The 108,692-nt window shown below is 74.0% G+C and carries 93 protein-coding genes and 1 pseudogene (1 of these 94 running past the window's edge); 51 read left to right on the forward strand and 43 right to left on the reverse strand.

The features are described 5' to 3' along the window. Both C2142_RS03340 and C2142_RS03345 read left to right on the forward strand, forming a co-directional pair. Positions 1 to 2,282, forward strand: partial view of a molybdopterin cofactor-binding domain-containing protein gene (locus C2142_RS03340; RefSeq protein WP_148640997.1) — the 3' portion only. Its footprint begins 181 nt before the window's first position; the window shows 2,282 of its 2,463 coding nt (coding positions 182-2,463); its start codon lies beyond the left edge, outside the window; its stop codon occupies positions 2,280 to 2,282. 43 nt (positions 2,283 to 2,325) lie between these two features. Beyond that, entirely contained in the window at positions 2,326 to 2,787 is a 462-nt protein-coding gene (locus tag C2142_RS03345) for a (2Fe-2S)-binding protein (protein ID WP_148640998.1), read from the forward strand. A gap of 97 nt (positions 2,788 to 2,884) precedes the next feature. Here C2142_RS03345 and C2142_RS03350 read toward each other — a convergent pair whose 3' ends face one another. Continuing rightward, on the reverse strand, positions 2,885 to 3,292 hold the full coding sequence (locus C2142_RS03350; protein WP_148640999.1) for a hypothetical protein: 408 nt from the start codon (positions 3,290 to 3,292) through the stop codon (positions 2,885 to 2,887). 269 nt (positions 3,293 to 3,561) lie between these two features. Between C2142_RS03350 and C2142_RS41410 the strand changes: the two genes are divergently transcribed. Further along, complete coding sequence (locus tag C2142_RS41410; RefSeq protein ID WP_277347220.1) at positions 3,562 to 4,803, forward strand: helix-turn-helix transcriptional regulator; 1,242 nt, start codon at positions 3,562 to 3,564, stop codon at positions 4,801 to 4,803. A gap of 62 nt (positions 4,804 to 4,865) precedes the next feature. Here the strand turns inward: C2142_RS41410 and C2142_RS03360 are convergent, their stop codons facing one another. From C2142_RS03360 to C2142_RS03385, 6 genes are all read right to left on the reverse strand, one after another. Continuing rightward, positions 4,866 to 5,462, reverse strand: a complete 597-nt coding sequence (locus tag C2142_RS03360; protein WP_241002348.1) for a TIGR03086 family metal-binding protein — start codon at positions 5,460 to 5,462, stop codon at positions 4,866 to 4,868. 132 nt (positions 5,463 to 5,594) lie between these two features. Beyond that, on the reverse strand, positions 5,595 to 6,377 hold the full coding sequence (locus tag C2142_RS03365) for a 3-oxoacyl-ACP reductase family protein (RefSeq protein WP_148641001.1): 783 nt from the start codon (positions 6,375 to 6,377) through the stop codon (positions 5,595 to 5,597). A 1,220-nt stretch (positions 6,378 to 7,597) separates the two neighbouring features. Then, complete coding sequence (locus C2142_RS41415; RefSeq protein WP_148641002.1) at positions 7,598 to 8,392, reverse strand: transglycosylase family protein; 795 nt, start codon at positions 8,390 to 8,392, stop codon at positions 7,598 to 7,600. 757 nt (positions 8,393 to 9,149) lie between these two features. Continuing rightward, a complete protein-coding gene (locus C2142_RS03375) occupies positions 9,150 to 9,818 on the reverse strand; it encodes a response regulator transcription factor (RefSeq protein ID WP_148641003.1) in 669 nt (222 codons plus the stop codon). A gap of 132 nt (positions 9,819 to 9,950) precedes the next feature. Beyond that, on the reverse strand, positions 9,951 to 11,678 hold the full coding sequence (locus tag C2142_RS03380; RefSeq protein WP_148641004.1) for a histidine kinase: 1,728 nt from the start codon (positions 11,676 to 11,678) through the stop codon (positions 9,951 to 9,953). 188 nt (positions 11,679 to 11,866) lie between these two features. Next, positions 11,867 to 14,380, reverse strand: coding sequence for a SpoIIE family protein phosphatase (locus tag C2142_RS03385; protein WP_241002349.1), 2,514 nt, complete (start codon positions 14,378 to 14,380; stop codon positions 11,867 to 11,869). A 108-nt stretch (positions 14,381 to 14,488) separates the two neighbouring features. Between C2142_RS03385 and C2142_RS03390 the strand changes: the two genes are divergently transcribed. After that, entirely contained in the window at positions 14,489 to 14,818 is a 330-nt protein-coding gene (locus C2142_RS03390) for a DUF4326 domain-containing protein (protein ID WP_148641006.1), read from the forward strand. Between the two features lie 4 nt (positions 14,819 to 14,822). Here C2142_RS03390 and C2142_RS03395 read toward each other — a convergent pair whose 3' ends face one another. After that, positions 14,823 to 15,389 (reverse strand): Uma2 family endonuclease, encoded by a 567-nt coding sequence (locus tag C2142_RS03395; protein ID WP_148641007.1) that lies wholly within the window; start codon positions 15,387 to 15,389, stop codon positions 14,823 to 14,825. A 211-nt stretch (positions 15,390 to 15,600) separates the two neighbouring features. On the opposite strand from C2142_RS03395, the gene C2142_RS03400 reads away from it, so the two are divergent. Both C2142_RS03400 and C2142_RS03405 read left to right on the forward strand, forming a co-directional pair. Further along, complete coding sequence (locus C2142_RS03400; RefSeq protein WP_148641008.1) at positions 15,601 to 16,908, forward strand: PQQ-binding-like beta-propeller repeat protein; 1,308 nt, start codon at positions 15,601 to 15,603, stop codon at positions 16,906 to 16,908. A gap of 100 nt (positions 16,909 to 17,008) precedes the next feature. Beyond that, positions 17,009 to 17,644, forward strand: a complete 636-nt coding sequence (locus tag C2142_RS03405) for a uridine kinase (protein WP_148641009.1) — start codon at positions 17,009 to 17,011, stop codon at positions 17,642 to 17,644. Here C2142_RS03405 and C2142_RS03410 read toward each other — a convergent pair. After that, complete coding sequence (locus C2142_RS03410; protein WP_148641010.1) at positions 17,592 to 18,446, reverse strand: DNA-formamidopyrimidine glycosylase family protein; 855 nt, start codon at positions 18,444 to 18,446, stop codon at positions 17,592 to 17,594. The two genes, C2142_RS03405 and C2142_RS03410, sit on opposite strands and share 53 nt — an antisense overlap. Positions 18,447 to 18,520: 74 nt before the next feature. Next, positions 18,521 to 18,985, reverse strand: a complete 465-nt coding sequence (locus tag C2142_RS03415) for a universal stress protein (RefSeq protein ID WP_148641011.1) — start codon at positions 18,983 to 18,985, stop codon at positions 18,521 to 18,523. 138 nt (positions 18,986 to 19,123) lie between these two features. Here C2142_RS03415 and C2142_RS03420 point away from each other — a divergent pair, with 138 nt between their 5' ends. After that, complete coding sequence (locus C2142_RS03420; protein WP_148641012.1) at positions 19,124 to 19,531, forward strand: hypothetical protein; 408 nt, start codon at positions 19,124 to 19,126, stop codon at positions 19,529 to 19,531. Between the two features lie 107 nt (positions 19,532 to 19,638). Here C2142_RS03420 and C2142_RS03425 read toward each other — a convergent pair whose 3' ends face one another. The 3 genes from C2142_RS03425 to C2142_RS03435 form a co-directional block, all read right to left on the reverse strand. Beyond that, positions 19,639 to 20,649 (reverse strand): zinc metalloprotease, encoded by a 1,011-nt coding sequence (locus tag C2142_RS03425; protein ID WP_148641013.1) that lies wholly within the window; start codon positions 20,647 to 20,649, stop codon positions 19,639 to 19,641. 310 nt (positions 20,650 to 20,959) lie between these two features. Next, positions 20,960 to 21,619 (reverse strand): ATP-binding protein, encoded by a 660-nt coding sequence (locus C2142_RS03430; protein WP_241002350.1) that lies wholly within the window; start codon positions 21,617 to 21,619, stop codon positions 20,960 to 20,962. 307 nt (positions 21,620 to 21,926) lie between these two features. Beyond that, positions 21,927 to 22,853, reverse strand: a complete 927-nt coding sequence (locus C2142_RS03435) for an LLM class F420-dependent oxidoreductase (protein WP_148641014.1) — start codon at positions 22,851 to 22,853, stop codon at positions 21,927 to 21,929. A gap of 195 nt (positions 22,854 to 23,048) precedes the next feature. On the opposite strand from C2142_RS03435, the gene C2142_RS03440 reads away from it, so the two are divergent. Then, entirely contained in the window at positions 23,049 to 23,402 is a 354-nt protein-coding gene (locus C2142_RS03440) for a DUF6401 family natural product biosynthesis protein (protein WP_148641015.1), read from the forward strand. A gap of 180 nt (positions 23,403 to 23,582) precedes the next feature. Then, positions 23,583 to 24,392, forward strand: coding sequence for an alpha/beta family hydrolase (locus C2142_RS03445; RefSeq protein WP_241002351.1), 810 nt, complete (start codon positions 23,583 to 23,585; stop codon positions 24,390 to 24,392). 38 nt (positions 24,393 to 24,430) lie between these two features. On the opposite strand, the gene C2142_RS03450 is transcribed toward C2142_RS03445, so the two are convergent. Next, the gene (locus C2142_RS03450; protein WP_148641016.1) at positions 24,431 to 24,634 is read right to left on the reverse strand and encodes a hypothetical protein; all 204 of its coding nucleotides are present in this window, start codon (positions 24,632 to 24,634) and stop codon (positions 24,431 to 24,433) included. Between the two features lie 79 nt (positions 24,635 to 24,713). Here C2142_RS03450 and C2142_RS03455 point away from each other — a divergent pair, with 79 nt between their 5' ends. The 7 genes from C2142_RS03455 to C2142_RS03485 all read left to right on the forward strand — a co-directional run bounded on the left by C2142_RS03455 (position 24,714) and on the right by C2142_RS03485 (position 31,073). Continuing rightward, a complete protein-coding gene (locus tag C2142_RS03455; protein ID WP_148641017.1) occupies positions 24,714 to 25,508 on the forward strand; it encodes a class I SAM-dependent methyltransferase in 795 nt (264 codons plus the stop codon). 188 nt (positions 25,509 to 25,696) lie between these two features. Then, positions 25,697 to 26,167: a hypothetical protein gene (locus tag C2142_RS03460; protein ID WP_148641018.1), complete on the forward strand. Its 471-nt coding sequence runs from the start codon at positions 25,697 to 25,699 to the stop codon at positions 26,165 to 26,167. Positions 26,168 to 26,387: 220 nt separating this feature from the next. After that, a complete protein-coding gene (locus C2142_RS03465; RefSeq protein ID WP_241002352.1) occupies positions 26,388 to 27,062 on the forward strand; it encodes a class F sortase in 675 nt (224 codons plus the stop codon). A 212-nt stretch (positions 27,063 to 27,274) separates the two neighbouring features. Continuing rightward, the gene (locus C2142_RS03470; protein WP_148641019.1) at positions 27,275 to 28,156 is read left to right on the forward strand and encodes a hypothetical protein; all 882 of its coding nucleotides are present in this window, start codon (positions 27,275 to 27,277) and stop codon (positions 28,154 to 28,156) included. Further along, complete coding sequence (locus C2142_RS03475; RefSeq protein WP_148641020.1) at positions 28,153 to 28,995, forward strand: response regulator transcription factor; 843 nt, start codon at positions 28,153 to 28,155, stop codon at positions 28,993 to 28,995. The genes C2142_RS03470 and C2142_RS03475 overlap by 4 nt, the downstream gene beginning before the upstream one ends. Beyond that, complete coding sequence (locus C2142_RS03480) at positions 28,992 to 30,281, forward strand: HAMP domain-containing sensor histidine kinase (RefSeq protein WP_148641021.1); 1,290 nt, start codon at positions 28,992 to 28,994, stop codon at positions 30,279 to 30,281. Before C2142_RS03475 ends, C2142_RS03480 begins: the two co-directional genes overlap by 4 nt. 183 nt (positions 30,282 to 30,464) lie before the next feature. Further along, complete coding sequence (locus C2142_RS03485; RefSeq protein ID WP_277347319.1) at positions 30,465 to 31,073, forward strand: cellulose binding domain-containing protein; 609 nt, start codon at positions 30,465 to 30,467, stop codon at positions 31,071 to 31,073. Positions 31,074 to 31,154: 81 nt separating this feature from the next. On the opposite strand, the gene C2142_RS03490 is transcribed toward C2142_RS03485, so the two are convergent. Further along, a complete protein-coding gene (locus C2142_RS03490; RefSeq protein ID WP_148641023.1) occupies positions 31,155 to 32,177 on the reverse strand; it encodes a LacI family DNA-binding transcriptional regulator in 1,023 nt (340 codons plus the stop codon). Between the two features lie 333 nt (positions 32,178 to 32,510). Here C2142_RS03490 and C2142_RS03495 point away from each other — a divergent pair, with 333 nt between their 5' ends. From C2142_RS03495 to C2142_RS03540, 10 genes are all read left to right on the forward strand, one after another. Continuing rightward, the gene (locus C2142_RS03495) at positions 32,511 to 33,851 is read left to right on the forward strand and encodes an extracellular solute-binding protein (RefSeq protein ID WP_148641024.1); all 1,341 of its coding nucleotides are present in this window, start codon (positions 32,511 to 32,513) and stop codon (positions 33,849 to 33,851) included. Positions 33,852 to 34,092: 241 nt separating this feature from the next. Next, positions 34,093 to 35,091, forward strand: a complete 999-nt coding sequence (locus tag C2142_RS03500; RefSeq protein ID WP_148641025.1) for a sugar ABC transporter permease — start codon at positions 34,093 to 34,095, stop codon at positions 35,089 to 35,091. Positions 35,092 to 35,094: 3 nt separating this feature from the next. Next, positions 35,095 to 35,976 (forward strand): carbohydrate ABC transporter permease, encoded by an 882-nt coding sequence (locus C2142_RS03505; RefSeq protein ID WP_148641026.1) that lies wholly within the window; start codon positions 35,095 to 35,097, stop codon positions 35,974 to 35,976. A 75-nt stretch (positions 35,977 to 36,051) separates the two neighbouring features. Next, positions 36,052 to 37,524: a GH1 family beta-glucosidase gene (locus C2142_RS03510; protein WP_148641027.1), complete on the forward strand. Its 1,473-nt coding sequence runs from the start codon at positions 36,052 to 36,054 to the stop codon at positions 37,522 to 37,524. A 117-nt stretch (positions 37,525 to 37,641) separates the two neighbouring features. Further along, a complete protein-coding gene (locus C2142_RS03515) occupies positions 37,642 to 38,070 on the forward strand; it encodes a hypothetical protein (protein WP_241002353.1) in 429 nt (142 codons plus the stop codon). A gap of 407 nt (positions 38,071 to 38,477) precedes the next feature. Beyond that, positions 38,478 to 38,981: a hypothetical protein gene (locus C2142_RS03520; protein ID WP_148642159.1), complete on the forward strand. Its 504-nt coding sequence runs from the start codon at positions 38,478 to 38,480 to the stop codon at positions 38,979 to 38,981. Next, positions 38,951 to 40,369 carry a hypothetical protein gene (locus C2142_RS03525; RefSeq protein ID WP_148642158.1) on the forward strand — a complete coding sequence of 473 codons (1,419 nt, stop codon included), beginning with the start codon at positions 38,951 to 38,953 and terminating at the stop codon, positions 40,367 to 40,369. Before C2142_RS03520 ends, C2142_RS03525 begins: the two co-directional genes overlap by 31 nt. Before the next feature lie 68 nt (positions 40,370 to 40,437). Further along, positions 40,438 to 41,814: a VWA domain-containing protein gene (locus C2142_RS03530; RefSeq protein ID WP_148642160.1), complete on the forward strand. Its 1,377-nt coding sequence runs from the start codon at positions 40,438 to 40,440 to the stop codon at positions 41,812 to 41,814. A 66-nt stretch (positions 41,815 to 41,880) separates the two neighbouring features. Continuing rightward, entirely contained in the window at positions 41,881 to 42,993 is a 1,113-nt protein-coding gene (locus C2142_RS03535; protein ID WP_148641028.1) for an AAA family ATPase, read from the forward strand. After that, positions 42,990 to 45,797 carry a DUF5682 family protein gene (locus tag C2142_RS03540; protein ID WP_148641029.1) on the forward strand — a complete coding sequence of 936 codons (2,808 nt, stop codon included), beginning with the start codon at positions 42,990 to 42,992 and terminating at the stop codon, positions 45,795 to 45,797. The genes C2142_RS03535 and C2142_RS03540 overlap by 4 nt, the downstream gene beginning before the upstream one ends. 70 nt (positions 45,798 to 45,867) lie before the next feature. Here the strand turns inward: C2142_RS03540 and C2142_RS03545 are convergent, their stop codons facing one another. From C2142_RS03545 to C2142_RS03555, 3 genes are all read right to left on the reverse strand, one after another. Further along, the gene (locus tag C2142_RS03545; protein ID WP_148641030.1) at positions 45,868 to 46,893 is read right to left on the reverse strand and encodes a hemolysin family protein; all 1,026 of its coding nucleotides are present in this window, start codon (positions 46,891 to 46,893) and stop codon (positions 45,868 to 45,870) included. Then, entirely contained in the window at positions 46,890 to 48,263 is a 1,374-nt protein-coding gene (locus C2142_RS03550) for a hemolysin family protein (RefSeq protein WP_148641031.1), read from the reverse strand. The genes C2142_RS03545 and C2142_RS03550 overlap by 4 nt, the downstream gene beginning before the upstream one ends. 280 nt (positions 48,264 to 48,543) lie before the next feature. After that, entirely contained in the window at positions 48,544 to 49,338 is a 795-nt protein-coding gene (locus tag C2142_RS03555) for a metal-dependent hydrolase (RefSeq protein ID WP_148641032.1), read from the reverse strand. Between the two features lie 257 nt (positions 49,339 to 49,595). Here C2142_RS03555 and C2142_RS03560 point away from each other — a divergent pair, with 257 nt between their 5' ends. Beyond that, the gene (locus tag C2142_RS03560; RefSeq protein ID WP_148641033.1) at positions 49,596 to 50,228 is read left to right on the forward strand and encodes a hypothetical protein; all 633 of its coding nucleotides are present in this window, start codon (positions 49,596 to 49,598) and stop codon (positions 50,226 to 50,228) included. Positions 50,229 to 50,413: 185 nt separating this feature from the next. Here C2142_RS03560 and C2142_RS03565 read toward each other — a convergent pair whose 3' ends face one another. Further along, positions 50,414 to 51,004 carry an isochorismatase family protein gene (locus tag C2142_RS03565; protein WP_148641034.1) on the reverse strand — a complete coding sequence of 197 codons (591 nt, stop codon included), beginning with the start codon at positions 51,002 to 51,004 and terminating at the stop codon, positions 50,414 to 50,416. Positions 51,005 to 51,152: 148 nt separating this feature from the next. On the opposite strand from C2142_RS03565, the gene C2142_RS03570 reads away from it, so the two are divergent. After that, entirely contained in the window at positions 51,153 to 52,145 is a 993-nt protein-coding gene (locus C2142_RS03570; RefSeq protein ID WP_148641035.1) for a DJ-1/PfpI family protein, read from the forward strand. A 157-nt stretch (positions 52,146 to 52,302) separates the two neighbouring features. Here C2142_RS03570 and C2142_RS03575 read toward each other — a convergent pair whose 3' ends face one another. From C2142_RS03575 to C2142_RS03585, 3 genes are all read right to left on the reverse strand, one after another. After that, the gene (locus tag C2142_RS03575) at positions 52,303 to 53,112 is read right to left on the reverse strand and encodes an arylamine N-acetyltransferase (protein ID WP_148641036.1); all 810 of its coding nucleotides are present in this window, start codon (positions 53,110 to 53,112) and stop codon (positions 52,303 to 52,305) included. Between the two features lie 207 nt (positions 53,113 to 53,319). Continuing rightward, positions 53,320 to 54,099: a maleylpyruvate isomerase family mycothiol-dependent enzyme gene (locus C2142_RS03580; protein ID WP_148641037.1), complete on the reverse strand. Its 780-nt coding sequence runs from the start codon at positions 54,097 to 54,099 to the stop codon at positions 53,320 to 53,322. 118 nt (positions 54,100 to 54,217) lie between these two features. Continuing rightward, a complete protein-coding gene (locus C2142_RS03585) occupies positions 54,218 to 55,561 on the reverse strand; it encodes an aldehyde dehydrogenase family protein (RefSeq protein ID WP_148641038.1) in 1,344 nt (447 codons plus the stop codon). Positions 55,562 to 55,678: 117 nt separating this feature from the next. Here C2142_RS03585 and C2142_RS03590 point away from each other — a divergent pair, with 117 nt between their 5' ends. Beyond that, positions 55,679 to 56,128: a MarR family transcriptional regulator gene (locus C2142_RS03590; protein WP_148641039.1), complete on the forward strand. Its 450-nt coding sequence runs from the start codon at positions 55,679 to 55,681 to the stop codon at positions 56,126 to 56,128. A gap of 116 nt (positions 56,129 to 56,244) precedes the next feature. Here the strand turns inward: C2142_RS03590 and C2142_RS03595 are convergent, their stop codons facing one another. After that, positions 56,245 to 56,490, reverse strand: a complete 246-nt coding sequence (locus C2142_RS03595) for a hypothetical protein (RefSeq protein ID WP_148641040.1) — start codon at positions 56,488 to 56,490, stop codon at positions 56,245 to 56,247. A gap of 228 nt (positions 56,491 to 56,718) precedes the next feature. On the opposite strand from C2142_RS03595, the gene C2142_RS03600 reads away from it, so the two are divergent. Next, on the forward strand, positions 56,719 to 58,128 hold the full coding sequence (locus tag C2142_RS03600; RefSeq protein ID WP_148641041.1) for an STM4012 family radical SAM protein: 1,410 nt from the start codon (positions 56,719 to 56,721) through the stop codon (positions 58,126 to 58,128). A 78-nt stretch (positions 58,129 to 58,206) separates the two neighbouring features. Here C2142_RS03600 and C2142_RS03605 read toward each other — a convergent pair whose 3' ends face one another. After that, on the reverse strand, positions 58,207 to 59,112 hold the full coding sequence (locus C2142_RS03605) for a DMT family transporter (protein ID WP_241002354.1): 906 nt from the start codon (positions 59,110 to 59,112) through the stop codon (positions 58,207 to 58,209). Positions 59,113 to 59,588: 476 nt separating this feature from the next. On the opposite strand from C2142_RS03605, the gene C2142_RS03610 reads away from it, so the two are divergent. Continuing rightward, positions 59,589 to 60,662, forward strand: a complete 1,074-nt coding sequence (locus C2142_RS03610; protein ID WP_346766356.1) for a family 2 encapsulin nanocompartment cargo protein terpene cyclase — start codon at positions 59,589 to 59,591, stop codon at positions 60,660 to 60,662. 15 nt (positions 60,663 to 60,677) lie between these two features. Continuing rightward, positions 60,678 to 61,559 carry a geranyl diphosphate 2-C-methyltransferase gene (locus tag C2142_RS03615; protein WP_148641043.1) on the forward strand — a complete coding sequence of 294 codons (882 nt, stop codon included), beginning with the start codon at positions 60,678 to 60,680 and terminating at the stop codon, positions 61,557 to 61,559. An 82-nt stretch (positions 61,560 to 61,641) separates the two neighbouring features. Here C2142_RS03615 and C2142_RS03620 read toward each other — a convergent pair whose 3' ends face one another. Then, positions 61,642 to 62,586: a hypothetical protein gene (locus tag C2142_RS03620; protein WP_148641044.1), complete on the reverse strand. Its 945-nt coding sequence runs from the start codon at positions 62,584 to 62,586 to the stop codon at positions 61,642 to 61,644. 362 nt (positions 62,587 to 62,948) lie between these two features. Between C2142_RS03620 and C2142_RS03625 the strand changes: the two genes are divergently transcribed. Beyond that, complete coding sequence (locus tag C2142_RS03625) at positions 62,949 to 63,560, forward strand: TIGR03086 family metal-binding protein (protein WP_148641045.1); 612 nt, start codon at positions 62,949 to 62,951, stop codon at positions 63,558 to 63,560. 188 nt (positions 63,561 to 63,748) lie between these two features. Continuing rightward, positions 63,749 to 65,461 carry a sulfate permease gene (gene sulP, locus C2142_RS03630; RefSeq protein ID WP_148641046.1) on the forward strand — a complete coding sequence of 571 codons (1,713 nt, stop codon included), beginning with the start codon at positions 63,749 to 63,751 and terminating at the stop codon, positions 65,459 to 65,461. A 55-nt stretch (positions 65,462 to 65,516) separates the two neighbouring features. Here sulP and C2142_RS03635 read toward each other — a convergent pair whose 3' ends face one another. From C2142_RS03635 to C2142_RS03655, 5 genes are all read right to left on the reverse strand, one after another. Further along, on the reverse strand, positions 65,517 to 68,240 hold the full coding sequence (locus C2142_RS03635) for an HAD-IC family P-type ATPase (RefSeq protein WP_148641047.1): 2,724 nt from the start codon (positions 68,238 to 68,240) through the stop codon (positions 65,517 to 65,519). Positions 68,241 to 68,246: 6 nt separating this feature from the next. After that, entirely contained in the window at positions 68,247 to 69,230 is a 984-nt protein-coding gene (locus tag C2142_RS03640; protein ID WP_148641048.1) for a polyphosphate kinase 2 family protein, read from the reverse strand. Between the two features lie 235 nt (positions 69,231 to 69,465). Beyond that, positions 69,466 to 71,607 (reverse strand): SpoIIE family protein phosphatase, encoded by a 2,142-nt coding sequence (locus C2142_RS03645; RefSeq protein WP_148641049.1) that lies wholly within the window; start codon positions 71,605 to 71,607, stop codon positions 69,466 to 69,468. 266 nt (positions 71,608 to 71,873) lie between these two features. Next, complete coding sequence (locus tag C2142_RS03650) at positions 71,874 to 72,218, reverse strand: carboxymuconolactone decarboxylase family protein (protein WP_148641050.1); 345 nt, start codon at positions 72,216 to 72,218, stop codon at positions 71,874 to 71,876. A 178-nt stretch (positions 72,219 to 72,396) separates the two neighbouring features. Further along, positions 72,397 to 73,452, reverse strand: a complete 1,056-nt coding sequence (locus C2142_RS03655; protein ID WP_148641051.1) for a magnesium and cobalt transport protein CorA — start codon at positions 73,450 to 73,452, stop codon at positions 72,397 to 72,399. A 401-nt stretch (positions 73,453 to 73,853) separates the two neighbouring features. On the opposite strand from C2142_RS03655, the gene C2142_RS03660 reads away from it, so the two are divergent. The 4 genes from C2142_RS03660 (at position 73,854) to C2142_RS03675 (ending at position 78,411) form a co-directional block, all read left to right on the forward strand. Then, positions 73,854 to 75,053 carry a globin domain-containing protein gene (locus C2142_RS03660; protein ID WP_148641052.1) on the forward strand — a complete coding sequence of 400 codons (1,200 nt, stop codon included), beginning with the start codon at positions 73,854 to 73,856 and terminating at the stop codon, positions 75,051 to 75,053. Positions 75,054 to 75,245: 192 nt separating this feature from the next. Next, complete coding sequence (locus C2142_RS03665; RefSeq protein ID WP_148641053.1) at positions 75,246 to 75,800, forward strand: TetR/AcrR family transcriptional regulator; 555 nt, start codon at positions 75,246 to 75,248, stop codon at positions 75,798 to 75,800. A gap of 333 nt (positions 75,801 to 76,133) precedes the next feature. After that, positions 76,134 to 77,171: an agmatine deiminase family protein gene (locus C2142_RS03670; protein WP_148641054.1), complete on the forward strand. Its 1,038-nt coding sequence runs from the start codon at positions 76,134 to 76,136 to the stop codon at positions 77,169 to 77,171. 70 nt (positions 77,172 to 77,241) lie between these two features. Continuing rightward, complete coding sequence (locus tag C2142_RS03675) at positions 77,242 to 78,411, forward strand: agmatine deiminase family protein (RefSeq protein ID WP_148641055.1); 1,170 nt, start codon at positions 77,242 to 77,244, stop codon at positions 78,409 to 78,411. A gap of 57 nt (positions 78,412 to 78,468) precedes the next feature. On the opposite strand, the gene C2142_RS03680 is transcribed toward C2142_RS03675, so the two are convergent. Continuing rightward, a complete protein-coding gene (locus tag C2142_RS03680) occupies positions 78,469 to 79,656 on the reverse strand; it encodes an agmatine deiminase family protein (RefSeq protein WP_148641056.1) in 1,188 nt (395 codons plus the stop codon). Positions 79,657 to 79,849: 193 nt separating this feature from the next. Between C2142_RS03680 and C2142_RS03685 the strand changes: the two genes are divergently transcribed. Next, entirely contained in the window at positions 79,850 to 80,488 is a 639-nt protein-coding gene (locus C2142_RS03685) for a TetR/AcrR family transcriptional regulator (RefSeq protein WP_162002398.1), read from the forward strand. Positions 80,489 to 80,507: 19 nt separating this feature from the next. On the opposite strand, the gene C2142_RS03690 is transcribed toward C2142_RS03685, so the two are convergent. From C2142_RS03690 to C2142_RS03740, 9 genes are all read right to left on the reverse strand, one after another. Continuing rightward, positions 80,508 to 81,680 carry an agmatine deiminase family protein gene (locus tag C2142_RS03690; RefSeq protein WP_148641058.1) on the reverse strand — a complete coding sequence of 391 codons (1,173 nt, stop codon included), beginning with the start codon at positions 81,678 to 81,680 and terminating at the stop codon, positions 80,508 to 80,510. A 69-nt stretch (positions 81,681 to 81,749) separates the two neighbouring features. Then, on the reverse strand, positions 81,750 to 83,369 hold the full coding sequence (locus C2142_RS39255) for an IS1634 family transposase (protein WP_148641059.1): 1,620 nt from the start codon (positions 83,367 to 83,369) through the stop codon (positions 81,750 to 81,752). A gap of 251 nt (positions 83,370 to 83,620) precedes the next feature. Next, entirely contained in the window at positions 83,621 to 84,457 is an 837-nt protein-coding gene (locus tag C2142_RS03710) for an ATP-binding cassette domain-containing protein (protein ID WP_148641060.1), read from the reverse strand. Next, positions 84,450 to 85,427 (reverse strand): ABC transporter ATP-binding protein, encoded by a 978-nt coding sequence (locus tag C2142_RS03715; RefSeq protein WP_148641061.1) that lies wholly within the window; start codon positions 85,425 to 85,427, stop codon positions 84,450 to 84,452. Before C2142_RS03715 ends, C2142_RS03710 begins: the two co-directional genes overlap by 8 nt. Then, positions 85,424 to 86,278 carry an ABC transporter permease gene (locus C2142_RS03720; protein ID WP_148641062.1) on the reverse strand — a complete coding sequence of 285 codons (855 nt, stop codon included), beginning with the start codon at positions 86,276 to 86,278 and terminating at the stop codon, positions 85,424 to 85,426. Before C2142_RS03720 ends, C2142_RS03715 begins: the two co-directional genes overlap by 4 nt. Then, positions 86,275 to 87,234 (reverse strand): ABC transporter permease, encoded by a 960-nt coding sequence (locus C2142_RS03725; protein ID WP_148641063.1) that lies wholly within the window; start codon positions 87,232 to 87,234, stop codon positions 86,275 to 86,277. The genes C2142_RS03720 and C2142_RS03725 overlap by 4 nt, the downstream gene beginning before the upstream one ends. Then, positions 87,231 to 88,919 carry an ABC transporter substrate-binding protein gene (locus C2142_RS03730; RefSeq protein WP_148641064.1) on the reverse strand — a complete coding sequence of 563 codons (1,689 nt, stop codon included), beginning with the start codon at positions 88,917 to 88,919 and terminating at the stop codon, positions 87,231 to 87,233. Before C2142_RS03730 ends, C2142_RS03725 begins: the two co-directional genes overlap by 4 nt. 30 nt (positions 88,920 to 88,949) lie before the next feature. Then, complete coding sequence (locus tag C2142_RS03735) at positions 88,950 to 89,954, reverse strand: agmatine deiminase family protein (RefSeq protein ID WP_148641065.1); 1,005 nt, start codon at positions 89,952 to 89,954, stop codon at positions 88,950 to 88,952. 157 nt (positions 89,955 to 90,111) lie between these two features. Continuing rightward, entirely contained in the window at positions 90,112 to 91,305 is a 1,194-nt protein-coding gene (locus tag C2142_RS03740) for an agmatine deiminase family protein (protein WP_148641066.1), read from the reverse strand. A gap of 268 nt (positions 91,306 to 91,573) precedes the next feature. Here C2142_RS03740 and C2142_RS03745 point away from each other — a divergent pair, with 268 nt between their 5' ends. Both C2142_RS03745 and C2142_RS39265 read left to right on the forward strand, forming a co-directional pair. Further along, complete coding sequence (locus C2142_RS03745; RefSeq protein ID WP_148641067.1) at positions 91,574 to 92,212, forward strand: TetR/AcrR family transcriptional regulator; 639 nt, start codon at positions 91,574 to 91,576, stop codon at positions 92,210 to 92,212. A gap of 221 nt (positions 92,213 to 92,433) precedes the next feature. Continuing rightward, positions 92,434 to 94,224 (forward strand): serine/threonine-protein kinase, encoded by a 1,791-nt coding sequence (locus C2142_RS39265; RefSeq protein WP_241002355.1) that lies wholly within the window; start codon positions 92,434 to 92,436, stop codon positions 94,222 to 94,224. A 91-nt stretch (positions 94,225 to 94,315) separates the two neighbouring features. On the opposite strand, the gene tatA is transcribed toward C2142_RS39265, so the two are convergent. Beyond that, a complete protein-coding gene (tatA, locus tag C2142_RS03755) occupies positions 94,316 to 94,576 on the reverse strand; it encodes a Sec-independent protein translocase subunit TatA (protein ID WP_148641068.1) in 261 nt (86 codons plus the stop codon). Between the two features lie 244 nt (positions 94,577 to 94,820). Between tatA and C2142_RS03760 the strand changes: the two genes are divergently transcribed. The 4 genes from C2142_RS03760 (at position 94,821) to C2142_RS03775 (ending at position 99,743) form a co-directional block, all read left to right on the forward strand. Further along, positions 94,821 to 96,014, forward strand: a complete 1,194-nt coding sequence (locus C2142_RS03760; protein WP_241002356.1) for an agmatine deiminase family protein — start codon at positions 94,821 to 94,823, stop codon at positions 96,012 to 96,014. Between the two features lie 131 nt (positions 96,015 to 96,145). Beyond that, entirely contained in the window at positions 96,146 to 96,856 is a 711-nt protein-coding gene (gene ureA, locus C2142_RS03765; RefSeq protein ID WP_148641070.1) for an urease subunit gamma, read from the forward strand. Next, a complete protein-coding gene (locus C2142_RS03770) occupies positions 96,853 to 98,565 on the forward strand; it encodes an urease subunit alpha (RefSeq protein ID WP_148641071.1) in 1,713 nt (570 codons plus the stop codon). Before ureA ends, C2142_RS03770 begins: the two co-directional genes overlap by 4 nt. 266 nt (positions 98,566 to 98,831) lie before the next feature. Next, entirely contained in the window at positions 98,832 to 99,743 is a 912-nt protein-coding gene (locus C2142_RS03775) for a squalene/phytoene synthase family protein (protein ID WP_148641072.1), read from the forward strand. A gap of 126 nt (positions 99,744 to 99,869) precedes the next feature. Here C2142_RS03775 and C2142_RS03780 read toward each other — a convergent pair whose 3' ends face one another. Then, positions 99,870 to 100,859: a phospholipase gene (locus C2142_RS03780; RefSeq protein WP_241002357.1), complete on the reverse strand. Its 990-nt coding sequence runs from the start codon at positions 100,857 to 100,859 to the stop codon at positions 99,870 to 99,872. Between the two features lie 277 nt (positions 100,860 to 101,136). On the opposite strand from C2142_RS03780, the gene C2142_RS03785 reads away from it, so the two are divergent. After that, entirely contained in the window at positions 101,137 to 101,940 is an 804-nt protein-coding gene (locus C2142_RS03785; protein ID WP_148641073.1) for a GntR family transcriptional regulator, read from the forward strand. A gap of 3 nt (positions 101,941 to 101,943) precedes the next feature. Next, positions 101,944 to 103,269, forward strand: coding sequence for an MFS transporter (locus tag C2142_RS03790; RefSeq protein ID WP_148641074.1), 1,326 nt, complete (start codon positions 101,944 to 101,946; stop codon positions 103,267 to 103,269). Positions 103,270 to 103,572: 303 nt separating this feature from the next. On the opposite strand, the pseudogene C2142_RS03795 reads toward C2142_RS03790, so the two are convergent. After that, positions 103,573 to 104,082 (reverse strand): annotated as a pseudogene (locus C2142_RS03795) (AMP-binding protein); the annotation flags it as partial. A gap of 371 nt (positions 104,083 to 104,453) precedes the next feature. Between C2142_RS03795 and C2142_RS03800 the strand changes: the two are divergent. From C2142_RS03800 to C2142_RS03815, 4 genes are all read left to right on the forward strand, one after another. Then, positions 104,454 to 105,266 (forward strand): hypothetical protein, encoded by an 813-nt coding sequence (locus C2142_RS03800; RefSeq protein WP_148641075.1) that lies wholly within the window; start codon positions 104,454 to 104,456, stop codon positions 105,264 to 105,266. A 41-nt stretch (positions 105,267 to 105,307) separates the two neighbouring features. After that, positions 105,308 to 106,282 carry an AMP-binding protein gene (locus C2142_RS03805; protein ID WP_148641076.1) on the forward strand — a complete coding sequence of 325 codons (975 nt, stop codon included), beginning with the start codon at positions 105,308 to 105,310 and terminating at the stop codon, positions 106,280 to 106,282. Positions 106,283 to 106,729: 447 nt separating this feature from the next. After that, positions 106,730 to 107,998, forward strand: a complete 1,269-nt coding sequence (locus C2142_RS03810; protein ID WP_148641077.1) for an SGNH/GDSL hydrolase family protein — start codon at positions 106,730 to 106,732, stop codon at positions 107,996 to 107,998. An 85-nt stretch (positions 107,999 to 108,083) separates the two neighbouring features. Beyond that, the gene (locus C2142_RS03815; RefSeq protein ID WP_148641078.1) at positions 108,084 to 108,467 is read left to right on the forward strand and encodes a VOC family protein; all 384 of its coding nucleotides are present in this window, start codon (positions 108,084 to 108,086) and stop codon (positions 108,465 to 108,467) included. Positions 108,468 to 108,692: the final 225 nt, after the last annotated feature.

Here is a 108,692-nt window from a genome sequence, read left to right on the forward strand (position 1 = left end):
AGGCCCCGCCCGAGGCGGAGGCGGAGGCGCCCGCGGTGAGCCCGGCCGACGGACCCGCGGCCCCCACCGGACGCCGGCGCTTCCTCACCTACCTGCTCGCCGCCCCCACGCTCACCGTGGCCGCCCGGCTGGGCCTGGACGCCGCCGCGCCCGCCACCGCGCAGGCCGCCGTCCAGACCGCCGCCGAGCGGGCACTCGCCGAACAGGCCTCCGCGCCTTCACAGTTGATCGGCCTGCCGGGCATCCCGGACATCCTCGACCCCGGCGACGCCCTGATCGTGGCCGGCCTGCCCACCTCCCACCTGCTGGTGCTGGAGGTCACCGCCGACGGACGCGCCGCCCTGCACCTCCCCCGCCTGGAGGTCGGCCAGGGCCTGACCACGGCCATCGCCATGCTGGTCGCCGAGGAGCTCGACGCCCGGCTCACCGACGTCGACGTCCCGCTCGCCGACGGCCGCCCGGAACTCCTCTTCAACCAGCTCACCGGTGCCTCCAACTCGGTGCGCTCGCTGTACGACCCGGTCCGCGCCGCCGCTGCCGCCGCCCGGGCCCGGCTGGTCACCGCCGCCGCCCGCCGCTGGTCGCTGCCGGCCGGCACGCTGCGCACCGCCGACTCCGCCGTCCTCGCCCCCGACGGCCGCCGGGCCGGCTACGGCGAACTCGCCGCCGAGGCCGCGGGAATCGCCGTCCCGGCCGTGCCCGCCGCACCCAAGCCACCGGACCAGCAGCGCCTGGTGGGGCGGCCGACGGGCCGGATCGACGCCCGCGACATCGTCACCGGCCGCGCCAAGTACGCCGGGGACCTCGCCGTTCCGGGCGCCGTGCCCTGCGTGGTCGCCCGGCCGACCACCATCAACGGCACCCTCCGGTCGCTGGACGCCTCGGCCGCCCGCGCGATGCCGGGCGTGCTGGGCGTGTTCACCGTCCCGACCGGCGTCGCCGTCCTCGCCGAGACCTTCGACCAGGCGCTCAAGGCCCGCGACGCGCTGCTCACCTCCTGGCACCCCGGCCCGGTCGCCGCGCTCTCCGACGCCGACATCCGGGCCCGGCTGCGCGCCGCCCACCTGCCGTTCCTCGTCCCGCCGCTGCTCACCCAGTACGTGGACAGCGAGTTCGACTTCGCCTTCGTCAACCACGCGCCGATGGAGGTGCTGACGGCCGTCGCCGATGTTCGGCCGAACCGCGCCGAGCTCTGGTTCGCCTCGCAGACCCCGATCGTCGCCCAGCAGACCATCGCCGCCGAGCTCGGCCTGCCGCAGGACGCCGTCACCGTCCACGTGGTGCGCGGCGGCGGCTCGTTCGGCCGGCGGCTGTTCTTCGACGCCGCGCTGGAGGCCGCACGGATCTCCCGGGCGGCCGGCCGCCCGGTCAAGCTGATGTGGACCCGCAACGACGACATGCGCCACGGCCGGATGCGCCCCGCCAGCCACCACCGGGTCCGCGCCACCTACGGCCTCGGCCAGGTGATCAGCTACGAGCACCGGGTCGCCACCGTCCGGACCGACTTCCGGCACGGGCTCGGCGAGGCGCTCACCGCCGCCGGCTTCAACCTCTCGGTGGCGGGGATCAGCCTCGCCCAGGCGTTCTTCCTGCTCAGCGAGAAGAACCCGTACGACGTCGGCATCCCCACCCAGTTGCTCGCCGAGGTCCCGCTGGACATGCACACCGGCAGCTGGCGCTCGGTCTACTCCGGCACCGTCCGCGTCGCCGACGAGATCATGATGGACGAACTGGCCCGCCGCCTCGGCCAGGATCCGGTCGCGTTCCGCCGGGCCCGGGTCCGCGACGCCGCGGGCCGTGCCGTGCTCGACAAGGTCGCCCAGGCCGGCCGCTGGGGCCGCCCGATGCCCGCCGGCCAGGCCCAGGGCATCGGCTACCACGACGAGAACGGCGGGCGCGTCGCCTACCTCGTCGAGCTGGACGCCACCGACCCGAAGCAGCCCCGCGCCACCAGGGCCGTGATCGCCGCCGACCTCGGGCTGGTGATCAACCCCCGTGGACTGGAGGCCCAGTTGACCGGCGCGCTGATCGACGGCATCTCGGTCGTCCTCCAGGCCGGCAACCACATCGACCGCGGCGCCGTCCGGGAGGGAAGCTTCGCCGACTTCCGCTACGCCCGACAGCGCAACAGCCCGCCGTCGGTCGAGATCCACCTCATGCCGCCGAGCGGAGCACCCGGCGGCGCGGGCGAGTTGGGCGTCCCGGCCGCCTCGGCGGCGGTCGCCAACGCGTACGCCCGGGCGACCGGCACCAGCCCGCGCTCGTTCCCGATCGACTGCTGAGCGCCCCCTGCGTTCAACCGACCCCCGAAGGGCGCAACTCCCCATGCCCAGCCACACCTTCGTCCTCAACGGACAGCCGGTCACCGTCGAGGCACCGGACGACATGCCGCTGCTCTGGGTGCTGCGCGACAAGCTCGGCGTCACCGGCCCCAAGTACGGCTGCGGGGTCGGCGTCTGCCGCGCCTGCACCAGCCACCTGGACGGCGAGGAGTTCCAGCCGTGCACGATGGCGGTCAGGGACTGCGCCGGGCGCAGCGTCACCACCATCGAGGGGCTGGCCGACGGCGACACCCTGCACCCCGTCCAGGAGGCCTGGCTCGCCTGCGACGTCGCCCAGTGCGGCTTCTGCCAGCCCGGCCAGATCATGACCGCGGCAGCCCTGCTGCGCCGTACCCCGGCCCCGACCGACGCGGACATCGACCAGATCCAGAACATCTGCCGCTGCGGCACCTACCCCCGCATCCGCGAGGCGATCAAGCAGGCCGCCGCCCGCCAGGCTCCGTAGCGCCGCCCGCCAGGATCCGCAGGGCGGTTCGCCAGGATCCGTAGTGCGGTCCGCCCCGCCCGGTGGCGCGGGCGGGGCGGACCGGTTCAGCGGGCCGTCAGCACGCGCGCAGGCCGTTGTGGAAGAGCCAGTTGCCATCCGCGTAGGCCCCGTAGACGAACGCGGTGCCGACGTACGGGTCGCCGTTCGGGTGGGACGCGGAAGTGATCCGGTACCACACGTTGCCCTGGTTGTTGATGTCCGCACCCCTGATCCAGCAGTCGGGGGAGATCCAGTCCCCGGACCAGCTGAAGGACTGCAGGGTCAGGTCCTGGGTGACCTTGGTGGTCCCCCAGGACGAGTTGTACAGGCCCACTCCGTGACCGCTGGGGTGATCGTGGAGGAAGTACACCCCGTCGGCGGACGCGCTGCCCGCCGCCAGGCCGACGCCACCGGCCGCCAGCGCCGCGACGGTTGCGACGGTCGCGCCGCGCCGCCCGAGCCTGCGGAGGAGTCCCTTGCGCATGTCGATTTCCCCTGTCGTTGTCGTCTCGTTGGCCGGTCGCCCTGACGGCGACGGCGGGGACAGCTGACCCGATCACCTGCGGTGTTCGGTACCGCCTGACGGAAACTGACAACAGCTGACTGCGGCGGCAGGGCCGGCCCCGGAGCCGCCTTCCGCCGGGACGATTCAACCGATGGCCGAACACCGCCGTCACGCGTCGCTATGATCCGTACGCGACAAGCGAAGAGCGGTACCGAGGGATCTGACACTGTCTGACAGCGGGGGGCGTCATGGCGGAGCGGGAGTCACGACCGGGAGAACCCGAACGCGTCAGAGCGGCCGAGGACTTCGCCGCCGAGTTGCGCAGGCTGCGCCGGGAGGCGGGCCAGCCCTCCTTCCGCACCATGGCGAGGAAAGCCGGCTCGATCTCCCACACCACCCTGCACGAGGCGGCCTCCGGATCGAGGCTGCCGTCCTGGCCCACGACCAGGGCCTACGTCCAGGCCTGCGGCGGCGACGAGGCCGAGTGGCACCGCCGCTGGATGTCCACCACCAACGAGAACCCGGCCACGGACGCGGACACCCGGCCGGTGGCGCCCCCGCCGCCGGCCACTCCCGCCGAGAGCCCCGCGGAGCCGTCGACCTCGCGCGCGTCCGGAAACACCGAACAGCCGCTGCACCGCCACCGCCTCTGGACCCACGCGGTCAGCCTGCTCATCGGCACGCTGCTCGGAGTCTGCGGCACGCTCGGCCTGGTCGCCTTTCGTGGCCCCGTCGCGCAGTCCGCACTGCCGCAGGACTGCCCGGTCGGCGACGCCGCCACCCACCAGCCCGCCGAACCGGAGGCCGGCTCGGCCGCCCGCCCCGCCCCTCCCGGCCCGCTTCCGGCGACGGACCACACGGCGAGCGCCGGCCCGGCCCCGTCCTGGGTGTCCCGGCCCGCCTTCGACCAGCAGATCCTCTCCGGCACCGACGTCGTCCTGCCCGTCCTCTCGCCGGTCGCCCGGGGGGACGCCCTGGTCGTGACGATGATGCTGACCAGCACCTGCCCCGGAAAGGTGACGGTGACGGACACCCAGGGCGACAGGTTCGGAATCGTCGGGGACGTGACGGACTCGCTCCGGCACCGGGTGCTCGTGCTGGCCGCCTTCGGGGTCCCCGCGCTGACCACGGCGGACGCGATCCACGTGTCCTACCCGCACTCGAGCAAGTACCACGTCGCGGTGGACGAGTTCCACGGCATCTCCGCCGCCCGGGGCAGCGCCCACGCCTCCGGCGAGAGCGGCGGGACCGCCTTCACGACCAGCGCCACCCCGCTCGACTGCACGGCCGGTGACCTGCTGGTGGGCACGGTGGGCACCAACACCGGCACCGCCCCCGAGTTCAGCCCCGGCTGGACCACCCTTCCGGTGCTCCGGCTCTCCTCCTACCGCCTCACCACCGCCCACCAGGTCGCGGCGGACTCCGCTCCCTGCGCCGCGACCGGACAGACCACCGCGCAGTGGGGCGCCGTCCTCGCCGCCTTCCACTGACCGGACGCGTTGCCGCCCCGGGCCCGCGCCCCGGGCCCGCGCCCCGGGCCCGCCGGGGCGCCTCAGACCTTGCGCGGGTCACGGCCGAAGAAGGCGGCCAGCCGGTCGTAGGGCGGCGCGTCCTCCGGAACGGTCACCTCGGGGCCGAAGGCGCGGCCGTCCTCCTCGCTCCCGCGGTACTCGGGGCGCAGCGCGCCGCGGCCCCAGGCGAGCGAGGCGCGGGCCACGTCGTGGTCGAGGCCCGCCGTGGACTGGCCGGTGGCGCGGGCCAAGTCCCAGCCGTGGACGGCGAACTCGGCGATCTGCTGGTCCACCGGGAAGCGTGCGGGCAGCGTGCCTCCCCCCGGGATCTCGATGGTCCCGGAGAGGTCCCCGGCGTTCCGCCAGGCGGCGACCAGTTCCTCGGCACCGGCCTCGAAGGCGTGCAGCCAGTCGTCCTCGACCCGCTCGAAGGGCTGCGACCAGTCCGGATTGCCGCCGTTCGCCCGGACGCTGAACTGCCGCAGGTCGTGGAGGAGATGGCTGATCAGGTCGGCGACGTCCCACGACCGGCAGGTCGTCGGGTGACCGGCCTGCTCGGCGCCGGCGCCGTCGATCAGGCCGGCGGTCTGCGCGAGCGCCCGGGCGAGCAGGTCGATCGGGTCTTCCGCTGCGGTCATGGCGACACCTCTTCGGGGCTGGGACATGTGCTCGGACCGGCCGATCGTAAACGGGACCGCCGCCACCGGCCCGGCGCGACACCGCGCCGGGCCGGTGGCCGGATCCCCGTGCCCGCCCCCGGGCTCAGCGGGTCAGGACGCGAACCCGCCGTCCACGGCGATCTCGGCACCCGAGATGTAGCGGCCGTCCTCGCCCGCGAGGTGGGCGACGGTGGCGGCGATGTCGGCGCCGCTGCCGTACCTGCCGAGCGCGGTCAGGCCCGCCTGGAACTCCGCCGACGGACCGTCCGCCGGGTTCATCTCGGTGTCGATCGGCCCGGGATGGATCACGTTGACGGTGATCCCCCGCGGACCCAGCTCACGGGCCAGCGCCTTGGTGAGCCCGATCGTCGCGGCCTTGCTGGCCCCGTAGAGCGAGGCGCCGGGGAAGGCGACGCGCTTGGCGATGCAGCTGCCGATGGTGATGATCCGGCCGCCCTCGGTCAGGTGGGCGCTGGCGGCCTGGGCGAACAGGAACGGCGCCCGGACGTTGACCTCCAGCACCCGGTCCACGTCGTCCAACGCCAGCTCCCCGATCGGACCGAGCACGCCGACGCCCGCGTTGTTCACCAGGATGTCGAGGCGCCCGAAGCGCTCGGCCACCGCCTCCACGACATCCCGGACGGCCTGCGGGTCGGCACTGTCCGCGCGGACCGCCCACCCCCGCCGACCCATCGCCGTGATCTTCGCCGCGACCGCCTCGGCCCGCTCGGCGCTGCCCTGGTAGGTCAGCGCGACATCGGCGCCGTCCTCGGCCAGCCGCAACGCGACCGCCTCCCCGATCCCCCGGCTGCCGCCGGTCACCAGGGCCGCCTTGCCGTCGAGCTTCGCGAACCCGTTCACGGCCGCCGTCGCCACAGTCTCACTCGTCGTCATATCGCCTGAACTCCTTGACTTGTTCTCGGACATGACTTGATCCTCGCCCCACGGGGCCCGCGGGTCCGGCGGCATTCGGACATCGCGTTCAACGTTCAACAATCATCCCGTCCGAGCAGCTTCACGGGCCCTCGCCCTCACGGCGAAGGCCCGCAGGTCCTCGTCCGGCGGCGGCTCTCACAGCCCCCTCGGAGCGGCCTCCTCAGAGCAGCCTCGCACGGCCGACGTCGATCGGATGTCTACGCGCGGACGGTCTACTGCGAGCACAGACCACCCCTTCGAGACCCTGGAGAACCCTCGTGATCAAGCGTGTAGCCGTCGGCATGGCAGCGGCCACCCTGTGCGCACTCGGCGGCGGTGCGGCGCTCGCCGACGCGGCAGAGGACAACACACCGCACGACCGACTGCCTACCAGACCCCCGTCAGCCCCGATCGGCATCGGACTCCGGATGGGGCGGCCGCGCAGGACACCCCTGCCCAGGGCGCCGTGAACGCCTGGATCAACCACGAGGAACACCGCGTGCTGGCGGGCGACCCGCCCCGGAACCCGCTTCCGAACACCGCCGCGTGGAGTACCGCCTGACCGGGCACCCCGTGACCGCAGCGGGCTGGCTCGACAAGCCCCGTGAGTACGACCTGTAGTTCAGCACGTCCGCCCCGCCGGCACTGCGGTGCCGACGGGGCGTTTCGTCACCCCTGGCAGTCCTCGCAGCAGCCTCGGCGCGCCCCGACACAGCCGACACCGCCCGAGCGCCGGGAGCCGGTGGGCCGCGCCGCGGCGAGTGCCCGCCTCCGCCTCACAGGCCGAGCCAGGCCGGGCCGGGCCGGCGCCATGGCCGCAACCAGGGACGCGACCGCAGCCGCGGGCACCCAGCCACTCCCCTCGGCCGGGTCGAGGGCCGGCCCCCTGGCGTAGCTGTTCACGCCGCGGAGCCCTCCCCCGCAGTTCGTCGCGTCGTTCCCGACGACTGTCGCGCCGGACAGTTCCCGGTCGCTTCCCAGCCGGGGCATGCCGCCGAACCCGTCCACCCGCCCCGTACCCTGGACGCGCCGGAGCGGCCACCCCCAGGAAGGGGGCGGCCGCTCGGTACGGGCGGGGTTGGCCGCCGGAGGCCCGGCTGTCAGAAACCCCCTGTCAGAAGCCCGCTGTCAGAGGTGAACTGTCAGAGGCTCAGGCGCCAGGAGCCCGCCGCCACAGCCCCACCGTCACAGCCCCACCGTCAGAGGCTCAGGGTCTGGCCCGGGAAGATGAGATCCGGGTTGCCGCCGATCGCCTTGGCGTTCTTGGCGTGCAGGCTCGCGGTGTCGGTGCCGAACTTGGCCGCGATGTCGCTCAGGGTGTCACCGCTCTTGACGGTGTAACTGCCACCGGAGGTGTTGGTGCCGACAGCGGCCGGCTTGGACGGCTTGGCCGCGTCCTGCGACTTCCAGGACTGCGGCTTCTGCGACTTCGCGGCCGGCTGGCCCTTCTCGCCCTGGGCCGGGCCCGCCTGCGGGGTCTGCGCGGGCTTGGCCTGCTGCTGGGTCTTGGGCGTGGCCGCCTTGGGCGCAGCCGCCTTCGGGGCCTCGGCCTTGGCGGCCGGGGCCGAGGTGTCGACGGCCGCCGGAGCGCCGCCCTTGGTCAGGCCGGCCTTGACGGAGCAGACCGGCCAGGCGCCGGGGCCCTGCGAGGCGAGGACTTTCTCGGCGACCGAGATCTGCTGCGCCTTTGTCGCCTGGCTGGCCTGCGACGCGTACGCGGTGCCGCCGTACGCGGCCCAGGTGGACGGGGTGAACTGCAGTCCGCCGTAGAAGCCGTTGCCGGTGCTGATGCTCCAGTTGCCACCGCTCTCGCACTGGGCGACGGCGTCCCAGGTGGAGGTGGACGCGGCGGAGGCCGAGGTGGCCGTGACGAGGCCGGCCACCGGGAGGGCCGCGACGGCCCCGCCGACCAGCACCAGGCAGGCGCGGCTGCGGCGCTTGCCCGTGGTGGCGGTGTTGGTGGTGGCAGCGGCAGTCTCGTTACGGAGTGTCATGAAAGTCCTCTCGACAAGCCCCGGGCGGGCAGGCGGAACCAGACCCCTGGCAGGGCCGTCGCGCTCACCTCACTCGACGGGCGGCCACGCACGTGTCGGACGTGCCGTGCCGCCGCGGTCACCCCCGCTCGCCGACGGCCTGTTCGAGCCGGCCGTGTCGGCGGGCACCGCCCTCGCGCCGGGGGTCAGTCGGCGGGCTGTGCATCGGGGGTGAACCCGGGTGGTGCTCGTTGCACCGCCAATGAAGCTACGGGCCCTCCGGGGCCGCCACAAGCAATTCTTGGACGCCGCAGGTCAGTTGACTGTTACCGGTGGTATCGATCATGAAACCCCATCCGAAATGACCAGGTTTGACCGCATTTTCAAGATCGAATGGTCAATTTCCGTGCCCGCGCTCACACTTGTCCACCCGTGAGCCCTCCCGCACCATCGACCCAGTGCGATCGGCAGCTGACACACCGTCACCACCGCTGCCGGAGTTCCCGGTTCCGCGCCGGACCGTCGTGGCGTCGACCACACCCGCTACCCATCGTGTCCAAGCGGTCGCGCAGCGCATGGTGCACGACCGGTCCGTATCCGACGTATCGGGTACGCCTCTGCACGCCGCCGCCGCACCCCTCTCACGCGCCCGCGCCGCCCCCGCCACCGTGCCCACGCCGCCCCACCGCCCCCGGGCCAGCCGGCCGAGGAGGGGCCGGACACGGGCGGGCCGGCCGAGGACGGGCACGGCGAGGACAGGCGGGCTGCCCGAGAACCGTCAGCCCCCGCCGTCCAGCCCCGCGTCCCGCGCGAGCAACGCCGCCTGCACCCGGTTGTCACAGCCCAGCTTGGCCAGGATCCGGCTGACGTACGTCTTCACCGTCGCCTCGCTCATGTGGATCCGGGCGCCGGCGTCCGCGTTGGAGAGCCCCTCGCCCAACAGCGCCAGCACCTCCAGCTCACGCGTGGTCAGCACCTCCAGCCGCCGCCGGGCCGCCGTGCCCCTGGCCGCGGCCGGGCCGGTGCGCGTGCCGGCCAGCGAGTCCACGATGTGCCGGGTGGCGGCGGGCGACAGGAACGCGTTGCCGGTGGCGGCGGCGCGGACGGCCTGGATCAGCTCGGCCGGCGCGGTGTCCTTGAGCAGGAACCCCGCGCCGCCCTCGGTGATGGCGCGCAGTACGTTGTCACGCTCCCCGAAGGTGGTGAGGATCAGCGCCCGCGCCCCCGGTACCACCCGGCGCAGCTCGCCGAGCGCCGTGAGCCCGTCCATCACCGGCATCTGGATGTCCAGCAGGACGACGTCCACTCTGTGTGCCAGGGCGAGATCGAGGGCCTGACGGCCGTCGGCGGCCTCGGCGACCACGTCGATGTCGTCGGCAGAGGACAGGATCATCCTGATCCCGGCCCGGATGAGCGGCTCGTCGTCGGCGACGAGGACTCGGATCACTGCTGGTCATCCCCTCGGTAAGTGCGGGTGGCGCTGCTCGGCACCATCCTCACACCTCCCGTGCCCGGCCCTTCCCGCGGTCGGGTGTTCCGGCCGGGCCCCCCGGTCAGGCCCTCCGGTCGGGCCGTCCGGTCAGGACTTCACCGGGTAGTGCTGCTTCTCGACCAGGGCGCCGTCCTTGAAGCAGAGCCGCACGATGTTGTCCTCGCCCCACGTGTCGGTCGTCTCCTCGGAGAGGAAGTAGCGGCACGCCGCTCCCGCCGGCGGGGTCGGGCCGGAGCCCTCGTAGCCCTTGGTGAAGAAGGCGTTGCCAGCCGGCAGGCGCTTCTCCACCTCGGCCTGCGGCATGCCGACCTGGATCGAGTCGTACACCGACCGCTTCACGGTCGCCTCGCCGGCGGCACGGACGAAGGAGACCACCCCCCAGGCCAGCAGGCCGCCGACGACGAGCAGGACCACCAGCCCGCTGAGCGCGCAGCCGAGCGCGGGACTGCGCCACCGCCGTGCACCGGGCCCGCCGTCGGCCGCCGGCAAGGCGTCCAGCAGCCACGCCTCCGCACCCGCCACCCCGGCCACGTCTCCGGCGCCGCCGGCCGCACCCGCCGTTCCGGCCACCGACCCGTCCGCAGGCGCCCCGCCCGCCCCCTCGTACGGCAGCACGGCGGCGAGCCGGAACCCCGCCTCCGGTGTGGGCCCGGCGTGCACCATCCCGCCGACCAGCCGGGCCCGCTCGCGCAGGCCGGTCAGCCCCTGGCCGCCGCTGACCGCCGCCGCCACGCCGGCCGCGTGGACACCGACCGGCTCGGGTGCCCGCGGGTTGACGACCTCCACCACCAGCGCGTCCGGCTCGTAGCGCAGGGCGACGGTGATGACCGCGCCGGGCGCGTGCTTGTGCGCGTTGGTCAGCGCCTCCTGGACTATCCGGTAGGCGGCGTGGCCGACGTTGGCGGCCGGCGGCCGGCGATCACCCGCCTCGCTGAAGGAGACCGGCGTCCCGGCCGCGCGGGAGGACTCGACCAGCTTCGTGATGTCGTCCAGTCCGCCCGTCCGCCCGGTGCCGGGCGTCGTTGCGGCGGCCGGCGCCGGCAGCGGGGCGGTCGACTCGTCGTGCAGCACGCCGACCACCTCGCGCAGCTCGCGCATCGCGGCGACGGCGGCCAGCCGCAGGACGCCGACGGCCTCCCGCTGGCGGTCGGTGAGCGTGCGGTCCACCTCCAGCGCCCCGGTGTGGACGGATATCAGGGCGAGCTGGTGGCCCAGGCTGTCGTGCATGTCCTGGGCGATCCGGTGCCGCTCGCGCAGCCGGGCCTGGTGCGCAACCATGGTCCGCTCGCGCAGCAACTGGTCGTTGCGCTCGCGCAGCGCGTCCAGCAACGCCCGGCGCTGCGCCCGGTAGCGGCCCCAGAGCGCGGGCAGCACGGCGAGCAGCAGGAACCCGCCGAGCGAGAACCCGATCATCAGCTTGACCGGCGCCGACCCGATGTCCTTGACCACGCCGACGGCCGTCATCAGCAGGAACCCGCCGGTGAACGAGCCGGCCAGCACGCCGACCCGCTTCACCCGGGCGCCGGCCGACCAGCCGGCGCAGACCAGCAGCGGCAGCGGCCCTGCGGCCCAGCCGCTCGCGGCGGCGGTGAGCACCAGGACGGTCGCCGGCAGCCCGCGCCGGAGCAGGAAGAGCACGGCGGTGCCCGGCCCGGAGAGCAGGAAGAGGCCGGAGTCGCTGCCGGCCTCAAGCGGCATCGCCAGCGCGCCCAGCAGCAGCGCGCCGCCGACCTCGCGCACCACCAGCCCGGGCCGCCAGGGCCCGGGAAACGCCGTCCGTACCGCCTTCGACCAGGCCTTCGCCAGTGCATCCACCCGTCGAGGCTAGCGAAGCCGCCGCACCGGGCGCCTTCACCCTTCGTCTAGATCCACCCCCGACGAAAGTCGCGTCCGCTCGCCTGACGAAAGTCGCGTCTGTCTCTCCCGAGGACGATGGCGCCCCCGGCTGCCCGCCCCCGACCAGCCGCCTCACCCGTACGCGCCGCCTCACCCGACCCGCCGCCTCACCCGTACGCGGTGAGCAGCAGCGCCACGTCGTCCACCCGGTGCGTGGAGCCGACCTCGTGCAGCAGCACCTCCGCCAGCCGGTCCAGCCCGTCCCCGCCCTGGCCCGCCACCCCGGCGGTGCGCGCGAGGGCGGCCCGCAGCCGGTCCACGCCCTCGTCGATCGGCACCGCCGGGTCCTCGACCAGGCCGTCCGTGTAGAGCGCGAGCAGCGATCCCCGGGACAGCCGCAGCTCGGTGACCGGGTACTCGGCCGTCTGGTCGACCCCGAGCAGCGGCCCGCCCGCGACGTACAGCGCCTCGGTGTGCCCGTCGGGGTGGCGCAGCACCGGCGGCAGGTGTCCGGCGCGGGCGATCAGGGCGCTGCCGTCGGAGGGGGTGAAGCGGATCAGACAGCTGCTGGCGAGCAGCCCGGGGTCGAGGTCGAGCAGGAGCTGGTTGGTACGGACGAGCACCTCGTCCGGCGGGTGGCCGCCGGTGGTGAAGGCCCGCACGGCGCTGCGGAGCTGGCCCATGGTGGCGGCGGCACCGACGCTGTGGCCCTCGACGTCGCCGATGACGAGCGTGAGGTCGCGGCCGGTGACGACGGCGTCGTACCAGTCGCCGCCGATCTCCATGCCCTGGGTGCCGGGCAGGTAGCGGGCGGCGATCCGGACGTCGTCCAGCCGCGGCAGCCGGTGCGGCAGCAGGGCCTGCTGGAGGCCGCGGGCGAGCGCGAACTCGGCGTCGTAGAGCCGGGCGCGCTCCAGCGCCTGGGCGATGAAGCCGCCGAGGGCCGTGAGCAGGCCGCGCTCCTCCAGCGTGAACGCGCGGGTCTCGTCGAAGCCGATGATGCAGCTGCCGACCGGGTGGCCGGAGGCGATCAGCGGCAGGAAGGCCCAGGCGCGCATCTCGTCCAGGGCGATGGCGGGGTAGGCGGCCGCGAGGTCGTGGACGGACTCGAAGAAGATCGGCGTGCCGGTGCTGAGCGCCTCGGCGCCGGGGACGCGGGCACCGATCGGAGTGCCTTCGAAGCGGTCCAGGAACCCGTCCGGGTAGCCGCTCTGCGAGATCAGGTGCAGTCGCTTGTCGCGGACGGCGTAGATGGCCAGCTCCTGGCCGCCGAACGCCGGCAGGATCTCGTCGGCGACGGCGCGGCAGACCTCCTTGACGGTGACGGCCTCGGTGAGCGCACTGGCGAGCTGGAGCAGGTGGTACATGCCGCCGACGCCGGTCCGGACGCCGGGCGGGGGCTCGCTCGGCGGCGGCCCGGCCGCGCCGGGCGGCGGCTCGGCGGCGACCACCCGGCCCGTGACGCCGTGCGCGTCGGGGTAGAGCGAGAAGGCGAACCAGTCGTCCGGCGGCCGGGCCGCCAGGAACGCGGTGGGCTGCTGGGAGAGCATCGCGGCCCGGTAGCGGTTCTCGTACACCGGGTCGGACAGCCAGGGCAGTGCCTCCCAGGGGTGGAGTCCGACCAGGTCCTCCCGCCGGGTGCGCAGCAGCAGCTCGACGCTGCGGTTGGCGTAGGTGATCCGGCCGTCCGGGTCGAGCGAGAAGACGCCGTCGCGCAGGCGTTCCACGGCGGCGGCCGCGGCGGTGCCGGTCCGGGTGTCGAGGACGGCGCCGACCAGGTGGGTGCGCACCTCCGGGCCGCCCTCGGGGACGCGGCCCCAGAGCTCGACGGGGTACGGGTGGCCCTCCCGGTCCAGTACCCGGACCCGGGCGGCCAGCACCCGGCCGTGGTCGAGGGCGGCGCGGGCGGCGGACCGGAACTCCGGCAGGTCGCCGGGGGCGATCCGGGTGGTCAGGCTGGCCACGCGGCCGTCGAACCCGGCGGGGTCGAGGCCGAAGATCTCGCAGAACTGGTCGTCGACGGAGAGCGCCCCGGTGGCCACGTTCCAGTCGAACAACCCCACCCGGGTGCTCGGCGGGGTCGCCGGCACCAGCTCGACGACGGCGGTGTCGCCGTTCGGCTCGACGGGGTGCCCGTTCGCCTCAAGGGCCGCCAGCCCGGCCGCGAGCCGGTCGGCCGCCGCGCCCAGGTGCCGCCGCGCGTTCTCCGGCACCCCCTCGTCGGAGGCCGCCCAGAGCACGCTGATCACCCCGTACCGTTCCTCGCCCGCGGTGACCGGCACGCACGCCGAGGCGAAGTCGTACGGCATGCCGACGGCGAGCTGCGGGAAGCGCCGCATCGTGTCTTCGGTGTCGGACAGCGTGATCATCCGCCCGGTGCGGTAGCTCACCGCCACCGGCAGCGGCCCGGCCGCGGCCACCCGGCGGAACGCGCTGACGATCGACAGCGGCACGCCCGCGATCGTGCAGAGCACCAGCGACCGTCGGTCGCGCGAGCGCAGGTACGCCATGCCGCCGTAGGCGTCGGTGCTGCCGATCGCCTTCCGGACGGCGGTGGCGAGCAGCGCGTCGCGCTCGTGCGCCGCCCTGGCGGCGGCATCACTCTCCCGGGGGCGGTGCGTGTCGGGTCGCGCCGCCCGGGCACCGCCGGTCACGTGCGGACCGGCCTGGTCCGCTGGCACACCCTGGCGCATTCTCCCTTGCTACGCCCGGGTCAAGAGACTGTCAAGGCGAGCCCGGGCCCCCGCCCCGGCGTGCCCGGCGCCCCCGGCTGCGCCAGCATGGTCACCATGGCGCACAGCCGGCCGGGCCCGACCACCGTCGTCAACCTCAAGGGTCACCGTGACGACCCCGCGTACGCCGATGTCGTCTACGTCGGCCGCGCGATGCACCGCGGCGGCTGGCACCTCCCCGAACACGCGCTGCACTGCCCCTACCGCCCCGGCCCGGACCTCACGCGCGAGCAGATGCTCGCCGACTACCGCGCCTACCTGCTGGCCCGTCCCGAGCTGCTCGCCCTGGTCCCCTCCCTCCGCGGGCACCGCCTCGGCTGCTGGTGCGTCCCCCTCCCCTGCCACGCCCAGGTCCTCGCCGACCTCGCCGACCACGGCACGCCGTAGCAGTTCAGAGCGCCCCGAGGTCGATCTCCACCGGGAACGGCACCGTCGCCCTCACCGTGCCGGTGAACACCTCACCCTCGCGGTAGGCGCAGCCCGCCGGGTCCAGAAGGGACGTATACACAACGGGGGCGCCCGATGCCGCCTGTTCGACCCTCCAGTAGAACGGGATGCCGGCCTTCGCGTACTGATCCACCTTGACCACCCGGTCGGTGGTCTCCGACCCCGGCGAGACGACCTCCACGACCAGCGCCACGTGCTCGGGCCTGGTGGGGGCGATGTCGATGGTGTCCGCCCGGTAGACAACCACGTCCGGGCGGCGGTTGTTCAACGGCACGTCCTGCAACCGGACGTCGAAGTCCGTGTCGGCGTTCCACTCGACGCCACCGGCCCGGTCCAGTGCGTTCGCCAGGAGACGGGCCAACCGGTTGTGGCGCTTGGAGGCGCTCGGGCTCACGACCACCATTCCATCCACGATCTCGATGCCCGCGCACTGCTCCTCGGACCAGGAGTCGTACTGCTCGCTGGTGATCTGCCGGTGCATCCACGCGGGTGCGATCATCTCGGCGCTCACGGCCTGCCTCCCCGGAGCCTGCTCGACGGACTTGTGTTGCGCAGCACAGCCTACTGTCTCGGGCTGACGGAGCGGCGGCGCCGGACGGCCGCCTGCGAACCGTTCGGGCGGCCTTCGATATCCTCCCTCGGACAGGGCGGCGCAGCGGCCGCCCCGGGGGAAGTGAGTAGCGAAGATGCAGCCGGCCGGGTCCGACCGTTCCGAAGCGCGTGTGCCCGAGCAGCCCGGGCGGCCCGACGGGGAGGCCGGGGCGTCGTGGCAGTGGGACGGCGAGGAGGACGGGGGGTCGGAGGCGCCGGAGGACGTGGTGAGCGGAGGTGCCGGGGAGGACGGCGGGCCCCGGCTGAGCCGGCGGCGGCTGCTGACCGGGGCCGGGGTGCTGGCGGCGGGCGGGGCGGTCTGGGCGTTCTCCCGCGCCGGTGGCGGGGCGGACCCCGCGCCGCCGAGGCCGCGGCCGACCCGGCTGGCCGGGCCGGAACCGCTCTGGACGTACCGGGGCCCGGAGGCGATGACGCCCGAGCGGCTGAGCGACCGCCCCTCCCGGCCGGTCTTCCTCTCCCGTTCCGGACTCCAGGTGCTCGACCCTGCGACCGGCACCCCGGTGCGCACGCTGGACTTCGCCCTGCCCAAGACGGACTGGCCGAGCGACGTCGAGCTGTCGAACGGCCGCGTGGTCATCGGCGGCGACCGGGTGTACACGGCCTCCAACGGCCACGTCGACAGCCGCCACCTCACCGACCCGGCCTCGGAGTGGAGCCTTCCGCTGCCCGAGGAGCTGGGCACCGGCATCACGCTGTTCGGCTGCGACGGCGACCTCGTCTACGGGCGGGCCATGCCCCGGCCGTACAACGGGAGCGACAACCTGTTCGCCGTGCGCTACCGCGAGAACGTGGTGACGTGGGCCCGCCCGTCGACGGGCTCCGAGCGGCCGCTCACGCCGCTCACCTCGGTCGGCGGCCGCGTCCCCTTCTTCGACACCTCGACCGCCGGCACCCACCTGGTGCTGCTGGAGACCGCCACCGGCAAGCGGCTCTGGGAGATGCCGGTCGAGGTGAGCCTGAACTGGGCCGTCGCCGACGCCGAGCACGTCTACGCTCCCGCCGGCACGGCCGGTCTGCGGGCCCTGCGGCTGGCCGACGGCGCCCCGCGCTGGTCGGTGGCGCCCGGCCCGAACGAGGAGTGGCGCCTGCTGCCGCCGGTCAGCGACGGGACCCGGGTCTACGTGCCCCGCGACGACGGCGTGGTCACCGCGTACGCCGCGGCCACCGGCGCCAGGCTCTGGGTGCACCGGCTGCCGTTCCGGCTGGACCGCCGCAGCCGCCCGCTGCCGGCCGGGCCGACGCTGTTCGTGCCGGGGCCGGCCGCCGCCGGCGTCTGCGCGCTCGACGCCGCGACCGGCGAGGAGCGCTGGACGTTCCGGGACTCCGGGCCGGGCGTGGACGTCTGGTCGCTCTCCAACGACGCCCAGCGCCTCTACGCCGGCCACGACGACGTCCTGCACGCCCTCCCCCTCCCGTGACCCCGTGGCCCGTAACCCCCGGGCGCCGTCTCATGTCCCCCGGCCACCACCCGTGACCCCGGGGCCGTCAGGCCGGCCGGCGCCGGGGCAGGATGGGCGGATGCAGGTACACCCGATCTCGCCCGACCGGCTCGCCGAGCTCCTCGCCGACCGCATCACCGCGCTCCCCGGGGCCGGGGAGCGGTGGCTGCGGGTGGCGGTGGACGGTGCCGCGGCGGCGCGGCCCGGCGAGCTGGCGGACGCCCTGGTGGAACCGCTGCGGCTGCGCGGGCACCCGACACTGCGGGTGTCCGCGGCGGGATTCCTCCGCCCGGCCTCGGTGCGGCTGGAGTACGGCAGGCAGGACGCGGACGCCTTCCACGACCTGTGGCTGGACGACGGGGCCCTGCTGCGCGAGGTGCTGGACCCGCTGGAGCCGGGGGGCAGCGGCCGCGTCCTGCCCTCGCTGCGCGACCCGCTGACGGACCGTTCGACCCGCGCTCCCTACACCGAACTGCCGCCCGGCGGAGTCCTGTTGCTGGACGGCGCACTGTTGCTCGGCCGCTGGCTCCCGCTGGAGCTGACCGTCCACCTGGCGCTCTCCCCGGCCGCGCTGGCCCGCCGCACCCCGCCCGGGGAGCAGTGGACGCTGCCGGCCTTCGCCCGCTACGAGGCCGAGACCGTCCCCGCCGACCTCGCCGACCTCATCGTCCGGGCCGACGACCCCCGCCGCCCGGCCCTGGTCGAGAGCCCGTAGGCCGGGCCTCGGGCGCGGGGCCGCGCTGGCAGTACGGACACCAGAACGCCACCCGCTCCTGCGGCGGCGTCCCCTGTTGCGCCGTCAGCACCAGCGTGCCGCAGCGCGGGCAGGGGCACCCGGCGCGGCCGTAGACCCAGTGCTGGTGGCCGCGGCGGGTGTCGCCGGTGGTGACGTGGCCGTCGCGCAGCCTGTTGGCGTCGAGGAGCTGCCGGGCCCGCTCCACCAGCCGGTCGGGGCGCGGCAGTTCACCGACCGGGGTCCACGGGGTGACGCCGGCGAGGAAGCAGAGTTCGTTGGCGTAGACGTTGCCGACGCCGGCCAGGTTGCGCTGGTCGAGGAGGGCCTCGGCGACCGGCCGGCCGGGGTGCGCGAGGAGCCGGCGGACGGCCTCCGCCTGGTCCCAGTCCGGGCCGAGCAGATCGGGCCCGAGGTGTCCGACGGCGCGCTGTTCGTCGGCGGTGCGCAGCAGTTCGACGACGGGCAGCCGGTAGCCGACCGCGGTTCCCTCCTCGGTGCCGAGGACGGCGCGGATCTGCCAGGCGGGCCCGCCCGCCCAGCGCTCGCCGGGGCGGTAGACCTCCCAGCGGCCGTCCATCCGCAGGTGGGTGTGGAGGGTGAGGCCGCCTTCGAGGCGGGTGAGCAGGTGCTTGCCGCGCGGGGCGACCTCCAGCACCCGCCGCCCGGCGAGCCCGGCGGTGGCGTGCGCGGGCACCCGCAGGTCCGCGGTGGTCAGCACCCGGCCGGCGAGGGCCTCGTGCAGCCGGGCCGCCGCACGGTAGACGGAGTCACCTTCTGGCATGTCTCCATCCTCTCCCGCCGGCGCCCCGGCGCGCATCGGCAGGCCGGTAGCAGGTGCACCGCCGGGCGGTGCGGTCAGCCGGCCGCCGCGGGCGCCGGCTGGTCGCGAACCACGACGACCGGGCACGGGGCGTGCTCGGTGAGGTGCCGGCTGACGGAGCCGAGCAGCGCGCCGGAGAAGCCGCCGAGGCCACGGCTGCCGACGACGACCAGAACGGCGCCGACGGCCGACTCCAGCAGCGCCTGGGCGGCATTGCCGGGCACCACGGCCTCGGTGATCCGCACCCCGGGGTCGTCCCCGACGACCTTGGTGACGGTCTCGGCGAGGGTCCGCCCGGCCAGCTCCTCGGGGTTGAACCCCTCGGCCGGGGGCACGCTCAGCCCGGCCCAGCCGTAGAAGGCGGGGTACTCCCAGGCCGCGATCGCGTTGACACTGCCGCCCACCAGCCGGGCGTAGTCGACGGCCCAGCGCAGCGCGTGCTCCGAAGCGGGCGAGCCGTCCACGCCGACGACGATCCGGGGGGTGGCGCTGTTGGCCATGCCGCTGCTCCTTGTTCGAGTGCTACCTCGGCTTCACCAGCCTCTGCCTCCCAGAACATAGATCAAAAGGGACATTCCACCACTGATTGCCACGCCGGGAGCGCCGAACGCTTTCGATGTCTGTGCGATCCTGACCGGATGGCGAGGAACAGGCCGAGGAAGCCGCATCTCACCCCCGGATTCGCCGGGACCCTGTCGGCACCGGAGCGGCCGGAGGGGGACGCGAGCCCCGTGCCCGTCCGGTCGCCGGTCGCCGACCGCGGGTTCACCGATGCGGCCGGTTGCCGCTGGACGCTGGCCCGGGGCCCGCTGGACCCGCGACGGGCCAAGCGGCTGGCCGTGAGCGCCGACCTGATGTCCATGGGCACGGCCTACGACGACGAGCAGGAGCTCTGGTTCCCGGCGTTCCTCCCCGAGGCGGACCGCCCGGGCGCCTGGCTGGAGGCCGGCAGCCGGTACGACGTCGACGAGCTGCTGTCGTACCTGGCCTACGAGTTCACCGACCAGGACGGCCGGACGCTGCTCTACATCCAGACGTTCTGCTGAGATCCGGACGTTCTGCCGAGCCCGGCCCGGGCCGGGACATGGTACTGGCGGGTGCGCGGGCCCCATCACCCACGCACCCGCCAGGGTTTCAGGCAGCCGGAGCCGCGTCAGGCCCGGTAGGCGGCCCAGGAGTTGGACATCCTGGCGACCTGACCGGGGGTGAACTGCGTCATGCAGGAGTCGTACGTGTAGTCCATGAAGTTGTGGATCGGGTCGAGGCCGGTCGCGGTGCAGGTGTCGCGGCCCGCGGGGCACTGGTAGGCGGCGCTCTTCTCGGCCGGGGTGTCGGAGACGTAGTCGCCCTGGCCGCTGCAGCCGCCCTGGAAGGTGTGGTAGAGACCGAGCCAGTGGCCGACCTCGTGGGTGGCGGTGTCACCCTCGTTGTAGTTGGCGGCCGAGCCGCCGGGGAACGAGGAGTCGAGGATGACGACGCCGTCGTCGCTCGGGTTCCCCTTGTAGGAGCTGGGGAACGTCGCCCAGCCGAGCAGCGACTGGCCGAGCTTGGCGGTGTAGAGGTTGAGGGCGCTGGCCCCGCCCTTGCGCAGCGAGCTCTTCATCGCCTTCTCGGCCGAGGAGCCCGGGGTGACGCCGTTGTACCAGGTCCCGTTGTCGGTGTAATCGGTGCCGACCAGCTGGAACTGGAACTGGCTGGCGGTGTTGCCCGCCCCCTGGCCGCTGTAGGCGGCGTTGAGCACGGAGATCTGCTTCCCGATGTCCGTCGAGCTGAGCTTGCCCGTCGTCCCGGAGTGGATGACGTGCACGTACACCGGGATGGTGGTGGTCGCGGCCAGCGCGCCGGGGGCGAGCAGCGTGCCGCCCTGGGAGGAGGTCGCCAGCTTGGCCACCCGGGCCTGGAGGTCCGCGTCCATGGCCTTGGCCTGGGCGTCGGTGACGGCGTTGGGCTCCTGGCCGACGGCGCTGCCCGCGGGCTTGCGGGCGCCCGCGTCCTGGTTCTGCGCACCGTCCCCGCCGACGCACTGGCCGGCCGGGGCCTGGGCGGCGGCGGTGGAGAACGAGGCGGGTGCGGCGAACTGGGTGAGCCCGAGCGCGGCGACGAGGGCGGCGGCGCTGAGGAATCTGCGGGAAACGCTCGAAGGGACGCGGGCAGAACGACGCATCTGCGCTCCTGAGGGGGGAGTTGTGGGGGGTGGCGGCTGTTCGGGGGAGCCGCCGAGCCAAGGCTACGCAGGGCCGCGTGTACGCGTCAGTTGTCTTCCAGCCTGAAAGTTCTGACGACAATTCGGACATAACCCGGAAGCCTGATCGATAGACACCGGTCACAGGTGGAGCATTTCCGGTGTCGCGCGATCGCAGCGATGACCCCGAGTTGTCCGAAAGTTGACACCCCGTCCGCCCCGGAAAGCCCCGGCAGGCCCCGGAGGGCCACCCGGACGGGTCGGCGGGCGGCCCCGCACCGCCTCGCCGAGACTACGACGCCACGAAGACGATCTCCCGTAGGGCACGCGCACCGGCCCGGTCGAGTACCACGGCCGACGCACAGCCGGCCGGCGGCTCCCCCGCACCCGCCAGCCTGCGGCGCAGCCGCCGGGCGGACTCGCGGTGCCGCGCGAAGGCGTACGCGGAGACCCGCTGCCCGCGGGCGTGCTGACCGCCCCGGGCCTCGTCGGCGCTGGCATCCAGCAGGATCAGGTGCACCCGCCGCCCCTGCCGGGCCGCCGCCCGGACGAGCCAGCCCCGCACCCAGGGCAGCGCCCCGCAGTCGTGCACCGCGAGCGGGCCGCCGTCGAGCACCGCGCGGCGCAGCCGCCGGTAGTGCGCGGCCCGGACCAGCGGCCGGTAGACGAAATACGGCAGCCAGCCGGGCAGCCGGGCCGCGTACTCGGCCCGCACCTGCTGGGAGTCGACCAGCCGGGCGGTGATGCACCGGCGCATCAGGGTGCTCTTGCCGCTGCCGGGCAGGCCGGAGACGACCAGCAGGTCGTCGGACCGGTAGTGCAGCGCGGCCGGCGCCTGCCCGGGACCGCCCTGCCGCAGGTCGTGCAGTCCGCGCGGGCGCAGCACCGGGCCGAGCGGACCGGCCTGGCCGTCCGCCCGCGCCGGGGCGCCTCCGCCGGCGGATCGCGGCACAGGCACCTGGGCCCCGGGCAGGCCCGCTCCGGACGGTCCCGTGCCGGTGGGCCCCGCCCCCGGCACCGTCGTCTTCGCCACCGGCACTCCCCCCTGACTCCCCGGCCTCCGCCTTTCGAAGGAGCCTGCCCTCCTCCAAGAGGAAGTAAAGACTAGTGGTCAGCGGCGGTCCGGCCGAGTCCTTTCACCGTCCGCTCACAGCACCGCACCGCCGCCACCCGGGCGCCGACGGCCGGCGACGCCGGGCCTGCGACGGGGGTGACGGCGGCGACGGGGGTGACGGCCGCGCGGCGGACGTCCGGGCCGGTCAGCCCAGCTGCGGGGCGATCCGGGAGGCGATCAGCTCCAGGTGGTCCAGGTCGTCCAGGTCGAGGATCTGGAGGTAGACGCGCCCGGTGCCGACGGCGGCGTAGCGGCCGAGCTTCTCCACCACCTCGTCCGGGGTGCCGGCCAGGCCGTTGGCCTTCAGTTCGCCGACCTCGCGGCCGATCGCGGCGGCCCGGCGGGCCACCTCGGCGTCGTCCCGGCCGACGCAGGCGACCAGGGCGTTGGAGTACACCAGGTCGTCGGCCTGCCGGCCGGCCTGCTCCACGGCGGCGCGGACGCGCCCGAACTGGGCGGCGCTCTCCTCGACCGAGGTGAACGGCATGTTGAACTCGTCGGCGAAGCGGGCGGCCAGCACCGGGGTGCGGGTCGGGCCCTTGCCGCCGACCAGGACGGGGATCCTCTCCTGGACGGGCTTGGGCAGCGCCGGCGAGTCGGTCAGCCGGTAGTACCGCCCCTCGAAGTCGAAGGTGTCGCCGAGCTTGGTGTTCCAGAGGCCGGTGACGATCGCCAGCTGCTCCTCCAGCCGCCCGAACTTCTCCTTCGGAAAGGGGATGCCGTACGCGGTGTGCTCCTCCTCGTACCAGCCGGCGCCGAGGCCGAACTCGACCCGGCCGCCGCTCATCGCGTCGACCTGCGCGACCTGGATGGCGAGCACCCCGGGCAGCCGGAAGGTGGCGGCGGTCATCAGGGTGCCGAGCCGGATGGTGCTGGTGTCGCGGGCCAGGCCGGCCAGGGTGATCCAGGCGTCGGTCGGGCCGGGCAGGCCGCTGACACCGCCCATCTTCAGGTAGTGGTCGGAGCGGAAGAAGGCGCTGAAGGCGCCGAGCTCCTCCGCGGTCCGGGCGACGCGCAGCAGCGTGTCGTAGCTCGCGCCCTGCTGCGGTTCGGTGAAGATTCGAAGATCCATACGGGCCATTCTGGTCCAGAGCATCCCGCGCTCACGGCGGTTCGCCGGACACGGCGGGCGTCGGGGCGGCGAACGGCGGCGGTCCACGGGGTGGCCGGGGCCTCCCCGCGGAGGGTCCCCCTGGCCCGCGGCGGGGTGGCAAAGGTCTCAGCCGGAGCCGCCCGGAGGGCCGTCCGGCTCGCCTACCGTGGACGGATGTTCGCCACGCCCGACGAGTCCCACCGAGGCTCCCCCGACCAGCCCGCCGGCTGTCCGCTACCCGGGATCGTCGCCGCCTTCACGCCGCGGCTCGCCGAGTTCGCCCTCCGGCCCGGCTTCGGCGCCGCGGTCGACCAGCACGCCGCCCAGATCCGCGAGCTGCTGTACGCGCAGGGCCCCGAGCTGCTGCCGCTGCCCCTGGACCGCACGGAGCTCTCGGACTACGCGCTCGGCCTCCTGGACGCGCTCGGCGAGACCGGCCGGCTGGAGCCGGTGGGGTACGACTACGCGGTGCACCGGCTGACCGCGATCTGCTGGCTGGTGCGCGAACAGGGCCTGCTCACGTCCTGACCGGCAGCCCTCAGCGGTCCTGCACACGCCCCGGCCGGCCCGGCCGGAGCGGTCCTGCACGCGTCCTGCACGCGTCCTGAACCGGACCGCCGGGCTGGGCCGCCCGGGTGACCCGCCCGCCGGCCGCCGACGGCGTACAGTGGCGGTCCACGGAACGGACGGCGGGGCGGGGCGGTACAGGTGAGCAGGAACGACGCGTCGGGCACGGTCAGGACCGGCCGCGAGGCCAGTGCGGGCGGGCACCGCGCGCTCGTCTGGCGCGAGCTGCCGGAGCAGCCGGCCGCCGCGGTGCTGGTCCTGCACGGCGGCGAGGAGCACAACCTCTCCCGGCCCGGCCCGCTCAACCTGCCCGGCCTGCGGATGTACGGGTTCCTGCGCGCGCTGCGCCACGAGACGACGGGCACGGGGGTGGCGATCGGCACCGTCCGCTACCGCCACCGGGGCTGGAACGGCGAACGTGCCGACGCCGCCCGGGACACCACCGCCGCGCTCGGCGACCTCGCCGAGGAGCTCGGCCACGTGCCGACCGTCCTGGTCGGCCACTCGATGGGCGGCCGGGCGGCCCTTCGCGCGGCCGGGCACCCGAACGTCACCGGCGTCATCGCCCTCGCCCCCTGGTGCCCGCCCGAGGACCCGTGCGAACAGCTCGCCGGCCGGGACGTGCTGATGCTGCACGGCGACCGGGACAAGATCACCTCCCCCGCCGAGACCCTCGGCTTCGCCACGCGGGGCCGGGCGGCCGGTGCCCGGGTCTGCGGCTACACCGTGTCGGGCAGCGGCCACGCCCTGCTCCAACGGATCGGCGACTGGCACCGCGCCACCGCCCGCCTCGGCGCCGGCCTGCTCGGCCTGCGCGACCTCCCCGCCGAGGTCACCGCCGCCCTCGCCCTCCCGGCCGACTCCCCCGACGCCCTCACCCTCGCCCTCCCCGCCCACCCCCGCACGGCGCCGCCCCGCCGCCCCGCCCCGGTTCTCCCGACGGACGCCTGAACCGGCGGCGGGGTGCGTCGGGCGCCCGGCCGGAGTCCTCAGGCGCGCCCCAGGAGCCCGCGCACGTGTGCCTCCACCTGCTCGCGGTCGTAGCCGCGCCGCACGATCTTGAACTGGGGCGGCTGCGCAGGCGCCTCCCCGGTCTCCAGGGCGGCGAGGAAACCGTCGACCTGGCCGCGGTCGTAGCCCCGCCGCACCAGGTCGAAGCCACGGAAATCGGACGGTCCGGACGCTGTCACCATGGTGCCGACCACTCCTCCACACGTGTCCCCCGCGAAATGTGATGGAGCGCCATCCGCGGAGCTGGCTAGATTGCCCGCCATGGTAACGACCTCAGACCCGGCCGACTGGCGCACGGCCAACCGTGCGAACTGGGACGAGCGCGTCCCGATCCACGTCGCCGGCCGCTTCTACGACGTTCCCTCCTTCGTCGCGGGCGGCGACACGCTCCGGGACTTCGAGCTCACCGAAGTCGGCGTCGTCGGCGGGAAGAGCCTGCTCCACCTCCAGTGCCACATCGGGTTGGACACCCTCTCCTGGGCCCGCCGCGGAGCGACCGTCACCGGCCTCGACTTCTCCGCACCCGCCGTGGAGGTGGCCGGCGACCTCGCCGCCGAGATCGGCGCCACCACCGCCCGGTTCGTCACGGCGGACGTGTACGACGCCGTCCGGGCACTCGACGGACGCGCCTTCGACATCGTCTACACCGGCCGCGGCGCCCTGTGCTGGCTGCCGGACATCAACCGGTGGGCGCAGACCGTGGCGGCCCTGGTCGCTCCGGGGGGCTTCCTCTACCTGGCCGAGTTCCACCCCGTCGCCGACGTCCTCGCCGAGGACGGCCGCACCGTCGAGGGTGACTACTTCCGGCGCGGCCCCATGGTGTTCTACGAGCCCGGCACCTACGCCGACCCGGACGCGGCGACCACCGCCAACCTGACGTACGAATGGCTGCACGGCGTCGGCGACGTCGTCAGCGCGCTGACCGCCGCCGGCCTGCGCCTGGAGTTCCTGCACGAGCACGACGGCGGCCACTTCCGCCTCCCCGACGGGCGGGGCGTCCCGCTGGTCTACACGCTCCGGGCCACGAAGCCGGAGGACACCACGAAGGCGGGGTGACACCCGCCCCACCGTGTCGGCCGTCGCCCGGCCGTCGTGCGCGTATCCACCGTTACACAGCCGATGAGCTGCCGATGGACGCCCGTGACACGACCGGCCGGGGACCGCGACACGCGCCTCCTACCGTCACTGACGACGCCCCGGCCGAACCCGGCCACGGGCGGACCACGACGAAGGGGACACACCGCATGACCAGGAGCCGTACCCACCGTTCCGCCGCCCGTCGGGGCCTGGCGGTCTGCGCCCTCACCGGGGCCGCGCTGCTGACCACCGTCACCGGTGGAACGGCCTGGGCCGACGGAGGCACGAAGCCCACCCCGGCCCCGGCGTCCGCCGCGCCCAGCGCCCCCAGCGCGCCCAATGCCCCGGCCGTCAACGGCGCCACGCCGAGCGCCGCCCCCCAGCCGTCCCGCCCCGGGGCACCCACCGTCGCGGGCTCCGGCAACGGCACCACCGCGACCCCCGCCGCGCCGGCACCGGCCGGGGGTGGCGCGCCGCAGGTCCGCGAGGTGCCCAAGGGCGCGGCCCAGGCCGGGGACGGCTCCGGCTCGGCCGGCGACTCCGGCCTCATGCTCGTCGGCGGCGGCACCGTGGCCGCCGTCGGTGCCGGGGCGCTGGGCTTCGCCCTTCTGCGCCGCCGCTCCGGTGCGCGCGGCTGACACCGGTTCCGGGCCCTCCGGGCACCCCGCCGCCCCGCCCCCGCACGGTCACGTGCCGGGGTGGGGCGGCGGGCCCCTGCCGGACGACGGGAGGCCCGGAACCGGCGAGGCGGCGGACCGGACGGCACGGACGGACCCCGCCGGGCGCGGCGGTCACCGGACCGGCCGCCGTGGGGGGCGCCCCGGAGCCCACCGCGGGCGCCCGGCCTCCAGGACGGCCGTGGACGGGCTGCGCCGGACCGCCTTCGGCGCGGCCGGCCTGCTCTGCCTCGTCCTCGGCACCACCGTGGCGCTGTCGGGCCGGCACACCCCCGTGGTCCGCGTGGAACCCTCCGTACACAACGCCGCGGATCCGCCCGCGACGCCCGCGAAGGGCGCCGGCACGGGCACCGGCACGAGTGCACCCGCGGTACCCGCGAGCGGCCCGCGGCCCTTCGCCGCCTCCCCGCCGACCAGGCTGCTCGTCCCGGCGGCCGGCGTGGACGCCCCGGTCGTCGGACTCGGCCTGAACGCCGACGGCACGGTCGAGGTGCCGGCCGCCGACCGGGGCGGCGAGGTCGGCTGGTACCGCAACGGTCCGACCCCCGGCGAGACCGGCCCCGCCGTCCTGATCGGGCACTACGACACCGCGCACGGCCCGGCCGTCTTCCAGGCGATGCCGAAGCTCCGCCCGGGCGACACCATCCAGGTCCGGCGGGCCGACGGCAGCACGGTCGACTTCCGCGTCCGCACGCTGTTGCAGGCCTCGAAGGACCGGTTCCCGACTGAGACGGTCTACGGCGACACCGCGGCGCCCGAGCTGCACCTGATCACCTGTGGCGGCCGGATCGGCCCGGACGGCCACTGGACCGACAACATCATCATCCTGGCGGACCTGGTCACCAAGGCCGGGTGAGAGGGGCGGGCCGGGGTCGGGGGGCCGCCGGCGTGTCACGGCCCCGACCGCCCCGGCCACCCCCGACCCGGCCCGGCCCGACCGCCCAGCCCGCCCCCGGTTCCGTCCGCAACCATCCGGCCGCGGGCGGAACCGGGGGCTCCTGTTAGGACGACCTAGTCACCGTGGACGAACCGGCGCATCGCCGCAGATCAGGAGGGAGGCCACGGACCGTGGCAGCAGCATTGACGGCCCGGCTGCGGGCCGGTGTGCCGTCCCTGGCCGGTGCGGCCGTCGCGATTGCCGGGCTGGCCGCGCTCCTGGCCGGTTGCGCGACGCCCGGCGAGCTGCGGGACAACGGTGTCACCGCGCGGGTCACCCCACCCACGGTGCCCCAGCCGCTCTGGTCGGACCTCGCGGCGGCTCCGCCCCCGACCTCAAGCGGCCGTGCCACCGAGCCGCCGCCGCAGCCCGTCCCGGACGTCACGGCGCCGGGCCAGGACATCACGGCGCTCGACCTCCGCACCCTCCTGGCCAAGGACCCCGGGGTGACGGCCGACGAGCGTCGCGCCCTCGACGGCTGCCCCGGCTGCGAGCTCCGCAGCCCCGAGTTCCGCGACCTCACCGGCGACGGGCGGCCCGAGCTGGTCACCGCGGTCGGCACGGCCACGGGGGTGGTGCTGCACGTGTACACCCTGACCGGGGACCACGTGCTGCCGGTGCTGCGGGTGCAGGTGTTGAAGGGCTTCAGTGCGAAGACAGTCGGCTCCGACCTGTGGCTGGACGAACCGACCTCCGTTTCCGCCCAGACCAGAAGCCACTATGGCTGGGACGGGGTCCGGCTCAGCCTGCTGGAGCAGAAGCTGGAGGGGATCGGCTCGATCCCGGTCCCCGCCCAGGGCAGCACCGACCCTGCGGTGACGCCGTCCTCGGGTCCCGGCGCGCCGCCCGACGCGGCCCGCCCGTCCGTCCGGCCGACCGCCGTCCCGGCCCCCCCGGGCCGGACCGCCGTCCCCGGGAACGGCACCGGCGGAGCGGGCACCACCCCCCGCACCGCGACCCCCGTCCCGGCACCGCCCGCCCGTCCGACCTCAGCCCCGGAAGCGAAGCCATGAACGCCGCAGTTCCGCCCGCCCACCCGCACATCCTGATCGTCGAGGACGACGAGGTGATCCGGGAGGCCACCCGGATGGCCCTGGAGCGGTACGGTTTCCCCGTCTCCACCGCCGCCGACGGGCTGGAGGGACTGGAGGCGTTCCACGCCGTCCGCCCGGACCTGCTGCTGCTCGACGTGATGCTGCCGCTCCTGGACGGGGTCGGCCTCTGTCGGCGGATCCGCGAGGAGAGCCAGCTGCCGATCCTGATGATGTCGGCGCGCACCGACCCGGTCGACGTGGTCTCTGGGCTGGAGGCCGGTGCGGACGACTACGTCGTCAAGCCGTTCGAGAGCGCGGTGCTGGTGGCCCGGATCCGGACGGTGCTGCGCCGGGTCCGGGTGGTGCCGGCCATCGAGGCCGCGCCGCCCGTCCCGGCCGTTCCCGCCGTTCCCGCCGTCGCCGCAGCGGCCGTCCCGGCGCCGGCCGCCGTCCCGGGCTCGGCGGCGGCACCGGTGGAACCCGCGCCTCCCGGGGCGCCCGCGGCTCCCGCCGAGCCCCCGGCGCGGACGGTGCGCAGCCTGGACGGGATGGAGGTGGACACCGACAGCATGGAGGTGCGGGTGCACGGCCGGCTCGTCCCGCTCACGCCGACCGAGCTGCGGCTGCTGCTGGAGTTCACCGCCGCGCCCGGCATCGTGCTGGAACGTTCCGGCCTGCTGGAGCGGGTCTGGGACTACGAGTGGGGCGCCGACACCCGGGTGGTGGACGTCCACGTGCAACGGCTGCGCGCGAAGATCGGCGCCGGCCGGATCGAGACGGTGCGCGGGTTCGGCTACAAGCTGCGGCGCCCGGCATGACGCTGCGCCGTCAGATCGCCACCGCCGTCGCCGCGATCTCCGTCCTGGTCGCCGTCACGGTCGGCCTGCTGGTCCACCAGGCGATGGTGCGCCAGCACATGGACCAGGCCCGGGCGTCCGCGCTGGCCGCGCTGGAATCGTCGCTCGGGGCGTACAAGCGCGGCGAGGTCGCCGGCCAGGGCGCCGCGGTGAACGACCCGGAGCTGCCCGAACGGCTCCGCACGCTGGTGGCGGACAACCGGCAGGGGTCCCTCCTGGCGGCCGGGCCGCAGGGCGAGGCCATGTGGGCGGCCGGCCCGGTCCAGAACGGGGCGCTCTCCGTCCGGGTGGACTTCGCGCAGGACCGGCAGGCCATCGCCGACCTCGACCGGATCATCCTGATCACCGTCACCGCCTCGGTCTTCACCACGGTGCTGGGCGGGGTGCTGGTCGCGGACCGGATCAGCCGCCGGCTGCGGACCGCCGCGGCGGCCGCGCGCGGGATCGCCACCGGGCGGACGGACACCCGGATCGGTGAGCTCGTCGACGGGCGGGACGAGGTCGCCGACCTCGCGGCGGCGGTCGACTCGATGTCCCGGGCGCTGCACCGCCGGCTGGAGGACGAGCAGCAGTTCACCGCGGACGTGGCGCACGAGCTGCGCACCCCGCTCACCGGGCTGGTGACGGCGGCCGAACTGCTGCCGCCCGGCCGGCCGACCGAGCTGGTCCGGGACCGGGTGCAGGCGCTGCGCTCGCTGGTGGAGGACCTGCTGGAGGTCTCCCGGCTCGATGCCGACGCCGAGACGCCCTACCTGTCGGCGGTGCCGCTCGAACGGGCGGTCCGCCGCACCGTCGCGCTGACGGGGCTGGCCGTGACGGTGACCGGCGAGGCCGATGCGGTGGTCCGCACCGACCTGCGCCGGCTGGACCGCATCCTGGGCAACCTGCTGGTGAACGCGGACCGGCACGGCAGCGGCCCCGTGCTGCTGGGCGTGGACGGGTTGCGGATCACCGTGCGCGATCACGGGGCCGGCTTCCCGGAGGACCTGCTGCGGCGCGGACCCCAACGGTTCCGGACCGGTGCGCGCGAGCGCGGGCGCGGCCACGGGCTGGGCCTGACGATCGCACAGGGCCACGCCCGGGTGATCGGAGCGGCCCTGACGTTCGCCAACCACCCCGACGGCGGCGCGGTGGCGACCCTGCTCCTGCCGGCCGCGGCGGAGCACGACGGGACGGAGCACGACGGGTCGGAGCGGGTCGGAGCGGAGCAGGACGGGCCCGACGACGAGGAACCGCAGGGCTCCTAGCACGGGACCACTCGCAGTTTTCGGTGGAGCGAGCACAAGCCTTGAACCAGTGGGAGCGGTTCCATCAGTCGGCGCGCCGCCAGCGGCGCGTCCTTGCTGTGAGGAGTCGCTCATGCGACACCCCCGCACATCGGAGCACTCTCGATCGGCGCGGCACTCACCCTGGTGAGCGCCGCGTTCGCGGTGGCGAGTGCGGACCCCGGCGCCGCGGCCACACCCGTCTGCTCCGTGGCCTACAGCACGGTCAACGAGTGGGCCGGCGGCTTCCAGGGCTCCGTCACCATCACCAACAACGGTGCGGCGCTCGATGGTTGGACTCTCGGCTTCGACCTCCCGGGAGACCGGAAGGTCACCCGGGGCCGGGGCGCCCGGTGGTCCCAGTCCGGCAGTCGCGTCACGGCCGGGAACGAGACCTGGAACGGCTCGCTCGGCACCGGCGCGAGGACGAGCGTCGACGCCTACGTGGACGGCGGCCGCTACGACCGTCGGCTGCAGAGCGGCAACTGGTGCACCCAGGCCGGTGCCGGCCTCGGCGAGCGGCCGCAGGCGGCCCCGGCCCCGGGCATCGACGCGTACGTCTGGATGAAGCCGCCGGGCGAGTCGGACGGGGTCGGCAAGCTGATCCCGAACAACGAGGGCAAGGGCTTCGACCGGATGTGCGACCCGACGTACACCGGCAACCCGCGGAACAACAACCACATGTCGGGCGCCCTGCCGGACGCCCCGCTCTCCGGCCAGTGGTTCTCCGCGCAGTTCCAGGAGCTGCTGAAGAACGCCTACCCGGCGCTGTGAGCCGACCCGTCCGGTGAGTGGCCCGCGGCCGGCCGGAGCCTGCCGGTTCCGGCCGGCCGCGGGGCCCTCGGCGCGCCGAGGTCAGGACGACTCGCGGACCACCAGCCGCGTCGGGAGCACCAGGCGGGACTGCTCCTCGCCGGTTCCGGCGATCTGCTGGAGCAGGACGCGGGCCATCGTGCGGCCCATCTCCTCGATCGGCTGGCGGACGCTGGTCAGCGGCGGGTCCAGGTGCCGGGCGACCGGTGAGTCGTCGACGCCGACCAGCGCGACGTCCCGGGGCACCTCGCGGCCACGGGCGCGCAGGGTGGCCCGGGCACCCGCCGCCATGACGTCGGAGGCGGCGAAGACGGCGTCGAGGTCCGGGCAGCGGTCCAGGAGTTCGCCCATGGCCCGGCGGCCGCCCTCCTCGGTGAAGTCGCCGGTGGCGACCAGTGCGTCGTCGCCCGGCAGCCCGGCGGCCGCGAGCCCCCGGCGGTAGCCGTCCAGGCGGCCGTGGGCGGCGTCCATGTCCAGCGGGCCGGTGATGGTGGCGATCCGGCGGCGGCCGCGCCCGGCCAGGTGCTCGACGGCCGAGCGGCCCGCCCCGACGTTGTCGGAGTCGACGTAGGCGACCGGCTCGTGCTCCGAACGGCGGCCGTTGAGCACGGCGGGCAGGCCGAGGTCGCGCACGAGGTCCGGCAGCGGGTCGTCCCGGTGGACGGACACCAGCAGCACGCCGTCCACGCGCTGGGCGGCGAGGTACTGCTCGAAGCGCTGCCGCTCCTGGTCGGTGCGGATCAGCGTGAGCAGCAACTGCTTGTCCGCCTGGCCGAGTTCGGCACTCACCCCGCGGATGATGTCCAGGAAGTAGGGCTCGGCGAACAGCCGGGCCTCGGTCTCCGGGACGACCAGCGCCACCGCGTCCGTCCGACTGCCCGCCAGGGCCCGCGCCGCCCGGTTGGGGACGTAGCCGAGCTCCGCGACGGCCCGGGCGACCGCCTCCCGTGCCTGCTCGCTCACCCGGGGCGAGCCGTTGATCACCCGGGACACCGTGCCGCGGCCGACCCCGGCGCGCGCCGCGACCTCCTCCAGGGTGGGCCTGCCGGTCTGCCGTCCGCTCACTGCCTCGCGCCTCCCGTTACCGCCGTCTCCCCCGTATGAAACCGCGTCCGCCGGCGGTCCGGTCAAGCCGGTCGGCACGGCGGAGAATATGGGAGCGCTCCCATTCTAGATCACGAGCGGGCGCCGTCACCACGGGTGCATTCAGGAAGTGGCGACCACAGCCCCGCCCGAAGCCGACGGAAGCCAATTCGGGTTCATCTCTTGACATCCGGTCACCTCGGGCAGGAACCTTCCGGCTGTGGCGTGGGAGCGCTCCCATGAACGGCCGGGTCACCGCCGGCCCGCCAGAGCCCACCGGCGCACCCCAGCACCATCCCGGACGAGGAGAGTGGCATGCGCAGCAGCAACACCGGCACCACCACCAGACACCGGCGCCTGAGCGCCGTCGCGGCCCTGACCGCCACGGCGGCCCTGCTGGCCGGATGCGGCAGCAGCGGTGACACCGGCGCCGCCGGCGACGGCGGGACGATCACGCTGCGCGTCGGCACCTTCGGTTCCTTCGGCTACGACAACGAGACCGGGGCGAAGCTCTACGCCGAGTACGAGAAGCTGCACCCCAACATCAAGATCGTCGAGTCCAACGTCGCCGACGGCCAGAAGTACTGGGACACCCTCAAGCTGCGGCTCTCCCGGGACAGCGGCCTCGCCGACATCCAGGCCGTCGAGGTCGGCTTCATCGCCGAGGCCACCGGCCCCACCCTGGCCGGCAAGTGGGTGGACCTCGGGAAGACCGGCGGCGCGGACGTCAACGCCTTCCTCGACTGGAAGACCCGGCAGGCCACCACCCCGGACGGCAAGGTCATCGGCCTCGGCACCGACATCGGCCCGATGGCCGTCTGCTACAACAAGGACCTCTTCGCCAAGGCCGGCCTGCCCACCGACCGGGCGCAGGTCGGCGCGCTCTGGGCGGGCAGCTGGGACAGGTTCCTGGAGACCGGCCGCGCCTACCAGGCCAAGGCCCCCGAGGGCACCGCGTTCCACGACTCGGCGAGCGGCCTGTTCAACGCCGTGATCTCCAGCGAGCCGGTCCAGTACGCCAATGCCAAGGGCGAGTTGGACTACCAGAACAGCCCGGGCGTCAAGAAGGCCTGGTCCATCGCCACCGCGGCGGCGACCGGCGGGATCACGGCGAAGCTGCGCCAGTTCGACGAGAAGGGCACCTGGAACGCGGGCTTCAAGAACGCGAAGTTCGCCACCGTCGCCTGCCCGAGCTGGATGACCGGCATCATCAAGGAGCAGGCCGGGCCCGAGAACCAGGGCAAGTGGGACATCGCCCCGGCCCCCGTCGCGGGCAACTGGGGCGGGTCGTTCCTCGCCGTGCCCAAGTCGGGCGCGCACGTCGAGGAGGCCGCGAAGCTGGCGGCCTGGCTGACCGCACCGGCCCAGCACGCCAAGGTGTTCGGGGTCAACGGCAACATCCCCTCCTCGAAGGACACGCTGGCCTCGGCCGCCGTCCAGGATGCCAAACTGGCCTATTTCGGCGACACCCCGGTCGGCCGGATCTACTCCGAGGCCGCGGCCGGCATCAGGGCCGTGCCGATCAGCCGCTGGGACGGCCAGGTGAAGACCTTCATCACCGACAACGGGATCCTCGACATCGAGCAGCGCGGGACCGATCCCGCGCAGGCCTGGGCCAACGTCCAGAAGCTGATCGACGACAAGATCCAGAAGTAGCGGGCACCCGGGGCCCCCGGCCGTCGGACGGCCCCGGAGCAGCTGTCACGGGCCGCCTGCCGTCTGTCGCGGACCACGCACGCACACCCGCGGGCGGCCCCGGCGGGCGACACGCGCCCCGGGCCACCACGGGCGCCGAGGCCCCCGCCGAACGGACCATCCCACCCCACGGGCAGCCCCACCCCACGGGCCACCCGTGCACTGACCCCACCCCCAGCCACCGACCCGGAAGGACGCCCTCGTGTCCACCCCCGTCCGGGTGACGGCCGACGGCACCCCGCCGCCCGGCCCGCCGCCCTCCTCCGCCGCACCGCCGAAGAGCCGTGCGCCACAGCCGAACTGGCGCAGCGCGCTGTACCGCTGGGACCTCAGGGCGGCGCCCTACGCCTTCGTCGCCCCGTTCTTCCTCTGCTTCGCCGCCTTCGGGCTCTTCCCCCTCGTCTACACCGGCTGGCTCTCGCTGCACCGCGTCGAACTCGGCGGGGCGGCCGAGTGGCGGGGCCTGGAGAACTACACCGGCCTGTGGGGCAGCCACTTCTTCTGGAACGCGCTCACCAACACCTTCACCATCGGCGTCATCTCCACCGTCCCGCAGCTGCTGCTCGCACTCGGCCTGGCCCACCTGCTCAACCACAAGGTGCGCGGCCGCGGCCTCCTGCGCGTCGCGGTCCTCGCGCCGTACGCCACCTCGATCGCCGCCGCCACCCTGGTCTTCGCCCAACTCTTCAACAGCGACTACGGGTTGATCAACACCGCGCTGGGCTGGGCGGGCTTCGCCCCGGTCGACTGGGAGTCCTCGAAGTGGCCCGCGCAGATCGCCATCTCGGTGATCGTCACCTGGCGGTGGACGGGCTACAACGCCCTGATCTACCTGGCCGCGATGCAGGCCGTGCCGCAGGACCTCTACGAGGCCGCGGCGCTCGACGGGGCCTCGCGCTGGCGGCAGTTCGTCAGCGTGACCGTTCCGTCGATCCGTCCGACCGTCCTCTTCACCGTCGTGGTGTCCACCATCGGCGCCACCCAGCTGTTCGGCGAGCCGATGCTCTTCGGCGGCAGCCTGGGCGTCAGCGGCGGCAGCGGCAACCAGTTCCAGACGCTCAGCCTGCTGATGTACGAGAAGGGCTGGGTGACCGGCGCGCTCGGCCAGGCCTCCGCGATCGCCTGGGTGATGCTGCTGCTCCTGCTGCTGATCGGCGCCGTCCAGGCCGTCGTCGCCCGTGCACGCCGCAGGAAGGACTGACCCGTGACCACCGTACCCACCGCCGCCCGGCGGCCCGGCCGCCTGCGGCGGTCCGCGGGCCGGCAGCACCACGCCGGCCCCCTCGCCCACGTCCTGCTGGGCCTGGCCGCGCTGGTCTCGCTCTTCCCGCTGTACTGGAACCTCGTCGCCGCCTCGCACACCGGCGAGCGCGTGGTCGCGGCGCCGGCGCCGCTGCTGCCGGGCCCGCACCTGTTCGAGAACCTCGCCTTCGCCTGGAACCAGGTCGACATGGGCGAGGCCCTGGTCAATACCACCGTGGTGGCCGGCCTGGTGGCCCTGTCCACCGTGCTCTTCTCCACCCTGGCCGGTTTCGCGTTCGCCAAACTGCCCTTCCGGGGCCGCAACGTGATGCTGGCCCTGGTGGTCGCGACGATGACGATCCCGCCCCAGCTCAGCGTCATCCCGCTCTACCAGATCATCACCGACCTGGGCTGGGTGGACCAGTTGCAGTCGGTGGTACTCCCCTCCCTGGTCGCCGCCTTCGGGGTGTTCTTCATGCGGCAGTACCTGCTGGAGGCGCTGCCGGTGGAGCTGGTCGAGGCCGCCCGGGTGGACGGCGCGCACAGCCTGCGGGTGGTCTGGCACGTGGTCTTCCCGGTGGCGCGGCCGGCCATGGCCGTGCTCGGCATGCTGGTCTTCGTCCAGTCGTGGAACGACTTCTTCTGGCCCTTCATCGCGCTGACCCCGGACGGCAGCCCGACTCTCCAGGTCGCGCTGGCCGGGCTGGGCTCGGGCAACCACAGCGTCGACCAGGCGATCGTCCTGACCGGTGCGCTCATCTCGACCGTGCCGCTGCTGCTGGTCTTCGCCCTGCTGGGCAAGCACATCGTGGGCGGCATCACCGCCGGAGCGGTCAAGAACTGACCCCGGTCCGGGCACCCGCCCGGGCCGGAGCCGACCTCGCGCCCCCTGTCCCCGAACACCGTTGGGAGTACCGCCATGACCGTCCCCGCCGTCGACCCCCGCGTCCCCGCCGTCGACCCCCTGGTCCCCGTCCTCACCCCTCGCTTCCCGGCCGGTTTCCTCTGGGGCACAGCCACCTCCGCCTACCAGATCGAGGGTGCCGCCGCCGAGGACGGCCGCACCCCGTCGATCTGGGACACCTTCTGCCGCACCCCGGGGAAGGTGTTCCAGGGTCACACCGGTGACGTGGCCGTCGACCACTACCACCGCTTCCGCGAGGACGTCCGGCTGATGGCCGGGCTCGGGCTGACCGCCTACCGCTTCTCGGTCTCCTGGCCCCGCGTGCAGCCCACCGGCCACGGCCCCGCCGTCCAGCAGGGCCTGGACTTCTACCGCCGGCTCGCCGAGGAACTGCTCACCGCCGGCATCACGCCCGTCGCCACGCTCTACCACTGGGACCTCCCGCAGGAGCTGGAGGCGGCCGGCGGCTGGCCGGAGCGGGCCACCGCCGAACGGTTCGCCGACTACGCGACGCTGGCGGCCGAGGCCCTCGGCGGCCTGGTCGGCCAGTGGACCACCCTCAACGAACCCTGGTGCAGCGCCTTCCTCGGCTACGGCTCCGGCGTCCACGCCCCCGGCCGCACCGACCCGGTGGCCGCCCTGCGCGCCGCCCACCACCTGAACCTGGGCCACGGCCTGGCCGTCCAGGCGCTGCGGAGCACGCTGCCCGCCGGCGCGCAGCTGTCGGTGTCGCTCAACCTGCACGCGCTGCGCCCGCTCACCCCGTCGGACGCGGACCGGGAGGCGGTGCGCCGGATCGACGCCGTCGGCAACCGGGTGTTCCTCGGCCCGATGCTGGACGGCGCGTACCCCGAGGACCTCCTCGCCGACACCGCGCAGCTCACCGACTGGTCCTTCGTCCGGCCCGGCGACGAGAGGACCGCCAACCAGCCGCTGGACTGGCTGGGCGTCAACTACTACACGCCCACCGTAGTCTCCGCGACCGCCGCGGGGGCCGAGCCCGCCCGGCAGGACGGCCACGGCGGCGGCACCGCCTCTCCCTGGCCGGGCGCGGACGCGGTCGGCTTCCACCAGCCGCCGGGCGAGCGGACGGCGATGGGCTGGGCGGTCGACCCGTCCGGCCTGCACGACCTGCTGACCGGGCTGACCCGCCGGTACCCGCGGCTACCGATGATGGTCACCGAGAACGGCGCGGCGTACGAGGACGAGGTCCGCGCGGACGGCACGGTGGACGACCCGGAGCGTGCCGCCTACGTCCACGCCCACCTGGCGGCGGTCCACCGGGCCGTCGCCGACGGCGCGGACGTGCGCGGCTACTTCCTCTGGTCCCTGCTGGACAACTTCGAATGGGCGTACGGCTACGAGAAGCGCTTCGGGCTCGTCCACGTCGACGACCGGACGCAGGCGCGCACCCCGAAGACCAGCGCCCGCTGGTACGGCCGGGTGGCCGGCACCGGCGAGCTGCACCACCCGGCCGGGGAGGGCTGAGGTCCCTGAAAGGCCACGCGTCCGGGTCCGCACCGGAGTGAGGGCGGCGGGCGGGACCAGGCCCGGACCCGCCGTGGGAGCGGCCGGTTCGGCCTGGCCCCGGCATACGATCGGCGCATGTCCACGCGATCCGCTTCCTTGTCGTCCGCGAAGTCCGCGAAGTCCGCGAAGTGCACGAGGTTCACGAGGTTCACGTCGTGCGAGCCGTCCGCGTCGTCCTCGTGGGCGCTCTGGTCCAAGGACTCCGTCCTGTCCGTCGCCTCGGTCGGCTCGGCCCTGTCGATCGGATCGGTCGGCTCCGTGCTCTCGGTGGGCTCGGTCGGCAGCGTGCTGTCGGTCGGTTCGGCCGGCTCGGCGCTCTCCGCGCTCTCCGCCGGGTCCTGGTTCAGCCTCGGCTCGCTGCTGTCCGCCAACTCCCGCTGGTCGGTGCTGTCCTGGCGGTCCCGGAACGGGCTGATGGCCGCCGGTGTGGTCGCGGCCGTCGCGGGCGCCGCTCTCGCCGGCGGCTCGCTGTCCCGGCGGGGCGCCCGGCGCGGGGGGCGGTGACGCGCACCGGCGGCCCGGCGGCCGTACCCGTCTGACGCCACCGCCCGCGATCACCGGAGCCCCCGGTGGCCGCGGGCGGTGGCGTTCCGGCGCGGCGGCGGCGCCCTGAGCACCGCCGCACCCGCGCCGCACCCGGCCGGCCCGCCCCCGCCCCGGGGCGGGCCGGCCGCTCTCACGTGCGGGCCGCTCTCACGTGCTTTCTCGCGCGGGCCGGTTCCGTACGGGCGGGCCGCGAGGGCGGGCCGTCTCGCGGCGCACCGGATGCGCGGGCCGGCCCGGAAGGCGCCGGACGAGGAGAGCCGACGTCAGGGGCCCTGCGAGCGCTGTCAGTGCCCGCGAGTAGGTTTCTGGAACACAGCCCGCCGGTCCGGCGCGGCGGCCCCCCTCGTTGTGAAGGAGACGGTGTGTTGTCAGTCCGGGAGGACTCGAGCACGGCGCGCGTGATACCGCCCGCGCGGCCACGCAAACTCGCCAAGGTCCCGTTCGTGGAACTCGCCGACGGGCGCCTTCAGGGCGTGGTGTCCAGCGGCTCGGACATCGAGCGGGTCTACGTCTCGTCCGTCGCCGCCGGTGACTACGCGTTCGCGTGCAGCACCAACAACAACCGGCCCTGCGGCGGCGCCCGCGGCTCGTTCTGCAACCACATCGCGGCCCTGATCGGCGAGGCCGTGCTGCAGTACGGCGCCGAGCGCGTCGCCCGCTACCTGCGGGTCGAGCCGTCCAACGGGGAGGCGAGTACGCAGGGCATCACCTCCGCGATGACCGCCACCCGGCCGGCCAAGGCGGACGCCACCGCGGCGGCGCCGGTGTTCAGCCGGTTCCTGCGCCACCTCGCCTACCTCGAACTGGCGCCCACCACCGACCCGCTCCCGGAGCTCCACTGGTTCCCGACCACCAGGGCGGTGGCGTGATGCGTACGGACCTCCTCACCGAACCGGTCGACGGGCTGGACGAGGCCCTCGCGGCCGTGGACGCCTTCGACCGGGCGCTCGTCGGCGGCCTGCTCCGGCCGCAGCCCGCGCAGGCGACCGGCCTCGCCGGACTGGCCGACGCCGTCGCAGGATCGCCGCTGGCCGAACGGGTCGCCGAGGCGGCCGCGAAGGCCGCCGCCGGAGCCGCGGGCGAGGAGCACCTCGTCGCCCTCGCCGCCGCCCGCACCGCACTGCTCGGCTCCGTCCACGACGCGCTGACGGCCCGTCTCGACGAGGCGACCGGGCGGACGCCGGGCGACGTCGCCGCCCCGGTGGCGGGCGAGCCGACGGCCCCCAACCTGCTCGCCGCCGCCCGTTCCTGGCTCGCCGACCTCGCGCGTGCCGGGTGGCAGGGCCTCGACCACGAGCTGGTCTCCGGCTCGGCGCCGGTCGTCTCCGCGATGCTGCCGGATCCGGCCCTGCGCCGCCTCGCGACGCTGCTGGACGGCTTCGCCACCGAGCTGGCCGCCTCCTGCCCCGGCGCCACCCTGGAGCGGATCCCGCTGCGCCGCTGGGCCGACCTCTGGTCCCGCGCGATGCTGCTGACGCTGCCCGGTGCCGCCGGCGCGCCGGCCGTCGCCACCGTGACCGGCCGGCTGCTGCCGCTCGGCGTCGACCTGCACGAGCACGCCACCGCCGCACAGGCCCAGGTCCACGCGGTGTTCGAACCCGCCGACGGCGGCCCGGCCCGCCTGGTGCGCGCCGGCGTCGCGGTGCCCAAGCCGGACACCGTCGTCGGCGCCGGCGTCTGGCAGCTGCTCCGCCCCCACCTGTCGCTGCTGGCGGCGGCCGGCGAGGGCCTGGCGATGGAGCTCGCCGGCATGCCGGTGACCGCCGAGGGCGACCTGCTCTGGAGCGACGAGCACGCCCGGCCCGGCGCCGCCGCCGACGCCTTCGCCACCGCGCGCGTCGCGCTGGCCGGCGCAGCCGCCGCACCGACGGCGCCCCTGGACCGCCACCCGGCACGCATCGCCCTGCCGGTCCTCCTGGAGGGCTACACCGTCCAGCAGGACGGCGACGCCGTGGCGTTCGCCCTCGCCGGGCACCGGCTCGCCGTCGACACCGACCGCATCCCGGCCGCCGGTCCGCTCACCGCCGAGGCCGTCGCGGCGTCGAGCGCCTGCATCGGCCTGCTGCGCTGGGACGCCGGGGCGTACCTGCTCCAGCCGCTCGCCGTCGAGACCGTCGTGAAGAAGAAGACCGTCGCCGTCCACGCCGGCGCCTGGGCCGGCGGCACCACCGACAAGGCCGGCCTGAAGGCCGAGAAGGCCGCCACCGACGCGGTGACGGTGCTGCGGGAGCGAGCGGGAAGGCTCCTGCGCAAGTGACGACCGACCACGCACCCGACCACGCACCCGACCACGCACCCGGCCCGGCACCGGATCCGGCACCCGGGGTGGACACGGACGAGAACCGCCGCCAGGTGCTGTACTGGCGGCTGCTCGCCCGGCTCTTCGACCACGAGGAGCAGCCGGCCCTGGAGTCCGCGAGCATGGCCGTCGTCGAGGCCATCGGCCTGCCGCCCGCCCTGCTGGACCCGCAGGCCTCCGTCGACGCCGTCGTCCAGCGCCACCCGGCGCTGGCCGAGGAGTTCGACGGCCTGATGGTGCCCGAGGAGACCGCATCGGACGGGGGTGAACGGGACGGCGCCGCCGAGGTGCGCCGGGCCGCGCTCGTCTCGAAGGTGCTGCTCAACGTGTTCGGCACCGGCTCCGGCGCGGTGACCGCCGGCCAGCTGGCCCGCTGGCAGTCCGACGCGGGCTGGCTGGAGCGGGCGCTCGGCTGCAAGCCCGGCGAGCTGCGGGCCGGCCGCCCCGGCGGCACGACGGCCGGGCGCGGCCCGGGCGGCGGCGGCACCACGCCCGACCTCTCCACGCTGATCCCCGCCATCGGCCCGGAGCTCGGCGCCATCGAGGCCGGCCTCGTCAAGCGGATGCGGCTGCGCGAGGTGCTCGCCGACCCGGCGCTCGCGAAGCAGCTGACCCCGAGCATGTCGCTGATCGAGCAGTTGCTGCGCGACAAGGACAACCTCTCCGGCGTCGCCCTGGCCAACGCCAAGACCCTGATCCGCCGCTTCGTGGACGAGGTCGCCGAGGTGCTGCGCACCCAGGTCGAGAAGTCCACGGTCGGCGCGCTGGACAGGTCCGTCCCGCCCAAGCGGGTGTTCCGCAACCTCGACCTCGACCGCACGATCTGGAAGAACCTCACCAACTGGAGCCCGGAGGAGGAGCGGCTCTACGTCGACCGCCTCTACTACCGCCACACCGCGCGGAAGACGACGCCGCAGCGGCTGATCGTGGTGGTGGACCAGTCCGGCTCGATGGTCGACTCCATGGTGAACTGCACCATCCTGGCCTCGATCTTCGCCGGGCTGCCCAAGGTGGACGTCCACCTCGTCGCCTACGACACCCAGGCGGTCGACCTCACGCCGTGGGTGCACGACCCCTTCGAGACGCTGCTGCGCACCAACCTCGGCGGCGGCACCGACGGCCGGGTCGCGATGGCACTGGCCCAGCCGAAGATCGCCGAGCCCCGCAACACCGTCGTGGTCTGGATCTCCGACTTCTACGAGTGGCAGAGCGAGCAGCTCTTCGAGTCCATGGCCGCGATCCACCGCTCCGGCGCCAAGTTCATCCCGGTCGGCTCGGTGACCAGCTCCGGCCGCGCCAGCGTCAACCCGTGGTTCCGCGAACGCTTCAAGGACCAGGGCACCCCGGTGCTCTCCGGCCACATCCGCAAGCTCGTCCACGAGCTCAAGACCTTCCTCGCCTGAGGCGTGCCCGTGCCGTCCCAGGCCCCTCCCGCACTCCCCCGGCCCACACCCAGAAAGGCCCCCCGCATGTCCGACCTGCTGCGCGCCCCCGCCGAGCTCAAGTACGCCGAGGAACTGGACTGGCTGGAGTCGATCGACGACGGCCCCAAGCCCTTCACCTGGCGGCTCTCCCCGAAGATGGTCCGCCTCTTCGTGCTGGGCTCGGAGCGCTCCGACGGCCTCGACCGGGAGATCCCGCAGAAGTGGTTCGGCGACCGCAGCATCGTCGAGCGCGCCATCGTCACCCTGGCCTCCGACCGGGGACTGCTGCTGATCGGCGACCCCGGCACCGGCAAGAGCTGGCTGGCCGAGCTGCTGGCCGCCGCCGTCTGCCGCAACTCCACCCTGGTCGTGCAGGGCACCGCCGGCACCACCGAGGACCACATCAAGTACTCGTGGAACGTGTCCATGGTGATCGCCAAGGGCCAGTCGCGGGAGTCGATGATCCCCTCGCCGATCATGACCGCGATGGAGTCCGGCTCGATCGGCCGCTTCGAGGAGCTGACCCGCTCCACCAGCGACGTCCAGGACGCGCTGATCTCCATCCTGTCCGAGAAGTACATCTCGGTGCCCGAGCTGGACAGCGACGGCATCGTCTTCGCCAAGCCCGGCTTCTCCGTCATCGCCACCGCCAACAGCCGTGACCGGGGCGTCAACGACCTCTCCTCGGCGCTCAAGCGGCGCTTCAACTTCGTCCGGATCCCGGTCGTGACGAACCGCAAGAGCGAGGCGGAGATCGTCCGCTTCCGCACCGAGGAACTGCTGCGCCGTCACCAGATCGAGCTCGACGTGCCGCCGACGCTGCTGGACGTCCTGCTGCAGAGCTTCGGCGACCTGCGCGCCTCGGCCGCCGCGGCCGGCAGCGACGACGAGAAGCTGGAGTCGGCGCTCTCCACCGCCGAGCAGATCGGCGTGCTGGAGGACGCCATCCTGCACGGCAACTTCTTCGGCGAGCGCGCACTGACCGCCCGGACCCTGGCCTCCTCGCTGGTGGGCTCGCTGGCCCGGCGCGAGCCGGAGGACCTCGCCATCCTCAACAAGTACCTGCACGGCGTGGTCGAGCCGCGCAGCAAGGACGAGGGCGGGGCCTGGCCGGAGTTCCTGGAGGGCGGCCGCGACGCGATCGCCACGCTCTCTTGAGCGCCGTCGGGCCGACGGCCGTCTTCGACGCGCTGCGCGGCCAACTCCAGGAGGCCGCCGCCGCGTTCGCCGACGGGCCGGACGCGCTGGAGGGCATCCTGCTCGGCCTGGTCGACGACGTCGACCGCGCGGTGCGCGAGCCGTTGGAGATCTTCCCGGTCTGCCACCACTCCCCCGCCTCGGCCGTGGCGATGGCGCGCCGGCTGCGCGAGAAGCAGCCCAAGGTGGTCTACCTGGAGCTCTGCGAGGACATGGCGCCGCTCCTGTCCGAGCTGCGCAACTGCCGGCTTCCGGTCGCGGTGCAGGCCTTCGCCACCGAGGTCGAGGGCTTCCCGGCCGACTGGTCGCCGCTGTCGGTGGTCGCGCCGATCACCGAGGCCTCGGCCGAGTACCAGGCCATCGCCTACGCGCTGGACACGCCGGGCGTCGAACTCGTCCTGGTCGACCGCTCCTCGGACCACGTCTTCCAGTGGGAGCCGCGCGGCACCGGGGACTCCGGGCCCGCCGACCCGGACGCGCCCGCCGCCGAGGAGGAGGCCGCGCTGCACGGCGACGCGGTCGGCGTGGAGATCGGCGACCTGCGCCCGCGCTTCGCCGAGCTGGAGGAGCACCTGCTGCGCCACGGCAAGGTGCGGCACTGGTCGGAGTGGTGGCACCAGTACGTCGAGCTGCCGCTCGGCGACGCCGACCACGACACCTACCGGCAGGTCATGCTGCTGATCGGCAGCCTCTTCCGGCGGCTGGCCCCCGGCGACGGGCAGCGGGTCCGGGTGGACGAGGACCGCGAGCGCTACATGTGGACGCGGATGCGCGAGCACCTCGCCGCCACCGGCGCCGACCCCGCGGACTGCCTCTACGTCTGCGGCGCGTTCCACGCGGCCAGCCGGGTCGCGGAGTTCGGCGTCGCGGGCAGCGACACCTTCGAGATCGGCCCGCGCACCGCCACCACCTGGCAGCACGGCCTGATCCCGTCCAGCCACGCGGCGATCGAGGCCCAGTTCGGGCTGGCCGCCGGCTCGGTGTCGATCGCCTCGACGCTGTGGACGAAGAACCTCAAGCGCACCGGTGTGCAGCCGTTCCGGCTGGCCGGGCAGGCGGGCGCCCGGAAGCCCTCGCGTGCCCGGAAGGCCGCGGCCGTGACGGCCCCCGGGCCGGACCTGCCGCCCGAGGACCGGCTCTCCGGCTTCCTCCGGCGGCCCCCGGTGCTCGACCGCCTGGACGAGGCCGAACTGCTCGGCTGGTCGGTGGAGATCGTGCGCGCCGCCCGCCGCAACGGCTACCTCGCCTCCACCGCCGACGCCATCGCGGTGTTCGAGACGTCGATCCTGCTGGCCGGGATGCGCGACCGGGCGAAGCCCACGCCGTACGACTTCCAGGACGCGGCGGTCACCTGCATCGAGAAGGACACCGTGCCGGGCCGGCGGAACGTCGCCCGGCTGGTCGAGATCATGATGGGCGGCGACCGAATCGGCCAGGTCGGCTACGACGCGCTGCCGCCGCTGGCCCGCGACGTCCACGACCGGCTCGCACCGCTGGCCCTGAAGCTGGAGCAGCGCGGCGTGCAGCGGGCCCTGCTGGACATCGCCTCCCAGCCGGAACTGGAGCCCTGCTCCGACGTGTTGTGGATGCTGCGGTACCTGCTGCCGCAGGGCGCGGCCCGCCCGATCATGGGCGAGCGCAAGCTCGGCGAACGCCCGATCCAGGAGTCCTGGGACCTGGCGCTCGGCACCCACCAGCGCGCGCTGATCGAGCTCGGCTACGAGGGCGTCAGCATCGAGCAGGTCCTGGAGCAGCGCCTGCGGCGCACGGCGAACGCGCCGCAGGCCACCGCGGCCGTCGTCCTGGAGGCCGTCGAGGACGCCACGCTCCACCTGCGCAGCCGCCGGCTCGCCCACGAGCTGGGGAGCCGCGCCCTGGAGGTGCTGGCCACCGAGCGCAGCGTCGACGGCGCGCCGGAGGTGCTGCGGCGGGTGCGGCGGCTGCTGGCGTTCTACCGGACCAGCGAGCCCGTCCTGCCCGGCTGGATCGAGTCCTTCGTCCGGACGGGGTACGCGCACTACTGCACCCTGCTGCCGACGGCGTTCGCCGACGAGGACGCGACGGTCCGCCAGGTCGCGGCGATGCTGGGCTTCCTGTTCGGCATGGAGGGCCTGGCGCTCTCGCTGGGGTGCGACCGGACGCAGCTGGAGCTGGCCGTCGCGCAGTCGCATCCGCAGGACCCGTCGAAGGTCGCGCTGCTGTGGGCGGCGCAGGTGCACCTGGGCGGGCTGTCCCGCGCGGAGCTGCGGTCGCACTGCGACGAGCTGCTCGCCAACCCGCTGGTACTGCCCGCCTATCCGCGCTACCTGAGCGGTCTGCTGCACGCGCTGGAGCCCGTCCCCGGCCTGACCGACTTCGTCGTGGAGGCGGTGTCGAACGCCTTCGGGCGGCTGCCGGACGCGGTGCTGCTGCCGTGGCTGCCGACCCTGATCACCACCCTGCGCGCGGACGGCGCCGACCTGGCGCCGCTGCTGATCAGGGAGGCGGGGCGGATCTTCCCCGGCCGGCTGGCGGCGCTGGACGACTGGGTGCCGCCGTGGCGGGCGCAGCCGGAGCCGGCCGCCGTCCTCCCGGCCGGGCGGGCGTCGGCCGCACGGGGCGTCGCGCTGCTGGCGGCGCACCCGGCGGCCTGCGACGCGGTGGCGGACCTGCTGGGCTGCGACGGGGAGTGGGCGCCCGCCGGGCCCGCCCCGGCGGGCGCGGCGCTGCTGGGCCGCCACCCGGCGACGGCGCTGGCCCTGGAGGCGCTCCTGGCCTCCGCCTGACGGGCGACGCGTGGGCCGGCCGCGCCGGGGGCACTCCCCGGCGCAGCCGGCCCACGCCTGGCCGTTCCCGTCAGGACCCGGCGGGCACCGGGCGGACCAGCTCCTTGAGGACGTCCTCCATGGTGACCAGGCCGATCGCGGTGCCGTCGGGCTCGACGGCCGCGGCGAGGTGCGTTCCGGAGCGGCGCATCGCCGTGAGCACGTCGTCCAGCGGGGTGGACGCCGGGACGCGGGCGATCGGCCGCAGGACGCGTGCGGGGAACGGCCGGTCGCGGGCGCCGTCCTGCTCCAGTGCGTCCTTGATGTGCAGGTAGCCGGTCACCGTCCGGTCCGCGGAGAGGACGGGGAAGCGTGAGAACCCGGTCCGCGCGGCCAGTTGCTCCAGCTCCTCCGGCGTGGTGCCGGGGCCCGCGAAGACGATCCGCCCGCGGGGGGTGACCACCTCGGAGACCGGGCGGGAGCCCAGTTCCAGGGCGTCCTGGAGCAGTGCGGTGTCGCGCTCGCTCAGCAGCTCGGCGTCGGAGGAGTCCTTGACCATCCGGGCCAGCTCCTCCTCGCTGAACACCGAGGCGACCTCGTCCTTCGGCTCGACGCGCAGCAGCCGCAGGATGCGGTTGGCGAACGCGTTGATCGAGAACACGAGCGGCCGCAGCGCCCGGGTCGCGGCCACCAGCGGCGGCACGAGCAGGTAGGCGGCCTTCTCCGGCGCGGCGAGGGCGATGTTCTTGGGGATCATCTCGCCGAGCAGCATGTGCAGGTAGGTCGCGACGGCCAGTGCGAGGACGAACGAGACCGGGTGGATCAGCGCGTCCGGGACACCTGCGGCGTGGAACGGCGGCTCCAGCAGGTGTGCGATGGCCGGCTCGGCGACCACGCCGAGCACCAGGGAGGAGACGGTGATGCCGAGTTGGGCCGTGGCCAGCATCGCGGAGACGTGCTCCAGGCCCCAGATGACGGTGCGGGCCCGGCGGTCGCCGGCCTCGGCACGCGGCTCGATCTGGCTGCGGCGCACCGAGATCAGCGCGAACTCGCCGCCGACGAAGAAGGCGTTGGTGACCAGCGTGAGCAGGCCGATCACGAGCTGGACGGCGGTCATCGGGTGCCCTCCCGGCGGCCGGCGCCCGTGCCACCGTCGCCGTCCCCGTCGCCGTCCTCGGGGGCGGGACCGGGTGCGGTGATGCGGACGCGCTCGGCGACGTGGTGGGCGACGGCGGCGACGTCCAGCGTCCAGCCGTCGACGTCCACGGTGTCCCCGGGCACCGGGATCCGGCCGAGCCGCTCCGCGATCAGCCCGGCCAGGGTCTCGTACGGACCGTCGGTGCCCGGCAGGCCGATCGCGTCGAGCTGGTCGGTGCGGGTGATGCCGTCGGCGTCCCAGCGGTGGCGGCCGTCCGGGCCCTCACCGAGGTCGACCAGGTCGGCCGGCCCGGCCGGGTCGTGCTCGTCCACGACCTCGCCGACGACCTCCTCCACGATGTCCTCCAGGGTGGCGATCCCGGCGGTGCCGCCGTACTCGTCGATGACGACGGCCATCGTCTGCTCCCCTCGCAGCCGGTCCAGCAGGCGGTCGACGGTGAGCGTCTCGGGCACCAGCAGCGGCTCGGTCATGAGCTCCGACACGGGGTGCAGATGGCGCCGGCCGGCGGGCACGGTCAGCGCGTCCTTGATGTGGACGGCGCCGACCACGTGGTCGAGGTTGTCCCGGTAGACGGGGAAGCGGGACAGGCCGGTGGCCCGGGTCAGGTTGGCGACGTCGGCGGCCGTGGCGTGCTCCTCCAGCGCCCGGACGTCGACCCGCGGGGTCATCACGTTCTCCGCCGTCAGCTCGCGCAGGTTCAGTGAACGGACGAACAGCTCGGCGGTGTCGGGCTCCAGCGCCCCCGCACGGGCGGAGTGCCGGGCGAGCGCGACGAGCTCCTGCGGGGTACGGGCGGAGGCGAGGTGCTCGGCCGGCTCCAGGCCGAGCCTGCGCACCACGCGGTTGGCCGTGTCGTTGAGGTGCCCGATGAACGGGGAGAACGCGGCCGAGAACCAGTACTGCGGCCCGGCCACCGCCTTGGCCACCGCGAGCGGGCGGGAGATGGCCCAGTTCTTGGGCACCAGCTCGCCCGCCACCATCAGCACGACCGTCGACAGCAGCACGCCGAGGATGACGGAGAGGCCCGCGGCGGCGCCGTGCGGCAGGCCGGCCGCCTCCAGCGGTCCGCGCAGCAGTGCGGCCACGGACGGCTGGGCGATCATGCCGATCACCAGGCTGGTGATGGTGATGCCCAGTTGGGCCCCGGACAGCTGGAAGGTGAGGCGCCCGACCGCCTTCAGGACGGTCGCGGCGCCGCGCTCACCGCGCTCGGCGGCCCGCTCGACCGCGCCGCGCTCGACGGTGGTCAGCGAGAACTCGGCGGCGACGAACACCGCACAGGCGGCGGTGAGCACCAGCGCGAGGAGCAGCAGGAGCACTTCGGTCACCGTGCCACCCCCGCCCCGGCACGCGGACGACCTGTCAGAGGGGGAACGGCACGGTGGGCACTGGGAGGCTCGTCCATCGCGGGGACCGCGACTCCTTCGCTTCGTCGAGGGTGGTCGGTGCGGCGGGCGGGCCCGGTCGGGGCACCGCAGCGCGCTCTACAGGAGTGTAAAGGGTTCGCAAATCAGCGCCGCGCAAGGACCTGCGCCGAGCGCCGCCCCGGGCACACCGCCCACGGCTGCCGCCGGCCCCGCGCCCCGCACCCCGCACCCCGACGAAGCGTCAGCCGATGAAGCCGAGTGCGCCCAGGGCGCCGACCCCGCCCAGGAGCATGAAGACGGGCATCAGGACCTTGATCTCGACCCGGCTGCCGGCGCGGAACCGCATGCCCTTCGGCGGCCCGACCGGGTACCAGAGCCGACGGCCGATCGGGATCGGCCACAGCACCGGGCAGCCGGAGACCGTCAGCGCGTCGCCGATGCAGTGCACCAGCGCGCCGAGCACGATCGGCAGGCCCACCCAGAGGTACTCCTGGCCGGGCTCGGTGAACAGCCACCCGGACCCGTTGCCGGGCCGGTCGAGCACCTCGACCAGCATCCAGGCGCTGCACGCGCCCAGCAGCCAGACCAGCACGTCGCTGGAGACCCGGGCGTGCCGCCAGAGCAGTCCCTCGATGGCCAGCACCATGTGGACGAACAGCACCGCGAGCACGCCCCAGCGCCCGCCGTACACGCAGACCGCCGACGCCCCGGCGCCGCAGAGCACGGCCCAGGGCCATGTGTGCGTCAGCGTCCGGTGCCCGCCCGAGCGGCGCGGGTCGCGCTTCCCCCGGGTCGCCTTGTAGACCGCGTACGAGAGCTTGTCGATCACCTCGCAGAGCGTCCGGGAGACCGGCCCGAAGGCCCGCGATATCGTCGCCGCCTTGTGGTCCAGGTCGGGAGCCAGCGCCGCCCCGGCGCAGATCAGGGCTCCCGCGAGCAGCACCGGCCACGGCATCGGGTGGTCCCAGGCCGTAGCCGCGGCACCCACCCCCAGCCAGGCCGCCGCCCCGGAAAGCGCGTGTGCCGGTCCCATCATCGCGACAACCATCCCTCGGTCAGCTGCGGGCACACCGCGTGCCCGGCGGTCCCGCAGCATATCGACAGATGATCTTGCCGCCCGAAAACCGTCACCCCCGCCCTACTCCGCCCGTGCCCTCCCGTGCCGTCCCGCCCGCCGCTCGTACCGGCCCCGGCGCCGGCGTGCCCGTTTGAGTACGGGTACTCAGGCGACCGCCCGGGCCGCCCGCCTACGGTGACGGTACGGAGCGGGACGGGACGGGGGAAGGGGCCGGAGTGTTCGACAAGGGGCTGGCGAAGGGCTGCCTGGGGGCGGTGGCGGGCCTGGTCGCCATCGTCCTCGCCGTCCTGGTCCTCAACATGGGCGTGTGGTGGTCCATCGGGCTCGACGACCCGACCGCGCCGAGGTCCGGGCCGGAGCGCGTGCGCCACACCTCGGCCCAGTTCCGGGAGCGCAGCGAGCAGGCCCTCCGCGACACGGTCGGCGGCCTCGGCCCGAACCTGGTGCTGAGCGACACCGGCTTCGACGTCCGGCAGTACGGGCCGCGTGCCAACGGCGTGCCGAGCAGGCTGTCCTACGTCGACCGGCAGCTCGCCGCCCGCACCAGGATCCTCGCCTCCCACCGCGCGGAGCTGCGGAACGCCGTCGCCGCCGAATGGCGGGCGCACGGCTACAAGGAGAGCGGGTGGATCTGGACCCCCACCGAGCCGGAGAAGGGCCCGGACTACAACTTCAGCGCCGAATCGCCCGACGGCGTCTCGGTCTTCGTCCAGCTCGTGCCCGGCCCCGGCCAGACGCTCGGCCTCACCGTGTCCGTCCGCGGCGACGGCGTCGAGTACGACCCGGACGCCGCCCGCCCCACCGCTACTCTCCAGCCGGACGTCGAGGACGCCCACTGGTCGCACTGAGCTCCCGGGCGGCGCAGACGTCGCCGCGACGCCGGTACTCGTTGGGGCCCTCCTGTCCGAGGGGGCCGACGCTCACGAGGCCGATGCTCACGGGGCCGCGGTGGCGGGCCGGGGCCGGCGGGCCGGGACGGCGCGGGCGTGCGGACCGGCTCTGCCGTGCGGCCCCGGCACTCAGGCCCCGGCACTCAGCTCAGGGACTTCCCGGACTCCACGACGACCCCGTACAGGTCGGCGATCGTCGCCAGCGCGCTGTGGTGGATCTGGTCGGCGGTCAGCTCGTTGCCGCACGACCGCAGCGGCCGGGTCGCGCAGGCGTCGGCGACGACCGTGGGCCGGTTCCCGCGCAGGAACGCGCCCGCCGTCGTGAACGTCACGCACATGTGCGTCATGAACCCGGCGACGATCACGTCCGTGTTGCCGGCCGCGTCGACGTGCTTGCCCAGGTCGGTGTCGGCGAAGCCGTTCGGGACGTGCTTGACGACGACGGGCTCGCCCTCGACCGCGGCCACGCTCGGGTGGATCCGGCCGATCTCCGCCCGGATGTCGTACGGGGTGCCCTCGCCGCCGTCGTTGATGACGTGGATGACCTTCGCACCGGCCGCCCGGGCCCTGGCCAGCAGCTCGGCCGCGGAGTCGAGCGCGGCCTGCCAGCCCTCCAGCTCCATCACGCCGCGGACGTAGGTGTTCTGGTAGTCGATCAGGATCAGGGTCGAGTCCGCGAGCGAGGCAGGCGTCTCGTCGAAGCCGTTGAGCTCGCGCAGGGTCGTCGTGGCCATGGGAATACCGCCTTGGGTCCGGTGCCGTGTCCTGCAGTTCACCCTCGGTGAGCTGCGCCGTCCAGAACGCTACGGCCGACCGCTTCATGTCGGCAATGCCGTCTAACATGCAGATACCGACATCACCTTTGCCGACCAGCGGAGACCTGTGAACACCGTCAACCGGCTCATCGTCATCGTCCTGTTCGAGGGCGTCGACCTGCTCGACGTCACGGGACCGCCCGAGGTGTTCTCCTTCGTGCAGCGCGAGACGGACGACGCCACGGGCTATCAAGTCGTCCTCGCCGCCGAGACCCTGGACCCGGTCACCACCTCCGCCGGCGTGCGCGTCCTCCCCGACACCACCTTCGACGAGGTGTCCACGCGGGCCATCGACACCCTCCTGGTGCCCGGCGCGGTCGAGATCGACGGCCGGCGCCGCGTCCGCCCGCTCACCGACCCCGCGGTGGTCGACCGGGTGAGGACACTCGCCGCCAGGACCCGGCGGGTCGCCTCCGTCTGCGTCGGGGCGCACATCCTCGCCGCCGCCGGACTGCTCGACGGCAGGCGCGCCACCACCCACTGGTCGACCGCACAGCAACTCGCCGCCGAACACCCGGAGATCGAGGTCGACGCCGACCCGATCTTCATCCGCGACGGCGACGTGTGGACCGGCGCGGGAATCAGCGCCTGCCTCGACCTGTCGCTCGCCCTCGTCGCCGACGACTTCGGCGAGGCCACCGCGCTGCGCGTCGCCCGGCAGCTCGTGATGTACCTGAAGCGCCCGAGCGGGCAGAGCCAGTTCAGCGTCCCCCTCGAACCCGTGTCGACGACACGGCGCATCGAGGACCTCCGCCACCACATCACCCGCACCCTGGCCGACCGGCACACCGTCGCCGGCCTTGCCGCGTTCGCCCACGTCAGCGAGCGGCAGCTCACCCGGATCTTCAAGGCCGAACTCGGCATGACCCCGAGCGTCTACATCGAGTCGGCCCGCGTCGAGATGGCGCGCAACCAGCTTGAGTCCACCGACATGACCCTCGAACGCATCGCGTCCACCTGCGGGTTCGGCACCACGGACACGCTCATCCGGGCGTTCCGCCGCAGGCTCAACACGACACCGACGGAGTACCGCCTCCGGTTCCGCTCCGGCCCCGTCTGAGAACAGGGGCCCGGAGCACGGGAATCACCGCGCGGCAGCACACCGCACCGCTCCGCACCCGGAATCCGGCCGGACGTCGGCAGGACGCCCATCAGACGCCGATCGGACGCTGATCGGACTCCGGACGGACGCCGGACGGACGCCGGTCGGACGCCGGTCAGATCGCCGCGCCGAGGCCGGGCGGCGGGGTGATCCCGAACCCGGACTCCAGGACCTCGACGATCTCGTCGGCACCGTCCAACTCCCGGACCGAGAGCGCGCCTCCGGCCTCGGTGCGGGTCAGGGTCGCCCCTTCGAGCCGCAGGTGGGCGTCGGCGCGGGTGCCCTGGACGTAGATCCGCTTGAAGGGCGAGCGCGGGTGGGTCGCCACGTGCCAGTTGGACATCGCGATGTCGGGCGCGGGGACCGGGTCCAGGGTGAAGGCGGTCTGGTCCTCCCAGGTGTCGCCCGTCCTCGCCTGGAGCACCCACACGGGGGCGGGGCCGTCCGGCTCCTCGACGACCAGGCGATGGTGACGCCCGGCGCCCTCACGGACCTCGCCGGGGACCATCGGAAGGGGCTCCAACAGGGCGCCGATCGCCCCGAATCCGACGTCGGCAAGGTGGCGGCCGGACTCGCCGGGCACACGGACGGCCAGCACCATGTGGGTCCGCGGCCGGATCTCCCCGGGGCGCGCACCGAGGCGGACGCGGCCGGTGAGCCGGGTGACCTCGAACCCCAACTGCTCCAGTACGGCGGCGAGCAGGGTGTTGTGCTCGAAGCAGTAGCCACCCCGGGACGATTCGACGAGCTTGGCCTGGAGGTCGGCGACGTCGAGCGAGGGCACCGAACCGACGACCACGTCGAGGTTCTCGAAGGGGATGCCGTGGACGTGTGCACGGTGCAGGGAACGGAGAGTGGCGAGGGTGGGCTCGGGCTCCCCGGCCCATCCGATGCGTGCGAAGTACTTTTCCAGATCAACAGTCATATGGTCACCGTACAAACAGCACTGGGGTTCCGACCACCGACTTCGGCCCCGGCGGGAGTGGACCGTACGACCTAGGTCGTACGGTCCACTCCCGCCATCCGACTGCCGTCCGACCACTCGCCAGCCTGCCGTCCGACCTGCCATCCGACCTGCCCGGGCAGACCACGGCCCGGGCACCCGGCGGATCCGGTCGCTCCTGCGGGCCGGTCAGAAGGCGGAGTTGGCGACCCAGTGCGCCAGCAGCTCCTCGTCCCCGTGCACTTCGAAGCGGTCCGCGGACCGGTCCAGCCGGCCGTAGAGGAACAGCAGCAGGTCGGCGGCGGTGCCCCGGACCGTCACGTCGGCGGTCACGTCGGCGGCCGCGCCCGCGCCGTCGGGGTCGAGCCCGAAGCCGTCGGCGCGCAGCCAGACCAACCAGTCCCCGTCCCCGTCGGTGCGGGTGAACCGGATGGTCCGGTCCGCGCCCCGGAGGGCGGCGGTCCCGGGCGCGAAGAAGGCGGCGAAGGGCAGGTTGGTCAGGAACTCCGAGACCCCGTCGGCCGCGAGGGCCGGGTCGATGCCGGGGCGCAGGCCCAGCGCGAGCTCGGCGTCCACGCGGTGCACCAGGGTCTCGAACAGCATCCGGCGCACCCAGAACCGGGCGTGCTGGTCGGCGCCCCAGGCCCACATCGGCTCGTCGAGGTCGCCCGAGGCGAACTCCGCGGCCGCCTGCGCCGCGGCGTCGGCCAGCCAGTCGGGGTAGCCGTCCGGGCCCTCGGGCAGCCTGAGGTCCACCTCGCGGCTGCGCGGCGGCTCCTGGATCCGCTGCCGCAGCAGGACGGTGAACCAGCGCTGCACGCTGCCGGAGTGGCGGACCAGGTCGGTCAGCGTCCAGCCGGGACAGCTGGGCACCGGGGTCGCCGGATCGGCGGTCCGGACGGTGGCGACGAAGCGGGCGGTCTCGGCCGCGATGCCGGCGGCGTGGTCGACGGTGGTGGTCACGGACATCGTTCTCCCGGGGAGGCGGTCCCGTTGGGGCACGGGCAGGGGCTCGGTCAAGGGCGCGGACAGGGGCACGGGCAGGGGCTCGGCAGGCGCAGCGGAAACCTCGGGCGCGCCCGGCACCTCAGGCACGGGGCCGGTCGACGAGGGGCTTGTCGACCACGGCCTTGGCGTGGCTGAACGTGTCGATGGAGTACTCGCCGTGGTAGCGGCCCATGCCGCTCTCGCCCACGCCGCCGAACGGCAGCTCGGGCATGGCCAGGTGGGAGACCGGGAGGCCGAAGGAGAGCGCGCCGGAGGAGGTCTCCTCGGTCAGCCGCCGCTTGGTCCGCTCGGACTCGGTGAAGGCGTAGAGCGCGAGCGGCTTGTCCCGCTCGTTGATGAAGGCGATGGCCGCGTCGAGGTCGGGCACGGCGACGATCGGCAGGATCGGGCCGAAGATCTCCGCGCGCATCACGGCGGCGTCCGGGGAGACGTCCGCGAGGACGGTCGGGGCGAGGTAGCGCGCGGCGCGGTCGTGCCCGCCGCCGGTGACCGTCCGCCCATCGTCCAGCAGGGCGGCCAGGCGGTCGAAGTGGCGCTCGTTGACGATCCGACCGTACTCCGGACTGGCCGCCGGGTCGGCGCCGTACATCTCCCGGACGGCGTCGGCCAGGTGCTTCTCCAGCCCGGCGGCGCTCTCGCCGATGGCGAGGACGTAGTCGGGGGCGACGCAGGTCTGGCCGGCGTTGAGGAACTTGCCCTGGGCGATCCTCCGTGCGGTGACCGCCAGGTCGGCGCCGGGTTCGACGACGACGGGGCTCTTGCCGCCGAGCTCCAGGGTGACCGGGGTGAGGTTCCTGGCGGCCGCGGCCATCACGATCCGCCCGACGGCGCCGTTGCCGGTGTAGAAGATGTGGTCGAAGCGCTGCTCCAGGAGGGCGGTGGTCTCCGGGACGGCGCCCTCGACGACGGCCACGGTCTCCGGGTCGAGGTAGCGCGGCAGCAGCCGGGCCATCGCCGCCGAGGTCTCGGGGGCCAGCTCACTCGGCTTGACGACGGCGGTGTTGCCGGCGGCCAGGGCGCCCACCAGCGGGGCCAGCGCGAGCTGGAGCGGGTAGTTCCACGGAGCGATGACGAGCACCACGCCGAGCGGGTCGCGCACCACGTGGGCCTCGGCCGGCTGGAAGAACCCCGGGACGGCGGCCGGCTTGGGCCGAAGCCACTCCTCCAGGTGCGCCACGGTGTGGTCGAGCTCGTTCAGCACGAACCCGATCTCGGTGCGGTAGGCCTCCGTCGCGCTCTTGCCCAGGTCGGCGGCCAGCGCCTGCTGGAACACCTCGGCCTGCTCGGTGAGCAGCGTGCGCAGGGCCGCCAGCCGGTCCAGGCGCCAGGCGAGCGGCTTGGTCCGGCCGCTGTCGAAGGTGGCGCGCAGGCGGGCGACCAGGGCGGGGATGTCCGCCTCGGCGGGGGTCGGGGTGTGCGTCATGGGGGTCTCGCGGTCCTTCCGGGAGGCTTGAAGTCCTAGATGGTTGATGTCTTCAAGTAATTTCGACGGTAGACCTCGATGGTTGAGGATGTCAAGCATCCTCCCTATGCTGGCCGCATGCCCCAGACGCCCCGGCCCGTGTCGCCGCCCTCCCCCGACGAGCTGATGGACCAGCTCGCACGGGTGGCCGCGGCCTACTACCGCCACTTCGCCACGGTGGCCGCCGGGCACGGGCTCACCCTGATGCAGGGCAAGACGCTCAGCCTGCTGCGCGGCCCCCGGCCCATGCGCACCCTCGCCGACCTGCTGGCCTGCGACGCCTCGAACGTCACCGGGATCGTCGACCGGCTGGCGACCCAGGGTCTCGTCCGCCGCGAGGCCGACCCCGCCGACCGCCGGATCAAGAACATCGTGCTGACCGAGCAGGGCGAGCTCACCGTCCGCCGCATCCGGACCGAGCTGATGTCCAGCCTCACCACGCTGGAGGAGCTCACCCCCGACGAGCGCGAGACCTTCCGCACGCTGCTGGGCCGCGCCTTCCCCGAAACCGCCGCGCCGCGGCGGTAGCCGGCCACCACCGGCGATCACCGAGCACCGCTCCCAGCGCCCCCGGCGCCCCGTGGCGCACGCGCGACCGGCGTACGGCCCCGCCACCCGCTCCGCCCGCCGCTTCCGCGGACCGCTCAGGCCGGCGCGTCCAGGCGCCAGAGCGGGAACGCGTCCTGGGCCGGGTCCGCGGCCAGGTGGGCGCTCAGGAGGCCGGCCTGCGCGGCGTCGAGCGCCAGCTCCTCGGTGACCCTGCGCCGGGTGACGAGGGTGAGGCCCTGCCGCACGAGCGCCGCCCGCCGGCGGGAGTACCGCGCGACGACGCCGGGCCCGTCGGCCGCGACCCCGCCCGGCCGCCCGTCGCCGACCCGGACGGGCGCCACCGCACGGGTGGACGCCGCGACGCGCGCACGGTCGCGCTCACGGGCGATCTCCGAGAACCCGCAGACCTCCAGGCTCGCCCGCTCGGCGTCCGCGAGCGTCCCAACCGCGCCGCCCGCCCGGGACCGCTCCTCGGAGGTTCAGCCCCATGACCGGGGCCGCCTGCCGCACCTAGCTTCATCCCGCCGGCCTTTGCCAGAACTTGACCACGGCGAGAGGAAGTTGTGCCGATGAGCGGCTCCACACCCGTCCGGATCACCCCGCGCCCCGCGGCGGACCACCCCGGTCCGCCGGAGGAACTGGCCACCCCCTACCGGCAGTACGTGTACGCCTACCCCCACCAGAAGAGCTACCGGCGCCTGACCTCCGGCCCCCTCCTCACCGAACTGTGGGCCGCCGAGCGGCTGGACGCCCTGTCGCTCTACGTCCACGTGCCGTTCTGCGAGATGCGCTGCGGGTTCTGCAACCTCTTCACCCGCACCGGCGCCCCGGAGGAGGTCACCGGCCGGTTCCTCGACACCCTGGAGCGCCAGGCCCGGGTGACCCGGGAGGCACTGGAGGCCCAGGGCCGTCAGATCCGGTTCACCCTGGCCGCGTTCGGCGGCGGTACCCCCACGTACCTCACCGCGACGGAGCTGACCCGCCTCGCGGACATCTGCGAGGACGTCATGGGCGCCGACCTCAAGGCCGTCCCCTGGTCCGTGGAGACCTCGCCCGCCACCGCGACCGACGACCGCATCGCCGTCCTCGCCGAACGCGGCGCCACCCGCGTGAGCATCGGCGTGCAGACCTTCCTGGAGGAGGAGGCCCGCGCGGCCGTCCGGCCGCAGAAGCGGGCCGAGGTCGACGCCGCGCTGACCCGTCTGAAGGCGGCGGCGTTCCCGATCCTCAACATCGACCTCATCTACGGCATCCAGGGCCAGACCGAGCGGAGCTTCCGCGTCTCCATCGACGCGGCCCTCGCCCGGGAGCCCGAGGAGATCTACCTGTACCCGCTGTACGTCCGCCCGCTCACCGGACTTGAGGGCCGCCACGCGGAGACCGGCGACGGCTGGGACGAACAGCGCCTGCGCCTCTACCGCTCCGGCCGGGACCACCTGCTGGCCGCCGGGTACGAGCAGACCTCCATGCGGGTCTTCCGCCGCCGGGGCACCGCCGCCGTGGACCTGGCCGACGACGCCGGGATCAGCGAGTACAACCAGCAGGCCGGCATGGTCGGCCTCGGCATCGGAGCCCGCTCCTTCACCACCGACCTGCACTACACCACCGACTACGCCGTCGCCGTGCCCGAGGTCCGCCGCATCATCGACGACTACATCGCGACGCCGACCGACGACTTCCGCCGCGCCCAGTGGGCGTTCCGGATGGACGACGGGGAGCGCCGCCGGATGTACCTGCTCCAGACCCTGCTGGAGAGCACGGGCACCTCCGAGGCACAGTACCGGCGCCGGTTCGGCGCCCCGCCCCGGGAGCACTTCCCGTCCCAGTTCGCCGCCCTCCGGGAGCGCGACTGGATCCGCGAACACCCGTCCGGCACCCTGCGGCTGACCCCCGAGGGCATGGCCTGGGCGGACGCCATCGGCCCGTTGTTCTTCTCCGCCCGGGTGAACGACGCGATGGCGGCCTACCAGGACCGCTGAGCGGAGCCGTCCAGCACCGGCCGGGCCGGCCGCCCGCTCCGCCCCGCGGTCCCGGCGCCCGGCCCGGCCGGTGCGAGGTCAGGAGGAACCGGCCGCCGCTCCCCCGCCGTGACGCACCGGCAGGGCGACCACCGCCAGGCCCCCCAGCAGCAGCACCAGGCCCAGGCCCGGCCAGCCGCCCAGCCGCTCGCCCAGCAGCAGCGTCCCGAGCACCGCGGCCACCAGGGGCTCGGCGAGGCTGAGCGTTCCGGTGGTCGCGGCGCTGATCCGTCCCATCCCGCTGGTGAACAGCAGATAGCCGAGCGCCGTCGTCCCCAGCGCCAGCCAGGCGATCAGCCCGAGCGCCCGCGGCGAGCCCAGCCCCGCCGGCGCCGCCGCCAGCCACGGTGACACCAGCAGCCCCGCCCCGAACACACTGACCGGCGCGGCCGCTGCCGGATCACCCCCGGCGGCCCCCAGCCGCTTGGACGCCGCGATGTAGACGCCGAAGCCCGCCCCGGCGGCCACCGCGAGCGCCACCCCCACCGCGTCCGCCGTCCCCCCGCCGCCGGGCAGGAGCAGGAGCCCGATGCCCGCGACCGCGACCGCGGTGCCCGCGGCCCACCGGGCGTCCAGCCGCTCGTCCGCCAGGGCTCGGGCGCAGAGCCCGGACACCACCGGGACGGTCCCGAACGCGGCGGCCGTGGCGGCCGCCGCGCCCGTCCGCTCCACGGCCTGGAGGAACGCGGCCTGGAAGACCGCGGTCACCGCGACGCTCAGCAGCAGCCAGTACCGGACCTCGGGCCGCCACAGCGTACGCAGTCCCCGGGGGCGCAGCGTCACGGCGCAGAGCACGGCTCCGCCCAGCAGCATCCGGCAGGCGCCGAGCGCCACCGGGTCCACCCCGGCGTCCGCCAGCAGCTGGGCCGGCCCGACCGTCCCCCAGAGCACCGCCGCGGCCAGCACCGGCACCACCCCGGCCCGGACCTCCACGTCTCCTGCCACGCGTCCCCCTCTCCAGCCCTCGCCGGTCGCGGCACCGACTCTGACGAAGGCTAGGTTCGCCCTGTCCGCAGGCCAATTGGGGAATGCCATTGCTCCTGGCGGGCCGGGCACCCGGCGCACCGGATCTTCCGACAAGAGCACTGCGCGACGGTGCCGAGTGCGGCCCGCGCGCTTCAAACCTGGTAATCGCAAACGTTCACCCTATCGGGTACAGGAAGCACTCCGGAGCGCCCCGGCGCGCGCCTCCCCGCCTACCGTTGATCAGCAAGCGACAAGGGGCACCCGATGCGGCGACCCCCTTTTTGCCATGCCAAATGACGACCCGTCATGACGTGCGGTTTCCTTCGATCCGCCGTCCCGCGACGGGCAGTCCTTCGACGTGCAGTCCTTCACAGAGGGAGCCCCGCCATGTCCGCGGACACCGGACCCGAGAGCAGCATGGAGAGCAGCAGCGTGGACGCCCCGGCGGCACGGTCATGAGCCGTACGGCCCTGGACCGGATCCTCAACGGACCCAGCGGCCTCGGGACGGCGGGCCTGCACCCGGGACGGCGCGACGCGCGGCCGAGGACCGGCGAGCCCATCCCCGGCCTGTACCACCACCCGGTCGCCGAGCCCGATCCGGAGCGCGTCGCGGAGGTCGGCCGCCGGATCAAGGCCTGGGCGCTGGACGAGGTCCAGCTCTACCCGCCGGAGTGGGAGGACCAGTTCGACGGCTTCTCGGTGGGGCGTTACATGGTCGCCTGCCACCCCGACGCCCCCGACATCGAGCACCTGATGATCGCCGCCCGGCTCATGGCCGCCGAGAACGCGGTCGACGACTGCTACTGCGAGGACCACGGGGGCTCGCCCGTCGGCCTCGGCGGGCGCCTCCTGCTGGCCCACACGGCCCTCGACCCCCTGCACACCACGCCGGAGTACCACCCGGCCTGGGCGGAGTCGCTGCACGAGGACGCCCCCCGGCGGGCCTACCGCTCCGCCATGGACTACTTCACCCGCGCGGCGACGCCGTCGCAGGCCGACCGGTTCCGGCACGACATGGCCCGCCTGCACCTGGGCTACCTCGCGGAGGCGGCCTGGGCCGAGACGGACCACGTCCCCGCGGTGTGGGAGTACCTGTCGATGCGCCAGTTCAACAACTTCCGGCCGTGCCCGACCATCACGGACACCGTCGGCGGCTACGAACTGCCCGCCGACCTCCACGCGCTGCCCGCCCTCCAACGGGTCATCGCGCTGGCGTCCAACGCCACGACCATCGTCAACGACCTGTACTCCTACACCAAGGAACTGGCCAGTCCCGGCCGGCACCTGAACCTGCCCGTGGTGATCGCCGAGCAGGAGGAGAAGAGCGACCGCGACGCCTACCTGAAGGCGGTCGAGGTCCACAACGACCTGATGCACGAGTTCGAGGCCGAGGCGGCCGCCCTGGCAGCCTCCTGGCCCTCCCCGTCCCTGGTGCGGTTCCTGCGCGGCGTCGCCGTGTGGGTCGACGGCAACCACTACTGGCACCAGACCAACACCTACCGCTACAGCCTGCCCGATTTCTGGTAACCAAGGAGCCTATCCGTGACCACGACCGACATTCCCTCCGTTGCCGCCACCGCCTCCGTGCCCGGCCCGGCGACCCCGTACCAGGGCGACATCGCCCGCTACTGGGACCACGAGGCCCGGCCGGTGAACCTGCGCCTCGGCGACGTCGACGGCCTCTACCACCACCACTACGGGATCGGCGACGTCGACCACGCCTCGCTCGGCGACCCGGGCGACAGCGAGCGCGAGAAGAAGGTCATCACCGAGCTGCACCGGCTGGAGTCCGCGCAGGCCGAGGTGCTCCTGGACCACCTGGGCAGGATCCGGCGCGACGACACCCTGGTGGACGCCGGCTGCGGCCGCGGCGGCTCCAGCGTGATGGCCCACCAGCGCTTCGGCTGCAAGGTCGAGGGCGTCACCCTGTCGGCCAAGCAGGCCGAGTTCGGCAACCGGCGCGCCCGGGAGCTCGGCATCGACGGCTCCGTCCGCGCCCGGGTCTGCAACATGCTCGACATGCCCTTCGAGAACGGCAGCGTCGCGGGCTCGTGGAACAACGAGTCCACCATGTACGTCGACCTGCACGACCTCTTCGCCGAGCACTCCCGCATCCTCGCCGTCGGCGGCCGCTACGTGACCATCACGGGCTGCTGGAACCCCGCCTACGGGCAGCCGTCGAAGTGGGTGTCGCAGATCAACGCGCACTTCGAGTGCAACATCCACTCCCGCCGGGAGTACCTGCGCGCCATGGCGGACAACCGCCTCGTGCCGCAGGCCGTCATCGACCTCACCCCCGCGACCCTGCCCTACTGGAAGCTGCGCGCCGCCTCCTCGCTCGTCACGGGCATCGAGGAGGCGTTCATCAAGTCCTACGAGGACGGCTCGTTCCAGTACGTCCTGATCGCGGCCGACCGGGTCTGACCGGCCGCCTCCGCGTGGGGCCGGGGCGTGCGCACACCCCGGCCCCACGTCGTCGCGGGGCGCCCGCGCGGCCGGCGACGGGTCAGGCCAGGGCCTTGGACTGCCAGTAGCCGAACTGGCGGAGCGGTTCGCCGTCGAGGGACCACGGCCAGGGCGTGACCGTGTCGCCGATCAGCTCGAAGACGGTCCCGCTCTCGCGCACGCGGCCGGCCTGGACCAGCGCGTAGGCGAGCAGGTTGAGGTCGGCCCGGGCGCCCGCGTACGCGAGCCGGCCAGGGACGAGCCAGCCGGCCAGGGCGGCGTCCAGCGCGCCGGCGGCCCGGTGGGTCGACCACTGGCGCCGCACCAGCAGTCCCTCGACCCCGCCGCGGGCCAGCGTGCGGGCGTGCTCGTCGACCAGCGCGGTCAGCTCCACCCCGGTGGCCGGCGCCGCCGACGGCACCCCGGCCCGGACGGCGTGCACGAAATCCAGCTGGCTGCTGCGCGAGCCGCACTCCTCCGGCGACAGGTAGCGCAGCATCTGCAGGTGGGCCTCCCGGTTCCACGGGTCGCGCGAGGTCACCTCGTGCCAGACGGTGAACAGCTCGCGCGAAGGGGCGCGGATCAGACGCAGGATCCCCAGCAGCGCCACCCAGGGCGTCGGGTCGTCCGGGAGGACCTCGGCGGCGCGGTGGCAGTGCCCGGCCGCGGCAGCGGCGTCCTCCATCCGTCCCGCGTGCCGGCCACGGACCAGCTCGACCCACGCCTCGAACACCAGCGGGTCGCCGCCGCGCGGGGCGCGCAGCCGCCAGGTGCGGGAGACCCCCGAGGGCGCCGCGGCCTCGGCGAGCACGGCGATGCGGTGACCGCGCCTGTCCCAGTCCGTGCCGGCCTCCTGGAGAAGCCGCTCGACCTGGTCGACCTGAATGCTGACCTGGCCCGGCATTCCGGGGGAATTCAGCTGCCGCCGGACACGGCCGAGTTTGACGTCGTCGAGCTCCGGCAGCAGGCGCGGGCCGGAAGCGCGAAGTCTTCGGAATATCGACACGCGCCGCAGCCTAGGGCCCCGATGGAATTCCGGACAGCCCTCGGGGGAAATTGTTATTTCCCGTGATTCCGGTGACCCTACGGTCTCGTACGGCAACCGGCCGCGCACCCCCCGGCCCGCCACGCATTACCGCGGGGAATGACCGGGCGTCAGGAATTCGGATTCCCGGCGGCGTAATTCCCCGGCCGCCCGGTCCGCCGGGGCGTCGCGGGCCAGGGACCTTGCGCGCCGGGCCCGTTGCCCCGGGGCGACAGCACGGTCACCCTCCGTGCCCGCCGAAGGCCTCCGCGTCGCCTACCTGGCGGATCGCGCCCGGCAGCGGTTCACTGGGAGTGAGCAGGGCAGGGAATGGAGGCCCGGCGATGGAATGTCCCCACCCGATCGGATTCCACGCTGAGGTCCGCGAGCGCTACGCCGCGGCCGGGGCGGAGATCACCCGGCTGGTGAAGGCCGTGCCCGAGGACCGGTGGACGGCGCCCACGCCGTGCCGCGACTGGGACGTGCGGGCGCTGGTGAACCACCTCGCGGCGCAGCACCTGTGGGTCTGTCAGGCGGCCGCGGGCTACACCCCGGAGCAGATCGGCCGCCGGTTCCGGGGCGACGTGCTGGGCCGCAACCCCCTGGGCGTGTGGACGATGGCCGTGGGCAGCGCCCTGCGCGCCCTGAACGTGCCGGGCGCCCCCGATCTCCTGGTCCACCTGTCGTACGGGCTGCGCGACGTCGGCGGATACGTGCGTGAACTCACCGCCGAGACCGTGGTGCACGGCTGGGACCTCGCCCGTGCGCTGGGCGAGACCGGCCGGATGCCGGTGGGCGCCGCCCGGTACGCGCTCGTGGAGTTCCGGGGCTACCGCGACCTCACCGGCACCGGCCGGTTCGACCCGCCGCACGCCACGCCGCCCGGCGCCGACGCCCAGGAGCTGCTGCTCGCCCTCACCGGGCGCGACCCGCACTGGTCCACCGAGTTGCGCTGATCCGCCCCTTCACACGGCCCTGCGCCCGGCCCTGCACCCCGCCCATCACCCGGCCGCCGGGAAGGGCCCGGCCGCGCACCTCTCGGTCCGGCGGCGCACCTTTCCGCCCCGCGCACCTCTCCGGCCCGGCCGACCCGGCCCCGGGCCCCTCCCGAGGCATGATGAGGCCCCGGCGAGGAAGGAGCCCCATGACTGCTGGTGCCCGTGACGAAGGGTGGCGCCGCGTGGCGCCGGCCCTGCCGGGGCTTTCGGTGCTCCGCGGCTACCGGCGCGAGTGGTCGCGCGGCGACCTGCTGGCCGGCGTCACCGTGGCGGCCTACCTCGTGCCGCAGGTCATGGCGTACGCCTCCGTCGCCGGGCTTCCTCCCGTCACCGGGCTCTGGGCGATCCTGCCGGCGATCGCGCTGTACGCCCTCGTCGGCTCGTCCCGGCTGCTGTCCGTCGGCCCCGAGTCGACCACCGCGCTGATGACCGCCACCGTGATCGGACCGCTGGCGGGCGGGGACACCGGACGCTACGCGGCGCTGGCCGCGTCCCTCGCGGTGGTGGTCGGGCTGCTGTGCGTCCTGGCGTGGCTGACCCGGCTCGGTTTCGTCGCCGATCTGCTCTCCCGGCCGGTGCTGACCGGCTATCTCACGGGCGTCGCCCTGATCATGATGGTGGACCAGCTCTCCAAGCTCACCGGGGTCGAGGTGAAGGGGGAGGGCTTCTTCCCCCAGCTGGCGTCGTTCCTGTCGAACCTGTCCGGGGCCCACGTGGCGACGGTCGTCTTCAGCGCCGCCGCGCTGCTCTTCCTCTTCCTCCTGGCCCGCTTCCTCCCGCGGCTGCCCGGCCCGCTGCTGGCCGTGGTGCTCGGCACGGCGGTGTCGGCGGCGTTCTCCCTGAAGGACCACGGTGTCGCGGTCATCGGCGACATCCCGGCCGGGCTGCCCCGCCCCCGCCTGCCGGACCTGGACGAGCTGAACCGGCTGCTCCTTCCCGCCCTGGGCATCCTGCTGGTCGGCTACACCGACTTCATCCTCACCGCACGCGCCTTCGAGCCGCCCGGAGAGGGAGGGCGGCCGGACGCCAACCAGGAGCTGCTGGGCCTCGGCGCGGTCAACATCGGCGCCGGCCTCTTCCAGGGCTTCCCGGTGAGCAGCAGCGCCAGCCGCACGGCGCTGGCGAAGTCGGCGGGCGGGCGCACCCAGGCGTACTCGCTGCTGGCCGGCGTCGCGGTGATCGCCGTGCTGCTGTTCCTCGGCCCGCTGCTGCGCGACACCCCGGACGCGGTGCTGGGCTCCCTGGTGGTGTTCGCGGCGGTCCGGATGATCGACATCGCCGGTTTCCGCCGGCTCGCCTCCTTCCGGCGCCGGGAACTCCTGCTGGCGGTCGGCTGCCTGGCCGGCGTACTGGCCCTGGACATCCTGTACGGCGTGCTGGTCGCGGTGGGGCTCTCGGTGGCCGAGCTGCTCAGCCGGGTCGCGCGGCCGCACGACGCCGTGCTCGGCACCGTGCCGGGCGTCGCCGGGATGCACGACGTCGACGACTTCCCGCAGGCCCGGACCGTTCCCGGACTGGTGGTCTACCGCTACGACTCCCCGTTGTTCTTCGCCAACGCGGAGGACTTCCGGCGGCGCGCGCTGGCCGCCGTGGCGGCCCAGCCGGGCCCGGTGAGGTGGTTCGTCCTCAACACCGAGGCGAACGTGGAGGTGGACATCACCGCGCTGGACTCGGTGGACGCCCTCCGGCTCGAACTGGCCGACCGCGGCATCGTCTTCGCGCTGGCCCGGGTCAAGCAGGACCTCCGCGACGACCTCGACGCCTACGGCCTGAGCGCGTCCGTCGGCGAGGACCTGATCTTCCCCACCCTCCCCACGGCGGTGGCCGCCTACCGCGCCCGGGCCCGGGACACGCCGTAGCGGTCGGCGGCGGGCCGCGCGGCCGCGCCCGGCCCGGTGCCCGGCGCAGCCGCGCTCAGCCGCGGGCCGGCGCCCCGCGGCGGGCGACGAGCTTGCCCAGCTCCCACAGCAGCAGGAGCGCGACGGCGGCCAGCAGCGCCCAGCAGAACTGCCGGACGTTGAGGTCGGTGGTGCCCAGCAGGCGGTGGAACACGTCCATCTGGGTGACCAGCACCGCCAGGACGAACTCGCCGAGGGCCGCCAGGTTCATCTGCCTGCTGTCGAAGGTGGCGACGTTCAGCACCGAGCCGCGCTCGCTGCGGCACTCGTACGCCGCCACGATCAGGCAGAGCGCGAAGGCGGCGAAGGAGATCGAGTTGCCGATCTGGAGGCTTCCGTAGCGCGACTCGCCCAGCTTGATCAGCAGGAGCAGCGCGACGGTGACGGCCAGCCCCGCCAGGCCCACGGTGATCACGACGGGCCTGGTCAGCACCGTCTCCCCGCGCGGGCGCGGGGTGCGCCGCATCAGCCCGGGGCTCGCCAGGTCGAATCCCAGGGCGAAGCCGAACGGGGCGTTGACCACGAAGTGGATCCACAGGACCTGCGCCGGGGTGAACGGCTCTCCCGCCGCGAGGTTGAAGACGGTGGCGCCGAGGAAGGTCAGGACGAACGTCACCAGCAGCACCAGGACGAACCGGATGTACTTGGTGAGGTTGTCGTAGAGCTTCCGGCCCTCCTCGACGGCGTAGACGATGGTGGCGAAGTTGTCGTCGGCGAGGACCATGCGGCCGGCGTTCTTCGCGACGTCGGTGCCGCTGCCCATGGCGATGCCGATGTCGGCGGCCTTGATGGCCGGCGCGTCGTTGACGCCGTCGCCGGTCATCGCGACGACGTCGCCCTTCTTCTTGAGCGTGTCGGCGAGCAGCACCTTGTGCTCGGGCGCGACGCGTCCGACCACGCCGATGGCGTCGATGCGCGTCAGCCGCTCGTGCTCGGGCATGGCGGCGAAGTCGGCGCCGAGGACGGCCTCGCCCTCGATGCCCAGCTGCCGGGCGATGGCCTCACCGGTGGTGACGTCGTCCCCGGTGACCATGCGGACCCGGATGTGGGCGGCCTGGGCGTCGGCCACGGCCGCCCTGGACTCCTCCCGGGGCGGGTCGACCATGCCGACGAGGCTGGTCATCCGCAGGTCGGTGACGAGCGCCAGCAGGTCGCCGGCCGGGTCGAAGTCCGCCGGGTCGAGGTCCCGCACGGCCGCGGCCATCACCCGGCGCCCCTCGCCGCCCATCCGTTCGGTCTGCGCCTGGGCCCTGCCGCTCAGGCCGGCGTCCCACGGGATGCCCGTACCGGCCGAGAGCGCGGTGGTGGCGCGGTCCATCACCGCGGGTGCCGCGCCCTTCACGAAGCACCGGACCACGCTGCGCCCCGCGGCGTCCACCGTCGAGTTGAAGGTCGCCATCAGCTTGTAGCCGGGGTCGAACGGCAGCGTGGCGAGGCGGGGGAAGCGCTCCCGGGTGGCCTCGATGTCCAGCCCGGCCTTGTGCCCGAGGACGAGCAGGGCGCCCTCGGTCGGGTCGCCCACGACCTCGCCGTCCACCAGTTTGGCGTCGTTCGCGATCAGGTAGGGCAGCACGGCGTCCTCGATGCCGGCGGAGGTGCCGGCGGCGTGGTGGACCTTCCCGGCGAGGCGGTAGCCGGTGCCGGAGACGGTGTAGCGGTCGGTGGGGCTGAGCACCTCGACGACGGTCATCTGGTTCATCGTCAGGGTGCCGGTCTTGTCGGAGTTGATGGCCGAGGTGAAGCCGAGCGTCTCGACGGAGGGCAGCTCCTTCACGATCGCGTGGCGCTTGGCGAGGTTGAGGCTGCCGACCGAGAGGATCACCTGGCTGACGGTCGGCAGCGCCTCGGGGATGGCGGCGATCGCCAGCGAGACCGCGCTGACGAAGAGGGCGTCCCACGCCTGGTCCCGGCTGCGGCCGAGCGCGAACATGACGACCATGGTCAGACCGGCCGCCGCCGCGATCCACAGCGTCAGCGTGTTGAGCTCCCTGGTGAGCGGCGACTGCTCCTTCTCGGTGGCCGACAGCATCCCGGAGATCTTGCCCAGCTCCGTGCCGGCGCCGGTGGCGGTGACGACGAGCAGTCCGCTGCCGTGCGTGACCGGGGTGTTCATGAACGCCATGTTGGTCTGGTCCCCCGGCGGCAGGCCGCCCCCGGCCGTCAGCGTGCCGGCGTCCTTCGCCGCCGGGACGCTCTCGCCGGTGAGCGCCGACTCGTCGATCTGCAGGGCGCTGGCCTCGATGATCCGCCCGTCCGCCGGCACCTCGTCTCCGGCCGAGATGAGCACGATGTCGCCGACGACCACCAGCTCGGCCGGGATCTCGGCCTCGGTGCCGTCCCGGCGGACCCGCGCCGTCGCCTCCATCATCGACTTCAGCGCGTTCATCGCGCTCTCGGCCTTGCCCTCCTGGCGCAGGCCCACGACCGCGTTGAGCAGGGTCAGGACGATGAGCAGGATGCCGGTGCCCCACTCCCTGATCGCGAACGACACGATCGCCGCGGCCACCAGGATGATCTGCATGTAGGTGCGGTACTGGTCGAGGAAGCGCAGCCACTCGGGCCTCGCCTTCTCCTCCGGCAACGCGTTCGGCCCGTGCGCGGCCAGCAGTTCAGCCGCCCGGGAGGCCGTGAACCCCGCCGCCGGGTCCGCTCCGAGGGCGGCCACGACCTCCTCCGGCGGCCGCGCGTACCACGGTACGGAGCCTGCCGGTCCCGACTGGTCAGCCTGCTCCGCCATCATCGCTCCTCACGATCCGGATCCGCCGGGCCGGCCGTCCCGGCCGTCCCGGCCGACCGGGTGCGCCGCCGCGTACGGGTCGTCGGCGGCTCCCTCGGGGGCCTGCTTCTCCAGCCGGCGCCTGGCCGCGCGGAGCTCCTGCCGGGCCTCGTCACCGACGGTCGGGTACTGGGGGTCGAGCCCGATCAGCGTGTGCGCGAGCACCGCCGCCGCACAGATCCGCGCGAACCACTTCCGGTCGGCCGGCACCACGTACCAGGGCGCCCACGGCGTGCTCGTGGCCGACAGCATCTCGGAGAACGCCTCCTGGTAGTCGTCCCACCGCTCGCGCTCGCGGATGTCCGCCGCGGAGAACTTCCAGTTCTTCTCGGGCAGGTCGATCCGTTTCAGGAAGCGGGTGCGCTGCTCCTCCTTGGAGAGGTTCAGGAAGATCTTCACCACCTTGAACCCGTTCTCGGTGAGGTACCGCTCCCAGTCGTTGATCGCCCGGTAGCGGTCCTCCCAGATCCCCGGCCCCTTCGCCTCGTCCGGCAGCCTCTGCCGGTCGAGGACCTCGGGGTGTACCCGCACCACGAGCACCTCCTCGTAGTGCGACCGGTTGAAGATCCCGATGTCGCCCCGGGCCGGCAGCCGCTGCGCGTACCGCCACAGGAAGTCGTGGTCGAGCTCCTCCGCGGAGGGCACCTTGAAGCTGCTCACGTGGACGCCCTGCGGGTTCACCCCGCTCATCACGTGGCGGATCGTGCCGTCCTTCCCGCCGGCGTCCAGCGCCTGGAGGCAGAGCAGCACTCCGTAGGTGTCCTGGGCCGCCAGCCTGTCCTGGTACTCCGCCAGCAGGGAGACGCCGGAGCGCAACAGCTCCGTGCCCTCGCGCTTCTTCAGACCGGCCTTGAAGCGCGGGTCGAAGTCGGCTTCCAGGTCCACCTCCGAACCCGGCTTCACCCGCAGCGGCTTGATGAACTTCGCGATCCGCTTCGCACGTTTGTCGGCCACCGCCTGCACCAGCTCCTCCCGGGTCCGGCGGGCGCCACGAGGCTCTCGCCGTATTCTCCGCCCGCACGGGCGACGGCGGCTGCTGCCCGTACCCGCAACCGCGTGCCCCTCGTCCCGGACGCCGCAGACGTCCCCGTTGCGCACTCCCGAGTCTCGGCAGCGCGGCGGCCGCCCGCACGCCGGCCTACGCCGCACGGGGGACCGCCGCCCCGGCGGCCGGCGGCACCGCCGCGGGTCACCGGGGGACGGACCGGACCAGCAGCAGGGCGATGTCGTCGGTGCGGTGCTGCGCGTGCCCGGCCCGGCCGACGAGCGCGTCGGCGAGCCGGTCCAGCGGTTCGCCGCCGTGGCGGGCGAGCGTGGCGGTGAGCTCGGCCACCGCCTGGTCGAGATCGCCGCCGGGCGTCTCGATGAGGCCGTCGGTGTACAGGACCAGGGTGGTGCCGACCGGCAGCCCGACGCGGATCTGCGGGTACTCGGCCGCGGGGTCGACGTTCAGCACCACGCCGGTGAGCGGCTCCAGCGCCTCGGCCCGGCCGTCCGGGTCGTACCGCAGGGGCACCGGATGGCCCGCGTTGGCCAGCCGGGCCTCGCGGTGGACGAGATCGACGCAGAGGTAGCTGCAGCTGGCCAGCAGGGTCGTGTCCAGGTCGGCCAGCAGGCGGTTGGTGCGGGCGAGCACGGTGCTCGGGTCGGCGTCGGCCGCGGCGAAGGCGCGGACGGCGGTGCGGACCTGGCCCATCAGCGCGGCGGCGTTGACGTTGTGGCCCTGGACGTCGCCGATCACCACGGCCACCGTGTCGGCACCGACCCGGATGAGGTCGTAGAAGTCCCCTCCGACGTCCATGTCCTCGGTGCACGGCAGGTAGCGGGCCGCGATCTCCAGGCTCGGGACGGTGGGCAGCGCGTGCGGCAGCAGGCTCTCCTGGAGGCCGTGGGCGAGGAGGAGCTTGGTGTCGTACAGCCGGGCCCGGTCCAGGGCCTGGGCGATCAGACCGCCGAGCGAGGTGAGGACGGCGCGCTCCTCCACGTCGAAGCGGTGCGGCTCGGCGAAGGCCAGCACGCAGGTGCCGATCAGCCGGCCCGAGGTCACCAGCGGCAGATAGGCCCAGGCGGCCATGCCGTCCTGCGTCTCGTGGCGGTCCGGGTAGAGCCGTTCCAGCTCCACCCGGGTCTCGAAGAACGCCGGAACGGGATTGGTCGACGCCTGGACGCCGGGCGTGGACTCCGTCAGCGGGGTGCTGTCGAACTGGTCGACCAGGCCCGGCGGATATCCGCGGTGGCCCACGATCCGCAGCCGGCCACCCTCGGCCATCAGCACCGCGACGGCCTGGCCGCCGAACGCCGGCAGGATCTGCTCGGAGACCATGCCCACGACGTCCTGCACGCTGACGGCCTCGGTCAGCGCACCGGCGAGGTGGAGGAGGTGGTACAGCGCTCCGGGCCGCGTGTGCACCACGCGCTCGGCGGGGGCCCCGGCCCGTCGGCCGGCCTTGGCGTCACCGGTGACCTCGGCGGCTTCGACGACCCGTACGGTGACCCCGGAGGCGTCCGGGAAGAGCTGGAACGAGAGCCACCGGTCCGGCGGCCTCAGTGCGACGAAGGAGGTGGACTGCCCGCCGATCACCGCCGCGCGGTAGTGGTACTCGTACACCGGGTCGCGCAGCCAGGGCAGCGCCTCCCACGGCCGTACGCCCAGCAGCCGGTCGACCGGTTCGCCGAGCAGCCCGGCCGCGGCCGGGGTGACCGCGGCCAGCCGGCCGTCCAGGTCGATCTCGCAGACGCCCTCCGGCAGCCGTGCCGCCATCGTGCTGCCCGGGCCGGCGGAACGGTACTCCGCCACCGCGGGGCTCGGGCCGGGCCGGATCGGACGGCCCGCCCGGGCCGCCACCGCCAGTGGCCCGGCCAGCCGCCGGGCGAGCGCGTCGAGCCCGTCGCGTTCACCGGGCGACAGCTCGGAGGGGTGCGCGGCGGGCCAGAGGACGAACAGGGCCCCGTAGGTGGTCCCCTGTGCGACGAGCGGAACGGCCGCGAGGCAGAACGAGTACGGCATGGCGACCGCGACGCTGGGGTAGCGGCGGGCCATCTCCTCGGGACCGGCGACCCAGACCGTCCGGCCGGTGCGCACCGCCTCGACGACCGGGATCGGTGCGGTCATGCCCACGTGCCGCCACGGTCGGGTGAACTGCCGGGCGGCCCCGAAGGTCATGACCAGTTCGAGCAGGCGCTGGTCCTCCGACAGCATGTAGAGGCCGCCGAGGTGCGCACCGACCCGGTCCGGCACCGACCGCAGGATCCGCGCCAGCACCGCGAGGCCGCGCCCTTCCATCACCTCGGCGGCCTCGTGTCCGGACCGCGACGACGCATGTGGCGACATGCCCATCACAACAACCTCGTTCGAGCCGACGGCGGACCCGCGCCCCCCTCCATACTGGCCCGGCCGGGTACCGTACGCGTCCTGTCGCCGCCCGGCGGACGGCGGTGGAGCCGCACCGCCGGCGCCCTCCACGTGCTGACCCGCCGGGAGCGCGGTGGACGGCCGGCCCGCACTCCGCGGGCAGCGCACGAGAAGGCCACCCCGGGGAGACCCCGGGGTGGCCTCGGCTCCGACCGCCCGTTCAGGGCTGATCCCTGGGGAGCGGATCAGTAGGGCTCCGCCTTGCTCTCTGCTTCGACCTGGGCGACCTCGGCCACGGCGATGGCGAGGCCTAGCGCCTCGGTGATGTGGCCCGCCGCCGCCATGACGCGGGCCGTGCCCACGATGGGCGCGACCGCGACCAGCACGTCCTGCAACTGTTCGACCGTCAGCCCGGCCTCGACGGCCGGGCCCACGTGGGCGAGGTAGGAGATCGCGGGTGCGTCCATGGCCGCGAGGGCCGCGATCCTGGTGAGGATGAGCGTCCGCTCGTCCAGGCCGCAACGTTCGAGCGAGTCGACCGTCATGGCGGCGAGCGTGTCGAGGACGGGGGTCTCTGACTGTGTGGTCATGCCTGGCTGCCTTCCGCGGGAGGTGGCACTGACAGGGAAGTGCGCCGGACAGCGGGAGTCGCCACCGCCGACGGGCCCTGTTCCGAAGACTAGAGGCCTCACCCGGACCGCGCACGGCGGGCAGCGGTCAGCGGCTGCCTTCGCACGTCGCGTCGAGGAGCACGGTGCCCGGCCGGCGTCAGCCCGCCGGGGCCGTCGGAGCGGGCGGGACCGCGCCGGCCGTTCCCGGTACCGTCGGCGCATCCTCGCGACGCCGCCGCCGCAGCCAGACGGTCAGCAGGAGGCACGGCAACAGGAGCCCGCAGAGGGTGAGGACGAGGAACGTCGTGAAGCCGCTGATGTGGCTCACCAGCCACTCGAAGTTCTGCCCGAAGAACCCGACCACGAACGACAGCGGGAGGAACACGGTCGCCACGATCGTGAGCCGCTCCATCGTGGCGCTCTGTCGGAGAGTGATCTTGTTCTGCTCGACGGAGATGACCGCGATGTTCGCCTCCAGGACGGTGGTCAGGAGGTCCCGCTGGGCGGCGACCTCCTCGTTGACGAGCAGGAGGTGGTCGTGCACGTCGCGGAAGTACGGCAGGAGCTCGGCCGGCGACCTGCCGGTCTGCAGCCGCCGGCCCAGCACGGCCAGCAACGGGTGCACGACGCGGTAGAAGTCGGTGGCCTCCCGGCGCAGGAAGTAGATCCGCTCGGTCGGCGCGACCGCCCCGGAGAACACCGTGGCCTCGATCTCCTCGATGTCGCGTTCGAGTCCCGCGACGACGGGCGCGTAGCCGTCGACGACCTGGTCGAGGATGCCCCAGAGCGTCGAGGCGCTCCCGGCCCGCAGCAGCTCGGGCCTGCGTTCCAGCCGGCTGCGGGCGCCGGCCAGTTCGCTGGCGACGCCCTGGCGGACGGTGATCACGAAGTGCTCGGCCAGGAAGATGCTGATCTCACCGGTGTCGACCTCCTCGCGCTCGTCGTCGTAGCGCGCGGTGCGCAGGATGATCAGCTCCGTGCCGTCCTCGTACTGCTCGGCCTTCGGCCGCAGGTGGAAGGCCTGGGCGTCCTCGACGGCGAGTTCGTGGAGGCCGAAACCCTCGCGGACCTCCTCCAGTTCCCCGGCGCCCGGTTCGAACATGCCCAGCCAGACGAAGCCGCCCCGCGCACAGCGCGCGGCGGCCTCCTCCAGAGGCATCGCACCCTCGTGCTGCCGGCGCCCGTCGCGGTAGTGCGCACAGTCGACGATCATGGCCTTCCTCCTCGCGTCCGGCCCGCCGACGCCTCCGCCACCCCCGCCGCGCCGTTCGGCGACGCGGTGCGCCGGCAGGCCTCACAGCAACGCCTGCTCCTCCGCTCCACCTCATGCTCCTCCGCTTCGCCCGTAACGTCCCCGCGCTCCGTCCCGGACGTCCCGACGCATCGGCCGGAACGTCCCCCGCGGCCGTCCGAACCGCCCCGCGGTGGCCCCGCACGGTGGACGCGCCCGGGGCGGCGGCCGAAGGTACCGGTGGGCAGGGACCTTCGGTCCCTCGGCAGCGGGGCCTCCCGTGCGTTCTTCTTGAGGCGCCACCGGAACCCGCGCCCGGCGTCCCGGCCCACCACCGGCCGTCGACGCACGCGGTCCACCGCCACGTGCCCGAGGAGTACGCCTTGCTTTCCGCCGAATCAGCCCGGGTCGTCCGCGACTCCCTGCCCGCCGTCGGCGCGGCCCTCGACGAGATCACCGCCCGCTTCTACGCCACCATGTTCGCCGAGCACCCGGAGCTCCTGGACGGGATGTTCAACCGCGGCAACCAGGCCAGCGGCGCCCAGCGCCGGGCCCTCGCCGGGTCGATCGCCGGGTTCGCCGGCGCGCTGCTGGCACATCCCGACACCCGCCCCGACGCGCTGCTGGCCCGCATCGCCCACAAACACGTCGCGGTCGGCGTCACCGACGACCAGTACACGATCGTGCACAAGTACCTCTTCGCCGCCATCGCCGAGGTGCTGGGCGAGGCGGTGACACCCGAGGTGGCCGCGGCCTGGGACGAGGTCTACTGGCTGATGGCCGGTGCGCTCATCGCCCAGGAGGCCCGCCTCTACCAGGAGGCGCAGGTCCGGCCGGGGATGGTCTGGCAGCAGTGGACGGTCGTCGAGCGGCGCGAGGAGACCGCGGACACGGCCTCCTTCCTGCTCCGGCCCGCCGACGGCTCCGACGCCCCGCCGGCCCGGGCGGGCCAGTACGTCAGCGTGCGCGTCCTGCTGCCCGACGGCGTGCACCAGTTGCGCCAGTACAGCCTCTCCGGCGCGCCCGGTGGCCGGCTGCGCCGGATCACCGTCAAGCGCGTCCACGGCGAGGGCCCCGACGGCGAGGTCTCCGGTCTCCTGCACCGCACCGTGCGCCCCGGCGACGAGCTCACCCTGTCCGTGCCCGTCGGCGACGTCCTCCTCGACGACACGGACGCCCCGCTGGTGCTGGTCTCCGCCGGGATCGGCTGCACGCCGATGGTGGGCATGCTCGAACACCTCGCCGCCACCGGCTCCCGCCGCCCGGTCCTCGTCCTGCACGCGGACCGCTCCCCCGCCGACCACGCCCTGCGCGCCGACACCGAGCGCTTCGTGGCCGGACTGCCCGACGCCCGCGCCGTGTTCTGGTACGAGCAGCTCTCGGCCGAGGAGCCGGAAGGGCGCACCGGGCTGATGGACCTCGACGGCCTCGACCTGCCCGGGAACGCCCACGTGTACCTGTGCGGCGCGCTGCCCTTCATGCGGGCGGCCCGTGACCAGCTGCTGCGCGCCGGAGTCCCGGCCCGGCACATCCGCTACGAGGTCTTCGGCCCCGACCTCTGGCTCGCCGACGCCACGGCCTGACACCGGCCGCGCAACCGCCGCCGCGGCAGGACCGCCCTGCCGCGGCGGCGGTGCATGCATCCCCGGTGCCGGGCCGGGGCCCCGAGGGCCCCCGGAGGTCACGGTGACTGACGGGGCTTTCAGCCCCCGGAGGGATCTTGGCAGAAGCCCCGGGTAAGGTAGGCGATCGTGGCGAGTCGTAAAACGTCGATCATGGAAGCAGCGGCGCGGGTGATCGCGCGGCGTGGGGTGCGCGGGCTGCGGGTGGAGGAGCTCGCCGCCGAGGCGGGCGTGTCCACCGCGTTGATCTACTACCACTTCAAGGACCGCACCGGGATCCTCCGGCAGACGCTGGAGTTCATCAACGACCGGGCCGAGCGCTACACGACCGAGCGGGCCGCCGACGCGCCGCCGCTGACGGCCCGCGAGGAGCTGGAGCAGACGCTGCTGCTGGAGCTCCAGGACACCGCCGAGGTGCGCGAGAACAGCACCGCCTGGGGCGAGCTGCGGGCGAGCGCGGTGTTCGACGGGACGCTGCGCGAGGACCTCGCACGGGCCACCCGGGTCTGGGTGCAGGAGGTCGCCGAGTTGCTCGGGGCGGTACAGCCGATGTCCCCGGCGGTCGCCCTGGCCGGTGCGGCGGAGCGGCTGACCGCGCTGCTGGAGGGGCTGAGCACGCGCTGGCTCAGCGGCAGCCTGCCCCTGGCACACGCCCGCGCGCTCATGGCCGAGGCGATCGACGCCGAGGTGGCCCGACTCGGCTCCTGAGCCGGCGGGTCCGGACCAGCGGACTCCGAACCGCCGCGCCGGAACCGGCCGGCGGCCCGAACCCGCGGGGTCCGAGCCGGCGTGCGTCCGGGCCGGCCTGCGCTCCGAGCCGCCCGCAGCGGCCGGACGTCACTCTCCGTACGGAAGTCGTCGGACCTGCGTCATGCCACGCCCGCGAGTTTGACTGATTTTTCAGTCAGTGCGAGCCTGAAGCCGCAGGCCGGGTGCTGCCGCCGGCCCCCTCCCGTGGTGCGCCGCCGTGTGGCGGCGCGAAGAGTGGACCTGGTGGCCCGTGCGCCCTCCCCCGCACCGCCGCACGATCTGGAGACCCTCATGACGCACCACCGCGATGACCGTTCCACCGAGGCCTACCCCTGGGTGCCCGCAGACGACGCACCGCACGCCCGGACGTGGATGTCCTGGCCCTCCCGCCGGGGCGTGTGGGGGCTGCGCCTGGGCGGCGTCCAGGAGGACATCGCCCTGATCGCCCGGACGATCGCGGAGTTCGAGCCGGTGGTCATGTGCGCGCCCGACGACTGGACGGCGGGCAAGGCCCAGCCGTGGTGCGGTTCCGCGGTGGAGGTGATCACCGCCATCCCCACCGACGACCTGTGGATGCGCGACATCGCGCCGGTGTTCCGCCGGGACGGCCACGGCGGCCTGGACGCCGTGATCCTCAACTTCAACGGCTGGGGCAACAAGCAGGTCCACCACGACGACGCCCTGGTCGCCGAGCGCCTCGCCACCCGCCGGGGCCTGCGCCACAGCTACGCGGACTTCGTCGGCGAGGGCGGCGCGATCGAGACCGACGGCGACGGCACGGTCATGGCCACCGAGAGCAGCCTGGTCAACAAGAACCGCAACCGGGGCATGAGCCGGGACGAGATCGAGGACGCCGTCCTGGACGCCTACGGCGCGGACGAGATGATCTGGCTGCCCGGCATCAAGGGCCGGGACATCACCGACGACCACGTGGACGTCACCTCCCGGTTCGTCCGCCCCGGCGTCGTGATGGTCCAGCTGCCGCCGGCGGACCGCAACGACGCCTGGGCGCGGGACGCCCGCGAGCAGTTCGCGATCCTCTCCGCCGCCACCGACGCCCGCGGCCGCCGCCTCCAGGTCATCCCCGTGCACGGGCCGGACACCGTCCGCTCCCGCAGCTCGAAGTTCGTCGACTCCTACCTCAACTTCCACGTCGTCAACGGCGGTGTCATCACCGCCCAGTTCGGCGACCCGTACAAGGACGCCGCCGCGAAGGAGGCGCTCGCCACGGCGTTCCCCGGCCGCGAGGTGGTGCAGATCGACGTCGACCGCCTGATGGCCGGCGGCGGCGGCATCCACTGCTCGACCATGCACGAGCCGCTGCCGTAGCCGCGGCCGCCTCCACCGAACACCCCGTTCCGAAGCCCCGACAGCCCCGACCCCCGGCCGGAGACCCCCCATGCCCAACGCCCTGTCCCGCCGCACCCTGATGCGCTCCCTCGCCGGTGCCGGCGTCGGCGCCCTCACCCTCGGCCTCACCGCCTGCGATCCCACCGGCGCCGGCGACCTCGACGCCGTCTCGCCCTCGCAGCAGCCCGGCGGTGCGGCCACGGCGGGCGCCGGCGCCCGCCGCTTCGGCGCCGAGTGGGAGAAGCACCTGCGCACGGTGATGTCCTGGCCCGCCTCCGAGAGCGTCTGGGGCGACCAGCTCCCGGACGTCCGCCGGGACGTCGCGGGCCTGGCCCAGGCCATCGCGGCGCGCGAGCCGGTCGTCCTGATGGCCCGCCCCGAGCAGAAGGACGCCGCACAGAAGGCCTGCGGCTCGGCGGTCGAGGTCGTGCCCATCGCCGTCGACGACCTGTGGGCCCGGGACACCCTGCCGGTGTTCGTCGAGGAGGGTGGCAAGGTCAAGGGCGTCGACTTCAACTTCAACGGCTGGGGAGGCAAGCAGCAGCGCGGCAACGACTCCGAGGTCGCCCGCGCGGTGCTGGCGAAGTACGGCGTCGAGCGCATCGAGACCCGGCTCGTCGCCGAGGGCGGCTCCTTCGAGACCGACGGCCAGGGCACCCTGCTGGTGACCGAGAGCTCCGTCGTCAACGACAACCGCAACCCGGGCATGACCCGCGACCAGGTCGAGGCGGAGCTCAAGAAGGCCCTCGGCGTCACCAAGGTCGTCTGGCTGGCCGGCGTCAAGGGCAAGGACATCACCGACGCCCACGTCGACTGCCTGACCCGCTTCGTCGCTCCCGGCGTCGTCCTGCTCGACCAGGCCTTCCCCGGCACCCCGGCGGACGTCTGGTCCCGCGCCGCCGACCAGGCCCGCACCGCCCTGAAGAACGCCACCGACGCGAGCGGCAGGAAGCTGGAGGTCGTCGAGCTCCAGCAGCCCGACCCGGACAGGATCACCGGGCGCGGCGACGCCTTCGTCTCCTCGTACATGAACTTCTACATCGGCGCGAAGGGCGTCTACCTGCCGAAGTTCGGCGACGACCGGGCCGACGGCCGCGCCCAGCAGATCATGAAGCAGTACTTCCCCGGGCGGGAGATCGTCCCCGTGAAGATCGACGCGATCGCCGCCGGCGGTGGCGGCATCCACTGCGCGACCCACGACATCCCCGCCCTCGGCTGAGCGGCCCCTTCCGGCGGGGCCGGGCCCGGTCCCAGGACCGGCCCCGACCCCGCCGCGTCAGACGGCGGGCTGCTGCTGGGTGACGCAGTGGATCCCGCCGCCTCCCGCCCCGAGGTAGTCGATGTCGAGCTGCTCGACGGTGCGGCCGGGGAACAGCCGGGCGAGGGTGGCCCTGGCCGCGCTGTCGGCCCTGGTGTCGCCGAACTGGGCGGAGATCACCGCGTTGTTGCAGAGGTAGTAGTTGGCGTAGGAGCCGACGAAGTCGGGGGACGTGGAGCGGATGAGGTTGTAGTCGGGGCCCTGGATCTGACCGACCGTGAACGGGGTGCCCTGGGCGCTGGTGGCGGTCGAGAGCGCCCGGTACTGCTGGCGCTCGTCCTCGGCCCAGACGTCGGTGTCACTCGCCAGGGGCTTCTGGACCACGGCCGCGCCGGCGCCGACGAAGCGGGAGGTGGCGTCCACGTGGTCGTCGGTGATGTCCTGGCCCGCGATGCCGGGGAACCAGATCACCGTGGAGGCGCCGAAGGCCGCGCACATCGCGGCCTCGATCTGGGCCTGGGACATGCCGGGGTTGCGGTTGGGGTTGATGATGCTGCTCCGGGTGGCCATCAGCGTGCCGGCGCCGTCGGTCTCGACGGCGCCGCCCTCGGCGACCAGCCCGGCCCGGGCGAACGGCACGCCCAGGTAGGCGGCGGCGCGCTGGGCGACCAGGGCGTCGTTGCCGTGCGGGTTCTGGTGGTTGCCCCAGCCGTTGAAGCCGAGGCCGATCGTGTCGAGACCGCCCGTGCCGTCGGTGCGGAACACGGGCCCGGTGTCGCGCATCCAGCAGTCGTCGACCGGGATGTCCCCGATGACCGTGACGCGTGAGCCGCACATCGACCGCGCCTTCGCGACACTGGCGGGATTGGCGCACAAGGTCACCGGCTCGTACTTCGCGATGGTCTTCGCGATGAGGGCGATGTTCGACTGGACACCGCTGAGTTTGCCCCGCCAGATGGTGCTGCTGTCCGGCCAGGCCATCCAGGTACGGGTGTGCGGGACGGTGTCCAGCGGCACGCGGTAGCCCGCGGCGCCGACGGCGGCCGGTCCGCCCGCGGTGGTGCGGCGTTCCCCGGCGGCCAGGGCCTGCCCGCCGGTCGCCGCGGTCAGCGCGGTGCCGGCGACGGCGAGCCCGGCGGCCGTCAGGAACCGGCGCCGGCCGACGCTCCCGTCGGCCGGCGTCTGAAGTCTGGAGCGGTCGTCCATCACTGCCTCCATGTCAAAGTCCGCTGCTCCTGCAGCAGTTGACCGAAAAGGTAAAACTGGCCAAGCGCTTGGTCAATACTTCTCGCAGGCATCGGCCCGGACGGTACGGCGTTCCCCGGGCCGGGCGCCCGCCGGGAACCGCAGGCGGCATCACCGGCCCTGCCCGGCGCCGGCAGTCGTTACAGTGACGGCCATGGCGACACAGGCGACAGGCACAGATCGGGGAACGGCCTCCGGACCGGGCGGCGCCGGCCGGACGCGCGCGTCCGCCAAGGGCGAGCAGACCCGGGCCCGGCTGATCACGGCGGCCCGGACCCTGCTCGCGGGCGACGGCGCGGGGCGGTTCACCACCCGCAACGTGGCAGCGCTGAGCGGGGTCTCGCACGGGATGTGCCACTACCACTTCGCGGACCGCACCGAGCTGATCGTCGCCGTGGTGGAGGACATCCGGCCCGAGTGGATCGCCCCGCTGGAGGAGGCGGTCACCGGCCCGGGCGACTTCGCCGAGCGGGCGGAACGGGTGCTGGCGCTGCTCACCCGGCCCGAGAGCCCCGACCTGGCACGCCTGCACGCGGCCCTGCACTGGCTCGCCCTCAACGACGAGCGGGTCCGGGCCGGCCTGGAGGCGGAGTACGCGCGGTGGCGGTCCTGCTTCGTGCACCTGTTCCGGGCCCTGGCGGACGAGCGCGGCAGCGGCGGCGACCCCGTCCCCCTCGGCGAGGCCTTCGCCGCCGCCGTGGACGGGATCGCCGCCATCGGGTCGCTGGACGGGACGGTGGACGCCGCGCGGGTGCTGCGGACGCTGATGGACTCGCTGGCGTCCACCGTCTGACCGGCCGGGACGCGCGCCGTCAGGGGGTGGCGCCGGGCGCGACGGGCTGCTGCCGGGTGGCGCAGTGGATGCCCCCTCCCCCGCCGGCGATGTGGAAGATCTCGACCTGCGTCACCTTCCGCCCGGGGTGCAGGTCGCCGATGATGCCGGCCGCGCGGTCGGCGGCGGCCCGGTCGCCGAAGCGCGGCACGATGACGCCCCCGTTGCAGCCGTAGTAGTTGAGGTAGGTGGCGGGGAAGTCCTTTCCCGCGCCCTCGATGAGGGCGATGTCGGGCTCGGGGAGTTCGATGACCTTCAGCGTCCGGCCGTTCGCGTCGGTGTCGCTCCCGAGCACCTGCAACGCCTGGTCGGAGGCGGTGGTCCAGACGTCCGGCGGGGTGTCGGGGCCGGGCCGGTGGAGGACGACGGTGCCCGGTTCGGCGAAGCGGGCGAGGGCGTCGATGTGGCAGTCGGTGATGTCCTGCCCGGCGACCCCCTTGATCCAGAGCACCTTCCGCACGCCGAACAGTTCCCTGAGGGCCTCCTCGATCTGGTCGCGGGACTTGCCGGGGTTGCGGTTGTCGTTGACCCAGGAGCTCTCGGTGGCCATGAGCGTGCCCTCGCCGTCCGCCTCGATGCCGCCGCCCTCCCCGGTGACGGGAGCCTGGATCCGCGGGATGCCGTAGTGGCCGAGGAGGGTGCGGGCAACCAGGCCGTCCTCGGCGTGGGTCTGCTTGTTGCCCCAGCCGTTGAAGTTCAGGTCGACCCCGGCGAGCCCCTGCGGGCCGGTGACGAAGGTCGGGCCGGTGTCCCGCGCCCACAGGTCGTCGACGGCCAGGTCGAGCACCTCGACGGAGGAGCCGCAGGCCTGCCGGGCCTGGCCGGCCTGGTCGGGTCTGGCCATCAGCACCACCGGCTCGAACCCGGCGACGGCCCGGGCCAGCCCCGCGATGTCCTGGCGGACACCGGGGAGCTGGTCTCCCCAGACCTCCTCCAGCGCCGGCCAGGCCATGAAGGTGCGGGTGTGCGGACCCGACTCGGCCGGCATGACCCACGCCGGCCCCGCCGGGCCACCCGACGAGGCCGGGGCCGTACCGCTCGGACCGGGCGGCTCCGCGTCCCCGCCGTCGGCGGAGCAGCCGGCCAGGGCCAGTGCGGCGAGCGCGGCTCCTGAACGCAGGAACGTGCGGCGGGGCGGCCTGGGTTGCGCCATGGAGCCTCGATCCGGCGGGTGTCGGGGGTACGGCTCCGCACGCTAGCCGGTGACTTCGCAGGTGGGGTCTTAGGTTTCCAGCCAGCGGGGTCGGGTTTCGTCGATGCCGAGGAGTTCGAGCAGGTGTGCTTGGACTCCTCGGTTGATGAGGATGACGGGTGGGCTGGTCGCGGTGCCGGGTCGGAGCATGAGGCTGTCGAGGTGGTAGAGGATCATGCGGCCGGTGGGGCGGACCTTGCGGTTGTCGGGGTAGAGGCCGCCCATGGTCCGGTCGGGGCCCAGGGCCTGGCGGACCTGGCGTTCGATCAGGCAGAACACGAGTAGGGCCAGGCAGATGACGGTGATCAGGGCGGCGATGCGCCGGTTGTGTTCCAGGAAGATCGGGGCGACGGCGAGCGGGCCCTTGAAGTCGTTGTAGCGACGCTCGACGACGCCTTGGCCCTTGTAGCGCTTGAGGACCTCGGCGGCGTCGGCCTGCTCGGGAGTGAGCCGGGTGACCAGGGCGTACCAGCCGTCGGCGGCGGCCTCGGTGTCCAGGATGTCCTGATCGAAGTGCCAGGCCAGGGACGGGCGCCCGTCGGAATCGACGGTGACCCCGGTGCGCAGGCAGCTCGCGACCCGGCGGGTTTTGGCGATCACGCCGATGCGGGCCTCGACCTTGGCCGCGGTGTTGTAGAAGCGGCCGCCGGCCGAGCGCTGCAGTTTCTCCAGGTCTTCCGCGGCCCGGGCCAGGCGCTTGGCGCGGGCGGCCTGCTGGCCTTTGGCGTTGCCGGTGGAGTGGACCAGGATCCTGCGCAGCCGGTGCTGCGGGTCGCTCTTGCGTGGCCCGGTCATGACGTGGACGTCCTCCAGGACCCGGTAGGACTCCCGTTGGTCGGCGGGGGTGTTCCGCTCGCGGTCGCGGTCGTTGACGTAGTCGACCGGCCGGGCGGAGTGAAGGTCGAGGGCGGCGTAGACATCCGCCTTGACCTGGGCGGCCGGGAGCGGGGCGATGAAGTCGACCTTCGCGTCCAGCAGTGCGGTGATGTTCGGGTGGGAGACGAGTTTGGAGTCCGCGACGAGCAGGAAGTCCTTGCGCTCGGCGGTCTTCCGCAGGGCGTTCATCGCGCCGACGACCTGCGCGACCTCGCCCGCGCCGCCGTCGTAGACCCGGTGGAAGAGGGGGATCCCGCCGTCGCGGGTGACGGCCAGGCCGGCCTGGATCTGCTTCAGATCCACCCGCCGGTCCTTGGGGTGACCGTACCTGACCTGCGGAAAGCCCTCTTCCTGGTCCTCGTAGGCGCCGAACAGGGACATCGACGTCATGTCCCAGTGAATTTGGGCGGTGTCGATGCCGAATTCCGCGATGGCCTGCGCGCCGACGGAGCCGGTGATCTCCTCCAGATGCGGGGCGATCGCGTCGAGAGCGCGGGCGAGCCTGTCGTCGTTGAGCAGGTCCGGCTCGACGCCGAAGACCTCCTCGACGGCCCACGTCCGCGCCCAGTCCCGGACTCGGACCATCGAGGTCGGCGAGGACAGCCGGTTGGCGACCAGGACCTCGATCACCTGCCCGTGCGTGAGGTGCGCGACCTCGCGGATCGGACACAGCTCGTCGATGATCCCGGCCACGTCCAGCCGGCGCAGAAACTCGGCAGAGGCGGGCAGAGCGCCCAGACGCCTCTCCACCACCGGGGCCAACTCCACCGTCATACGAGGACGCTGGACCCGGGAACGACGCGAGCGAGATATCGACACGCCCTACCCAACGACCCACCCCCGCCGAGGTACCGGCCACATCATCAGTTCATCCGAAACAGCTACATGCGAAGGATGGGGCTAGCCAAGGAGCGGTCGGGAACCGGCCCGGCAGGCACCCGCCATCGGGGTGAATCCGGCCGCGCCCGCCGCCCCGGCCCCGGCGGGCACCGGGCAGGCCCCCGCCGGGACCGGGCCACCCCGGGCTACAGCGCGCGGCGTGCGGCGGCGATCCGGTGGGGATCCCAGCCGGGCCGCGGGACGGACTCCAGCAGCAGCCCGGTGTAGGGGTGCTGCGGGTCGTCGAGGACCCTGGCGGTGGGGCCGGACTCGACGATCCGCCCGTGGCGCATGACGACGACGTCGTCGGTGACGCAGCGGACGACGCCGAGGTCGTGGGTGATGAACAGGTAGGCGATGCCGGTCTGTTCGCGGATGTCGGCGAGCAGGTTGAGGACCTGGGCCTGGACGGAGACGTCCAGGGCCGCCACCGCCTCGTCCAGGACCATGACGGCCGGCTCGACGGCCAGGGCCCGCGCGATGGCGACGCGTTGGCGCTGGCCGCCGGAGAGCTGCCGCGGCAGCGCGTCCGCCGCCCTGGTGCCGAGACCGACCTGGTCGAGGAGCTCCCTGATCCGGGCGTCGTGGTCGGCATCGGGGAAGTGCAGGCGCAGCGTCTCCCGGAGGACGGCCTCGACGCTGGTGCGCGGGTCCAGCGAGAGGTACGGGTCCTGGAAGACCATCTGGACCTCGCGGGCGCGGGCCAGCCGCTCGGCCCTCCCCCGCGCCCGGCCGGTGCGGGCCCGGCCCAGGACGCCGACCCGGCCCTCGTCGGCCTGTTCGAGGCCGACGATGATCCGGGCGGTGGTGGTCTTGCCGGAGCCGGACTCGCCGACGATGCCCAGGGATCCGCCGGCGGCGAGGCCGAAGGAGACGTCGTCCACCGCGCGCACGGTGCCGAAGCTGCGGCGCAGGCCGGTGACCTCCAGGACCTCGCCCGCGACCCGGCCGGTGGAGCCGGTCACGGAGGTGCTCTCACGCATCGGCGGTGCTCCCTTCGAGGAGGTCGCTGTGGTGGCAGGCGGCCCGGTGCCCGGGCTGTCCGGGTGCCGGGCGCGCCCCGGGGGCCTCCTCGCGGCAGAGACCGGTGGCGAACGGGCAGCGGGCGGCGAACGCGCAACCGGTCAACTCCTGCCGCAGGTCCGGTGGCTGGCCGTCGATGGCGGCCAACCGCCCGGGCCTGGAGTCCAGCCGGGGGGTGGCGGCGAGGAGCGCGGCGGTGTAGGGGTGGCGGGGGCGGTCGAAGAGGGCCTCGGCGGGGCCGCTTTCGACGATGCGGCCGGCGTACATGACGTGGACGCGGTCGCTGACGGCGGCGGCGAGCCCGAGGTCGTGGGTGACGAACAGCAGGCCGGTGCCGAAGCGTTGGCGCAGCCGGCCGAGGAGCGCGATGACCTCCGCCTGGCTGGTGACGTCGAGCGCGGTGGTGGGCTCGTCGGCGAGCAGCAGGATCGGGTCGCCCATCAGGGCACCGGCGATCATGACGCGCTGGAGCATGCCGCCGGACAGCTGGCCGGGGTAGCGGCGCAGCAGTTCCGGGCCGAGGCCGACGGCGTCGAGGAGTTCGGCCGCGCGCCGCCCGGCGTCGGCCGCGCTCATGGCCCCGGTGAGGCGGACGCCCTCGGTGAGGAAGTCGCCGACGCGGCGCAGCGGGTTGATGGCCGCCCGGGGGTCCTGGAAGATCATGGCGGCCCGGCCGGTGCGCAGGGTGCGCAGGCGGCCGGGGTCCATCGTCAGGACGTCCTGGCCGTCGACCAGCACGCGGCCTTCGGCGGTGGCGCCGGGCGGCAGCAGGCCGAGGGCGCTGCGGGAGGTGAGGGTCTTGCCGGAGCCGGACTCGCCGACCAGGGCGACGGTCTCGCCCGGGGCGACGGTGAGGTCGACGCCGTCGAGGACGGGACGGGCGGTGCCGGGCAGGCGGAGCCGGAGGTGCTGGATGTCGAGAGCGTTCACGCGGCCCTCCGGGCGAAGCGGTCGGCCCAGCGTTCGCCGACGACGTTGAAGGCGACGACGGTCAGCACGATGAGCACGCAGGGAAGGACCGCGGAGAGCGGGTAGCCGTGCTGGATCGCGGTCTGGCCGTCGAAGACCATCCGGCCCCAGTCGGGGGTGAGGACGGGGACGCCGAGTCCGAGGAAGGAGAGGCCGGCCAGGTCCATGAGGGCGTATCCGAAGTTGATGGTGGACTGGGCGAGGACGATCGGGGCGATGTTGGGCAGGACGTGCCGCAGGCAGATCTGCAGGGTGGAGTGGCCCTGGACCTGGTAGGCGCTGATGTAGGGCCGCTCGCGTTCGGCCAGCACCAGTGAGCGGGTCAGGCGGGAGACGTAGGGCAGGTAGGCGATCGCGAGGGCGATGACGGGGGCGAGCAGGCCCTCCCCGTACACCGAGACGATCAGGATGGCGAGCAGCATGCCGGGGAAGGCGAAGACCAGCTCGGTGCTGCGGGACAGCACGGAGTCGAGCCAGCCGCCGCGCCAGCCGGCCGCGACCCCGACGAGGACGCCCGCGACGGTGGAGAAGGCGACCACGCCGAGTGGGCCGAGCAGGGAGGTGCGGGCGCCGAGCAGGAGCCGGGAGAGGGTGTCGCGGCCGGCCGCGTCGGCTCCCAGCAGGTGGTCGGCGGACGGCCCGGCGAGGGCACCCGAGAGGTCGACGTCGTTCGGGTCGTACGGCGCCAGCCAAGGGGCGAGCAGCGCCGCCGCCACGATCAGGGCGACGAGGGCGAGGCAGGCCGGCTGGAGCGGGGCGCGGGCGGCCGTGACCTTGGCGAGGCCGCGTCGGCGGGTGAGGGCGACACTCATGCGCCGGCCCCCCTCGCGCCGAGGGTGACCCGGGGATCGACCAGCGGGTGGAGCAGGTCGACGATCAGGTTCACGGTCATGAACAGGGCGACGATCATCAGGGATATGGCCTGGACGGTCGGGAAGTCCTTGGTGGCGGTGGACAGTTCGAGGAGCTGTCCGATGCCGCCGATGCTGAAGGCGGACTCCACCAGGATGGTGCAGACCAGCAGGGTGGAGACGATCAGACCGCCGGTGGTCAGCACGGTGCCCAGCGAGTTGCGGAACACGTGGCGCCGGATCACGTGGCGTTCGGGTACGCCGCGGCTGCGGGCGACGGCGATGTGCTCGCCGTCCAGGGCCTCCAGCATCGCGGAGCGGGTGACCCTGGAGAGCATGCCGATGAGGTACAGCGCGAGGGCGATCGCCGGCAGGGTCAGGTGCCAGAGGAGGTCACCCGGGCCGTCGCCGGTGCCGCTGGTCGGGAACCAGCCCAGCTTGACCGCGAACAGGCCCTGGAGCAGGACCGCCGCGACGAAGGAGGGCGTGCCGACCGCGAGCGTGGTGGAGACCAGGATCGCGGAGTCGGTCGCGCCGCCGCGCACCGCGCCGATCCAGCCGAGCAGCAGGCCGACCACGACGACCACGACCAGGGCCATCGCCACCAGGGTCAGGGTGGCGGGCAGCCGGTCGGCGAGCAGTTTCGACACGTCGGTGCGGTAGGTGATGGAGCGTCCGAAGTCGCCCTGCAGGACCTGTCCGAGCCAGCGGAGGTAGCGGACGAGGAAGGGATCGTCGAGGTGGTACTGGTCGTTGATCGCCTGCAGGGCGGCCGGCGAGGCCGAGCGGCCCGACAGGAGGAAGCTCGCCGGGTTGCCCGGCGCCAGGTACATCGCGCCGAAGACCACGAAGGAGGCGCCCAGCAGGGTGACGGCCATCTCGGCCAGCCGCCGGGCGGCGAATCTGAGAAAGCTCATCGGGCCGCCCCGACGTCGGCGGCCCACGGGTAGTAGAGGTAGGAGATGGTGGTCGGGGCGCCGGTGATCCGCTTGTTCAGGAAGACGGCGGTGGGCCACTCGGCGACCGGGATCCACAACAGCTGTTCGGAGGCGGTCTGCTGGAGCCTGGCCTCGACGGCGGCGCGCTTGGCGGGGTCGTACTCGGCGACGGCCTGGTCGACCAGGTCGTCGTAGGCCTTGTCGCTGTGGCCGGCGAAGTTCTGGTACGCGCCCGTCCTGAAGTTGGCGAGCAGGTCGAGCGGGTCGGTGACGGAGTCGTAGTACGTCTCCGGGAACATGTCCAGGCCTTCACGGGCCTTGGGGTCGGTGAACAGCGCGGTGAAGGCGTTCGGCGCGATCGTCTTCAGCTGGACGTCCAGGCCGATCCGGGCTCCCGCGGCCTGGACGGCGGTGGCGAGCAGGGAGACGTCCTGGCCGATGGTGCTGGTGGCGATGGTCAGCGTCCTGCCGTTGGCGCCGGCCTCCTTGACGAGCTCCTTGGCCCGGTCGATGTCCTGCGCGGTGGGCGTGAGGTGCTCGAAGGCCGCCTTGCGGACGTCGTCGGGGGCACCGGCCCAGGCGGCCCTGGTGGTGAGGGAACCGGTGACGGTGCCGGCTCCGGCGAGGCCGGTGCGGACGAAGCCGGAGCGGTCGAGGGCCAGGGAGAGCGCCTGGCGGACGCGGAGGTCGCCGAGCGGGCCCTGCGTGCTGGTGACGTTGACGTTGACGGTGCTGAGGCCCTCGCCGAAGTACAGCGTGCCCACGCCGCTCTTGCGCAGCCGGTCGTAGCTCTCGGTGGGGATCAGGTAGCCGCCGTCGACCTCGCCGCTGAGCATCGAGTTGGTGCGCGCGGAGGGGTCCGTGAGGAAGCGGAACACGGCCTTCCCGGCCTTGGCCCTGGTGCCCCAGTAGTCGTCGAAGCGCTGGAGTTCGATGGACTGGCCCTTGGCCCAGCTGCCGAGCTTGAAGGGGCCGGTGCAGTCGAGGCCGCCGCTGGTGCCGTAGTCCTTGCCGGCGGCCTCCACCCCGGCCTTGGCGGCGACGACCCCGGCGGCGGTGGCCATGTACTGCGGGAACTGGGAGTCGGACTGCTTGAGTTTGACGGTGACCTGGAGCGGGCCGGTCCTGGTGACGGACTCGACGTTCTGGAACACCTGGGCCCAGGCCGCCGCGTTGTCCGGGTTCATCTGCCGGCCGAGGCTGTAGACGACGTCGTCGGCGGTCATCACCGTGCCGTCGTGGAAGTGCACGCCGGAGCGCAGGTCGTAGACCCAGGTGGTGGGGTCGGGGTTGGACGCCTTCTCCGCCAGCCCGGGGGCCAGGGTGAGCTGGGGCGTCCAGCGCATCAGGCTCTCGCAGACGTTGGCGAGGACGGTGTTCTGCGGGTAGTCGAAGGCCTGGGTGTAGTCGAGGGTGGGCGGCTCGGCGTAGGTGGCCCAGGTGAAGGAGTCGATCGCGCCCGCGGCCGGCGGGGTGGTGGCGGACAGCTGGATGCCGGCCTGGCCGGTCCCGTCGGCGCGGGGCGGGCCGGCGCAGGCGGCGACCAGGGCCGTGGCGCTGAGCAGGGCGGTGACGAGTGCGGGGCGCAGCCGCCTCGGGGGGCGTCTGGCGGGTGCGGGGCGTCTGGCGGGTGCGGGGCGTCTGGTGGGTGCGGTGGGGGCCATGAGGGTTGTCCTCCGTTCGCTGGCGGTCGGTCAGGCGCGGGCGGCCGGGATCTGCTGGGTGATGCAGTGGACGCCGCCGCCGCCGTGGGCGATCACCCGGGCTCGGACGCCGACGACCTTGCGGTCGGGGAACGCGGCGGCGATCACGGCCAGCGCCCCCTCGTCCTCGGGGTGGTCGGCGACCGGGACGACGACGCCGCCGTTGGCGACGTAGAAGTTCAGGTAGCCGACCTCGACCTCGCGGCCGTCCACCTCGACGAAGGCGGACTGCGGCACGTCGACGATCTCGAAGGGCCGGCCCTGGGCGTCCGTGCTGTGCTCCAGCACGGCGCGGTTGGCCCGCATCCGCACGTGGTCCGGGTGCCCGGGGTCGGCCGGCAGCTGCACGACGACCTTGCCGGGCGCCGCGAAGGCGCAGACGCCGTCCACGTGCCCGTCGGTCTCGGTGTCCAGCGCGCCGCCGTAGGGCAGCCAGATCACCTTGGTGACGCCGAGGCGGGCCTTCAGCTCGTCCTCGATCTCCTGCCGGGTCATCCCGGGGTTGCGGTTGGGGTGGAGCAGGCACTGCTCGGTGGTGATGAGCGTGCCCTGGCCGTCGACGGTGATCGCCCCGCCTTCGAGGATCATCTCGGAGCGGACCGCCGGGACGGCGAGGTGCTCCAGCAGCAGGCCGCTGATCCGGTCGTCGGCGTCCCAGGGGTGGTGCTTGCGGCCCCAGGCGTTGAAGCGGAAGTCCACGCCGGCGCGGCGGCCGTCCTCGTCGAGGACGAAGAGCGGCGCGCTGTCGCGGAACCACGAGTCGTCGATCGGCAGCTCCACGACGGTGATGCCGTCGCCGCACAGGGAGCGCGCCTCGTCGCCGTGGCCGGGCGGCGCCACCATGGTGACCGGCTCGAACTCCGCGATGGCGCGGGCGACCGCGGCGTACTCGCGCTTGACCTCGTCGAGGGTGTCGCCCCAGAGGTCCGGCCGCACGGGCCAGGCCATCAGGCAGCCCTCGTGCTGGGTCCACTCGGCGGGCATGCGGAACGTCATGGGAAACCTCTTCCGGTCTGGTGTGGTCTGGTCTGGTGGCCGGCGTGACGGGCGCGCTCCGCGTGACGGGCGCGCCCGTCCGGCCGGCCGGAGGGTGGTGGGGGCGGGAGGTCCCGGCGGCCCGCCTCCGTGGGGTCGCGGACGGGCCGCCAGGAGGTCAGACGGCCGGCGGAGCGACCGGCTGGGACTGGGTGGCGCAGTGGATGCCGCCGCCGCCCGAGGCGATGTTGTCGATGTTGACCTGGACGATGTCGCGGTCGGGGAACTCGGCCTGGAGGATCGTGCAGGCCGTGGCGTCGGCGGAGGCGTCGCCGAACTGGGGGACGAGCACGGCCCCGTTGGCGGTGTAGAAGTTGGTGTAGCTGGACAGGAAGTCCTTGCCGCGGCCGCGGATCCGCGTGCGGTCCGGTCCGGGGAGCTCCACGATCGTCAGGGACCGTCCGCGGGCGTCGGTGGCGGTGCGCAGGACCTGCTTGGCCTGCTCGTAGACGTCGGCCCAGATCTTGGCCGTGCCGGGGCCGGGCTTGTCGAGGATGACCCGGCCGGGTGCGGTGAAGCGGGCCAGGCAGTCGACGTGGTAGTCCGTGATGTCCTGGCCGGCCAGTCCGGCGAGCCAGATGACCTTGTCCATGCCCAGCGACGTCCGCAGGGCCTGCTCGACCTGGTCCTGTGACATGCCGGGGTTGCGGTTGGGGTTCACCAGCGAGCTGACGGTGGCCAGCAGCGTGCCCTGGCCGTCCGTCTCCAGGGCGCCGCCCTCACCGACGAAGGAGGCCTGGACGCGGTCGACCCGGTACTCGGCGAGGAGGGTGGCCGCGGCCGCGGCGTCCTCGTCGAAGCGCTGGTAGTACGGGGTGCCGGTCTTGCCCCAGCCGTTGAAGTTGGTGTCGACGCCCGCGACGGTGCCCGGTGCGACCACGAAGGTCGGACCGAAGTCGCGGATCCACAGGTCGTCGTTGGCGATCTCGACGACGGTGATGGGGTAGTAGGCGCCCCGGCCGAGGTAGTACCGGGCGTCGGCGGCCTGGGCCGGGCGGGCGAGCACGACGACCGGCTCGTACCGGGATATCTCGTACGCGACCCGCGCGATGTCGTCACGGACCGCCGAGAGCTGGGTGCTCCAGATCGACGACAGCGCGGGCCAGGCCATGAAGGTCCGTACGTGCCGGTCGCTCTCGGCCGGCATCCGCAGTCGCGGTACGGCTGCCGTCGAGGAGCCCGCCGGGGCCGGTGCGGAGGCGGTCGCGGCCTGGGCGGCGGCCGGGAGGACCGATCCGAGGGCGGCCAGCGGCACGGCGGCCGCACCGAAGCGGAGCAGGCTGCGACGCGAAGGAGTGGGGGTGGTGTTCATGAATCGCTCCCCAGGAGAGGTGGGAGGAAGTGGGGTGCCCGCATCTTTCACCGTACTGAATTTTCAGTCAAGCCCTGGAGGCGCCGAAGGGCGCCCCACCCCCAGCCCGGCATCGACTGAACCCGCCCAGGCCTGCATACGGACGGTGTGCCCTGGGGCACGCCAGCGCCCACCAGGCAGGATGCGGGAACGGCTCGGCGGAGGCATGCTGAAATTGTGATCAGGATCTGATGCCGGCCGAGCCGCGAACCGGGTAGGGTTGGCGACCATGCCAGACCGTCGGACAGGGATTCTCAAGGCCGCCACCCGGGTGATCGCCCGGCGCGGCGTACGCGGGCTACGGGTGAGCGAACTGGCGGCCGAAGCCGGCGTCTCCACCTCGCTCATCTACTACCACTTCACCGACCGGGCGGGCATCCTGCGGGAGACCCTGGAGTTCATCAGCGACCGCGCGGACCGCTACACGGCCGAGGAGCAACCCGCCCCGGCCCGCGCCGCGGACCCCCGCGCCGACCTGGAGCAGGTCCTGCTCCTGGAGCTCCAGGACACCACCGAGGTACGCGAGAACAGCACCGCCTGGGGCGAGTTGAGGGCGACCGCCGTCTTCGAGCCGGACCTGCGCGAGGAACTGGCGAGGACCACCCACACCTGGGTGCACGACGTCGCCGAACTGCTCGCCCGCGCCAACCCCACCGGCACCGCCCCGGCACACGCCGCGGCGGCGGAGCGGCTCACCGCCCTCGTCGAGGGCCTCAGCGTGCGCTGGCTGAGCGGTTCCCTGCCGGTCGGGCACGCGCGCAGCCTGCTCAGCGGCGCGATCGAGACGGAGCTGGAACGCTGCCGGCCGGCGGCCGAGCCGGCCCACGGCACCCGCCCGACCAGCGGGGCCGGATTCGGCCGGGGCTGAAAAACCATCTAAACTCCGCGGGACCGGTCGCGCCCGTCACTCGTGCGCTCGCGCCGGCTCATCGCCCGCGACGTTCGTGCCGCCCGTGCCGCCCGTGCCCTCGGGCGAACCCGCCGAAGCCGCCGACGCCCGCCAGGCCCACCCCACCGGGCCCTCGTACGGCCGAAGCCGGGCGTGCCCGGTCCCGTGTTCCACCCCGTCCGCCGAGAGAGGCAGTCCGCATGTCCGCTGACCGATCCCCCCTCACCCTGCTACCGGTCTTCCAGGAGCTCACCGCGGACGACCCGCGCGAGGTCGGCGGCTACCGGCTGTACGCACGGCTCGGCGCCGGCGGCATGGGCCGGGTGTACCTCTCGTACACCCCGGGCGGCCGGCCGGTGGCACTCAAGGTGGTGCGGCCCGAGCTGGCCGGGGACCCTGAGTTCCGGGCCCGTTTCGCCCAGGAGGTGGCCAGCGCCCGGCGGATCCACGGGCTGTTCACCGCGCAGCTCGTCGACGCGGGCGTGGAGGCCGCCACACCGTGGCTGGCCACCACCTACGTACCGGGCCCCTCCCTCCAGCAGGTGGTGCAACGGTTCGGCCCGCTGCCCGAACGGACGGTCCTGCTGCTGATCGCCGGCATCGCCGAGGCCCTCCAGGCGATCCACTCCACCGGGGTGGTCCACCGCGACCTCAAGCCCGGCAACGTGCTCATCGCCGCCGACGGCCCCCGGGTGATCGACTTCGGCATCGCCCGCGCGGCCGACGCCAGCGCGCTCACCGGCACCGGGCTGCGCATCGGCTCGCCCGCCTACATGGCCCCGGAGCAGGCCACCGGCCGGGCCGCGACGCCCGCCACCGACGTCTACGCCCTCGGCGCCCTCGCCGTCCACGTCGCCGGCGGCACCCCGCCCTTCGGGGACGGACCGGACCCCGCCACCCTCTACCGGGCCGTCCACGAGGACCCCGACCTCAGCCGGGTTCCGGCGGGCCTGCGCGACCTGCTCCTGCACTGCCTCGCCAAGCAACCCGAGCACCGCCCGACCACCGCCGAGGTGATCGCCGCCGCCCGGAACCACCCGGCGGTGGGCGGGCACCTCAGGTTCGGCGAGGACTGGCTTCCCCACCCGCTCACCAGCCAGATCACCCGGCACGCCGACCTCCCGCAGGTGCCCGCCGCGGCTCCCGCGGACGCCGCGACCGTCATGGCCGCCGCCGGTGCCGGCTGGGACTCGGCCGCGACGGTCCTGGCCCCGTCCCACCCGGCCGCACCCGCGTCCCCGTTCCCGCCGACACCCACCGTCGTCGCGGCCGCCACCGACCCGACGCCCGCGCCCGGGGCCGCCGGCACGGCGTCGTCCGCACAGCCTGCCGCGCCGCGCCGGGAGGAGCGGGCGCGGGAGCGCCGCAGACGCACCCTCGGGCGGACGGCACTGACCGCCACCGTCGCCCTGCTCGTCGGCGCCGCCGGGATGGTGCTCCTGCTCGACGACCCGGACGACACGGAGGCGGCCGCCGACGACCCGGTCTCCAGCGCTCCCGCGTCCGTCGCACCCACCGCCACGCCGGCGCCGGGCGCCCCCGCGACCTCCGCCGCACCGCCGCCCTCCGCCCAACCTTCCGCCCAGCCCTCCACCCCGCCCGCCGCGGCCCCTGACGCCGGCTACACCGTGGCCTACCGCGGTGTCGAGCTCACCTCGGCGGACTCCGGCTACGAGTTCGACCTGGCCTCGGGCACGGTGGTCCCGGCCGACAGCGCGGTCTGGTACGTGAGCCGCAACGAGAGCGAGTTCCTCATCCCGGAGAACGCCGCCGCCTACATCGGCCAGGGCACCGGCCTCGGCCTCCCCGAGTGCCTCAAGGGCCTCGCCGGCCACCCCGCCGCGCGGGTCCCGTTCAGCGCCGTCGAGCGCGGCGCCTTCTGCCTGCGCTCCCCGGACGGCCGGAACGTCGCCGTCGTCCGGGTGCTCTCGACCGCCGACGCGGACCGGCCGGTCCGGGTCTCCGTGGACCACTACCGCCGCAACGGCTGAACCGGCCGAGGCCTGGCCCCGGCCCGGCCCGGCCCGCGGGAACCGCCGGGTGCGGACGCGGCCCGCCGCACGTCGAGGGCGCCGACCACCCTCAGGACGGCCGCTGCTGCCGGGCGGCCCCGGGCGCCGAAGCGGGTTCGGCAGCCGTCGCGGCCGGGGGCCGGACCGCCTCGGCGGCCGTCCCCTCGGCCGGAGGGTCCCCCTCCCGCATGGCCGCCGTCTCGGCCTTGAGGATGCGCATCGACTTCCCCAGGCCGCGCGCCATGTCGGGCAGCTTCTTGGAACCGAAGAGCAGCACCAGGACGGCCACCATCACCAGGACGTGCCAGGGCTCCAGACCATTGCGCAGCACCTCTGCCTCACCGGCCTTTCGTCGTCGTTGCCGACCCTGCGCGCTCGGCGGCGCAGATCATGTCGGGTTCTCGCCACTTCACCGTAAAGCTTGACTGATTTTTCAGTCAATGCGATGGTTCAGGTCCGGCGCTGCCGGTGGGCCGGGTGTCTTCTCCGCCCGCCGTCCCCGTGCGGACCGCTCCCCCTCGGAGCCCGTCCCCTCCGCCGAAGCCGATCCACCCCCAGCACCACCGGAGAACACCGTGTCCCAGACCCCTCTCGCACGCCGCACGGTGCTGCGCTCCCTCGCCGGCGCCGGTGTGATCGCGCTCGGCGCGACCGCCTGCGCCGCCGACGCCGAGGCCGACGACCCCGCCGACCCGGCGACCGCGCCCTCCGGCGCCCCCGGGCAGCCGTCCGCCGCTCCGACGGAGCCGCCGGCCGCCCCCGCGCGGGGGCGCAGGCTCGGCGGCGAGTGGGAGAAGCACGAGCGGACCTTCATGGCCTGGCCCGCCTCCGAGAACGTCTGGGGCGGCCAGATCGGGGCCGTCCGCAAGGACATCGCCGAGGTGGCCCGGGCCGTCGGCCAGCGCGAACCGGTCGTCCTGCTCGTCCGGCCCGGCCAGGAGGCCACGGCCCGCAACGCCTGCGGATCGGACGTCGAACTGCTCTCCGTCCCGGTCGACGACCTGTGGGCCCGCGACACCGTGCCGGTGTTCGTGGAGGAGGGCGGCAAGGTCAAGGGCGTCGACTTCAACTTCAGCGGCTGGGGCGGCAAGCAGGAGCACACCAACGACGCCCGCATCGCCCGGGCGGTGCTCGACAAGTACGGCATCGAGCGCGTCGAGACCCCGCTCACCGCGGAGGGCGGCTCCTTCGAGACCGACGGCCAGGGCACCCTCATGGTCACCGAGAGCTCCGTCGTCAACGACAACCGCAACCCCGGCAGGACCCGCGACCAGGTCGAGGAGGAGCTGAAGCGGGCCCTCGGCGTCAGCAGGGTGATCTGGCTCGCCGGCGTGCGGGGCAAGGACATCACGGACGCCCACGTCGACTGCCTGGCCCGCTTCGCCGCCCCCGGCGTGGTCTTCCTGGACCGGGCCTTCCCCGGCACTCCGGCGGACGTCTGGTCCCGCTCGGCCGACCAGGCCCGCTCCGTCCTCGCCGAGGCGGTCGACGCCACCGGCAGGAAGCTGAAGGTGGTCGAGATCGGCCAGCCGGACCCGGACAAGATCACCGGCCGAGGCGACTCCTTCGTCTCCTCCTACATGAACTTCTACATCGGCAACAAGGGCGTCTACCTGCCCCTGTTCGGCGATCCCCGGGCCGACGACCACGCCCAGGACGTCTTCCGCGACCACTTCCCGGGCCGCGAGATCGTCCCGCTCGGCATCGACACCATCGCGTCCGGCGGCGGCGGCATCCACTGCGCCACCCACGACCAGCCGGCCGGCTGATCCCGCCCGCGCACCACCCCCAGCAGAACCCCCGGCACGCACCCGGACCCGCGTGCCGGTCCACACCTGAGGAGACCCGAGGCCATGGGCCCGTACGACCCCGCCCCCACCGGCACCGACCGGGGGGAACCGTGCAACTGACCCCCACCGAACGCGACCGCCTGCTGATCTTCACCACCGCCGAACTCGCCCGGGCCCGCCGTGCCCGCGGCCTGAGGCTCAACGCCCCCGAGGCCACCGCGCTCATCGCCGACACCGTCTGCGAGGCGGCCCGGGACGGACGGCGGCTGGCCGAGGCCGTCGAGCGGGGACGTTCCGTCCTCGGCCCCGACGACGTCCTGCCCGGAGTGCCGGACCTCGTCACCGAGATCCACGTCGAGGCGGTGTTCGACGACGGCACCCGGCTCGCGGTGGTCGCCGACCCGTTCGGCGGCGGCGGCCTGGCCGGGGCCGCACCGGGCGCCGTCATCCCCGACGGCAGCACCGGGCCCGGGCCCGAGCCGGTGCGCACCCTGACGGTGCGCAACACCTCGGACGTGCCGATCTCGGTCACCTCGCACTTCCACTTCTTCGAGACCAACCCGCGCCTGGCCTTCGACCGCGCCGCCGCCTACGGCACCCACCTGGCCGTCCCGGCCGGCTCCACGGTGCGCTTCGACCCCGGCGCCACCGTCGAGGTCGGCCTCGTGCCGATCGGCGGCGAGCGCGTCGCCATCGGCTTCGCCGGCCTCGTCGACGGCCCGCTGGACTCGCCCCGGGTCCGGCGGGAGGCCCTGCTCCGCGCGGCGGCACAGGGCTACCTCGGGGCGGACGGCGACGACGAGCGGGAGACCACGGAGTGAGCGACACCATCATCGAGGCGTCCGAGTACGTGGCCGTGCACGGCCCGCGGGCCGGGGACCGGGTCCGCCTCGGCGACAGCGGCCTGGTCGTCCGGGTCGAGTCGGACTCGCAGGCCCCGGGGGACGAGTTCCTCGTCGGCTTCGGCAAGACCGCCCGCGACGGCCTGCACCTCAAGGCCGCCGCCGTCCGGGACACCTGCGACCTCGTCATCAGCAACGTCCTCGTCATCGACGCGGTCCAGGGCATCCGCAAGACCTCGATCGGCATCCGGGAGGGCCGGATCGCGTCCATCGGGCGGGCCGGCAACCCCGACACCCTGGACGGCGTGGACGTGGTCGTCGGCACCGGGACGGCGATCGTCTCCGGCGAGGGCCTGATCGCCACCGCCGGCGCCATCGACACCCACGTCCACCTGATGTCCCCCCGCATCATGGAGGCCTCGCTCGCCTCCGGCGTCACCACGATCATCGGCCAGGAGTTCGGCCCGGCCTGGGGCGTCGGCGTCAACTCCCCCTGGGCGCTGCGCCACGCCTTCAACTCCTTCGACGCCTGGCCCGTCAACATCGGCTTCCTCGGCCGCGGCTCCTCCTCCCGTCCGGCCCCGCTCGTGGAGGCCCTCGCCGAGGGCGGCGCCTGCGGGTTCAAGGTGCACGAGGACATGGGCGCGCACACCCGCGCGCTGGACACCGCGCTGTCCGTCGCCGAGGCCCATGACGTCCAGGTCGCCCTGCACACCGACGGCCTGAACGAATGCCTCTCCGTCGAGGACACCCTGCGCGTCCTCGACGGCCGGACCATCCACGCCTTCCACATCGAGGGCTGCGGCGGCGGCCACGTCCCCAACGTGCTGAAGATGGCCGGCGTGCCCAACGTCATCGGCTCCTCCACCAACCCCACCCTGCCGTTCGGCCGGGACGCGGTCGCCGAGCACTACGGCATGATCGTCTCCGTCCACGGCCTCAAGACCGACCTTCCCGGCGACGCCGCGATGGCCCGCGACCGCATCCGGGCCGGCACCATGGGCGCCGAGGACGTCCTGCACGACCTCGGCGCCATCGGCATCACGTCCTCCGACGCCCAGGGCATGGGCCGCGCCGGCGAGACCGTCCGCCGCACCTTCGCCATGGCCGGCAAGATGAAGGCCGAACGCGGCCCGATGGAGGGCGACGGCCCGGACGACGACAACGAGCGCGTGCTGCGCTACATCGCCAAGCTCACCATCAACCCCGCCATCGCACACGGCCTTTCGCACGAGGTCGGCTCGATCGAGGTCGGCAAGCTCGCCGACGTCGTGCTGTGGAACTTCGCGTCGTTCGGCGCCAAACCGCAGATGGTCCTCAAGGCCGGCTTCCCCGCCTACGGCGTGACCGGGGACCCCAACGCCGCCACCGAGACCTGCCAGCCCCTCGTACTGGGCCCCCTGTTCGGAGCCCACGGCGCCACCCCCGCCGACCTCTCCGTCGCCTTCGTCAGCCGCGCCGCGGCCGAGGCCGGCACCGGGGCCCGCCCGTACGACACGATGACCACCCGGCGCCGCCGCGTCGGCGTCCGCCACACCCGCGGCATCGGCCCGGCCGACCTGGTCCGCAACAGCCGTCTCGGCGAGATCCTCGTCGACTCCGGCAAGGGCCTCGTCACCCTCGACGGCACCCCCCTGCACTCCGACCCCGCTCACGAGGTGTCGCTGAACCGCCTCTACTTCCTCTGATACTTCCTCTGAGCCGGGCCGCGGACCCGCCACGATCCGACCGCCGGCCGCCGGTTCGCCCTCCCCTCCAAGGCCGGGCCGGCGGCCGGACGGACCGCGGGGGGCGGTCCGCCGCTGCCCGTCCGGGCGGGGTCCCTGCCCGGAGGTGCAGCGAGGACCCGGCCACCCGCGCCGTGCCTCCCCCTGGCCCCACGGCCCCCTGCCCGGACGCCACCCGCCGCCGTCTAGGCTCGGGGGAACACCGACCAGGGAGAGGGCGAACACGAGTGGGCAGCTGGGAGCGCGCGCTGGACGCGGCCGGGATCGACGACCCGGGACTACGCGACGACTACAGCCGGCAGCGCCGACAGGTCACGCAGTACAAGCGGGAGGCGGCACTGGCCGCCGGACTCCTCCTGCCGGCACGGCTCGTGCCGCACGTGATCGCGGCCACCGCCTTCATGCACCGCACCGACAGCCTGCTCGACAGCGGCCCGCTCGACGAGCGGAGGGCGGCGTACGCGCGCTGGGAGCAGGAGACCGCCGACAGCCTCGCGACCGGTGGGACCGCCCACCCCGAGCTGCGCCCGCTGCTGAACACCGTCGCCGTGCACCCCGCCCTGCGCGACCGCGCGTCGGAGCACCTCGCCGGAGCCGCCGCCGACCTCGACTTCGCCGGGTTCGCCACCGAGGCCGACTACCAGCACTACGTGGACGGCTACTCGCTTCCCGCGTTCATGGTCGTCGCCACCCTGCTCGGCCCCGAGGGCGACCAGACGGCCTACCGGGCCGCCTGTCGCACCTTCATCGACGCCAGCCAGCGGCTCGACTTCGTCAGCGACCTCGCCGAGGACCTGGCCGAAGGCCGCCTGACCATCCCCGCGCAGGACCTGGACCGGCACGGGGTCACCCGCGCCGACCTGGAGCAGGCCCGCAACCTCCCGGCCGTCCGGACGATGGTCACCGACCGGCTCGACCAGGTCGACCGCACCCTCGCCGAGGGCCGGGCCCTGATCGGCCTCGTCCCGGCCGCCCACCAGCCCATGGTCCGCTGCATGATCGGCCTGGACGAGCTGACCAGCGCCGCCGCCCGGGCCGACATCCCCGCCCTGCTGCGCCGCTCGGCCGGCCCGGCCAAGCCCGCCGCCCTCCGCCTGCTCGGCCGCGAGTACCTCCGGGCGCGCCGCCTGAACCGCTGAGCGCCACCCGGGGCCGTACCGCGCCCCGGGTGGCGCGCGCGGCGCGGACCGCCCGGGGCGCCCGGGCCGGACGACCCGGCCAGGCCCGGGAACGGCCCGCGCGGCGCGGCGCGGTGACGGGGCCCGCTACCTGAACAGGCGGTCCCCGCTGGTGGCCATGCGGTGGGTCGCGCCGTGACGGTTCACCCAGTCACGGACGAGGTTGACGGCGTTGGCGCACTGCCAGCTGTCGTCGTACTCGCGCACGCCGGTGAAGGCGCCGTAGCCCGCGATGATGCCGTCCACGCGCGCGTCGCCGAGCAGCTTGTCGACGTACCACGGATCGTTGTAGGTCGTCGTCCAGGACAGCGTGGCCGCGAGCTGTCCCGCGGCGCGGTCCGCGGCGCCCTTCTTCAGTTCCGCGCACGTGTTGTAGCTGGGCTCCGTGCAGTTGCCGAACCCCTTGGTGATGTCGCTGTCGCCGTAGTCCATCGCCCGGTGGCCGGCCGGGAACCCGGAACCGGACCGGTCGAAGGCGTTCCGGGCCTGGTCGCGGGTCCCGGTCGTGGTGATGCCCTCCAGGCCGCCGAGCCTTCCCTCCAGGCTCTGCCAGCCCCGGCCGCCCACGTCCGGGGTGTTGCCGCCGTGGTACTCGTAGAACCCGTAGAGCACCTGGATCCCGGCGGCCGTCAGCCGCTGCGCCTTGTCGCGCAGTCCGGCGACGCTGCACCCGCGGTTCTGCTGTTCCCCGCAGTAGTTCGGGTCCTTGATGTCCAGCCAGACCAGCGCCAGCCGGCGCCCTGCGTTGGCGTTGGAGACGATGCGGTCGATCATGCTGTCGAAGCTGGGGCCCAGCCGGGAGTCACCGGCCGAGGAACAGTCGTGGTAGGCGCGCCATTCGTTCGGGTTCCACCAGGCGCAGACGTCGATCTCGATGCCGTTGGCGCCGTGCTTGAGGGCGGCGTCGACGCCGTCCAGGGTGTCGACCCGGTGCGCGATGGCGTAGATCGCGTGACGCTGATCGGCCGCCGCCGCCGGGGTCGTACCGAGCGCGGTGGCTCCGATGATCCCGCACAGCGCCGCCACCAGCGCCGGTAAGATCCGCCGGCCGGCCCCGTGCCCGAGTTGAGTGATCAAGAAACGCACTCCTTCTGTCGACATATCTGACGCGGACACCTCACCAACTGTACGTTGACAAACGGCAAATGGACACGGGATCCGGGCAGGAGCGGTCCCCGGTTCCCCGAGAGGTGCGGGGAACCACCGACCCGCCGCCGGCCCGCCCCCGCCGCAGCCCCCGCTCCGCCGACCGGGCGCGCGCTGCTACTCCAGCAGCTTTCGGCCCGTGGAATAGCTTGTGGATGCCGCCTGGCACCACCCAGCGACCAGGCCGGAGAGCGACCGGAGGAGCACATTGCCCAGGGAGGCGCCGTACCTTGCCGTGAGCGACGCACTGCGCGCACGCGTCCTGGCGGGAGAGTGGGAGGTCGGGAGCCGCCTGCCGTCGCGGACGAGGCTCGCCGAGGAGTACGGGGTCGGACGGAACGTCACGCAGCGAGCCGTGGAACGCCTGATCGTCGAGGGCCTGTTGGAAGGACGCGCGGGATCGGGAACCTACGTCAGGGTCCCGTGCGAGCGCCTCCCGACGGTCCGCTCCCGGCACCTCGGCCACCGCGCCGGCCTCGCTCCCCCCGCCCGGACGGAGGAGCGGGGCAGGGCCGACGCCTGGGACGCGCACAGCCTCGTGCGCGTCCCGGCCACCGGGCCCGTCGCCGAGCGGCTCGGCATCCGCCCGGGGGACCCCTGCGTCACCACGCACTACGAGTTCCTCGCCGACGGCCGACCCGTCCAACTCTCCCGCTCCTGGGAGCCGATGGCCATCACGGGCGGCACGCCGGTCGTGCTCCCCGAGACGGGACCGTACGCGGGGAAGGGCGTCGTCGAGCGCATGCGCGCCATCGGCGTGGCGGTCGGCACCGTGGTCGAGCGGCCCCGCCCGGCCCGTGCCACCCGGGAGCAGGCACACCTCCTCGGGATCAGCCCCGGGGACCTGGTCCTCCGGATCGAGCGGACCATCTACGACACCGGCGGTCGCCCCGTGGAGACCGCCGACATCGTCATTCCGGACGGACGGCGGCAGGTGGTCTACGAGTTCGGAGTCGACCCCCCGGTGCCGCCGGATCCCGCGGCACGCCGGACCACCACCCGGAGCCGGTGACCCGTGCCGTCGTCTCCGCGCCCCGGACTCGTGCGCGACCCCGACTTCGGGCGCCTGCTCGCCGCGACCGCCGCCGGCCAACTGGGCGACCGCATCATGTTCCTGGCACTGCCGCTGGTCGCCGTCGCGGCCCTCGACGCCGACGAGCTCCACGTCGGGTTGCTGACCGCGATGGTCACCACGGGCTCGCTCCTGGCCGGACTGCCGGCCGGCGCATGGGTGGACCGCATGCCGAAGCGGACGGTCATGATCAGCACCGACCTCGTACGGGCACTGGCGCTCGCGACGATACCGATCGCGTGGTGGGCCGGCCTCCTCACCGTGGGCTGGCTGCTCGCGGTGGCCCTCGTCCACGGGGCGCTGACCGCCGTCTTCGACGCCGCGCACGTCAGCTGCGTCCCGCACCTGGTCGGACGCGAGGATCTCGTCGAGGGGAACGCGAAGATCTCGGCGGTGCGCTCCGTGACCAGCATCGGCGGCCCGGCGCTGGCCGGCCCGCTGGTCGGCTGGGCAGGGCCCCCTGCCGCGCTCCTGGCGAGCTCGTTGGGGATGGCGGTGTCCGGAGTCCTCGCGACCGGCATCCGGAAGCGCGAACGGCGCCCGGAGCCCGCCGGACGGCCCCCGCTGCTCCGCGGCGTCAAGGAGGGCCTGACGTTCGTCCTCACGAGTCCCGTGCTCCGCGCGACCGTGCTGGGGGACGCGTTCTTCCTCGTCTTCCTGGCCGTGTACCAGGCCATGCTGCTGGTCCTGCTGCCCAGGGAGCTGGGCCTCGACTCCGCCGGCATCGGCCTCGTGCTGTCGGGGATGGGCTGCGGCGCCCTGGTGGGTGCGCTCTGCGCGAGGCGTCTGTCCGCACGGTTCGGCCCCGGTCCCGTCTGCTGGCTCGCGCCCCTCGTCACCTGCCCGCCGACGGTCCTGATGCCGTTGGCCCACCCCGGCTGGACCGTCCCCGTGGCGGCGGTCGGGCTCGCGGCCCTCTCCCTGGGCGGCGTCGTGCGCGTCGTCGCCCAGTCGAGCGTCCAACAGGCGCTCACCCCGGCCGGCATGCTCGGCCGGATGAGCGCGACCACCCGGTTCCTGTCCGGCTGCGGCCTGCCGGTGGGCGCGGTCCTGGGCGGAGCCGCGGGCGCCGCGCTGGGAGCGAGGACCACCCTGTGGATCGGCGCGGTCGGCATGACGCTGAGCTTCGTCCCGGGCTTCGCCTCACCGCTTCGCACCATGCGTCGGGCACCGGAGGCGGAGGACCCCGGCCCCGCGCGCCCCGGCCCCACACGCGACGGCCCGCCCGCTCGTCGGCTCGTCCGCCGGTGGCGGACCGGCCGGCAGTGACGGACCGGCCGGCAGTGACGGACCGGCCGGCAGTGACGGACCGGCCGGCGGCCTGGCTGCGGGGCAGGACGGCGCGGACGACGGCACCCACGGGGGCGTTGGTGGCGGTGAAGGTGCCGCCGAGTTCCTCGGCGCGTTCGGCCATGGAGCGAAGGCCCACGCCGGAGGCGGAGGCGTGGGCGGGAAATCCCGCGCCGTTGTCGGCGACCTCGACGGTGACCCGGTCGGGCGGGGCCTGGAGGGTGAGGCGGGCGGCGGTGGCTCCGGAGTGGCGGATCACGTTGTTGAGGGCCTCGCCGCTGCGGCGGAGAAGCCGCCGAAGACCACGGAGTGGGTGGCGCCGATCCGGGCGCAGGCGAGGATCGCGACGACCGCCTCGGCGATCATCGGCAGGTAGACCGCGACCCGGTCGCCCTTGGTGACACCGAGCTCCAGCAGCGCGTTGGCGGCGCGGGAGACCTCGTCCTTGAGCTGGGCGTAGGTGATCGAGCGGCTGTCGCCGGGCTCGCCCTCGAAGTGGATGGCGACGCGGTCGCCGTTGCCGGCCTCGACGTGGCGGTCGACGCAGTTGTAGGCCACGTTGAGCTTGCCGTCGGCGAACCACTTGGCGAACGGCGGGTTGGACCAGTCCAGCGTCTCGGTGGGCTCGACGGCCCAGCTGAGGCGGCGGGCCTGCTCGGCCCAGAAGCCCAGGCGGTCCTCGGAGGCCTGCGCGTACGCGGCCGCGGTGACGTTGGCGGCTGCGGCGAGCTCTGCCGGCGGGGCGAAGCGCCGCTCCTCCTTGAGCAGGTTGGCCAGGCTCTCGTTGCTCAACGCGCACTCCTCATGCTGTTCTTGCGTTTCCTTGCATGGTCCCGCCGGAAGGTGACCTCCCGGCGCCCCCTCGATCATCAAGGGCGCCGGGCGCGCCCGGGCCCGCATCGGGCTGAACTCTCGGTGCTCAGACTTAAACCTTTCGGTACCGTGCCGGCCGCCGGCCGGAAACCCTTCGGGCCCGTACTGCAAGCCGAAACCCGTCAACCGGCCGAATCCTTCGGTCCCGACCGTCATCCGCCACCGGTCCGTCAGCTCCTAGCCTGACCACCGACGGTGCCCGGACGACAGGGCTCCGCCGAGCGGCCGCAGCTGTCCCGTACAGGTACGGCCCCTCGCCCATCGGGGGACGCCAGGAAAGGGAACATCGGATGGCGCTGCGCAGGGCGACGACAACGGAACGAACCGAGCGGGTGGTCACGGCCGGCCCACCGGTGAGGCGGCCACTCGCCACCCTCACGGCCGCCGCCCTGCTGCTGCTCGGCGGATGCGGGAGCGCCGACGACGGGACCCCCGTGGGAGCGTCGGCCGCACAGGGACCCGGCAGCGCCGCGGACCGGGCGGCGACACCGGGCGTCTCCCCGACCGGGTCGGGGGCGGCGGAGGACCGCGCGCTCCCGGGCGGCCTCGGCGATCCGGCAAGCGCACCGACGGGCAGCCCGGCGTTCGAGTCCGACGGCCCCCGCAACCCCACCTACGGGGGCCTCGGAACGCTGACCGCCTGCGACTCCGGGCGCCGCCTGGCCGTCCTGGACGCCCCGCTGACCGACGTGCCCGACGGCGCCCCGGTCGGCAGCACGCTGCCCACCGGCGCCAACGGCGAGGAGTTGCTCGTCTGGACCGAGCCGGACGGCGGCCTGGTGCTGCAGTCCCTGCTCTCCAGCGGCGCACCCGTGCCCCGGCTGGTCACCGCCGAGCCGAACGGCACCGTCGCGGTCCGGGACGAGGCCGAAACGGGCCCCGACGCCCCGGTCCAGCGCTGGCAGCTCACCGACCGTCGACCGCAGCCGGGCGCCGCCTCGGCGGACGGCTCCGCCACCCCCTACTGTCTGCGGATCAGACCCCGGGACGGCGCCGGCTGCCTGCTCGACGACGGTGCCGACGCGCCCCTGGTGGTCGGTGACTGCGCCTCGCGCGCCGCGTGGTGGAGCCCCCAGGGCCTGCTCACCCCAAGCGACCTCTGACCGGCCCGACCGAGACCGCCCCCGACCGATCGGAGCCCGCCATGTCACCGACCAGTGCCGACGTCGCCATCTGCCCGCCACCGACCGCCCTGGACGATCCGGTGGCGCTGTACGCCGTCGACGCCGCCGGTACCGGCCGGGTCGTCACCCGGCGAGAGCTGACCGACCAGGTCGGCCGGGCCACGGCCGCGATGCGCCGGCTCGGCGTAGGCCCCGGCGACCGGGTCGCCCTGCAGTTGCCGCTGATCCCCGAAGCCGTGGCCGCACTGCTGGCCTGCGCCCGGATCGGCGCCGTCGCCACCACGCTCACACCGTCGGCGCCCCCGCTCCACGATCCGTCCGACGAGCTCGCCCGACAACGCCTCCGGCGCGTCAGGCTGCTGGTGACGGCCGACGACCAGCGTCCCGCCGGGAGCAGGACCACGCCGCCCGGGTCGCCGCCGGTCCTGGTGGTGCCCACTGGCAGCGGGCCGGCCGGCCGACACCTCGCCCTCGCCGCACCGTCGGCCCGGAGCAGCCGCCCCGTCCCGGCCCCCGAGGAGCACGCGGCCGGTCTCCGGCTCGGCCTCCGCGGCCCCGCCGACGTCTACTGGTGCGCGGTCGACCTCGACTGGCTGGTCCGCCACCCCCTGGCCGTCGCCGGGCCGCTGGCCCTCGGAGCCGCACAGGTCCTCTGCCAGGCCTCTGCCCGCTCCGCCCACCCCGAGCGCCTCCGGGAGACCCTCCACACCTACCGCGTGACCGTGCTCCACGCCCGGCCGGACTCCCTGCAGGAAGTCCTGCGGCACTCCCCCGTGACCGGCCGGCCCACCCCGCCCGCCTACGACCTGCGCCTCGTCGCCCCGGTCCCCGACCTCGCCGGCTCCCCCGCTCCCGACCACTGGTACTGGCAACGGGAGCACCTGCCCAGCCCCTCCTGGCACCTGCGACACGGCCCCAGCCCCTGGTCACTCCGACCGTCCGCCGTCCCCACCGACTCCCTCTCGGGGCAGAAGGACACGGTCGCCCAGCCGTGAGCACCGGTCCCGGCGCCCTGCCGCCGGGACCGGCACCCGATGCCGCCCCACGGACCTGTCCGACGACCGCTCACGCCGCACCCGTACCCGCCCCGCACCCATGGCTCGTGCCGAGGCCGGACGACGCCCGTGACGCGCGCGCCACACCGTGGGAGGCGGGCGGACCGGCCGCGGTCGGCTCACCAGCCGACCAAGCCGCCGACCCGCCCCTCCCGCCCGTGCGGACCCGCTCCGCGCGGGCCGGGAGATCCGGGCGGCTGCTCCCGTGTCACATTCCCGCGCCGCGCGGGGTCAGGGTCATGAGAGAACGGGGAGCCGGGCGACGCAGGTCACCGGAGCCCCGCGCAATCCGACGAGGAGCGCGCCGGATGACCGCACCCGGCCCGCCCCACCGTCGCCGCGTACCGACCGGTGCCGCGTACCGACCGATGCCCGAGGAAGGCCCCCATGATCCCGCTCCCCCGCGCCGCTGCCATCGCCGCGCTGACCGCCCTGTCGATCGCCGCGACCCCCACCCCCGCCTCGGCCGGGTCGGCGCACCGACAGCACTGGTCGGCCGCATGGGCCGCGCCGATGATGCACCCCTCCGCAGCGCCCTGGTTCGCGACCTGGGCCGGGCAGGGCTTCGACCACCAGACGGTGCGGGAGGTGGTGCGGCTCGGCACGGGCGGCAAGGCGGTCCGGTTCCGGCTCTCCAACGCCTACGGGACGGCTCCGCTGCGGCTGACCGGGGCCAGTGTCGGCCGGGCCGCGGACGGGGCGGCCGTCGTCCCCGGGACCGTACGCCCATTGCACTTCGACCACGGGGACTCCGTCGTCGTCCCCGCCGGCGGGGAGGTCCTCAGCGACCCGGTGCCGCTGCCGGTGGCGGCCCGCGACCGGGTGGCGCTCACCCTCTACTTCGACGGTCCGACCGGCCCCGCCACCTACCACCAGCTCTCCATGACCACGACCTACCGGGCCGACGGCGACCACCGCGGCGACACCGGCGCGGCGGCGTTCAGCGACGCCGTCCGCCCCGGGTACGGCTCCTGGTACTACGTCAGCGGCGTCGAGGTCACCGGCGGCCGGCGGGTGGGCAAGGCGGTGGTGGCCTTCGGCGAGTCCACCACCGACGGGTTCGGCGCCACCGTCGACGGGGACGACCGCTACCCCGACCGCCTCGCCGAACGGCTCGTCGCCGACGGCCGGCCGCGCCCCGTGCTCAACGCCGGCATCGGCTCGAACAAGATGCTCGCCGACTCCGCCTGCGCCGGCGACAGTGCCCTGTCCCGCTTCGAGCGCGACGTGCTCGACCAGCCCGACGTCGGCACCGTGATCGTCTCCCACGGGATGAACGACATCCTCCGCACCGGGGACCAGATCTGCGGCGTGGACCGCGACGACCCGCCCGTCACCCTCCAGCGGCTGATCGACGCCCACCGCACCCTGATCCGCGCCGCCCACGCCCGCGGCGTCAAGGCCGTCGGCGCCACCCTGATGCCCTTCGGCGGCGCGCCGTTCTGGACCCCGCAGACCGACCGGCTGCGCCGCGACCTGAACGAGTGGATCCGCACCTCCGGCGAGTACGACGCGGTGGCCGACTTCGACCTGGCCATCGACCCGGCGGGCACCGGCACCATCCCCGACGGCTACCACTCCGGCGACCACCTCCACCCCAGCCCGCTCGGCTACCGGGCCATGGCCGACGGCATCGACCTCGACAGCCTGCAATGACCGTCAGGACGGCGGTCCGGGACGGGCCTCGCACAGGCCAAGGACCCGGTGGCGCTCGGAGTGGAAATCAGGAAGGCTCGGGCGCATGGTCTCGGTATTGCAGAACGTGGCGATCGACTGTGCGGATGCCTACGAGCTGGCCCGGTTCTGGAGCAGGGTGACAGGCCGTCCGCTCCATCCGGAGGACAAGCCGGGTGATCCGGAGGTTCAGGTGCTGCTGGCGGAGGGCCCGCTCCTCCACTTCAACCAGGTGCCCGAGGTCAAGACGGTCAAGAACCGGATCCATCTCTGTCTGCGCCCGGAGACCTCGCGCGAGCAGGAGGTGGAACGGCTGCTGGGTCTCGGTGCCACCCTCGTCACCGACCGCCGGAACCCCGACGGCTCCGGCTGGGCGGTCCTGGCCGATCCCGAAGGCAACGAGTTCTGCGTTCTGCGCAGTGAGTCCGACCGGGCCGCCACGACTTCCTGACACTTCCGCCGGCCGTCCCCGGTTCTCCCGGGCACCGGCCTCAGCCTCACAGGCCGAGACCGGTGCCCGCCGACCTCGGCTCCCACCGCAATTCCGGGAAACGCCGAGCTCCCGGGAACGCGGAACTCCGGGAAACGCAGAGAACCCCCACCCGGGATCCGGGTGGGGGTTCTCTGTGAATGATTGTTCGGCGGCGTCCTACTCTCCCACAGGGTCCCCCCTGCA

The sequence above is a fragment of the Streptomyces sp. CB01881 genome (genome assembly GCF_002953255.1).
Taxonomy (GTDB): domain Bacteria; phylum Actinomycetota; class Actinomycetes; order Streptomycetales; family Streptomycetaceae; genus Kitasatospora.

What these genes read in the sequence shown, in the direction of transcription:
- C2142_RS03345 (WP_148640998.1), top strand. Translation starts at nt 2,326, where the DNA reads ATGCCCAGCCACACCTTCGTCCTCAACGGACAGCCGGTCACCGTCGAG.
- C2142_RS03350 (WP_148640999.1), bottom strand. Translation starts at nt 3,292, where the DNA reads ATGCGCAAGGGACTCCTCCGCAGGCTCGGGCGGCGCGGCGCGACCGTC.
- C2142_RS41410 (WP_277347220.1), top strand. Translation starts at nt 3,562, where the DNA reads ATGGCGGAGCGGGAGTCACGACCGGGAGAACCCGAACGCGTCAGAGCG.
- C2142_RS03360 (WP_241002348.1), bottom strand. Translation starts at nt 5,462, where the DNA reads ATGACCGCAGCGGAAGACCCGATCGACCTGCTCGCCCGGGCGCTCGCG.
- C2142_RS03365 (WP_148641001.1), bottom strand. Translation starts at nt 6,377, where the DNA reads ATGACGACGAGTGAGACTGTGGCGACGGCGGCCGTGAACGGGTTCGCG.
- C2142_RS41415 (WP_148641002.1), bottom strand. Translation starts at nt 8,392, where the DNA reads ATGACACTCCGTAACGAGACTGCCGCTGCCACCACCAACACCGCCACC.
- C2142_RS03390 (WP_148641006.1), top strand. Translation starts at nt 14,489, where the DNA reads ATGGCGCACAGCCGGCCGGGCCCGACCACCGTCGTCAACCTCAAGGGT.
- C2142_RS03405 (WP_148641009.1), top strand. Translation starts at nt 17,009, where the DNA reads ATGCAGGTACACCCGATCTCGCCCGACCGGCTCGCCGAGCTCCTCGCC.
- C2142_RS03410 (WP_148641010.1), bottom strand. Translation starts at nt 18,446, where the DNA reads ATGCCAGAAGGTGACTCCGTCTACCGTGCGGCGGCCCGGCTGCACGAG.
- C2142_RS03415 (WP_148641011.1), bottom strand. Translation starts at nt 18,985, where the DNA reads ATGGCCAACAGCGCCACCCCCCGGATCGTCGTCGGCGTGGACGGCTCG.
- C2142_RS03420 (WP_148641012.1), top strand. Translation starts at nt 19,124, where the DNA reads ATGGCGAGGAACAGGCCGAGGAAGCCGCATCTCACCCCCGGATTCGCC.
- C2142_RS03425 (WP_148641013.1), bottom strand. Translation starts at nt 20,649, where the DNA reads ATGCGTCGTTCTGCCCGCGTCCCTTCGAGCGTTTCCCGCAGATTCCTC.
- C2142_RS03435 (WP_148641014.1), bottom strand. Translation starts at nt 22,853, where the DNA reads ATGGATCTTCGAATCTTCACCGAACCGCAGCAGGGCGCGAGCTACGAC.
- C2142_RS03440 (WP_148641015.1), top strand. Translation starts at nt 23,049, where the DNA reads ATGTTCGCCACGCCCGACGAGTCCCACCGAGGCTCCCCCGACCAGCCC.
- C2142_RS03450 (WP_148641016.1), bottom strand. Translation starts at nt 24,634, where the DNA reads ATGGTGACAGCGTCCGGACCGTCCGATTTCCGTGGCTTCGACCTGGTG.
- C2142_RS03455 (WP_148641017.1), top strand. Translation starts at nt 24,714, where the DNA reads ATGGTAACGACCTCAGACCCGGCCGACTGGCGCACGGCCAACCGTGCG.
- C2142_RS03460 (WP_148641018.1), top strand. Translation starts at nt 25,697, where the DNA reads ATGACCAGGAGCCGTACCCACCGTTCCGCCGCCCGTCGGGGCCTGGCG.
- C2142_RS03475 (WP_148641020.1), top strand. Translation starts at nt 28,153, where the DNA reads ATGAACGCCGCAGTTCCGCCCGCCCACCCGCACATCCTGATCGTCGAG.
- C2142_RS03480 (WP_148641021.1), top strand. Translation starts at nt 28,992, where the DNA reads ATGACGCTGCGCCGTCAGATCGCCACCGCCGTCGCCGCGATCTCCGTC.
- C2142_RS03495 (WP_148641024.1), top strand. Translation starts at nt 32,511, where the DNA reads ATGCGCAGCAGCAACACCGGCACCACCACCAGACACCGGCGCCTGAGC.
- C2142_RS03510 (WP_148641027.1), top strand. Translation starts at nt 36,052, where the DNA reads ATGACCGTCCCCGCCGTCGACCCCCGCGTCCCCGCCGTCGACCCCCTG.
- C2142_RS03515 (WP_241002353.1), top strand. Translation starts at nt 37,642, where the DNA reads ATGTCCACGCGATCCGCTTCCTTGTCGTCCGCGAAGTCCGCGAAGTCC.
- C2142_RS03535 (WP_148641028.1), top strand. Translation starts at nt 41,881, where the DNA reads ATGTCCGACCTGCTGCGCGCCCCCGCCGAGCTCAAGTACGCCGAGGAA.
- C2142_RS03545 (WP_148641030.1), bottom strand. Translation starts at nt 46,893, where the DNA reads ATGACCGCCGTCCAGCTCGTGATCGGCCTGCTCACGCTGGTCACCAAC.
- C2142_RS03555 (WP_148641032.1), bottom strand. Translation starts at nt 49,338, where the DNA reads ATGATGGGACCGGCACACGCGCTTTCCGGGGCGGCGGCCTGGCTGGGG.
- C2142_RS03565 (WP_148641034.1), bottom strand. Translation starts at nt 51,004, where the DNA reads ATGGCCACGACGACCCTGCGCGAGCTCAACGGCTTCGACGAGACGCCT.
- C2142_RS03575 (WP_148641036.1), bottom strand. Translation starts at nt 53,112, where the DNA reads ATGACTGTTGATCTGGAAAAGTACTTCGCACGCATCGGATGGGCCGGG.
- C2142_RS03580 (WP_148641037.1), bottom strand. Translation starts at nt 54,099, where the DNA reads ATGTCCGTGACCACCACCGTCGACCACGCCGCCGGCATCGCGGCCGAG.
- C2142_RS03585 (WP_148641038.1), bottom strand. Translation starts at nt 55,561, where the DNA reads ATGACGCACACCCCGACCCCCGCCGAGGCGGACATCCCCGCCCTGGTC.
- C2142_RS03590 (WP_148641039.1), top strand. Translation starts at nt 55,679, where the DNA reads ATGCCCCAGACGCCCCGGCCCGTGTCGCCGCCCTCCCCCGACGAGCTG.
- C2142_RS03600 (WP_148641041.1), top strand. Translation starts at nt 56,719, where the DNA reads ATGAGCGGCTCCACACCCGTCCGGATCACCCCGCGCCCCGCGGCGGAC.
- C2142_RS03610 (WP_346766356.1), top strand. Translation starts at nt 59,589, where the DNA reads ATGAGCCGTACGGCCCTGGACCGGATCCTCAACGGACCCAGCGGCCTC.
- C2142_RS03625 (WP_148641045.1), top strand. Translation starts at nt 62,949, where the DNA reads ATGGAATGTCCCCACCCGATCGGATTCCACGCTGAGGTCCGCGAGCGC.
- sulP (WP_148641046.1), top strand. Translation starts at nt 63,749, where the DNA reads ATGACTGCTGGTGCCCGTGACGAAGGGTGGCGCCGCGTGGCGCCGGCC.
- C2142_RS03635 (WP_148641047.1), bottom strand. Translation starts at nt 68,240, where the DNA reads ATGATGGCGGAGCAGGCTGACCAGTCGGGACCGGCAGGCTCCGTACCG.
- C2142_RS03645 (WP_148641049.1), bottom strand. Translation starts at nt 71,607, where the DNA reads ATGTCGCCACATGCGTCGTCGCGGTCCGGACACGAGGCCGCCGAGGTG.
- C2142_RS03650 (WP_148641050.1), bottom strand. Translation starts at nt 72,218, where the DNA reads ATGACCACACAGTCAGAGACCCCCGTCCTCGACACGCTCGCCGCCATG.
- C2142_RS03655 (WP_148641051.1), bottom strand. Translation starts at nt 73,452, where the DNA reads ATGATCGTCGACTGTGCGCACTACCGCGACGGGCGCCGGCAGCACGAG.
- C2142_RS03665 (WP_148641053.1), top strand. Translation starts at nt 75,246, where the DNA reads ATGGAAGCAGCGGCGCGGGTGATCGCGCGGCGTGGGGTGCGCGGGCTG.
- C2142_RS03670 (WP_148641054.1), top strand. Translation starts at nt 76,134, where the DNA reads ATGACGCACCACCGCGATGACCGTTCCACCGAGGCCTACCCCTGGGTG.
- C2142_RS03675 (WP_148641055.1), top strand. Translation starts at nt 77,242, where the DNA reads ATGCCCAACGCCCTGTCCCGCCGCACCCTGATGCGCTCCCTCGCCGGT.
- C2142_RS03680 (WP_148641056.1), bottom strand. Translation starts at nt 79,656, where the DNA reads ATGGACGACCGCTCCAGACTTCAGACGCCGGCCGACGGGAGCGTCGGC.
- C2142_RS03685 (WP_162002398.1), top strand. Translation starts at nt 79,850, where the DNA reads ATGGCGACACAGGCGACAGGCACAGATCGGGGAACGGCCTCCGGACCG.
- C2142_RS03690 (WP_148641058.1), bottom strand. Translation starts at nt 81,680, where the DNA reads ATGGCGCAACCCAGGCCGCCCCGCCGCACGTTCCTGCGTTCAGGAGCC.
- C2142_RS39255 (WP_148641059.1), bottom strand. Translation starts at nt 83,369, where the DNA reads ATGACGGTGGAGTTGGCCCCGGTGGTGGAGAGGCGTCTGGGCGCTCTG.
- C2142_RS03710 (WP_148641060.1), bottom strand. Translation starts at nt 84,457, where the DNA reads ATGCGTGAGAGCACCTCCGTGACCGGCTCCACCGGCCGGGTCGCGGGC.
- C2142_RS03720 (WP_148641062.1), bottom strand. Translation starts at nt 86,278, where the DNA reads ATGAGTGTCGCCCTCACCCGCCGACGCGGCCTCGCCAAGGTCACGGCC.
- C2142_RS03725 (WP_148641063.1), bottom strand. Translation starts at nt 87,234, where the DNA reads ATGAGCTTTCTCAGATTCGCCGCCCGGCGGCTGGCCGAGATGGCCGTC.
- C2142_RS03730 (WP_148641064.1), bottom strand. Translation starts at nt 88,919, where the DNA reads ATGGCCCCCACCGCACCCACCAGACGCCCCGCACCCGCCAGACGCCCC.
- C2142_RS03735 (WP_148641065.1), bottom strand. Translation starts at nt 89,954, where the DNA reads ATGACGTTCCGCATGCCCGCCGAGTGGACCCAGCACGAGGGCTGCCTG.
- C2142_RS03740 (WP_148641066.1), bottom strand. Translation starts at nt 91,305, where the DNA reads ATGAACACCACCCCCACTCCTTCGCGTCGCAGCCTGCTCCGCTTCGGT.
- C2142_RS03745 (WP_148641067.1), top strand. Translation starts at nt 91,574, where the DNA reads ATGCCAGACCGTCGGACAGGGATTCTCAAGGCCGCCACCCGGGTGATC.
- C2142_RS39265 (WP_241002355.1), top strand. Translation starts at nt 92,434, where the DNA reads ATGTCCGCTGACCGATCCCCCCTCACCCTGCTACCGGTCTTCCAGGAG.
- C2142_RS03800 (WP_148641075.1), top strand. Translation starts at nt 104,454, where the DNA reads ATGGCGCTGCGCAGGGCGACGACAACGGAACGAACCGAGCGGGTGGTC.
- C2142_RS03805 (WP_148641076.1), top strand. Translation starts at nt 105,308, where the DNA reads ATGTCACCGACCAGTGCCGACGTCGCCATCTGCCCGCCACCGACCGCC.
- C2142_RS03810 (WP_148641077.1), top strand. Translation starts at nt 106,730, where the DNA reads ATGATCCCGCTCCCCCGCGCCGCTGCCATCGCCGCGCTGACCGCCCTG.
- C2142_RS03815 (WP_148641078.1), top strand. Translation starts at nt 108,084, where the DNA reads ATGGTCTCGGTATTGCAGAACGTGGCGATCGACTGTGCGGATGCCTAC.